The sequence below is a fragment of the Kitasatospora sp. NPDC056076 genome, from assembly GCF_042266305.1.
Lineage (GTDB): Bacteria > Actinomycetota > Actinomycetes > Streptomycetales > Streptomycetaceae > Kitasatospora.
Genome location: NZ_JBHJWG010000006.1, coordinates 1 through 113,246 on the forward strand (window position 1 = coordinate 1; position 113,246 = coordinate 113,246).

Genomic DNA, 113,246 nt, shown 5'->3' on the forward strand with positions numbered 1-113,246 from the left:
CGAGAGCCCCGAGAGCGCCGAGAGCACACCCACCCGCTGAGCCGCCCCGCCCCCGGCCCGGCCGCCCCGCCCGCGGCCCCGCCGGCCCAGGGCGCCGGTCTCGGCCGCGGCCCGGGTTCGGCCCCGCCGCCGCCCCCGCCGGCCGCGCTGCGCGGCGCTCCGGGCGGACCGTCCGGTGCCTCCGGCTCGGGCGGGCTGGGCCGCAACCCCGCCTCGGCCCCGCCGCCGCCCCCGCCCGCCGGGCTGCGGCAGACCCCGGGGTCGGGCACGCCCGCCGCCGCTGCGGGCGGCCGGTCGGGCGGTTCGGTCCCGCCGCCCCCGCCGCCGGCGGGCCTGCGCTCCGGTGAGGCCCCGGCTCCCGCGCCGCAGGGCGGGCCCGCCCCGGCCGCCGCCGGTGTGGCGTACGAGGCGACCCAGCTGGCGAGCGCGATCGACCCCGCGCTGCTCGGCGGCCCGGCGGACCCGGGCACCCCGCCGTCCGGCGGTCCGGCCGTCCCGCCGCCGCCCGGCGGCCCGGCGGCTCCGGCCGCGCCCGCGGCCGGGTACGGCTACCCGAACGCGGGTGCCGCGCCCGGCGTCGTCCCGCCGACCCCGGTCACCGGCCCGCCGCCGGGCGCGCCGGTGCCGCCCGGGGTGCCCGCGGTGGGCCCGGGCTACTTCGCCGCGCTCAGCTACCGGGGCCCGGACGGCTCGGAGCAGAAGCTGCTGCACCGCAGCGAGCCGGGCACCCCGCACCCGGAGTGGAAGATCCTCCAGGACCTGCGGCGGCTGAACGTGCCGCCGGAGCAGGTGCTGGAGCTCTACACCGAGCTGGAGTCGTGTGATCTGCCCGGCGGCTACTGCAACCGCATGATCGCGGCCTCCTGGCCGAACGTGCGGCTGACCCACACCGCCCCGTACGGCCGCGACCACGCCTCCCGGCAGGCCGGGATGGCCGAGCTGCTGGACCACCTGGACGAGCTGCACCAGCTGGCCTCCGGTGCCCAGCGGGTCCGCCCGTTCCGGGTTCCGCTGCCCGCGCCGGGGACGGTCCAGGCGCTGCCGCCGGCGCCGCCCCAGCAGCTCGCCCAGGAGCTGGGGACGGCCTTCGGCCAGAACCTGTTCCGCTACGAGCAGCGCGCCGTCTCCCGCCAGGGCGTGCCGGAGCCGGTGTCGCAGACGCTGACGTGGGCCGGGCTGCCGCGCGACTTCGGGCCGTTCTTCTGGGCCCAGGCGCAGGAGGGCCGGCCGATCCCGACGCTGGCCGAGCTGGCCGCCGAGCGCGGCCTGCAGCAGGGCCCGGACTTCGGCGGCTACCTGGTGCTCGGCAACGACTACGGCCGTCAGCTGTGCGTCCAGTACGGCACCGCGAACGTGGTCGCCGTGGACGTCGACGGAACCGGCCAGCCGCCGCGCTTCGTCAACACCGGTGTACCGGAGTTCGTCCGCGCGCTGGCCCTGCTGGGCCGGATGTGGCGGCTGCGGTACGGGCTGACGCCGGAGCAGGCCGGTCGCTGGACGACCGACTTCCAGGCCCAGCTCGCCGCGATCGACCCGGCGGCCCTGCAGACCGCGGACACTTGGTGGGCCGTGCTGCTGGAGCAGTTCTGGGACGGTCTGCTGTAGCGGACCGTCGCGGATCCTCGCAGGTGGGAGGGGTCGTTCCGGTGTCCGGAACGACCCCTCCGGCGTGCCCCGGCAGCTGTGCCTCGTTGGGGTTTCGTCCGGATCTGCGCAAAATAGGTCAAGAGGATGGGTCTCATCGCCCCGTCCTCGACACATTCCGGTCCGCACGACGACCGGATTCGGCCCCGGTGTCCCAACCGGTTCCGGATCCGTCCAGTCCGTCCGATCATGGGCTCCGCAGCCCGCGAAACGAGGGGAAGAGCCCATGAGCGACGCCGTCCCCCAGTACGGCTTCACCCAGGCCCGGCGCGGCTACGCGCCCGAGCAGGTCGACCGGGCGCTGGTCGCCCTGACCGCACAACGTGACGAGGCCTGGGAGCGGCTGAGCGTCCTGGGAGCCGGGATCCGGCAGATGGAGACCAGGCTCGACGACATCCGCCAGGCCGCCGAGGAGGCCCCGGAGCCGGACTACGAGGTGCTCAGCGAGCAGGCCGCCGGCCTGGCCGAGATGGCCCGGAACGAGGCCCGCGCCGTCAAGGAGAAGGCCGAGCGCTTCGCCGAGGACCTGCGGGACGAGGTCTACGAGGCCGGCCAGGAGGCCGACAAGGCCGCCAAGGAGTACGCCACCACCACCCGCTCCGAGGCCGACGCCGCCGCCCGCCGCACCGACGAGCGCACCCGCGCCGAGGCCGAGGGCATCCGCGCCGACGCCGACCGGGAGAGCCGCGCCGCCCGGGACGGTGCCACCGCCTACGCCGCCAAGGTCCGGGTGGCCGCCGCCGAGGCCAGCGAGCACGCCGAGGCCGAGCTGGCCGCCAGGCGCCGCAAGGCCGACGAGACCTTCGCCGAGGCCCAGGCCAAGGCCGACGCTGAGGACGCGGAGGTCTCCGCGACGGCCGAGCGCCGGGTCAAGGAGGCCGAGCAGCACCGGGAGACGGTGCTGAACCGGATCAAGCAGCTGGAGACCGACGCCCAGGCCAAGGCCGACCAGCTGGTCGAGAAGGCCCGCCGGGAGGCCGAGAAGATCAACGCGGAGAGCGAGCGCGAGCAGCAGGCCTTCGACGCCCGGCTGGAGACGGTGCAGCAGCACCTGGACCACATCAAGGCGACGCTGGCCTCGCTCACCGGCGCGGCGGTCGGGCAGATCGAGCCCGAGCGGCTGGCCGCGGCCGCCGCCGGGGCCGCTGCGGCACCCGCGGCCGGACCGGCGGACGCGGTCGTGGACGCGGTGGCGGACAAGGCTCCGGTCGACTCGGAGGCGGACACCGGGGAGATCCCGCTGCCGGACCTGCGCGGCGCCGCGACCCCGGCCGACGGACCGGCCGACGCTCCCGCCGCTGCCCCGGCGGCTGCCCCCGCCGAGGCTCCCGGAGGTGCCCGGCCCAGCGGTGCGCGGCCCGGTGCGACGGCGCTGCTGCGGCAGCCGGTGGTCGGCGGCGCCGTGGCGGCCAGGACCGCCGATGCCAGGACCGCTGACGCCAAGCCCGTCGACGCCAAGCCCGTCGAAGCCAAGCCCGTCGAAGCCGAGGCCGGGGGCGCCGTCGACCCGGTGGTGACCGGTCCGGTCGTCCCGGCCGCGGTGCCGCCGAAGCCCGCGACGCCGCCCGGGCCCGTGGCCGACGTGGACGCGGCGGAGGGCGTGCACGGTGCGGCAGGCGCCGCGGGTGCCGCGGGCGCCGAGGAGACCCGGGTCATCCCGAAGATCATCATCGTGGACGACGGCGCCGGTTACGCACCCCCCAACACGGTGTCCTACCGCCGCAAGTAGTCCTCAGCCGCCCTCGCCCGCGATCAGCCGGGTGAGCTTCGCGTCCTGGGCCCTGACCGCCTCCTGCTGGGCGGTCAGGGCCTGTGCGTTGTGGTCGATCAGCTGCCGCTGGTAGCCGGCCAGCACGGCGAACCAGAGGCCGGCCAGGCCGGAGCGGGCGGTGCAGTCCGCGTCGGCGCGGGCGGCGGCCAGCTCGGCCGGGGTGGGCTCCGGCGTGGTCGAGTACCCGTGCGCCAGCTCCTCGGGGGTGGTGGTCCGGAAGCCGGCGGCCGTCATGCAGGCGGTCCACTGCCCGGTGGCCGCCACCACCCGGGCGTCCCGGGCGGTGGCCGTCGTCGACTCCTGGAACAGCCGGTCGACCAGTCGGCTGCCCGCCGCCGGCGGCGAGCCGATCCGTTCGGCGGTCTGCCGGTCGCAGTCCACCCGGGCGCCGTCGTAGGCCTCGCCGGAACCGGCCGGGGCGTGGTCCGGCCGGGGGGCCGTCCGCCGGGGCGGGTGGAAGCCCAGGGTGGCGGCGGCCTCCGCGCCGAGGTAGCCCCAGGCGCCGGCCGGCAGTGCGGTCGCGTTGTCCGGCGGCTGGGCGGCCTGCAGCCCGTCCCCGGTGAACCCGGCGAAGCCGGCCCGGTGCATGCACGAGACGGTCAGCGCGTTCCGGGCCTGGATCTCCTTGACCGCGGACCGGTCGTCGGCCTGGTAAGCGGACAGCGGAAGTCCGGTCAATCCGCCCCGGCCGGATTCCGGAGCGGCCGTGGAACCGAGCACCGGCGGGGTCGGCGCGGAATCGGCGGAGGCCTTTCCGGATTCGCTCGAACAGCCTGCGGACAATACCGAAAGGGTGGCCGCGAGGGTGGCGGCGGTGAATCGTCCGAATCGGGCGGGAGGTGCCAAGCTTCTGCTCCGATCCTCAAGCGCGGCAGGCGTGTTGGGACCATAGCTCATGTCGTCCGGGTACGTTCCCCGGTCGCCGGGCCAATCCCGGCTTGGCCGGAAAACACCTGTGCGGTGCGGGCCCGCCGTGCAAATCTCGGGAACCCGGCCGTTGTCGACGGAGCCGTTGTCGAGGGAGGGGTTACATGATTCGCCGCACCGATCCCCGCTCCACCGTTCGGAACGGAATGGGCAGGGCCCGTCGCGTCGGCGTTCTGGCGGTTCTCACGGCCGCCGCCGCGACCCTGCTGCCGACGACCGCGGCGCGGGCCGTGGAACGGGTCGACTGCGGGAACCGGGACGATTTCGCGAAGGTCTGGAACTACGGCTACAGCGGGCAGCTCTGCTTCGCGAACGACGGCTGGATGTCCCTGCGGGTCTACAACGTCGACCGGATCGACGCGGGCAACAACAAGGTCATCACCTATCTGGGCGGCGGACTCGGCTCCTGGACCGTCTTCACCTGGGAGCGCTACGACTTCAACGCCAACCAGGGCCGCCAGGTGATGATGTACGACATCAACCTGTCCCGCTGGTAGGGCCGGAGCAGGCGGGCGCAACGCGAAGAGGCCGAGACCCGTGGCGCCCTCCAGGAAAGGGCGCCACGGTTCCCGGCGCTTGGGCGGGCGCCCCCACCCAGGGTCGCCCGGCCTCGCACCTCCGACCCCCATCGGGGGTGCGACAGTGCCGCCACAGCCATCCCCCACGGTTGGGTGCGGCGGGCACATTCACCATGGTGCGCGATCTCCATGGACGGCCAGTGACAGGAGTATGTCCAGTTCGTGGCGGATGGCGGAGCCCGGTCGGGGCCGACGTCCGAGCGGTTCGTCCACCGGTCGGTCCGGCGTTCCGTCCAGTGGTTCGCCTGCGGTCGTGTCCCTGCCAGGAACGCCCCGGCGGCTGCCGGATCATCCCCGCGCGGCCGGTCGCCCGGACGGCGCGGCCCCGCCGGGCTCCTACGCCGCGTGCCCGTCCGTGCCGCGGCGTAGGCTGGAGACCCCCGGCCGCTCGGCGTGCCGGGCCGTTCGCGTTGCCCCGGTGGGCCGTTCGCCGCCCGGAGGCAGCACCAGCCACGGCACGAAGAAGAGACCCCAGATGAGTCTGACCGGACTGCTCGATGTCGTCGCGCGGGACGCGGCGCTCGCCGAGGCGATCGAGGCGGCCACCGCCACCGGAGCCGCGGCCGGCGGCCGCCGGCACCTGGACCTGGTCGGACCGCCCGCGGCCCGGCCGTTCGCCGTCGCCGCGCTGGCCCGCGCGCTGGCCGGCCGGGCGGCCGGTGAGCGGGGCCGTCCGGTGCTGGCCGTCACCGCGACCGGGCGGGAGGCCGAGGACCTGGCCGCCTCGCTGCGCTCGCTGCTGCCCGCCGACGCGGTCGCCGAGTACCCCGCCTGGGAGACCCTGCCGCACGAGCGGCTGTCGCCCCGCTCGGACACCGTCGGCCGCCGGCTGGCCGTGCTGCGCCGGATCGCGCACCCGCGGGCGGACGACCCGGCGGCCGGGCCGGTGCAGGTGATCGTCGCCCCGGTCCGCTCGGTGCTCCAGCCGCAGGTGAAGGGGCTGGCCGAGCTGGAGCCGGTGGCCGTCCGGCGCGGGGAGACCCACGACCTGGAGGAGGTCGCCCGCGGGCTCGCCGCGGCCGCCTACGCGCGGGTCGAACTGGTCGAGAAGCGCGGCGAGTTCGCTGTCCGCGGCGGCATCCTGGACGTCTTCCCGCCGACCGAGGAGCACCCGCTGCGGGTGGAGTTCTGGGGCGACGAGGTCGAGGAGATCCGCTACTTCAAGGTCGCCGACCAGCGCTCGCTGGAGATCGCCGAGCACGGCCTGTGGGCGCCGCCCTGCCGGGAGCTGCTGCTGACCGACCAGGTGCGCGCCCGGGCCGCCGAACTGTCGGCCCAGCAGCCCGGGTTGGCGGAGATCCTGGACAGGATCGCGGAGGGCATCGCGGTCGAGGGCATGGAGTCGCTGGCACCCGTGCTGGTGGACGACATGGAACTGCTGCTCGACGTGCTGCCGCTCGGCTCGGTCACGGTGGTCTGCGACCCGGAGCGGGTCCGGACCAGAGCGGCCGACCTGGTGGCCACCAGCCAGGAGTTCCTCCAGGCCTCCTGGGTCGCGGCGGCCGCCGGCGGCGACCGGCCGATCGACCTGGAGGCCATCGACGTCTCCGCCGCCTCGCTGCGCTCGCTCGCCGAGGTGCGCGAGCACGCCGACGAGATCGGCCTGCCCTGGTGGTCCGTCAGCCCGTTCGCGACCAGCGAGTCGACGGTCGACGGCATCCTGGAGTTCGACGTCAACACGCTGACCCTCGGCATGCACGCCGTCGAGGCCTACCGGGGCGACACCGCCCGGGCGATCGCCGACGCCAAGGAGCGGCTGGCCGCCGACTGGCGGGTCGTCATGGTGACCGAGGGCCATGGCCCGGCCTCCCGGCTGGCCGAGGTGCTCGGCAACGAGGGCATCCCGGCCCGGCTGGTCGCCGACCTCGCCGAGGCGCCCACCCGGGACGTCGTGTACGTCTCCTGCGGCTCCATCGAGCACGGCTTCGTGGACGAGCGGCTCAAGCTCACCGTCATCACCGAGACCGACCTGTCCGGCCAGAAGTCCTCCACCAAGGACATGCGCCGGATGCCGTCCCGGCGCCGCAACGCGATCGACCCGCTGGCCCTGGCGGCCGGCGACTACGTGGTGCACGAGGCGCACGGCGTCGGCCGGTACGTCGAGATGGTGCAGCGCACCGTCCAGGGCGCCACCCGCGAGTACCTGGTGCTGGAGTACGCCCCCGCCAAGCGCGGCCACCCCGGCGACCGGCTGTTCGTGCCGACCGACCAGCTCGACCAGGTCACCAAGTACGTCGGCGGCGAGGCCCCGACGCTGCACCGGCTCGGCGGCGCGGACTGGGCCAAGACCAAGCAGCGGGCCAAGAAGGCGGTCAAGGAGATCGCCGCCGACCTGATCAAGCTGTACTCGGCCCGGATGGCCGCCCCCGGCCACACCTTCGGCCCGGACACCCCGTGGCAGCGCGAGCTGGAGGACGCCTTCCCGTACGCGGAGACGCCGGATCAGCTGACCACCATCGCCGAGGTCAAGTCGGACATGGAGAAGTCCGTCCCGATGGACCGGCTGATCTGCGGCGACGTCGGCTACGGCAAGACCGAGATCGCGGTGCGGGCCGCGTTCAAGGCGGTGCAGGACGGCAAGCAGGTCGCCGTGCTGGTCCCGACCACCCTGCTGGTGCAGCAGCACTTCTCCACCTTCGCCGAGCGGTACGCCAACTTCCCGGTCACCGTGAAGGCGCTGTCCCGCTTCCAGACCGACAGCGAGGCCAAGGCCGTCCTGGAGGGGCTGTTCGAGGGCTCGGTGGACGTCGTCATCGGCACCCACCGGCTGTTCTCCTCGGAGACCAGGTTCAAGGACCTCGGCCTGGTCATCGTCGACGAGGAGCAGCGCTTCGGCGTCGAGCACAAGGAGCAGTTGAAGAAGCTGCGCGCCAACGTGGACGTGCTCACCATGTCCGCGACGCCGATCCCGCGCACCCTGGAGATGGCCGTCACCGGCATCCGCGAGATGTCCACCATCACCACCCCGCCGGAGGAGCGGCACCCGGTGCTGACCTTCGTCGGGCCGTACGACGAGAAGCAGATCTCGGCCGCGATCCGGCGTGAACTCCTGCGCGAGGGCCAGGTGTTCTACATCCACAACCGGGTCGAGTCGATCGACAAGGCGGCCGCCCGGCTCAAGGACCTCGTCCCCGAGGCGCGGATCGCCACGGCGCACGGGCAGATGGGGGAGAACCAGCTGGAGAAGGTCGTCGTCGACTTCTGGGAGAAGGAGTTCGACGTCCTGGTGTCGACCACGATCGTGGAGTCCGGCATCGACATCTCCAACGCCAACACCCTGATCGTCGAGCGCGGCGACACCTTCGGCCTGTCGCAGCTGCACCAGCTGCGCGGCCGGGTCGGGCGCGGGCGCGAGCGCGGCTACGCGTACATGCTGTACCCGCCGGAGAAGCCGCTCACCGAGACGGCCCACGAGCGGCTGGCCACCATCGCCCAGCACACCGAGATGGGCGCCGGCATGTACGTCGCCATGAAGGACCTGGAGATCCGCGGCGCCGGCAACCTGCTCGGCGGCGAGCAGTCCGGGCACATCGCGGGCGTCGGCTTCGACCTCTACATGCGGATGGTCGGCGAGGCGGTGGCCGAGTTCCGCGAGTCGCTGGCGAACGGCGGCGAGCCGGAGGAGGAGCCGCTGGAGGTGAAGATCGAGCTGCCGGTCGACGCCCACGTGCCGCACGACTACGCCCCCGGCGAGCGGCTGCGGCTGCAGGCCTACCGCTCGATCGCGGCGGTCAACTCGGAGGCGGACATCCAGCAGGTCCGGGACGAGCTGGCGGACCGCTACGGGAAGCTGCCCGAGCCGGTCGAGAACCTGCTGATGGTCGCCGGCCTGCGGCTGTACGCCCGCCGCTGCGGGATCTCGGACATCACCCTCCAGGGCTCCAACGTCCGCTTCGGCCCGGTGGAGCTGCGGGAGTCCCAGCAGCTGCGGCTGAACCGGCTCTACCCGCGCAGCCAGGTCAAGGCGGCGGCCCAGCAGCTCCTGGTGCCCCGGCCGAGCACCGGCCGGATCGGCGGCAAGCCGCTGGTCGGGCGCGAACTGCTCGGCTGGTGCACCGAGTTCCTGTCGGCCATGTTCGACGACCTGGCGGGGACGAAGAAGTAGCCCCCGGCGGCCTGCGGCGTTCAGGTCGGCGGCCGTCCACGGCGGTCCACGGCGGTTCCGGGCCCGGCCCGGGGCCGCCGTTCGGCCGCCGGCCACCGGCCGGGCCCGGGGTGCCCGCGGCGGGTAGGTTCGAGGGGTGACGACGAATGCTGTGCCGACGGACGCTCCGGGCGCGAAGTTGATCCTGCTGACCACCACCCACCGGGTGGCCCCCGGCCTGCTGGCGTGGCCGGCCTGGGAGGCGCTGCGGTCGGCCGGGCGGGTGCTGGTCGGGGACGAGGGGCACCCGCAGGTGCCGGCGGTGCGGCAGGCCGGGGTGGCGGTGGAGGTGGCGCCGGCCGGGTCGGCGCCGGCGCTGGCGCGGCTGCTGACCGGGCAGCCGGCCGGGGCGGGGGCGACGGTGTGGCTGGGCGGCCCGGACGGGGACCCGGGGCTGACGGACGCGCTGGCCCGGCTCGCGGTGGAGCACGCCGGGGAGGTGCCGGAGATCGAGGTGCTGCCCGGCTCGTACGACCTGCCGGGGGCGCGGCTGCTGGACCTCGCCTCGGTGATGGACCGGCTGCGCTCGCCGGGCGGCTGCCCGTGGGACGCCGAGCAGACCCACGAGAGCCTGGTGAAGTACCTGGTCGAGGAGGCCTACGAGCTGGTCGAGGCGATCGAGGAGGGGGACCGGGACGCGCTGCGCGAGGAGCTGGGCGACGTGCTGTTCCAGGTGTTCTTCCACGCCCGGGTCGCGGAGGAGCACCCGACCGATCCGTTCACGATCGACGACGTGGCCGGGGACATGGTCGAGAAGCTGCTGTACCGGCACCCGCACGTGTTCGGGGACGTCGAGGTGGCGGGCGCCGACGAGGCGGAGGCGAACTGGGAGCAGTTGAAGGCGGCCGAGAAGGCGGACCGGGAGTCCGTCCTGGACGGCGTGCCGGCCGGGCTGCCGGCGCTGGCGTACGCGGCGAAGCTGGTGTCCCGGGTGCGCCGGGCGGGCTTCGCGGGGGTGCCGGACGAGCCGTACGAGCTGCCGCGCGAGCTGACCGCCGAGTCGGCGGGCCGGCTGCTGCTGGCGGTGGCGCAGCGGGCGCACGACGCCGGGGTGGACGTGGACGCGGCGCTGCGCTCGGCCGCGCGCGGCTACCGGGACGCGGTGCGCGCGGCCGAGGGGCTCCGGCCGGAGTAGACCTCGGTGGCGGGTCGGCTCAGGCCGCCGTCGCCGTGCGCTCGGTGGCGCACCGCTGCGGCGGGACGAGCTCGCCGATCGCCTCGCCGATCAGGACGACCAGTTCGGCGAGGCGCTCCAGGTCGAGGTGGGCGGGCAGGTCGGCGAGGGAGACGATCCGCTCGCCCCTCGGCCCCGCCACGCAGAAGAGGTCGATCGGACCGAAGTGCTTCTCGGCGGTGTCGACCAGCGCGGCGACGTCGCTGGGCCGGCGGATGTCGCCGGAGACGCCGACCACGGGGCAGCCCGGCCGGTCGAGTTCGGAGGCGAGGTCCTCGGCGATGCCGACGTGGGTGTCGGCGATCAGCATCCCGGCGGTGCCGGCCGCGGTGAACCGGCGGGCGAGGTCGGCCCCCGAACCGCCCGCGAGTACCGCGATGACGACGACTGCTCCGCTGACCGTCATTGGTCCAGCTCCTCCCTGCGGGCGACACCGCACCGGCGCCCGCGCGTACTTCGGAGGATCGTAGGCAGGTCCTGACCCTCCGCAACAGGGATTACCCCTCAGGTGACCAGGCTCACGCCTGCCGCCCGGCCAAGAGCTGGCCAAGGCCCGTCCACGCACCGTCCACGGGCCGTCCACGGAGTGTCGGCGTTCCGCTCGCGCGCCGGTCACGGACGGTTCGCGCGGCGGTGGCCTCCGGCCGGCCGCGGGGGCGCGTGCGCCGGTGGTCCGGGCCCCTCCGGTCCAGCGGTTACGGTCGACCCATGCCAGCTCAGCCCGAGGGCGCCCAGCCCGCCGCCCAGCCCGACCCGCAGCTCTTCACCTGGGAGTTCGCCGCCGACCCGTACCCCGCCTACGCCTGGCTGCGCGAGCACGCCCCGGTGCACCGCACCACGCTGCCGAGCGGGGTGGAGGCCTGGCTGGTGACGCGCTACGCGGACGCCCGGCAGGCGCTCGCGGACGGCCGGCTCTCGAAGAACCCGGCGCACCACAGCGGGCAGGCGCACCGCACCGGCCGGGTGGGCATCCCGGGGGAGCGGCAGGCGGACCTGATGACCCACCTGCTGAACATCGACCCGCCGGACCACACCCGGCTGCGCCGCCTGGTGTCGAAGGCGTTCACGCCGCGCCGGGTGGCGGAGTTCGAGCCGCGGGTGCAGCAGCTCACCGACCGGCTGATCGACGGCTTCGCGCAGCGCGGTTCGGCGGACCTGATCCACGAGTTCGCGTTCCCGCTCCCCATCTACGCGATCTGCGACATGCTCGGCGTTCCCTCCGAGGACCAGGACGACTTCCGGGACTGGGCCGGAATGATGATCCGGCACGGGGGCGGCCAACGCGGCGGCGTGGGGCGGGCGGTGAAGCGGATGCGGGCGTACCTGCTGGAGCTGATCCACCGCAAGCGGGCGGACCTCGGGGACGACCTGATCTCCGGCCTGATCCGGGCGAGCGACCACGGCGAGCACCTGACCGAGAACGAGGCCGCCGCGATGGCCTTCATCCTCCTCTTCGCCGGGTTCGAGACGACGGTGAACCTGATCGGCAACGGGACGTACGCGCTGCTGCGCAATCCCGGGCAGCGGGCCCTGCTGCAGGAGTCGGTGGCCCGCGGCGAGACCGCGCTGCTGGAGACCGGGATCGAGGAACTCCTGCGCTACGACGGGCCGGTGGAGCTGGCGACCTGGCGGTTCGCGACCGCTCCGCTGACCATCGGCGGGGTGGAGATCCCGGTCGGGGACCCGGTGCTGGTGGTGCTGGCGGCGGCGGACCGCGATCCGGCCAGGTTCTCCGACGAGAACACCCTCGACCTGGCCCGGAGCGACAACCCGCACCTGGGGTTCGGGCACGGCATCCACTACTGCATCGGAGCCCCGCTGGCCCGGCTGGAGGGGCGGTCCGCGCTGGCCACGCTGCTTTCCCGGCTGCCGGATCTGCGGCTGGCCGAAAGCCCGGAGAATCTGCGCTGGCGGGGTGGCCTGATCATGCGTGGATTGCGCGAACTTCCGGTCGAATTCAGTCCGGAGCCCCGGTCGCCGCACAGTCGTCCTGAGGCCACGACACGCTGACGAAGCATCCGGAACCGGCCACCGGCGGTGGTATGAACGCTCATCAAACCGGACAAAGCCCCGCCGTTGGTAGGCGATCGAACACGGGCCGTAATTCTTGTGTGATGTCGGTGATATGAGCTTGTGATTCGTCTGAGGATCTGTCTAGTCTCCGTGGAGTTCGCAGCTGCGGACCTCGTGCGCGGACGCCGAATCCTGCCCGCCGCGTCACGGGAAACCGACCAGAACCCTGGGCAGGGGCGGGGGAACCAGGTTTGTTGCCGTTCCTCCACGGCTCGGGGTGAAGCCGCCCGCGCGGAATCGATTCCGCAGACGGCGGCCGGGCCACCTCCCGGTCCGAACCCGACAGCTCACCTCGCAGGCGTGCGGAGAGGGACCTTCATGCTGTTCGTTGGAACCGGCCGTCATCGCCGTCGCACCCAGGCCGAGAAGGCCATCGCCGTCGCCGGTGTGGCCGGCGTCGGACTCGCACTGCCGCTCCTCTCCGCCACCGGCGCCTCCGCCGCCCCGGCCTCCGTCTGGGACTCCGTCGCCCAGTGCGAGAGCGGCGGCAACTGGAGCATCAACACCGGCAACGGCTTCTCCGGCGGCCTCCAGTTCACCCCCAGCACCTGGAAGGCGTACGGCGGCACCGCGTACGCGGCGCAGGCCAACCAGGCCAGCAAGGGGCAGCAGATTGCCGTCGCCGAGAAGGTCCTCGCCTCGCAGGGCCCCGGCGCCTGGCCGGTCTGCTCCCAGAAGGCGGGCCTGAGCAAGGGCGGCGCCCCGGCCGAGGTGGACACCTCCTCGGACGCCAAGCCGCAGAAGCAGCAGGCCCAGAAGCAGGCACCCAAGCAGCAGGCCCCCAAGGCCGCCGCCAAGCCCGCCCAGCCGAAGCCGGTCCAGCAGTACGCGCCGAAGCACGCCGCGCCGAAGCAGGTCGAGCAGCCCGCCGCCCCGTCGGCGCAGCAGTACGCCCCCAAGCACGCCGCCCCGAGGGCCGCGCAGGCCCCGGCCGCCACGACCGGCCACGACTACACCGTCCGGGACGGTGACACCCTGTCGGGCATCGCCACCGCCCAGGGCGTGTCCGGCGGCTGGCAGGCGCTCTACGACGGCAACCGCACCACGGTCGGCGGCAACCCGGACATGATCGTGCCCGGCCAGGTCCTGCACCTGGGCTGAGCCGGACCGTTCCACGGCGAACGACACGCTGGACACGTAGGGGGCCGCGCCCGGCGGCCCCCTACGTCCGCGTTCGCCGGCCCCGATGGACGCCCCGGTGGGACGCACCGGGACGAGCAGGTGAACTACCGGTGGGTAGCCGGGCCACACGGTGAGACGCAGCCCGGGCCGAGGTGGCCCCGGGAGCCCGGGCGGTTAGGCTCTGGTCGTAACGACTCCGCAATCGTCCGGCCGACAGCACCACCCGCCGCCGGACCCTGCTTCCGCAAGGAGATGCTTCGTGCCGTCCATCGATGTCGTCGTAGCCCGTGAAATCCTCGACTCCCGCGGCAACCCCACGGTCGAGGTCGAGGTCGGCCTCGACGACGGCAGCACGGGTCGTGCCGCTGTTCCGTCGGGTGCCTCGACCGGCGCCTTCGAGGCGCTCGAACTGCGCGACGGCGACAAGAACCGCTACTTCGGCAAGGGCGTGGAGAAGGCCGTCCTGGCCGTCATCGAGCAGATCGGCCCGGAGCTGGTCGGCTACGACGCCACTGAGCAGCGCCTGATCGACCAGGCCATGCTCGACCTGGACGCCACCCCGGACAAGTCCTCGCTCGGCGCCAACGCCATCCTGGGCGTCTCGCTGGCCGTCGCGCACGCCGCCTCCGAGGCCAGCGACCTGCCGCTGTTCCGCTACCTGGGCGGCCCGAACGCCCACGTCCTGCCGGTCCCGATGATGAACATCCTCAACGGCGGCTCGCACGCGGACTCCAACGTCGACATCCAGGAGTTCATGATCGCTCCGATCGGCGCGGAGTCCTTCTCCGAGGCCGTCCGCTGGGGCGTCGAGGTCTACCACACCCTCAAGGGCGTGCTGAAGGAGCGCGGCCTGTCCACCGGCCTCGGCGACGAGGGCGGCTTCGCGCCGAACCTGGACAGCAACCGCGAGGCCCTGGACCTCATCACCGAGGCCATCCAGAAGGCCGGCTACGTGCCCGGCCGCGACATCGCGCTGGCCCTGGACGTCGCCGCCTCCGAGTTCTTCCAGGACGGTGCCTACCAGTTCGAGGGCAAGGCCCTGTCGGCCGCCGAGCTCATCGAGTACTACGCCGAGCTGGTCGCCTCCTACCCGCTGGTCTCCATCGAGGACCCGCTGGACGAGTCGGACTGGGACGGCTGGAAGGCCATGACCGTCAAGCTGGGCGACAAGGTCCAGCTGGTCGGCGACGACCTGTTCGTCACCAACCCGGCCCGCCTGGCCAAGGGCATCGAGACCGGCACCGCCAACGCGCTGCTGGTGAAGGTGAACCAGATCGGCTCGCTGACCGAGACCCTGGACGCCGTCGAGCTGGCCCAGCGCAACGGCTACCGCTGCATGATGTCGCACCGCTCCGGCGAGACCGAGGACGTCACCATCGCCGACCTGGCCGTCGCCACCAACTGCGGCCAGATCAAGACCGGTGCCCCGGCCCGCTCCGAGCGCGTCGCCAAGTACAACCAGCTGCTGCGCATCGAGGAGATCCTCGACGACGCCGCCGAGTACGCCGGCCGCGGCGCCTTCCCGCGGTTCAAGCACGAGGGCTGAGCGCGCCCGGGCCGGGCGGCGTCCGGCCCTGATCCGGGGGCCCGAGGCCCCCGGTAGCGCACGCCTGACCGGTGCCCCGCCGCTCACCCCGTAGGGTGGACGGCGGGGCACCGTCGCGACCAGGAGGGGATACGGGAGATGGCTGGCTGGAGGATCCCGGGCTTGGCGGCCCGGCCTCGGTTCACGAGCCGGGCGACCGTCCTCGTCCTGGTGCTCTGCTCGCTGGTGGCGATCCTGGCCTACCCCACGCGGCAGTTCATCTCCCAGCGCGCCGAGATCTCCGCCCAGCGGGCGAAGGCCGACCACGCGCGCCAGCAGGTCGACCAGCTGCGCCGGGACAAGGCGCGCTGGCAGGACCCGGAGTACGTCAAGGCGCAGGCCCGCGCCCGGCTGCACTACGCGGTGCCGGGGGAGACCCCGTACATCGCGGTGGACCCGGCCGGTCCGGCCGCCCGGCCCTCCGCGCCGGCCGGTTCGGCCACCGCCGCCGCCGACGCGGCCGCCGGCCCGGCGAAGGCCGACAAGCCCTGGTACACCAGCATCTGGGACTCGGTGGACGCCGCCGACACCGTCGCGCTGGCCCCCGCCGCACCCCGTCCGCTCCCCCCGTCCTCCGTTGGAGACCCCACCCCCCATGACCACTGAGAACCACCCCGCCGTCTCCGACGCCGACGTCGCGGCCATCGCCGCCCAGCTCGGCCGGGTGCCGCGCGGCCTGCGCGGTGTGGCGCACCGCTGCCCCTGCGGCAACCCCGACGTCGTGGAGACGGCCCCCCGGCTGCCGGACGGCACGCCGTTCCCGACGCTGTACTACCTGACCTGCCCCAAGGCCGCCTCGCTGATCGGCACCCTGGAGGCGGAGGGCGTGATGAAGGACCAGACGGCCCGGCTCGCCGAGGACCCGGAGCTGGCCGCCGCCTACCAGAAGGCGCACGAGGACTACATCGCCCGGCGCGACGCGATCGAGGTGCTGGAGGGCTTCCCGAGCGCCGGCGGCATGCCGGACCGGGTGAAGTGCCTGCACGTGCTGGTCGGCCACTCGCTGGCGGCCGGAGAGGGCGTCAACCCGCTCGGCGACGAGGCGATCGGCATGCTGGAGGACTGGTGGGCCAAGGGCCCGTGCGTCTCCCCGGCGGAGGTCGAGGCGGCCGGTGACCGGGTGCTGCGCAACCGCGCCAAGGACCAGGACCACGAGGCCGTGATCGCGGCCAAGCAGCAGAAGACCGCCGAGCGGGCCGCGAAGAAGCGCGCCGCCGAGGACGGCACGGCGGGGCAGGACGCGACGGCGGAGCAGGAGTCCGAGTGAGCACGACCCGCGTGGCCGCGATCGACTGCGGCACCAACTCGATCCGGCTGCTGGTCGCCGACCTGGACCCGGAGACGGGCGAGATCACCGACCTCGACCGCCGCATGATCATCAACCGGCTGGGCCAGGGCGTGGACCGCACCGGCCGGCTGCACCCGGACGCGCTGGAGCGCACCTTCGCCGCCTGCCGCGAGTACCGGGAGGTCATCGCGGGCTTCGGCGTCGGCCCGGAGCGCACCCGCTTCGTCGCCACCAGCGCCTCCCGGGACGCCGAGAACAGCGACGAGTACGTCAAGGGCGTGCGCGACATCCTGGGCGTCGAGCCGGAGGTGGTGAGCGGCGAGGAGGAGGCGCACCTGTCCTTCGTCGGAGCCACCAAGGAGCTGGCCGGCGGGCCCTTCCCCGCCCCCTACCTGGTCTTCGACCTGGGCGGCGGCTCCACCGAGTTCGTGCTCGGCGGGGCGCGGGTCCAGGCGGCGCGCTCGGTGGACATCGGCTGCGTGCGGCTGACCGAGCGGCACTTCGACGGCGCGGAACTGCCCTCGCCGGAGCAGATCGCGCAGGCCCGGGCGCACGTGCGGGCCGAGCTGGACAAGGCCGAGGAGGTCGTCCCGCTGACCGGTGCGGCCACCCTGGTGGGCCTGGCCGGGACGGTCACCACGGTGTCCGCGATCGCCCAGGACCTGCCCGCCTACCAGTCGGAGCGGATCCACCACTCCCGGATCAGCCGCGAACGGGTCGCCGAGATCGCCCGCGAGCTGCTGGCCGCCACCCACGCCGAGCGCGCGGCCATCCCGTCGATGCACCCGGGCCGGGTGGACGTGATCGCGGCGGGCGCGCTGGAACTGCTGGAGATCATGGACCGCACCGGCGCGGCCGAGGTGGTCGTGAGCGAGCACGACATCCTGGACGGCATCGCCTGGAGTACGGCCTCCTGACCGTCCGCAGGCCTTACTCCACCGGCCCCGGCGCCCCTTTCGGGGTGCCGGGGCCGGGGCGCGCCCGGGTGCGTGCGAGAACCTTCGTGAATTTCTTCACATGGCGATCCAGTCTTTCGTCGCACCCCGTGGCCCGCTACGCCCGAATTGTGAGACCGAAGGCCCTTCGGTCGTACGGCCCCTTGGATCGCAGGTCAGGCCTCGTTCAGGGTTTGAAAATCGAAATCACGAGCGGGAACCCGGGCGCTGTACGGATCGTTGCTGCTCAGCCGGGTAGTGCTCCGGCGCACGTTCACGAGGGGCCCCCGGGGCCCGTGAGCCGGTGCGCCGGGCCGGTTTTTGCGGGCGCGCAGTGTAGCACGGGGTGTCCATGAGCTTGTGACCGGGCTCACGAAGGCTGCTCCGGACGGTGCTGGATACTTTCGGATATGAGCACCACGGAGCGTCCTCGCATCCTCATTGTCGGCGGTGGTTACGTCGGCCTGTATGCCGCGATGCGCATCCTCAAGAAGATGCGCTACGGCGAAGCGACCGTCACGGTCGTCGACCCGCGGTCGTACATGACGTACCTGCCCTTCCTCCCCGAGGCGGCCGGCGGCAACGTCGCGCCCCGCAACCTCGTCGCGCCGCTGCGCAAGACCCTCAAGCAGGCGGAGGTGCTGACCGGGTCCGTCACCGGCATCGACCACGCCCGCAAGGTCGCGACCATCCAGCCGGCGGCCGGCGACAGCTACGAGCTGCCCTTCGAGTACCTGGTCGTCGCGACCGGCTCGGTCTCCCGCACCTTCCCGATCCCGGGTCTGGCGGAGAACGGCATCGGCATGAAGACGGTCGAGGAGGCCATCGGCCTCCGCAACCACGTCATGGCCCAGCTCGACAAGGCCGAGTCCACCTCGGACGAGGAGGTCCGCCGCAAGGCCCTGACCTTCGTCGTCATCGGCGGCGGCTTCGCCGGCATCGAGACGGTCGCCGAGGTCGAGGACATGGCCCGCGACGCGGCCAAGCTGTACAAGACCGTCAGCCGCGACGACATGCGCTTCGTCGTCGTCGAGGCGGCCAACCGCATCCTCCCCGAGATGGGCCCGGACCTCGGTCTGTGGACCAAGGAGAAGCTCGAGGAGCGCGACATCGAGGTCTACATCGAGACCTCGATGGACTCCTGCGTCGACGGCCACGTCGTGCTGAAGAACGGCATGGAGATGGACGCCGCCACCATCGTGTGGACGGCCGGCGTGAAGCCGAACCCGGTGCTGGCCAACTTCGGCCTGCCGCTGGGCCCGCGCGGCCACGTCGACACCGCGCCGACCCTCCAGGTCCAGGGCTTCGACTACGTCTGGTCCGCCGGCGACAACGCCCAGGTCCCGGACCTCGCCGCCGGCGAGGGCGCCTGGTGCCCGCCGAACGCCCAGCACGCCTGCCGCCAGGCCGTCGTCCTCGGTGACAACGTGATCTCCGGCATGCGGGGCTTCCCGCAGAAGGAGTACAAGCACAAGAACCTGGGTGCGGTCGCCGGTCTCGGCCTGCACAAGGGCGTGGCGATCCTCTTCGGCAAGTACAAGCTGAAGGGCCGTCCGGCCTGGTGGTTCCACCGCCTGTACCACGGCGCGATGGTCCCGACCTTCAACCGCAAGGTCCGCGTCTTCACCGACTGGACCCTCGCGATGTTCCTCAAGCGCGAGGCGGTCGGCCTCTCCCAGATGGAGAAGCCGCAGCTTCCGATCCAGGAGGTCACGCCGCCCACCAAGCCCGTCGAGGCCGCCAAGCCGGCCGCCGACAAGGAGCTCGCCAGCAAGTAAGCGACTGGACCCCGGTGTGGGAGCGCCGGGGTATGAGTCGGAGGCCCTCCGCCCGGCAGTGTCGCCGGACCACGACCTCCGTGGTGCTCAGCCGGCCGTGCGACCGGGCGGAGTACAGCAGTAGTGGAGCCCCTGCCGAGAACCCTCCGGCAGGGGCTCCTGCCGTTCCCCCGCAGTGTGTGCGCCCGCCCCCGGCCGCGGGTGCGACCGGGGGCGGGCGGAGCCGGCCGACGGGGCGTCAGTCGGTCTTGATGCTCGACAGGATGTCCAGCTTGGCGGCCCGGCGGGCCGGCCAGATCGCGGCCACCAGGCCGACCAGCCCGGCCAGGCCCAGGAAGAGCGCCAGCTGGCCGTACGGCAGGACGGTGGTCAGCCCGCTCAGGCTGGACTTGAGCGTCCCGTTGATCGCCCAGGCGATGAAGCAGCCGAGCAGCAGGCCGATCCCGGCGCCGAAGAGCGAGATCACCACCGACTCCAGTCGGACCATCCGCTTGATGCCGCTCCGGTCCAGGCCGATCGCCCGCAGCATCCCGATCTCGCGCTTGCGCTCGAAGACCGACATGGCCAGCGTGTTGATCACGCCCAGGACGGCGATCAGGACCGCCATGCCCAGCAGGCCGTACATCAGGTTCAGCGCGAAGGTGATGACCTGGCTGAACTGGTCCCGGACGTCCTGCTTGGACTTGACCTCGATCACCGGGTTGGCGCCCGTGGCGTCCTTGATCGACTGCTTGAGCCCGGCGGTGGCGCCGTCCTTGCCCTTGACCAGGACCTGGGGGACGTACGGCTTCGGCTCGTGCTTGGCGATCTCGCTGTTGGCCAGCAGGACCGGGCCGAGCATGCCGCCCTTCTCGTACACGCCGCCGACGGTGAGCTGACCGGTGGAGCCGTCCGGGTAGGAGACCGCCATCGTCGAGCCGGTGGTGACGTTGAACGTGGTGGCGACGTCCTGGTCCACCAGCAGCCGGCCCTGGCCGAGGCCGGCGGTGGAACCGCTGCTCAGCTTGATGTCGACGACCTGCTCCAGGACGGCCGGGTCGAGGCCGGTGATCTCCTTGTAGGTGCCGTTGAGCTTCCAGTCGGTGGAGGTCATCGGCGAGGAGGCGGCGACCCCGGGGGCCTTGGCGATCTGGGCGGGCACCTGCTCGGAGAGGCCCATCCGGTTGGCGGCCGAGACGAGGTAGTCGGCCTTCATCGACTTGGTGACGGCCCGGTCGATGGTGTCCCCGACCGAGGTGCCGATCACGGTCAGACCGGTGACCAGGGTCAGTCCGATGGTGAGCGCGGCGGCGGTGGCCGCGGTGCGGCGCGGGTTGCGCACCGCGTTCTGCTGGGCGAGCTTGCCGGGAGTGCCGCCCAGCCCCCGCAGCAGCGGGCCGACCAGGGCGACCACCGGGCGCGAGAGCAGCGGAAGCAGCACGAACACGCCGATCAGGGCCAGGAAGGCACCCGCGCCGACCGGCATCCGGCCGCTGTCGTTGCCGGTGGAGGCGCCGTAGGCGATCAGCGCCAGGCCGCCGCCGGCGAGCACCGAACCGATGCTGTTGCGGACCACCAGGCTCTTCTGACTGGTCGGCTGGTCGCCGCTGCTCATCGCCGCCACCGGCGCGATCCGGGCGGCCCGCACGGCCGGCAGCAGGGCGGACAGGACCGTCACCAGGACGCCCACCACGAGGGTCACCACGACGGTCATCGGCTTGATCACCAGCGCGCCGCTCGGCATGTTCTCGTCCAGCGAGCCGATCAGCGACTGCATCCCGGCGCCGATCCCGACCCCGGCCAGCAGGCCGGCCGCCGCCGAGACGGTGCCGATCAGCAGCGCCTCGATCAGCACCGAGCGGGTCACCTGCTTGCGGCTCGCGCCGATCGCCCGCAGCAGTGCGAGCTCCTTGGTGCGCTGGGCGACCAGCATGGTGAAGGTGTTGGCGATGATGAAGATGCCGACGAAGAGCGAGATGAAGGCGAAGACCAGCAGCATGGTGCGCATGCTGTCGGTGCCCTTGGTGATCTGCGCCTGCTCGTCCGCCTGCAGCTTGGCGCCCGTCTCGACGTCGAAGTGCTGGGCGGCTGGGAGCTTCGACTCGACCTGGGCGAGCAGCGCGTCCTGGGAGGTGCCGGGCTTGGCGGTGAGCACGACGCTGCTGTAGCGGCCCGGCTCCAGCAGCGTCTGCTGGGCGGTGGCCCGGTCGAACAGGGTGAGGGTGCCGCCGGTGTTGACCACCGGGTCGTCGGTGGTGAAGACGCCGGTGAGCTTCGCCTCGATCACCGGACCGTTGGCGGCCACCCGGACGGTGTCGCCGACCTTGTAGCCCGCCTTGTCGGCGGTCCTGCGGTCGAGGGCGACCTCCTTGGCGTTCTTCGGCCCCTGACCCTCGGTCATCGGGTAGCGCGGGTCCCGGCCGTCCTGGCCCGGGGCGAAGTTGGCGCCCTTGGCCGACCAGACCTGGCCGATCAGGTTGCCCTTCTTGTCGGCGACCCCGGTGAAGCCGCCGGCCACGCCGCGCGCGCTCGCCGTGCCGGGCAGTGCGGCCAACTGCTGGACGGTGTCGTCGGTGAGGCCGGCGCCGGCCTCACTCTTCTGCTTGGCCGAGGCGCCGGAGCCGGCCGCGCGGTCCACGACCTGGACGGCGACGTCCGAGTAGCTCTTGGAGTTGCTGTCCCGCAGGGCCTTGCCGAAGGTGTCGGAGAAGACCATGGTGCCGGCGACGAAGGCGGTGCCGAGCATGACGGCCAGCGCCGTCATCAGCAGTCGGCCCTTGTGGGCCAGCACATTGCGCAGTGCGGTGCGATACATGAGGTGTCCTGGGGAGGTTCGAGGGCTTCGGTCGGCTCGCTGGCTCAGCTGGTGCGGCCCTTGGCGTCGAAGCGGCGCATGCGGTCCAGGACGGTGTCGGCGGTGGGGTTGTGGAGTTCGTCGACGATCTTGCCGTCGGCGAGGAAGACGACGCGGTCGGCGTAGGCGGCGGCGACGGGGTCGTGGGTGACCATGACGACGGTCTGGCCGAGTTCGCGTACGGAGTTGCGCAGGAAGGAGAGGATCTCGGCGCCGGAGCGGGAGTCGAGGTTGCCGGTGGGTTCGTCGGCGAAGATGATGTCGGGCTTTCCGGCGAGGGCGCGGGCGCAGGCGACGCGCTGCTGCTGGCCGCCGGAGAGCTGGGAGGGGCGGTGGCTGAGGCGGCCGGAGAGGCCGACGGTGTCGACGACGCGGTCGAGCCAGGCCTGGTCGGCCTTGCGGCCGGCGATGTCCATGGGGAGGGTGATGTTCTCCAGGGCGGTCAGGGTGGGGAGCAGGTTGAAGGCCTGGAAGATGAAGCCGATGTGGTCGCGGCGCAGCTGGGTGAGCTGCTTGTCCTTGAGGCCGACGAGTTCGGTGTCGCCGATGGTGGTGGAGCCGGAGGAGACGGTGTCCAGGCCGGCCATGCAGTGCATGAGGGTGGACTTGCCGGAGCCGGAGGGGCCCATGATGGCGGTGTACTCGCCCTGGGGGAAGGTGACGCTGACGTTGTCCAGGGCGACGACCCGGGTCTCCCCCTCCCCGTAGACCTTGTTCAGGCCGGTGGCGCGGGCGGCCGCCAGGCCGGTACGGACGGCGGTTGCGGTCGACGTGGTCACGGGGGTGCTCCTCGGGGGTTCGCGGATTCGTACCTCCATGCTCCGCGACGTGATCATGGTTCGGCGTCGACCCCTCGAACGGTTGGCCCGACCACCGCTGGGCGTACGGGCGGTGCCGGACCCTCCTCCTGGGGTATGACGGGAACCCTGAGGACGGTGCGGTGGCCGGAATCACCGTGCTTCGTGGCCGAATCTCGAACTGTTCGTCAGATGGCAAGGAAACATGACAACTTCCCGGGCTGGGAACATGCGAAAGGGTGAGCCGGGCGACTAGTCTCAGGGGTGGTTCGCAGGACGCCCGGATGGTGGAACGCAGACACGGGCAGCTTAAAACTGCTTGGCCGCGAGGCCGTGCCGGTTCGAGTCCGGCTCCGGGCACCGCAACGACCCGCGGGGGCGCCTCCGGCGTCCCCGCCGGGAGTCGTTCACCGGATCCTCCTCGCGGCGTATCCCGGAATTTTTGCCAAGCCATTACCCTGGTACCTGGGCGGTGCAGTGCCGCCACGGAGGGAATGTGCACATGAGAAGCAGCAACCCGGTCTTCTCGCGGGAGGGGTCTTTCACCCGCGAGCCCGGTTACGCGGGGTTCGGTGGCACCGCGCAGGCCGGGGGCCAGCACGGCAACCCGTACGCGGGCACGCCCTACGCCCAGCCGCAGGGGCAGGGCCCGCTGACGGACGAGCAGCTCTACCAGATGTACAACGGGCCGTCGGCCGGCCCGGCGGCCACCGGGCGGATGACGCTCGACGACGTGGTCGCCCGCACGGCGATGACGCTGCTCACCCTGGTCGCCGCCGGTGCGGTGGCCTGGTTCACGCTGCCGTTCGAGAACTTCGGCTTCGCGATCGGCGCCAGCCTGGTGGCCATGGTCGTCGGCCTGGTGGTCTCGTTCAAGAACAGCGTCAGCCCGCCGCTGATCCTGACCTACGCGGCCCTCCAGGGCTTCGCCATGGGCGCCGTCTCGCACGCCTTCAACACCATGCTGAACGGCATCGTGATCCAGGCGGTGCTGGGTACGGCGGCGGTCTTCGCGGCGATGCTGTTCGCCTACAAGAGCGGCCGGATCCGGGTCACCGCGCGCTACCAGCGGATCGGCCTGGCGATCGCCCTGGGCTTCGTGCTGCTGATGCTGGTCAACGTCATCGCGATGGCCTTCGGCGCCGACATGGGCCTGCGCTCCGGCCCGCTGGGCATCGTGGTCGGCCTGATCGGCATCGGCCTGGGCGCCTTCTTCCTGTCGCTGGACTTCGCGTCGATCGAGGAGGCCATCGCCCAGGGCGCCCCGCAGCGCGAGTCCTGGCGGGCCGCCTTCGGGCTCACCCTGTCGCTGGTCTGGATCTACATGGAGATGCTGCGGCTGATCGCGATCCTGCGCGGCGACGACTGACGCACCCCCGGTCCTCGCCCCCACTGCCGTCGGGCCCCGGAGCATTCTCTGCTCCGGGGCCCGGCGGCGTTCAGGCCTGTCTCCCGGGTTCCTGCCGGGGCCGCGACGCCGGGGCACGCACCTCGCCGCGTTGTCGTCAGTCACCAATGCTCCGCAGTGGCTCCCTCCTCCGCCTTGCGATGCACGCACCCCAACGCCGCGACCTGATCCGACAAAACCCGGGAGACAGGCCTAGGCTCCTCCCCATGCATGACGTACAGCCCCTGGTCGTAGCCGTCGACGGACTGGCGGATCGTTTCCGCTCGCTGCCGCAGAGCAAGTTGCTGGGCGCCGTGCCCGGGCACGCCTCGCGGGCGGCGGCCGTGCTGGCGCTGGCCCGGCGGCTGGCCGCGCTGGCGCTGGCCGTGGAGGGCGGGCCGGAGCGGGAGTTCCCGGACGCCGGGGCCTTCGCGGCGGGGGACCAGCTGGCCGTCGCCGGGCACGACCTGGCGGCCGCGCTCGCGGCGCTGCCCGAGGGGGCCGAGGTGGCGCTGCCGGACGGGCCGGCGGCGGTGGGCGAGCTGCTGGCCGGGGCGGTGGCCGCGGTGCGGGAGACGGCCTCGCTCTGCGGCTGAGCTGCCTGGCCCTCCAGGAGCCGGACACGCCGAAGGCCGCCCGGGTCGGTAACCCCGCGACCCGGGCGGCCTTCGGTCCTGCTGCGCGACTGAGGTCCGGTCAGATGCTGGCGACCACCCGGTCGGCGAGCACGTAGACGGCTTCCTCGTCGGTGGAGAAGGTCAGCGAGTAGGAGCCGGAGAACCGCGAGCCGCCGAGCAGTCGGACGTGCTCACCGGCACGGACCGCGTCGATCAGCCGGTAGGCGGCCTCCCGGTCGCCCGGGGCCACGCACAGCGTGGTGCCGTCGGCGAAGGCGTACACGTCCAGGGTGCCGAGCGGGCCCGGGCGGACGTCGGTCAGGGCGACGGCTTCCTCGGCGAGGGCGGCGAGCCGGGTGTCGGTCCACTCCCGGGAGGGCGCCTGGCTCGGTACGAAGTCGGGGTGGGAGGGGTGGCGGCGCGGGTCGGGGGCGGCGACCGGGGCCTCCTCCACGAGCGGCTCGGCGTCCAGCAGCCCGGCCTCCAGGCCGGTGGCCAGCAGGTCGGCCTCGCGGCGGGCGCGGGCGTCCTTGGTGGGCTCGCCGGCCGGGTGGCCGGGGCGCAGCGGGGTGCCGCCCTCGGTGCCCGGCTCGGCCGGGCCGGTGCCGCCCTCGGTGATCAGGTCCTCCAGCGCGGAGCGCAGCGCCTCGCCGAACTCCGGGTCCATCGTCCCGGCGTTGTCGGCGGCGTCCTGCGGGCCGGTGGGGCGGGGGAAGAACAGCGGCCACTCGTCGGTGCCGGCCAGTGCCTCGGTGAAGGGCGCCCCGGCGAAGGGGGAGTCGAACAGCGGGGCGTCCTCGGCCGCGCGGGCCTCCTGCTCGGCCCAGAAGGCCCGGGCCTCGGTGATCTCCCGCTCGCGGTCGGCGGCCAGGGCCTCGGCGACGGCCCGGCGTATCGCGGCCTCGTCCACCGGTGCGGGCCCGGTCTGGGCCGCCGCCTGTGCGTCCAGCCGCCGGGAGATGCCCCGGAGGCGCAGCAGCACGGCGGTCGACACGGTGATCAGGATCAGCAGCAGGGTGGTGTAGACGACGCTCACGGAACGTACTCCTAGCGAGGAGCGGAACGGGGTTACGTGTCCACACTGCCCCATCCGGGGCTGTTACCGCAGTGGCGAATGTCTAATTAGTCCGGGACTTTCGCTCTTGTCCCCAAATTGTTAGGTAACACCGTTCTACGCAGTGGAGTTGATCCGCTCCGCAGTGTCGATCCCGGGACCGGAAACGACCGGAAAGAGGGCCGGATCGACCTCTCGGTGTGATCCGGCCCTCAATTACCCACGGTCACTCCAAACGGGTGGTCCAGACCCTTCGGAGCGCGGGGGGAGCGTCAGCTGAGGCGCTCGATGACCATCGCCATGCCCTGGCCGCCGCCGACGCACATGGTCTCCAGACCGAACTGCTTGTCGTGCCACTGCAGGGAGTTGATCAGCGTGGTGGTGATCCGGGCGCCGGTCATGCCGAAGGGGTGGCCGACGGCGATGGCGCCGCCGTTGACGTTCAGCTTGTCCAGGTCGACGCCGAGGTCGCGGTAGGACGGGATGACCTGGGCCGCGAAGGCCTCGTTGATCTCGACCAGGTCGATGTCGTCGATGGTCAGGCCGGCCCGTCGGAGCGCCTGCTTGGAGGCCTCGACCGGGCCGTAGCCCATGATCTCGGGGGAGAGGGCGCTGACGCCGGTGGAGACCACCCGGGCGAGCGGGGTGATGCCGAGCTCGCGGGCCTTGGTGTCGGACATGATGACCAGCGCGGCCGCGCCGTCGTTCAGCGGGCAGCAGTTGCCGGCGGTGACGGTGCCGTCGGGGCGGAAGACCGGCTTGAGGCCGGAGACGCCCTCCAGGGTGACGCCGGCGCGCGGGCCGTCGTCGGTGCTGACCACGGTGCCGTCCGGCAGGGTGACCGGGGTGATCTCGCGCTCCCAGAAGCCGGCCTTGATGGCGGCCTCGGCGAGGTTCTGCGAGCGGACGCCGAACTCGTCCTGGTCGGCGCGGGTGATGCCCTTGAGCGCGGCCAGGTTCTCCGCGGTCTGGCCCATCGCGATGTAGGCGTCCGGCACCAGGCCGTCCGCGCGCGGGTCGTGCCACTCGCCGCCGCCCTCCTCGGCGCGCTTCTTGGTGCGGGCCTGGGCGTCGTCGAAGAGCGGGTTCATGGTGCCCGGCATGCCGTCCGAGGTGCCGTTGACGCTGCGCGACACGGTCTCGACGCCGGCCGAGATGAAGACGTCGCCCTCGCCGGCCTTGATCGCGTGCAGTGCCATCCGCGTGGTCTGCAGGGAGGAGGAGCAGTAGCGGGTGATGGTGGCGCCGGGCAGGTAGTCCATGCCCATCTGCACGGCCACGATGCGGGCCAGGTTGTGGCCCTGCTCGCCGCCCGGGAGGCCGCAGCCGAGCATCAGGTCGTCGATCTCGCGCGGGTCGAGCTGCGGGACCTTGGCCAGGGCGGCCTGGATGACGTGGGCGGTCAGGTCGTCCGGGCGGACGTCCTTGAGGGAGCCCTTGAACGCCCGGCCGATCGGCGAACGGGTGGCGCTGACGATGACGGCTTCGGGCATTGCGGGCTCCTCGCTGGGTGACGGCGGACCTGGCGGTCCGGGAGGAAAGTTACCGCTTGGTAGCTCAGTCGTCACCGGCACCGGCGTGTGAGCTGGCCGACGTGTTGCCGGGCACCGGGCCGGGCTCCGGGGCCGCGTCCGGGCCGACCCGCAGCCGGTGGCGCAGCAGGGCCCAGCGCCGGCCCGGGCCCCCCGGGTCCACGGCCGCGACCTCGGTGCCCGCCCGGTCGGCCGCGGCCGCGGCGGCCACCGCGACCGGCAGCACCGTCTCGCCCGGCAGTGCCGCCTCGCCCGGCAGTGCCGCCCCGCCGGAGCGGGCGGTGCTCGGGCGCTCCTCCTCCGGCCACAGGTCCAGCGCGGCGCAGACCGAGGGCAGCACGGCCATCGCGGCGGTGGCGTAGCCCTGGGCCGAGGGGTGGTAGCGGTCGGCGGCGAACATCTCCGGGCGGGCGGCGAACTCCGGGCCGAGCAGTGAGCCCAGCGAGACGGTGCGCCCGCCCGCCTCCACCACCGCGATGGTCTGCGCGGCGGCCAGCTGGCGGCTCAGCCGCCGGGCCACCCAGCGCAGCGGCGGGCGTACCGGCTTGATCGTCCCGAGGTCCGGGCAGGTGCCCACCACCACCTCGCAGCCGTTGGCGCGCAGCGCGGCGACGGCCTCGCCGAGCTGGCGGACGGCGAGCTGGGCCGGGCTGTGCCGGGTCACGTCGTTGGCCCCGACGATGATCACGGCGACGTCCGGGCGATGCCGCAGGGCCCGTTCCAGCTGGCCGGAGAGGTCGGCCGAGCGGCCGCCGGAGCGGGCCACGTTGACCAGCCGCACCGGGCGCTCGGCGACCGAGGCCAGACCGGCGGCCAGCAGCGCGCCCGGGGTCTCGCGGCCGCGGGCCACGCCCAGGCCGGCGCCGGTGGAGTCGCCGAGGACGGCCAGCACGAGCGGCGGGCGCGGCGGCGCGGCGCCGTCGGCGAAGGCCTCGCCGTAGACGCCGTCGGCCTTGGGCGGGACGGTCTCCAGGACGCCGATGGCCTGGACGGCGAGTTTGCTCTCGGTCAGCAGCAGGCCCACCAGGCCCACGCCGAGCAGTCCGAGCCCGCCCCCGCCGTACGCCGCCGCGGTGGCGATCCGACGGGCCACCCGGGCCCGCGAGTCCTGTGCCCCTGGCATCCGGTGCCCCCTTCGCGTCCTCGTGCCGCCCCCTCCGGGGACACGGCCATGCCTGCACAGCGCTCTTACCCGCGCGGAGGGCGGGAGTACCGGGGGCGCGGGCGGGGGTGGGCCATTGGGGGAGCGCGGCGGCGGTGGGGGGAGTGCGGGAAGGGAGGGCTGGGGCACGTGGCACGCCCTAGGCTTTGCAGTACCGAATGCACTCGCATGCCCATAGACCGGGAGGACCCCCGTGCGGTACCACAACTCGATCATCGACCTGGTCGGCAACACGCCACTGGTCAAGCTGAACAAGGTCACCGAGGGCATCACCGCGACAGTGCTGGCCAAGGTCGAGTACTTCAACCCCGGTGGCTCGGTGAAGGACCGCATCGCGATGCGCATGATCGAGGCCGCCGAGGCCTCGGGCGCCCTCAAGCCGGGCGGCACGATCGTGGAGCCGACCTCCGGCAACACGGGCGTCGGCCTGGCGATCGTGGCCCAGCAGAAGGGCTACAAGTGCATCTTCGTCTGTCCGGACAAGGTGTCCACCGACAAGATCAACACCCTGCGCGCGTACGGCGCCGAGGTCGTGGTCTGCCCGACCGCCGTCGCCCCGGAGCACCCGGACTCCTACTACAACGTCTCCGACCGCCTGGTCCGCGAGACCCCGAACGCCTGGAAGCCGGACCAGTACTCCAACCCGGACAACCCGGCCTCGCACTACCACTCCACCGGCCCGGAGCTGTGGGAGCAGACCGAGGGGAAGATCACCCACTTCGTGGCGGGCGTCGGCACCGGCGGCACCATCTCCGGCACCGGCAACTACCTCAAGGAGGCGTCCGGCGGCAAGGTCAAGGTCGTCGGCGCGGACCCGGAGGGCTCGGTCTACTCGGGCGGCACCGGCCGTCCGTACCTGGTCGAGGGCGTCGGTGAGGACTTCTGGCCGACCGCCTACGACCGCGGCGTCGCGGACGAGATCGTCGCCGTCTCCGACAAGGACTCGTTCCAGATGACCCGCCGCCTCGCCAAGGAGGAGGGCCTGCTGGTCGGCGGCTCCTGCGGGATGGCCGTGGTGGCCGCGCTGGAGGTCGCCAAGAAGCTCGGGCCGGACGACGTCGTCGTGGTGCTGCTGCCGGACGGCGGCCGCGGCTACCTGTCGAAGATCTTCAACGACGACTGGATGGCCGACTACGGCTTCCTGCCCTCGGCCACCGACGAGGCCCACATCAGCGAGGTGCTGGTCCGCAAGGAGGGCATCGAGCAGGGCGGCGTCCCGCAGTTCGTCCACATGCACCCGAACGAGACGGTCGCCGAGGCGGTCCGGGTGCTGCGCGAGTACGGCGTCTCGCAGATGCCGGTGGTCTCCCCGGGCGCCGGGCACCCGGACATCATGGCCGGCGAGGTGATCGGCTCCGTGGTGGAGAAGCTGCTGCTGGAGGGCATCTTCGCCAAGGAGATCGAGCTGACCGACACGCTGGACAAGGTGATGTCCAAGCCGCTGCCGGTGGTCGGCTCGGGCGAGACCGTCACCAACCTGATGACCGTGCTGGAGAAGGCCGACGCGGCGGTCGTGCTGGTGGAGGGCAAGCCGCAGGGCATCGTCACCCGCCAGGACCTGCTGGGCTACCTGACCACCCGCGGCGCGCACTGACGCCCGCTCACCCCGCCCCGCCCGCGGCCGGATCCGGAGGATTCGTCCACGCGCGAAGTGGTACACCGGCGTCACCTGCCCGCAGCACGTGGTTAACACGGCTCCGGCATCGTGGTGGTCAACGGCAAGACGCCGCGCGAGACGGCAGTGGTCCACCGGGAGCGGCTCCCCGGTGACCGCGGCCGGCTCCGGTCACGTCGGACGGTCCTGACCCGGCCGCCGTGTCCGCCCTCCCCGACCGTTGATTCGGAGGGAGGGGCCCCTCCGTGGGGGCGCCGTCGTCCCGACCCTGCCCGGCTCCGGCCGGTCGACAGGGTGCGGCGGCTCCCACGGGCGATCACCGCGCCGTCACGGCGCGGCTCCGCGGCTCCCGGGTGGGGGAGCCGGTCCGGAGCACGGCGGGGCCGGTCCTGTTCCGAGGGGCCGGCCCCTTCCGTGCACGCCGGGGTGTCCGTGGTCCCGTACGCTCGCTGGCATGACCAGCACTGAAACGACCGACGCCCCGCGCTACGTCAAGCTCAAGATCGAGCTCATCGCGGAGATCACCGACGAGGGCGCGCTCAAGGCCGCGGCCCTGCAGCAGGTCGCCGGGGACGAGTACCTCGACGACGAGGAGCGCGCCCAGTCCGTCGACGCCATCGAGGTGGACCCGTCGGGTTCGCTCGCCCACTTCATCGACCCGGTCGCGCTGCTCGGCGACGTCCCGGGCGTGGAGCTCGCCTCGGCGACCTGGGAGTCGGCGCAGACCGAGTTCGACCCCGAGAACGAGGAGTGGGACGAGTACTCCGTGGAGGAGTCCGCCGAGTAACGGCCGTTCGCGCCGTCACCACCCCTGAACACCCGGTCCGCCCCGGCGGACCGGGTGTTTTGTCCATGCTCAGCGGGAAGTTGGGTCATCTCATACGATCGCTTACCCTTCGATGGTGGAACCGTGAGCGGCCGGATTGCGTTTCTGTATCCGTAATTGCCCGGGATGATCAGCAGGGAGACGCGACGTGACGGCACGGGACGGTCAGGGGCGGGTGGCCGGAGTCAACTGGAGCCGACGCGGAGTGCTCGCGGGCCTGATCGGCGCGCCGGTCCTGCTGCTCGCGGCCTGCAACGACAACAGCGGCGGCAGCGGCGGTGGCAACGGCGGCTCCGGCAACGGCGGCACCCCGAGTCCCGGCGGCAGCAGCGCGCCGAAGACCTCGACGGCCGTGATCACCGTCACCCCCGCGGACGGCACCACCGGCGCGAGTTTCAGCGAGCCGGTCAAGGTCACCGTCGCGGGCGGCACCCTGACCAACGTCAAGGTCACCGACTCCACCGGCAAGGAGCTGGCCGGCCAGCTCTCCAGCGACAACACCAGCTGGACCTCGGCCGCGGCCCCGGCCAGCGGTACCAAGTACGCCGTGACCGCCAGCGGCGTCGACAAGGACAAGCTGGAGGCGGACGCCAACGCCAGCTTCACCACGGCGACCCCGGCCAACACCTTCGTCGGCTACTTCACCCCCGAGGACGGCTCGACGGTCGGCGTCGGCATGCCGGTCTCGATCAACTTCAGCAAGCCGATCACGGACAAGAAGGCCGTCCAGTCGGCGATCACCGTGATAGCGGAGCCGGGCGTCGAGATCGTCGGGCACTGGTTCTCCAGCACCCGCCTCGACTTCCGGCCGCAGGAGTACTGGGCCAAGGGCACCAAGGTCACCCTCAAGCTCCGGCTCAAGGACGTCGAGGGCGCGAAGGGCGTCTACGGCACCCAGTCCAAGGACGTCGCCTTCACCATCGGCCGGGCCCAGACCAGCGTCGCCGACCTCGCCACCAAGAAGCTCACCGTCACCACGGACGGCCAGGTCAGCGCCGTCTACAAGATCTCCGGCGGCTCCTCCGAGCACACCACCTGGGGCGGCAAGATGGTGATCTCCGAGCAGTTCACCCAGACCCGGATGAACTCGCAGACCGTCAACCTGGGCAGCGAGTACGACATCGCCGACGTGCCGCACGCCCAGCGCCTCACCACCTCGGGCACCTTCATCCACGGCAACTACTGGTCGCCGTCGTCGATCTTCGGCGGGCAGAACACCAGCCACGGCTGCGTCGGCCTCCAGGACGCCAAGGGCGCCCAGGACAGCAGCACGGACGGCTTCAAGTTCTACAAGTCCTCAATGGTCGGCGACGTCGTCGAGGTCCGGAACTCGGGGGACAAGACCGTCGCCCCTGACAACGGCCTGAACGGCTGGAACCTCGGCTGGGCCGACTGGAAGGCCGGCAGCGCGGTCTGACCCGCCCCCGCCCGGACGTTCCCGCCCCGGCGTTCCAGTTCCGCACCGCTGCTTCCGCCCGCCCCTCGGCCCGCCCGAGGCGGCGGGCGGCCGCGTTCACCGCTTCGCGTAGTCCGCGAAGCCCTGCCAGTCCACGATCACGCACGGCTCGTCGCCCAGGATCCAGGCGTCGTGGCCGGGCGGGCAGATCATGAAGTCGCCCGGGCCGTAGTCGGCCTGCTCGCCGTCGTCCATGACGATCCGCATCCGGCCGGAGACCACGTACCCCAGGTGCGCCGCCCGGCAGCTGTCCGTCCCCGCGATCGGCTTCACGTGCTTGGACCACTGCCACCCCGGCTGGAACACGGCCCGGCCGACCGGGCCGCCGTCCAGGTTGACCAGCCGCAGCTCCCCCGAGCCGTCCTCGAACGGGCGGACCTCCTCGGGAGCCTCGAAACTCATGCGGACCAGACCGGACATGGCGCACTCCTCTCACGAGGAACGGCCCGGCCGCCAACAGGTGGCCGGGCCGCCCTTGCTGGCCCTTCCAGTCTGCGCCCGCCCCCGGGAACGGTCACCTCGGGTAGCGGGCGCCGGGCCGGGGTGGCGGGTGCCCGGACGGCCCGACGCCGGGCGGTCAGCCCTGGGTGCGGGCCACCCCGATCGGGCAGGAGGCGCCGGTGCCGCCGAGACCGCAGTAGCCGTTGGGGTTCTTGGCGTCCGACAGGTACTGCTGGTGGTACGGCTCGGCCGGGTAGAACGGGCCGGCCTCGGCGATCTCGGTGGTGATCGGGCCGTGACCGAGCGCGGTCAGGGCGGGCTGGAAGGCGTCCCGGGTGGCGGCCGCGGCGGCGGCCTGGGCGGGGGAGTGGGTGTACAGCGCGGAGCGGTACTGGGTGCCCACGTCGTTGCCCTGGCGGTTGCCCTGGGTCGGGTCGTGGGCCTCCCAGAAGGCCTTCAACAGCCGCTCGTAGGACACCACCGCGGGGTCGAAGACCACCCGGACCGCCTCGGTGTGCCCGGTCAGCCCGCTGCACACCTCCTCGTACGTCGGGTTCGGCGTGTGGCCGCCCTGGTAGCCGACCAGCGTCGTCCAGACGCCGGGCAGCCGCCAGAACGTGCGCTCGGCGCCCCAGAAGCAGCCCAGCCCGAAGTCGGCCACCTCCAGCCCCTGCGGGTACGGGCCGGTCAGCGGGTGGCCGAGGACGGTGTGCGGCTCGGTCAGGGCGAAGGCCGGGGCCGGGCGGCCGGGCAGCGCCTGGTCGGCGGGGACGAGCGAGGTCTTGTGGCGGTCGAACAGCACGGCCTGCTCCATCGGGGTAGGGAGGGTTGCCCAGGATTCAACGCACCGGACGGCCCGCGGATTCCGGCTCGGGCGGCTTCCGGGATCCGGTCCGGCGGATTCCGGGGATCCGGCCCGGCGGACTGCCGCGGACTCCGGGGGTCCGGTCCGGGAGGTCCGGGCATTCCGGCAGGCGCACGGCGGTACGGCCGTTAGGCTCGGAGCCATGACCGAGCACCAGCTTCCCCAGGGCTTCGAGACCCTCGCCATCCACGCGGGTCAGGAAGCAGACCCCCAGACCGGGGCCGTCGTCACGCCGATCTACCAGGTGTCCACCTACAAGCAGGACGGGGTGGGCGGCCTGCGGGGCGGCTACGAGTACAGCCGCAGCGCCAACCCCACCCGCACCGCGCTGGAGGAGTGCCTCGCGGCCCTCGAAGGCGGCGCCCGCGGCCTTGCCTTCGCCTCCGGCCTGGCGGCCGAGGACACCCTGCTGCGCACCATCCTCAAGCCGGGCGACCACATCGTGATCCCCAACGACGCCTACGGCGGCACCTTCCGGCTGTTCGCCAAGGTGCTGACCCGCTGGGGCGTCGAGTTCTCCGTCGCCAACACCCAGAAGCTGGACGACGTCCGCGCCGCGCTGCGCCCCAACACCCGCGCGGTGTGGGTCGAGACCCCGTCCAACCCGCTGCTCGGCATCACCGACCTGGCCGGGCTGGCCGAGGTCGCGCACGGTGCCGGGGCGCTGCTGGTGGTCGACAACACCTTCGCCAGCCCGTACCTGCAGCAGCCGATCGCGCTCGGCGCGGACGCGGTCGTGCACTCCACCACCAAGTACATGGGCGGCCACTCGGACGTGGTCGGCGGTGCGCTGGTGCTCGCGGAGGCGGGCCTCGGCGAGGAGGTCGCGTACCACCAGAACGCGATGGGCGCCGTCTCCGGGCCGTTCGACGCCTGGCTGGTGCTGCGCGGCATCAAGACCCTGGGCGTCCGGATGGACCGGCACAGCTCCAACGCGGAGAAGGTCGCCGAGCTGCTGGCGGGCCACCCCAAGGTCAGCCAGGTGCTCTACCCGGGCCTGCCCGAGCACCCCGGCCACGACATCGCCGCCAAGCAGATGAAGGCCTTCGGCGGCATGGTCTCGTTCCGGGTCGCCGGCGGCGAGGAGGCGGCCGTCGAGGTCTGCAACCGCGCGCGGCTGTTCACCCTGGGCGAGTCGCTGGGCGGCGTGGAGTCGCTGATCGAGCACCCGGGCCGGATGACCCACGCCTCGGCGGCCGGTTCGCCGCTGGAGGTGCCGGCCGACCTGGTGCGCGTCTCGGTCGGCATCGAGTCGATCGACGACCTGCTGGCCGACCTCACCCAGGCGCTGGGCTAAGGGGGTCAGTGGCTCTGCTGGTCCGCCGTGTACGACTCCATCGCGAGGTTGAAGCGGGCCAGCAGGGCGCAGAACGCCTGTTGCTCCTCGGGCGGCCAGTCGGCCGTCAGGCGGCGGGTCAACTCGGCCCGGCCGTCCCGGACTTCGGCGAGTCGGCCGGTGCCGCAGGCGGTCAGCGCGAGCCGTACCGCGCGGCGGTCGGCCGGGTCCTGCACCCGGCCGACCAGCCCGGCCGCGACCAGCGGGGCGACCTGGCGGGTCACCGTGGAGGAGTCCACGCCGAGCGCGTCGGCCAGCGCCTTGACGTTGGCCGGCCCGTGCCGCTCCAGGCGGTCGAGCAGCAGGTAGGCGGCCCGGTCCAGCACGGCCACGCCGCCGCCGGAGGTCCGGACCTGTTCCATCCGGCGGGCGAACACCGCCAGCTGGTACTGGAGTTGGGTGTGGACGGGCTCGGTTCGGTCGGTGGCCTGGGGCGAGGTCGTCGTCATCGCGGCTCACGATCGTCATGCGGTGAGAGAAGCTCAGAAGCAGCAGCGTACGCGGGCGGAGCGGGCCCGGGAACAGGCCCGACGTCCCGGGTTGGCCCCTAGGCTGGGATCATGCACAACTGGCCGATCACCCTCGACGACGTCCGCGGCGCCCAGAAGATGCTCGCCGGGGTCGCCCGGGTGACCCCGATGGAGGGCAGCCGCCACCTGTCCGGGCTGATCGGCGCGCCGGTCCACCTCAAGTGCGAGAACCTCCAGCGCACCGGCTCCTTCAAGCTGCGCGGGGCGTACGTGCGGATCGCGGGGCTCTCGCCGGTGCAGCGGGCCGGCGGGGTGGTCGCGGCGAGCGCCGGGAACCACGCCCAGGGGGTGGCCCTGGCGGCCTCGCTGCTGGGGGTGCGCTCGACCGTGTTCATGCCGGTCGCGGCGCCGCTGCCGAAGGTCGCCGCCACCCGCGAGTACGGCGCCGAGGTCCGGCTGCACGGCACCACCGTCGACGAGGCGCTGCAGGCCGCGCAGCGGTACGCGGAGGCGACCGGCGCGGTGTTCATCCACCCCTTCGACCACTGGGACGTGGTCACCGGCCAGGCGACCGTCGGCCTGGAGATCCTGGAGCAGTGCCCCGAGGTGCGCACCATCCTGGTCGGGGTGGGCGGCGGCGGGCTGCTGGCCGGGATCGCGGCGGCGGTCAAGCCGCTGCGGCCGGACGTCCGGGTGGTCGGGGTGCAGGCGGCGGCCGCGGCCGCGTACCCGCCCTCGCTGGCGGCCGGGCGGCCGGTCTCGCTGGAGCAGTTCGCCACGATGGCCGACGGGATCATGGTCGGGCGCCCCGGGGACATCCCGTTCGAGGTGGTCAACACCTTGGCGGACGGTATCCGCACGGTCTCCGAGGACGCGCTGTCCCGGGCCCTGCTGCTCGGCCTGGAGCGGCTCAAGCTGGTGGTCGAACCGGCCGGGGCGGCCCCGATCGCGGCGCTGCTGGAGCAGCCGGACTCGTTCGAGGGCCCGGTGGTGGCGGTGCTCTCCGGCGGCAACATCGACCCGCAGCTGATGCAGCGGGTGCTGCGGCACGGGCTGGCGGCGGCCGGGCGCTACCTGTCGCTGCGGGTGCGGCTGGCGGACAAGCCGGGCTCGCTGGCGGACCTGCTGGGGGTGCTGACCAGGGTGGACGCCAACGTGCTGGACGTCGCGCACGTCCGGATCGACCCCCGGCTGGGGCTCACCGAGGTCGAGGTGGACCTGCACCTGGAGACCAAGGGGCCGGAGCACTGCGCGCTGGTGGTGGGGGAGCTGAGGGACGCGGGGTACGTGGTCTCCGGCTGAGCCCCCGCGGGCGGTTCCCCGAATTCGCTTGACGCGATGTATCGCGAGTTGCCAGGATCGCGATACATCGCGTTCTGTGTCAGCGGCCGAGAACCGAGTCGCCCACGCGCCCGAACGGGGGGCAAAGTGGGACAGATCGCTCCATTCGTCCGAGGAGATGAGGCAGGCCATGGCGCCAGCCATCCAAGCCGAGAACCTGGTGAAGACCTTCGGCGACGTACGAGCCCTGGACGGCGTCAGCCTCGACGTCCCCGAGGGCACGGTGCTCGGGCTGCTCGGCCCGAACGGCGCCGGGAAGACCACCACCGTGCGCGTCCTCACCACCCTGCTCCGTCCCGACTCCGGCCACGCGGTGGTCGCCGGGGTCGACGTCCTCAAGCACCCCAACAAGGTCCGCAGCCTGATCGGGCTGTCCGGCCAGTACGCGGCGGTCGACGAGTACCTGACCGGCTTCGAGAACCTCACCATGGTCGGCGAGCTCTACCAGATGAGCACCCGCAGCGCGAAGGCCCGCGCGCTGGAGCTGCTGGAGTGGTTCAACCTCACCGAGGCCAAGGACCGCACCGCCAAGACCTACTCCGGGGGCATGCGCCGCCGCCTCGACCTCGCCGCCGCGCTGGTCGTCCGGCCGCCGGTGATGTTCCTCGACGAGCCGACCACCGGGCTCGACCCGCGCAACCGGCTCGCGCTCTGGGAGGTCATCGAGACCCTGGTCGAGCAGGGCACCACGCTGCTGCTCACCACCCAGTACCTGGAGGAGGCCGACCGGCTCGCCCACGACATCGCGGTGGTCGACCACGGCCGGGTGATCGCCCGCGGCACCGCCGACCAGCTCAAGGCGCAGATCGGCGGCGAGCGGATCGAGGTCGTGGTGCACGACCCGGGCCTGGTCACGGACGCGGTCGCGGCCCTGTCCGGGTACGCGCTGGGCGAGCCCGCGGTGGAGAAGAACACCCGGCGGATCACCGTGCCGGTCAGCGGCGGCGCCCGGGTGCTCGCCGACGTGATCCGCGAACTGGACGGCCGGGGCATCGAGATCGACGACATCGGCCTGCGCCGCCCCACCCTGGACGACGTCTTCCTCACCCTCACCGGGCACATCGCCGAGTCGGCCGAGGAGGACGGCGGCGGTGCCAAGAGCCGCGGCCGGGGCGGTCGCGGCCGCGGCTCCTCGGGCGGCGGCGCGGGCGGCGCGGACGGTGCCGACGGCGGGGGCCAGGGGCCCGACGAGCAGCAGGCCGTCGCGGCCGGAACGGAGCGCTGAGATGAGCACCTCCACCGAGCACGCCATCGGCGCGGCCATGCCGACGCCCCGCCGGGGCCTGTCCGCGACCCTGCACGACTCCTGGGTGGTCGCCAAGCGCAACCTGCGCAGGATGTCCCGGATCCCCGAGATCGTGGTGTTCGGGCTCATGCAGCCGGTCATGTTCGTGCTGCTGTTCTCGTACGTCATGGGCGGGGCGATCAAGATCCCCGGGACGAACTCCAGCTCCCACACGTACATCCAGTTCCTGATGGCCGGCATCTTCGCCCAGACCGTCACCTTCGCCGTCGCCGGCGCCTCGGCCGGCATCGCGGAGGACATGACCAAGGGCCTGGTGGACCGCTTCCGCTCGCTGCCGATGGCCCGCTCCGCGGTGCTGGTCGGCCGTACCCTCGCGGACCTGTGCCAGACCGCCTTCACGCTCGTCGTGCTGGCGCTGGTCGCGCTGCTGGTCGGCTGGCGGATCCACGAGGGGGTGCTCAAGGCGCTCGGCGCCTTCGGGCTGCTGCTCCTGCTCGGCTACGCCTTCTCCTGGATCGGCGCGCTGATCGGCCTCTCGGTGCGCAGCCCCGAGGCGGCCACCTCGGCCGGGCTGATCTGGCTGTTCCCGCTGACCTTCATCTCCAACGCCTTCGTGCCGGTCAGCTCGATGCCGGGGTGGCTGCAGGGCGTCGCCTACTGGAACCCGTTCAGCGCGACCGTGCAGGCCTGCCGGGACCTCTTCGGCAACCAGGTCGGCCCGGTGGACAGCGCCTGGCCGATGCAGCACGCGGCGCTGGTGTCGGTGCTGTGGTCGGTGGTGATCACGGCGGTGTTCTCGTGGCTGTCGGTGCGCAAGTACCGCTCGGCGGCGGGCTGAGGGGCGCGGCCGCGGCTGCGCTTTCGGCTTACGGTCCGGCTCCGGGTTCCGCTCCGGCTCCGGGTTCCGCTTCCGTCGGCCGGAGAGGCGTGAGGGCGGTTGCGGAGTCCCCTACGGACTCCGCAACCGCCCTCCGGCGGTGCTGCTCGGGGCCGGGTCAGCCGGCGTGCGGCACGACCTTGACGATCTTCACCATGGCGGGCTTGCCGTTCGGCAGCTCGTAGGTGGCCTCGTCACCGATCTTCTTGCCGTCGATCGCGCGGCCCAGCGGCGACTGCGGCGAGTAGACGTCGACGGCGTCGGCGCCCGCGACCTCGCGCGAGGCGAGCAGGAACTCCATCAGGTCGTCCTCGTCACCGTCGAACGCGACCGTGACGACCATGCCCGGGGCCACCACGCCGGAGTCGGCCGGGGCCTCGCCAACCTTGGCGCGCTCCAGCAGCTGGGTCAGCTGGCGGATGCGCAGCTCCTGCTTGCCCTGCTCCTCCTTCGCCGCGTGGTAGCCGGCGTTCTCCTTGAGGTCGCCCTCCTCGCGCGCCGCCTCGATCTTCTGGGCGATCTCGATGCGCCAGGGCCCGGTCAGGTGATCCAGCTCGGCCTTGAGCTGGTCGTAGCCGGCCTGAGTGAGCCAGGTCACGTTCTCGCTGGTCTGGGTCACGGGTGCTCCTCGTAGGTGCTGGGGCTGAGCTGAGGGTGTGAGTCGTCAGCAGGGTCGACGATGATATTGGTCGTAACTACAAAGCAACGCCCGCTCCCGTACCATCCGGTGCGGAAGGGGCGAAACCACGAGCCTAACAAGTCCTGCGGACAAGCGGGAGAGGCGTTGGCGCGGCATTGACGGTGGCGTTGCGCCACGGTGTACGGCAACCGGCTGCGGGACTTCCTACGGATGCCCGTTCCGGCGGGTGAGTATGCGTACCCGCTGCGTTCCGGCCGCTTTCCCGCCACGGCCCCGCCACGTCCCCGCTGCTCCGCCGGGTGGACTCCGCGTGCCGCGCCGTTACTTCGCCGGGGTGCAGCCGAGCAGCTCGGCGGTGGTGCCGCGGGCGGTGGTGCGCAGGGTGACGGTGGCCTCGTAGCTGGACCCGGCCGCGGGGACCGGGAAGTCGGCCACCCCGACCACCCCGTGGTCGTCGCCCTGCGAACGGACCGTGCAGGTGCCGGCCGTCCCGTCGCTCTTGCGCACGCTGAGGTGCAGCTGCACCTCAGAGTCGGAGAGCACCTGGAAGGTCGGCACCGAGCCGTTGATCTTCGACTCGCGCAGCAGGTAGGAGCCGCCCAGCCAGGCGATCAGCCCCAGGCCGAGCACGCCGCAGACCGCGCCGACCACCTTGAGCCGACGGTCCGACTCGCCGTCGCCCCTCCGGCCGTAGCGCCCCTCGGGCAGCTGCGTCGCGGTGCTCTGTGCAGTCATCGGACTCCGTCCTCTCCTCGGGAGGAGCCGCGCGGGTGGTGCGGGGGAATGCGACGGACCTCCATTCCGTCACTATAGGAGGGGCACGCCCGCGGCCGGTCCGGCGGGGGCGGGGCCCGGCCGTGCCGGAGACCTGCCGCAGGCCGGCCCCGCGGCGACGTGGTCCCGAAGTGAGCGGTTCGTACGGTGGGCAGACCGGACTTCGCGGAACGCCCGACGATGTGGAAGGAACGCAAGGCGTTGACTGAGCAGTTGCGACTGATGGCGGTGCACGCCCACCCGGACGACGAGTCCAGCAAGGGCGCGGCCACCATGGCCATGTACGTCGAGCACGGTGTGGACGTGCTCGTGGCCACCTGCACGGGGGGCGAGCGCGGGTCGGTCCTCAACCCCAAGCTGCAGGGGGACCCGTACGTCGAGGAGAACATCCACGAGGTGCGCCGCAAGGAGATGGACGAGGCGCGGGCGATCCTCGGCGTCAAGCAGGCCTGGCTGGGCTTCGTGGACTCCGGCCTGCCGGAGGGCGACCCGCTGCCCCCGCTGCCCGAGGGCTGCTTCGCCCTGGAGGACGTCAAGGAGGCGGCCGAGCCGCTGGTCCGGCTGATCCGTGAGTTCAAGCCGCAGGTCATCACGACCTACGACGAGAACGGCGGCTACCCGCACCCGGACCACATCATGACCCACAAGATCACCATGCTGGCCTTCGACGCCGCCGGCGACCCGGACGCCTACCCCGAGGCCGGCGAGCCCTGGCAGCCGCTCAAGCTCTACTACAACCACGGCTTCCCGATGGGCCGCATCCGCGCCCTGCACCAGTACCTCACCGAGCACGGGCACGACTCCCCGTACGGCGAGTGGATCGCGGGCTGGGAGAAGAGCGGCCGCCAGGAGCGCGAGATCACCACCCGGGTGCGCTGCGACGACTGGTTCGAGACCCGCGACCGCGCGCTGATCGCCCACGCCACCCAGATCGACCCGGACGGCCCGTGGTTCCGCGTCCCGCTCGACGTCCAGCGCGAGGTCTGGCCCACCGAGGACTACGAGCTCGCCCGTACCCTGATCGACGTGGACCTCCCGGAGGACGACCTGTTCGCCGGACTGCGCACCCCCACGCTGGCGGCCGAGGCCGCCGACGCGCGCGACTGACCCACCCCCGACGGCCCGGCTCGGCGTGAGCCGGGCCACCATAGAGATATGAGCGCCCCCGTGAACCTCGTCCACCTCGCCGCTGACCTCGCCGTCGACGACGCCAAGGTCACCCCCGGTCTCCTCGGCTTCGTCGTCTTCGCCGCCCTCGGCGTGGCGACGTGGTTCCTGGCCAAGTCGATGAACCGCCAGTTCAAGAAGGTCAACTTCACGGAGGAGCCGGAAGCCCCCAAGGAGTAGCCCCTCCCGCCCGGGGCCCCACGGCCCCGGGCGAGGGCGCGACGCGCCGCCGGCCCGGCCCCGGGGGAAGCCGGCCCGGCGGGGCGGCCTGACGCCTGCGGGGCCCGTCGTGCGGGAGGATGGGGGCCATGCCGAACCGTCTCGCGGACGCGACCTCGCCGTACCTGCTGCAGCACGCCGACAATCCGGTCGACTGGTGGCCCTGGGGGCCGGAGGCCTTCGCGGAGGCCGAGCGGCGGGGGGTGCCGGTGCTGCTGAGCGTCGGCTACGCGGCCTGTCACTGGTGTCATGTGATGGCGCACGAGAGCTTCGAGGACGCGGAGCTCGCCGGGTACCTGAACGAGCGGTTCGTCGCGGTCAAGGTGGACCGGGAGGAGCGGCCGGACGTCGACGCGGTGTACATGGAGGCCGTGCAGGCGGCGACCGGGCAGGGCGGGTGGCCGATGACGGTCTTCCTCACGCCGGGTAAGGAGCCGTTCTACTTCGGCACCTACTTCCCGCCCGCCCCGCGGCACGGGATGCCGTCCTTCCGGCAGGTGCTGGAGGGCGTGGACGCGGCCTGGCGGGACCGGCGGCAGGAGGTCGGCGAGGTCGCCGCGCGGATCCGGGCCGACCTCGCGGAGCGCGCCGCCGTCTACTCGGCCGGCGCCCACCACCCGCCCGCCGACGCAGACCTGCACCAGGCCCTGGTCACCCTCAGCCGGGAGTTCGACCAGGCCCGTGGCGGCTTCGGCGGGGCCCCCAAGTTCCCCCCGGCCATGGTGATCGAGTTCCTGCTCCGCCACCACGCCCGGACCGGCTCCGAGGCCGCCCTGGAGATGGCCGTCCGCACCGCCGAGGCGATGGCCCGCGGCGGCATCCACGACCAGCTCGGCGGCGGCTTCGCCCGCTACGCCGTGGACGCCGACTGGGTGGTGCCGCACTTCGAGAAGATGCTGTACGACAACGCCCTGCTGCTGCGCGCCTACCTGCACCTGTGGCGGGCCACCGGCTCCGCGCTCGCCCGTCGGGTCGCGCTGTCCACGGCCGACTTCCTGCTGCGCGAACTCCGCACACCCGAAGGCGCGTTCGCGTCCGCGCTGGACGCCGACAGCCTCGACGAGGAGACCGGCGCCTCCGCCGAGGGCGCCTACTACGTGTGGGAGCCCGGCCAGTTGGTCGACCTGCTCGGCCCGGCCGACGCGGCCACCGCCGCCCGGCTGTTCACCGTCACCGCCGACGGCACCTTCGAACACGGCACCTCCGTGCTCCAACTCCTCACCGACCCGGTGGACTTCGCCGAGTACGAGGAGATCCGGCAGCGGCTGCTCCAGGCCCGGGCGGCCCGGCCCGCACCCGCCCGCGACGACAAGGTGGTCGCCGCCTGGAACGGCCTCGCCATCGCCGCCCTCGCCGAGACCGGCGCCCTGCTGGAGCGCCCCGACCTCGTCGAGGCCGCCGAACGCGCCGCCGACCTGCTGCTCGCCGTCCACCTCACCCCCGACGGCCGGTTGCTGCGCACCTCCCGGGACGGCCGCCCCGGCACCAACGCCGGTGTCCTGGAGGACTACGCCGACACCGCCGAGGGCTTCCTCGCCCTCTACGCCGTCACCGGCGAGGCGGAATGGCTCCAACTGGCGGGCGGCCTGCTCGACACCGTGCTCAAGCACTTCACCGACGAGGACTCCGGCGCCCTCTACGACACCGCCGACGACGCCGAGGAACTCATCCGCCGCCCCCAGGACCCGACCGACAACGCCACCCCCTCCGGCTGGACCGCCGCCGCCGGCGCCCTCCTCGGCTACGCCGCGTACACCGGCTCCGAGCGGCACCGCACCGCCGCCGAACGCGCCCTCGGCATCGTCGGCGCCCTGGCCGCCCGGGCCCCCCGGTTCATCGGCTGGGGCCTCGCCGTCGCCGAAGCCCTGCTCGACGGGCCGCGCGAGGTCGCCGTCGTCGGCCCGGCCGACCACCCGGCCACCGCGGCGCTGCGCCGGGCCGCGCTGCTCGGGACGGCGCCCGGCACCGTCGTCGCGGTCGGCGAGCCGGGCGAGGCCGCCGCCGAGGTGCCGCTGCTGGCGGACCGCCCGCTGGTCGGCGGCGCGCCCGCGGCGTACGTCTGCCGGCACTTCGCCTGCGAGGCGCCCACCACCGATCCGGCGGTGCTCGGCGAGCGGCTCGGCGTCGTCGTGGCCGTGGGCGAATAGTCGTGGGCGAATAACCGTTGGCGCACGGGCGCCGAGCGGGGTGAGGATGGTCCATGACCTGGACGCTCAGCACCTCGCTCGACGACTTCCGCCACCACGCGGGCGACTTCCTGGCCACCCGCCCGGCCGAGAACACCGTCCTGCTCACCGTCGCCCACCGGCTCGCCGGAGCCGGCCTCGACGCCTTCGGGGAACGGCCGCCGGTCTTCGGCTGGTGGCGGGCCGGACCGGGCGGACCGGTCGAGGGCGCCTTCCTGCAGACCCCGCCGTTCGCCCCCCGGCTCTCCGCCATGCCACCGGCCCTGGCCGCCGAGCTGGCGGTCCGCCTGGCCGAGGCCGGCCCCGGGTTCACCGAGGTCGCCGGAGTCGGCGGCGGGGCCGAGCCGGTCCGCGCCTTCGCCGAGGCCTGGACGGCCGCCACCGGCATCGACCACTCCGTCCGGGTCGAGGAGCGGCTCTACCGGCTCGGCCGGCTCACCGACCCGCCGCGCCCGCCCGCCGGCCGGCCCCGGCTCGCCGGACCGCCCGACCGGGAACTGGCGATCCGCTGGTACGAGGAGTTCCTGCGCGAAGTCGAGATCGCCCCCTCCGACGTGGCCCGGGCGGTGGACGACAAGCTGGCCTCCGGCAGCCTCCACCTCTGGGAGGACGCGGGCACCCCGGTCGCCCTGGCCGGCGCCAGCCCCGTGCTCGCCGGAATGTCCCGCATCGGCCCGGTCTACACCCCCGCCGACCGCCGCGGCCGCGGCTACGCCAGCGCCGTCACCGCGGCGGCCTCCGCCCACGTGCTCGGCCTGGGGGCGCAGGAGGTGCTGCTCTACACCGACCTCGCCAACCCGACCAGCAACTCCATCTACCAGCAGATCGGCTACCGGCCGGTGGAGGACTGCCTGGTGGTGGACTTCCGGACGCCGTAACGGAGTTGCGCGGAACGCGGCAAGGCGTCACGCGTCCCTGGTGAGGTGGACGCCGGCCACCCCGGCCACCTTCGTCTCGAACGGGTCGTGGGACGCCGCCGCCGGTGGCGGCAGGTGGTCGGCGTTCCGGTGGTCGGTGTTCCGGTAGTCGTGCGCGCAAGTGATCAGATGGCCCCCGGCGGTCTTCATGTCGGTGGCGAGCCCGTCCAGCAAGGTCTTCCACGCACTGCCGCACCCCGTCAGCGCCGCCCCGCTCTGCCACCCGGCCAGGCTCCCGGCGGCCGTGGCGCTCGGCTCCGCGAGCTTCGCCGTCTCCTCGGGGACCTTCCCGGCGACCGTCAGCGCATTGTTCCCGGCGGCGGTCAACTCGCCTGGTTTGACGGTGAATCCCGGGTCCTGTCCCATGCGGTTTCCCCCTGACAGCCGTGTCGGTCGCGGACGCTATGGTAGCTGTGAGTGTCGTGGGGGACACAGGGCACACAGGGGGTGCGGGGATGGACATCGCAAGCCTGAGGAACGCCAGACCGGCGGACCTGTACACGGCCGCAGGGGCGTACGACACGTTGTGCAAGGCCATGGCGCAACACGCCACGGACTGGAAGAGCGGGACCGCCGACCGGGCCCACGGCTCCCAGTGGTCGGGGCCGGCGGCCGACGCCGCGATGCCGGTGCTCGACGGTTTCACCGGCAAGATGCGTGCGGCGGTGACGGAGCTCGGCCTGATCGGCAAGGAGATCCGTGACTGCGCCGATGCCATGACGCTGGCCCAGGGCAGGCTCACCACCGCACTGTCGGACGCGCAGGCGAAGGGCTTCACGGTCAGCGACACCGGTGCCGTGAGCTGGCCCGCGTCGACCAACCCGTACCAGGCGCCGGACTGGGAGGCCAAGCAGAGGACGGCCGCCGACGGGATCAGCAAGCAGATCGCCAAGGCGCTGGCCGACGCGGCGGAGGCCGACGACGCCCTGACCGCCGGGCTCAACAGGTTCGCCGGGCACGCCAAGGACAAGTCGGGCCTGGACGAGAAGACGGCCGGCGCCGATGCGTACATGGAACAGTTCGGCGATGCGTCCAACCCGGAGTGGCGGCGGAACATGCCGCTCAAGGGCGCGCCTGCCACCGAGGTCAACTCCTGGTGGAAGGGGCTCGGCCCGCAGGGCCAGCAGTGGTTCCTCAGCCACCACCCGGAGGTGCTCGGGAATCTGGACGGCATTCCGGCGGAGGTGCGGGACAGGGTGAACCGCGACCAACTGGACCATCTGATGAAGGACATCAGGGACAAGAAGCCGGGGGAGCTGAACTCCGGCGAGAAGCACTTCCTCGCGCTCTACGGGCCCATCGACAAGCGCCTTTCGGAGAACACGGGGAAGGAGCCGCCGATCTACTTGCTCGGCCTCGGAAGTGAGGGCCAGGGGCGGGCGATCCTCTCCTACGGGAACCCCGACACCGCCACCGACATCTCCGCCTACGTCCCGGGGATCACCACCACCATGGCGAGCCTCGGGCCTGGCGAGAACGACGGGACCAACGAGGCGGAGAACGGTCTCAACCTCTACCGCGCCGCGAGCGGCAAGGCCCGGGCCGGCCATTCCGTCGCCTCCGTGGTCTGGCTCGGTTACGACTCGCCGGGAATGGACTTCGGAGCCGCGTCGACGAAGGCGGGCAAGGACGGTGCCCCGGCGTACGCGAACTTCCTGAGCGGAGTGCGGGCGAGCCACGAGGGCACCCAGCCCCCGCACGTCACCGCGGTCGGGCACAGTTACGGGTCGTACCTGGTCGGTCAGGCGACCAGGCTCGCCACCCAGCCGGGGTCGCACTACGTGCCGCCGGACGACGTGGTCTTCATCGGCAGCCCGGGTGTCGGTGTGGACAAGGCCGCCGACCTCAGGATGCCCGCTGGTCACGTCTGGGTCGGTGCCGCCGACAACGACGTCGTGACGCACGCCCCGTCGAAGTTCAGCCTCGACCCGGACGAGCGCTGGTACGGCAGGGACCCGTCCAGCAAGCATTTCGGTGCGAACCGCTTCACCGTCGACGACTGGAGCCGTGGCAACCCCGTCGATGCGCACACCAAGTACCTGAACGGGCGGGGCGGGCCCTCGCTGGACAACATCGCGGCCGTCGTCACGGGCAGCGGGGGCGTCACACTGCAGGGTCAACGCGGGTGAAGCGGCCGCGACGCACGCTGGGCTGTTCCGTGGCGGCGGTGGTCGTCCTGGCCACCGGGGTGGGGCTGTTCTACAACGGGTACGGCCCGATGGCCCTGATGGACCGGGGCGCCGGCCTGCTGAGCCCGAGTGAGGCGAAGGCGCACCTCGACGAGACCCTGCGGGCGGCCATGGCAGCGATCAGCCCGCCGCTGGCCTACTCCGGCGGTTCCTACATCGTGGACCGACGTCAGGAGCACGCCGACGGCGAGCCGAACCTGCGCTCCGACGTCCGTGAGGTGGCGTTGGTCCGGACGAAGGTGGTGCCCGCGAAGGTTCCGGTGTTGTTGGACCGGATGACGCAGTTCTGGGGCGGGGATTGCCGGCGCTCCGACACCACCACGGGCAGTCAGACGACGCAGTACAGCCAGCTTCACTGCCCCGGGCGGGGGAGCACCCTGTTCACGGTCTCGGTGACGACCGTCACCGCCGACTCGGCCGTGACGGTGGACCTGAGCGCGGATGCCTTCGGGGTGTACTACCGGTCCGAGCAGGACTACGGCGCCCCTCCGATCGGCGAGCGAGAGGCCGGCCGGTCCCCCGCCCCCGACGTCGACGACCCGTACTGGTCGCACTGACCTCGCCGCCTCACTCCCAGTCCCAGCGGATCCCCAGGATGCACGGGCGGATCGCCGTGGCTACCAGGTGGACGCAGTGGTGGCCGTCGAGGGTCAACTCCTCCGTCTCGTACGGGGCTGCGCCGGGGGAGTGGAGGGCGATGCGGTGGCAGCGGACGGGGAGGGCGGCGGGGTGGAAGGTGATCTGGAGGACGTACTGGCCGGCGCCGGAGTTGAAGCCGCGGACGTACTCGCAGCTGGGGGTGGGGGAGGGGGCGTCGTCGAAGCCGTAGCCGAGGAGGTGGGTGTCGCCGGCGCGCAGGCGGCGGTCGAGGAGGAGTTCGGCGGCGAGGAGGTGGTGGGTCTGGTCGCGGCGGATGCGGCCGGGGCGGCAGTTCTCCTCGGCGCGGACGCCGACGAGGGCGGTGTCGCTGCCGGGGTCGCCCTGGTGGAGGGCGAGGTAGCGGTCGATGCCGTCGCGGTGGGCGCGCAGGGCGTGTTGGGAGTCGCGGCGGGTGAGTTGGCGGTCGGGGCCGACGCGGATGCGTTCGATGTGGGTGATGGTGTGCAGGCCGGTGTCGCGGGGGCCGGCGAGGACGGCGAGCAGGCCGTCGACGGCGGTGGGTGGGGAGATCAGGTCGCGGTAGGGGCGGACGGGGGGTCCGGCGGCCGCGGCGGTGCGGCGGGGGCCGAGGAGCCGGGTGAGGGAGTGCTCGGGGAGGTCGAGGACGTCTTCGAGGGCGGCGACGGCGCGTAGTGATTCGGGGCGTTCGGGCCGGCGGCGCCCCTGTTGCCAGTAACTGAGGCTGGTGAGGCCGACGTTGACGCCGCGCAGGGCGAGGTGGCGGCGGATGCGGTGCAGGGCGAGGCCGCGGGTGGCGATGGCGGTGCGCAGGGCGAGGTGGAACGGGCCGGTGCGCAGGGCGGCGGCGAGGTCGGCTGGGTCGCTTCGGTGGATGGCGGCCTCCTGGCGGGCGCGGACCGGGTTCCGGGTTTTGACCGTGAATATTCACATCCGGGCGGCGGTTTGTCACCGGTCCGGGCAGCTCGCGCCGGGGTTTCCCGGCTGCGGTTCACATCCGCGCGGGCCCGTTCACAGCGCGGTCGGGGCCGGTCCGGGGCCGTTGACCGGGCCCGGAGTGCGGCGCGATGCTCGGGGCGCGATCCGGACCGCGCCCCCCACAGCACCTCGCTCCACTCGTGCAAGGAGGCATTCCCCCATGCCAGTTCCACGGATACGGCTGCGCCGTGCGGTCTCGCTGCTGGCCCTGGGCGTGCTGGGCCCGGCGCTGACCGCCGCGGTGAGCACCCCGGCGTCGGCCACCCCCACGGCCGCCCCCGCCCCCGCCCTCCACCGGGCCGCGCACCAGGCCCGCCCGGCGGCGGCGCCCGGCAGCACGGCCGATCTGGCCGGCACGTTCAAGAAGCTCAACATCACCATGCAGCAGCAACAGCAGACCAACTGGTGCTGGGCGGCGAGCGGGAACACCATCGCCACCTGGTTCGGCTACAACTACAGCCAGAACCAGTTCTGCAACGCCGCGTTCGGCCGCTCGGTCGACTCCAGCTGCCCCAACAGCCAGGCCTCGCTGGCCGACGTGCAGAACGGGCTGGACTGGGTCGGCATCAACCCGGGTTCGTACGTCACCGGGTACCTGCGCTACACCACCGTGCAGTCCGAGGTGGACGCCAACCGTCCGATCGAGACGCGCATCCAGTGGAGCTCGGGCGGCGGGCACATGCACGTCCTGTACGGGTACGACACCGGCAACAACTGGGTCTACTGGGGCGACCCGTGGCCGTCCAACTACCGCTACAACTGGGCGGACTACTCGTACTACGTGAACAACAACACGTTCTCCTGGACCCACTCCCTGTACCGGATCGGCGCGTGAGGACGACCATGACCGAGCTCAGTACGGCCCGCCGGGCCGCCGTCACCGTCCTGCTCGCCGCCGGCCTCGCGCTGGCGCTCGCCCCGGCCGCGCAGGCCGACGCACCCGGCGCACCCGCAGCGGGCGCACCCGCACCGGTGCCCGCCGCCGACCTGGCCGGGGCCCGCAGCGCCGTCCAGGACCCGGCGGTGCTCGACAAGGTGGGCCACTTCTTCGCCCGCAAGGGCGTCCCGCCGACCCGACAACTGACCATCGGTGCCGCCGAGGAGGCGAAGGCGGCGAGCGACGCGGCGCCCCGCCTGGCCGGGGACACCGTGCCGGTCTACACCCTGGACGCCGGTTTCGTGTCAGGCACCCCGGGCGCACCGGTGGCGAAGGCCGAGTTCACGGCGAGCAAGGTGGTCGCGGGGGACGGGCAGAGCGCCTCGGTCTGGACGGTCCGCCAGGGCGACTCCTGGCGGGTCGTCAACATCGCCTCCGGCGGTGACGAGAGCGACTACGCGGCGAAGGCGGCCGGTAGCGGCGGCGGTACGGCCTTCCGGGAGCCGCAGGTCAACGCCTGGTACGTGCTGCGCGACGGCCGGGTGCTGCCGCTGGACGACGAGGCCCGGCGCTCGGTGGGCGCGGGCGGGGTGTCGCTGGCCGGGTACCAGCAGCTGGTGCACCAGCGGTACGGGGACAAGCTGCCCGGCTCGGCGTACGACCGGGAGGGCAAGGGCGGCGGCTACGAGGTGAACGCCGCGGGGGCGGCCGAGGCTGCCCCGGTCGCGGCAGCCGGGCCGGACGGCGGCTCGGCGCTGCCGGCCGTGACGGCGGCCGCCGCGCTCGGCGCCACCGCGCTGGTGGGCGCCGGCGCGGTACTGCGGCGCAGGCGGGGCAACCGCTGAGACCGCGACGGGGCCCGGCTCTCCATCGAGCCGGGCCCCGTCACGTCACTGTGCGCTCATACCCCGGCGAAGCCGCTCTCCAGCAGCGCGAAGGTGCGGTCGACCAGGTCGGCGATGTCCTCCCGGCCGTCCTGCGCGGCCCACTGGAGCACGGCCTCGGCGGTGGCGGCGCCGATGGCGGCGGCCGTGACCCGCATCTCGTACGTGGGGTGCTCGACGCCCGCCCGCCGGGTGAGGACGGAGAGGTACAGCTCGTGCGGGCTGTTGCCGGTCCGGAACAGTCCGGCGCGCAGCGCGGGGACCTCGGTGACCAGCCGCATCCGGGTCAGCAGTTCCTGGCGTTCGTGCTGGAGCAGGGCGCGGATCAGGCCGATGAGGGCCTCCCGGCAGGACCGCAGGAAGGGTTCGTCGGCCGGCCGGGCGAGCAGGGCGGCGATCATCGCCGGGTCGTACTCGTCGGTCAGGACGAGGTCCTCCTTGGTGGCGAAGTACCGGAAGAGGGTGGAGGGGGAGATCTCGGCGGCGGCGGCGATCTGCTCGACCGTGGTGTTCTCGTAGCCCTGCTCGGCGAACAGGCGGTAGGCCTCGCGGCGCACGGTCTGCCGGGTCTTCAACTTCTTCCGCTCGCGCAGCGACAGCGGCGCCTCCAGCAGTGCCTGGACCGGGTTGGTCGGGGCGTCCGGGAGGGCCGCGGTCGGCTGCTCGGTCTTCATGGCCCCGATTATCGGTGATCTCCGGCGGTGGCGGGTTCGGGCCGGTCGGCGGGGGTGTCCCGGGTGGGTTCCCCGGCCGGCATCCGGGCCGCGACCAGGACCGCCGAGAACGCCGCGACCAGCCCGGCGACCAGCAGGACCAGCCCCATCCCGTGCACGTACGCCACGTGTGCCGCGGCGGCGAGCGCCGGCCGCCCGCTCTCCCGGGCGACGGCGTCGGCGGCGACCACCGACGCCCCGGCCCGGTGCGCCGCCTCGGCGGGGAGCCCGCCGGTGTCCAGCGCGCCCCGGTAGGACCCGGCCAGCAGGCTGCCGAAGACGGCGATCCCGATCGCGCCGCCGACCTGCCGCAGGGTCTGGAGCAGTCCGGAGCCGACGCCGGCCCGGGCGGGCGGCAGGGTGATCAGGGCGGAGCCCTGGGCGGTGATCAGGGCCAGGCCCATGCCGAGGCCGAGGACGGTGAGCCAGGGCGCGGCCCGCCCGTACCCGTCGGCGCTGCCGGTGCGGCTGCCGAACAGCAGGGCGGCGGCGAGCAGGGCCAGGCCGAGGGTGATCACGGCGCGGGCGCCGAGCCGCGCCACCAGCCGTTCGCTGAGCCGGGCGGCGACGAGCAGGCCGAGCATCATGGGCATCAGCCGCAGTCCGGAGCCGAGGGCGTCGGTGCCGAGCACGCTCTGGAAGTAGAGCGGCAGGACGAAGAAGGCGCCGAACAGGACGAGTGAGATCAGGGTGGCGGCGACCGAGGACCAGCGGAAGGTCGGGTCGGCGAGCAGGGCGAGGTCGAGCATCGGATCGCTCCGGCGGCGGCTGCGCAGCACCAGGGCGGTGAGCAGCACCACCGAGCCGGCCAGGGTGGTGAGCACCAGGAGGTCGGCCCAGCCGCGGTCGGAGCCCTCGATGATGCCGTAGGTGAGCGCGCCGAGGCCGGTGGCGGCGAGGGCGGTCGCGGGCAGGTCGATCCGGGGTGCGGCGGGGTTGCGGGTCTCGGGCAGCAGCAGGAGGCAGGCGACCATGCCGAGCACGGTGAGCGGGACGTTGACGGCGAAGACCGAGCCCCACCAGAAGTGCTGGAGCAGCAGGCCGCCGATCAGCGGCCCGAGCGGGGCGCCGCCGGCGATCGCGGCGGAGAGGATCGCGGTGGCCCGGCGGCGCTCGCCGGCCGGGAAGATCCCGGGGATGACCGCCAGCGACATCGGCATGACCAGGGCGGCGGCCAGGCCCATCGCGGCGCGGGCGGCGACCAGGGTGCCGGGCGAGTCGGTGAGCATGCCGACGGCGGAGGCGAGTCCGAACAGGGCGAGGCCGACGGTGAGCGTGCGGCGGCGGCCGATGCGGTCGCCGAGCAGGCCGGCCGGGAGCATCGCGGCGGCGAAGACCACGGTGTAGGCGTCGACGATCCACTGCTGCTGCCCGGTGGTGGCCTGCAACTGCGAGGCCAGGGTGGGCAGGGCGACGTTGAGGATCGTCATGTCGAAGCTGATCACCAGGACGCTCAGGGCGACGGCGACCAGGGCGAGCCAGCGGCGCGGGTCGGCGGGCACGGAGACCTCCAGGGACTGCGGTTCGAGAAAGCTTCTGTCAAATGACAGTAACTCTCAAAAGAGGCCGACCGTCAATTCGAAGGCGGTGCGATGATCTGATCACTCTCCGTGGTGTGTCCTGGAAGTGCTGCTTCCGCACAAGGAATTGACGCAACGTTGATCTGTCGTTCGCCGCCCCGGGGCGGCTCCGGGTGACTGTCGGTAGATACCATGTGGCAATCGGTCAGTGCTGGCCGGACGCGTGCCGAGAGCGGAGAAGGGGTGGGGCGGCAGGAGCCGACCACGAGCCCGGCGCCGGGAAAGGGGAGCCGAAGTGGCCGACAGTGACGACAGGCAGGCGCGTGCCCAGGTGTGGGGCGGGGCCGTGGTGGTGGGTTCCGCACTGGCCGTGGTCGCGGCCTACCTGATCAACGGGGCGCCCCTGGTGCTCGTGGTCGCCGGGATCGAGACGCTGCTGGTCATGGTGTACGTCGGCCGGCGCTGGCAGGCGACGCACCGGCGGCCGTCCCGGGCCGGGCACCGGCCGCGGCGCGGCATCCCGGACGCCGCGCACTGCGAGCGCTGCCGCCGGGCCCGGGAGGCGCTGGACGAGCGGCAGGCGCGCGGCCGGGTCGGAGCGGCGGCCGGGACGGTGCTGCCGGAGTCCGCGGCGGCGGTGCGCCCCGGGCGGTCACGGTCGCAGGCGCAGCAGACGCGGGAGACGCAGCAGGCGAGGGAGACGCAGCAGGTCCAAGAGGCGCAGCGGGCACGGTCGCAGCACGTGGTCGGCCCGGAGCCGGATCCGGAGCCGGGCGCCGCCGACCACCCGCCGTACCCGCGCCGCCCGCAGGCCCGCACCGGGTACGAGCGGCCCTGGACGGCCGAACGGGCGGCCACCCGGTCCACGGACCGGACGACCGCCCGTCGGGGTGCGCCGGGTTCAGCCGGCCGCGCTGTACGCCACCAGTGAGACGCCGACGTACTGGACGATGAAGGCTCCGAGGGTGAAGGCGTGGAACACCTCGTGGAAGCCGAACCAGCGCGGTGAGGGGTTGGGCCGCTTGAGCCCGTACACCACGCCGCCGATGCTGTAGAGCACCCCGCCGACGATCATCAGCACCAGGACGGCGACCCCGCCGGTGCGCAGGAAGTCCGGCAGGAAGAAGGCGGCGGCCCAGCCCAGCGCGATGTACACCGGGGTGTACAGCCAGCGCGGCGCGCCGACCCAGAACACCCGGAAGGCGATCCCGGCGAGCGCCCCGCCCCAGGCGACCCAGAGCAGTATCTGCTGGTCGGCGCCGTTGAGCAGCAGGATCGTGAACGGCGTGTAGGTGCCCGCGATGATCAGGAAGATGTTCGCGTGGTCCAGCCGCCGGAGCACGGCGTCCCCGCGCGGGCCCCAGTCGAAGCGGTGGTAGACCGCGCTGACGCCGAACAGCAGCCAGGCGCTGACCGAGTAGACCGCGCAGGCGATCTTGGCCGGTGTGGAGTCGGCCAGGCAGATCAGCACGATCCCGGCGGCGACGGTGGCGGGGAACATCCCGGCGTGCAGCCAGCCGCGCCACTTCGGCTTGTCCTCCCGGCGCTCGGCCGGGTCCTCCCCAGTGCTCTCCGCGAGCGCAGCAGCAGTCATGGGCAGCATGCTACCTGCTACCTACGGCACCGTAGGTTACTGACGCGTAAGGAAGTGGTGCTCATCACTCTTGGACGTTTTGGAGCAATCGGAGTGTGGCGCCGCACACTCCGGCTCGGACGTGAGGGACGGGCTACTGGCCGGTAATCGTACTTACTGTAGTAAAAGATGCGTCAATTTCGCCGCAGTGCCGCGTTGGAGGCCAATAGCCGGGTCTACGCTGCAAGCACCCTCAGACCCCCGCTACGCCGTCTCCCCGCCGGGACGGCGTGAAACGGAGCGATCGTGTCGTACGAGATCTCTGCTCTCAGCGCATCCGCGCCCACCCGCCACAAGCAGCTGCTCGCTTGGGTGAGCGAGATCGCCGAGCTCACCCAGCCGGACCGCATCGAGTGGTGCGACGGTTCCGACGAGGAGTACCAGCGCCTCGCGGACCTGCTGGTGGCTCAGGGCACCTTCAAGAAGCTGAACGAGGAGAAGCGCCCCAACTCCTACTACGCCGCCTCGGACCCGTCCGACGTCGCGCGCGTGGAGGACCGCACCTTCATCTGTTCCGAGCAGGAGAAGGACGCCGGACCGACCAACCACTGGAAGGCCCCCGCCGAGATGCGCGAGGTCTTCCAGGGCGAGCAGGGCCTGTTCCGCGGCGCGATGAAGGGCCGCACGATGTACGTCGTGCCCTTCTCGATGGGCCCGGTCGGCTCCCCGCTGGCCGCGTACGGCGTCGAGATCACCGACTCCGCCTACGTCGCGGTGTCGATGCGCGTGATGACCCGCATGGGCAAGGCCGTGCTGGAGCAGCTCGGCGAGGACGGGGACTTCGTCAAGGCCGTGCACACCGTCGGCGCCCCGCTCGCCGAGGGCGAGGCGGACGTGCCGTGGCCGTGCAACAGCACCAAGTACATCTCGCACTTCCCGGAGACCAGGGAGATCTGGTCCTTCGGTTCCGGCTACGGCGGCAACGCCCTGCTCGGCAAGAAGTGCTACGCGCTGCGCATCGCCTCGACCATGGCCCGCGACGAGGGCTGGCTGGCCGAGCACATGCTCATCCTCAAGCTCACCCCGCCGTCCGGTGAGGTCAAGTACGTCGCGGCCGCCTTCCCGTCGGCCTGCGGCAAGACCAACCTGGCCATGCTCCAGCCGACCATCCCGGGCTGGAAGGTCGAGACCATCGGCGACGACATCGCCTGGATGCGCTTCGGCGCGGACGGCCGCCTCTACGCCATCAACCCCGAGGCCGGCTTCTTCGGCGTCGCCCCCGGCACCGGCGTGGACACCAACGCCAACGCCATCGACACCCTCTGGGGCAACACCGTCTTCACCAACGTCGCCCTCACCGACGACGGCGACGTGTGGTGGGAGGGCCTGACCGAGGAGCCCCCGGCGCACCTCACCGACTGGCGCGGCAACGACTGGACCCCCGAGTCCGGCACCCCCGCCGCCCACCCGAACGCCCGCTTCGCCGTCCCGGCCGCGCAGTGCCCGACCATCGCCCCCGAGTGGGAGGACCAGGCGGGCGTGCCGATCTCGGCGATCCTGTTCGGCGGCCGCCGGGCCACCGCCGTCCCGCTGGTCACCGAGTCCTTCGACTGGCAGCACGGCGTCTTCCTGGGCGCCAACATCGCCTCCGAGAAGACCGCCGCCGCCGAGGGCACCGTCGGCGAGCTGCGCCGCGACCCGTTCGCGATGCTGCCGTTCTGCGGCTACAACATGGGCGACTACTTCGCCCACTGGCTGGAGGTCGGCGCCCAGGCGGACGCCGCCAAGCTGCCGAAGATCTACTACGTCAACTGGTTCCGCAAGAACACCGAGGGCAAGTTCGTCTGGCCCGGCTACGGCGAGAACAGCCGCGTGCTCAAGTGGATCGTCGAGCGCCTGGAGGGCACCGCCGACGGCGTCGAGACCCCGATCGGCGTGCTGCCGAAGGTCGAGGGCTTCGACCTGGGTGACCTCAAGCTGTCCGAGGAGGACCTCGACCTGCTCTTCACCGTGGACGCCGACATCTGGCGCCAGGAGGCCGCGCTGGTGCCGGCCCACCTGGAGCTGTTCGGCGACCACACCCCGAAGGAGCTGTGGGACGAGTACCGGAGCCTGGTCGCGCGCCTCGGCTGAGCCTGAGCCTCAGCCGAGCGAGAGGTCGGCGCGCGGCACGAACCGCGCGCCGACCGAGTGGCAGGACGGCCGGAGTTCCGCCGGGTGGTCTTTCCCCGACCAAGGAGACCACCTGGGCCCGGGACTCCGGCCGTAGTGTTTTCCCGCGCGTGCTCCCCACGCGCGTTTTCCCGCCGGTAGGGCGGGTCAGGGCTGGGTGTAGCCGCTGAGGAAGTCGCCGATCCTGGTCACCGCGTCGGTGATCTCCTCCGGCCGCGGCAGCGTGACCAGCCGGAAGTGGTCCGGCTCGGGCCAGTTGAAGCCGGTGCCCTGGACCAGCAGGATCCGCTGGGAGCGCAGCAGGTCGAGCACCATCTGGGCGTCGTCCTTGATCTTGTAGACCTTCGGGTCCAGCCGGGGGAAGGCGTACAGCGCGCCCTTCGGCTTGACGCAGCTCACGCCCGGGATCTGGTTGAGCAGCTCGTACGCGGCGTCGCGGGAGGCGAGCAGCCGGCCGCCGGGCAGCAGCAGGTCCTTGATCGACTGCCGTCCGCCGAGCGCGGCGGCCACCGCGTGCTGGGCCGGCATGTTGGCGCACAGCCGCATCGAGGCGAGCACGGTCAGGCCCTCGATGTAGCTGCGGGCGCGCTGCCGGTCGCCGGAGAGCACCATCCAGCCGGAGCGGAAGCCCGCGACCCGGTAGGCCTTGGACAGTCCGTTGAAGGTGACGCAGAAGAGGTCCGGGGCCAGGGTGGCCAGCGGGACGTGCTCGGCGTCGTCGTAGAGGATCTTGTCGTAGATCTCGTCCGCGTAGACCACCAGCTGGTGCCGGCGGGCGATCTCGGCGATGCCCTCCAGCACCTCGCGCGGGTAGACCGCGCCGGTCGGGTTGTTCGGGTTGATCACCACGATGGCCCTGGTCCGGTCGGTGACCTTGGCCTCGATGTCGGCGAGGTCCGGGTACCACTCGGACTGCTCGTCGCAGCGGTAGTGCACGGCGGTGCCGCCGGCCAGCGAGACCGAGGCCGTCCACAACGGGTAGTCCGGCGCGGGGACGAGTACTTCGTCGCCGTCGTCCAGCAGTGCGGTCATGGCGAGCTGGATCAGCTCGGAGACGCCGTTGCCGAGGAAGACGTCGTCGACCGAGAGGCCGTGCAGGCCGCGGTCCTCGTAGTGCATCACCACGGCGCGGCGGGCCGAGAGCAGGCCCTTGGAGTCGCCGTACCCGTGCGCGTTCGCGAGGTTGCGCAGGATGTCCTGGAGGATCTCCGGGGGCGCCTCGAAACCGAAGGTGGCCGGGTTGCCGGTGTTGAGCTTGAGGATGCGGTGGCCCTGTTCCTCCAGCCGCATCGCCTCGTCGAGCACCGGGCCGCGGATGTCGTAGCAGACGTTGGCGAGCTTGCTGGACTGGATGACCTGCATGCCTGCCTACTTTAGGGGCACGCCGGGGCTCGGCGCCGGGTGTCCGGGGAGACGGCTCGCCGGGCTCGGAAGAGCCTCCTTGGATCGCCAGGCGGGGGTGTCGAACGGCCTTCCAAACCGCTGCCCGAATGTCCGTAATGCTCGCGTATGCGAGGAACGCCGTCGATCTCTGCGGTGGATTCTTCGCCGGAACGAGACGGACGGCACACCGGCCGTCCGCCCCGGGCGGGAAGATGGGGCCGGTCGGTCGGCCGGTCGGCGGGGAGAAGCCGTCGGGGAGGGGCCGACCGGGAGAAGTCGACGGGGAAGCGGGGGAGTGCCGGTGGTGACGGTCGTGGCCGGAGCGGTGCTGGCCGCTCTCCTGGTGGCTCCCGCGCTGCGCGCGCTGGTCGCCCGGTTCGCCGTGCCCGAGGGCGAACCCTGGTGCGAGGCCTGCCCGTTGTGCGGGCGCCCGGTGGGGCGGCTGCTGCCGCCGACCGGTCGCTGCCCGGGCTGCCGGGAGCGGTTGGGGGCCGGCCCGGGGGCGGTGGAGGCGGTCGCCGCGGCGGTCGCGGTCGCGGTCGCCTGCGCGGCGGACGGCCCGCAGGCGGCGGCGCTCGCCTGGGCGGGCGCGCTCGGGGTGGCGCTCGGCTTCACCGACGCCCGGGTGCGCCGGCTGCCCTACCGGCTGACCGGGCCGCTGCTGGCCGGGGTGGCCGTGCTGCTGGCGGTGGCGGCCCTGGCCGAGGGGCGCCCGGGGGTGCTGCTGCGCTGCCTGCTGGTCGCGCTGGCGGTCGGCGCGCTGCTCGAAGTGGCCGTCCAGATCGGCGCGTTGGGCCCCGGTGACTCGCCGCTCGGGCTCGCCCTGGGCGGGCTGCTGGGCTGGTACGGCTGGTGGGTCGCGATCGGCGGGCTGGCCGCCGCGGTGGTGCTCGCCGGCCTGTGGGGCACCCTGCGGGTCGCCGCCCTGCTGGTCCGCCGTCGCCCGTGGCGCGGGCTGGAGGTCCCGGTCGGCCCCTTCCTGCTGCTGGGCGCGCTCACCGCGGTGCTCGCGCGGTAGCGGAAGGGCCCGTCGTACCGGTCCGGTACGACGGGCCCGCCGTCGGCGCGCCGGCCCCACCCTCAAGGAGTGGCGCGCCGTGGGGAGTTGGGCCGAGTGCCTCAGGGCATCTTGTGGACGAACGGGCCGACCGTGTTGGAGAAGGCGTTGCCGTTGTTCGCGTCCCAGTTGGTGGACCAGGTCATCGCGCCCCGGATGGTGGGCCACTTGGCCGGCGGCACGAAGCTGCCGCAGTTGTTGCCGGTGGCCAGGCAGTTGAGCGCGTTGTTCACCACCGACGGGTCGACGTAGCCGCCGCCGGCCGCCTTGCCGGAGGCCGGGACGCCGATGCCGACCTGGTCGGGCCGCAGGCCGCCCAGGATGTGGGTGCAGACCTGCGAGGTGATGAAGTCGATCGTGCCCTGGTTGTAGACCTTGCCGTCGCAGCCGTTCATGCCGCCCGAGTTGTAGAACTGGGTGTTGACGACGGTCAGGATGTCCTTGGTGGCCAGCGCCAGCTGGAAGTAGGCACCGGCGGTGCTGTACATCCCGATGGTCTCGGGGGCCATGGTCAGCACGAAGCCGGGGCCGACCTTGGCCTGCAGGGAGTGCAGCGCGGCGCCGAGCGGGCCGGCCTGGACGCCGTTCTCCAGGTCGACGTCGACGCCGTCGAAGCCGTAGTCCTTGATGATCGCGTAGGCGCTGTCGGCGAAGTTCGCCCCGGCGGTGGCGTCGCCGACGGTGATCGCGCCGTTCTGGCCGCCGATGGAGAGGACGACCTTCTTGCCGGCCGCCTGCTTGGCCTTGATGTCGGCGCGGAACTGGGCGTCGGTGTAGCCGCCGAGCGCCTTGGACAGGGCCGGGTCCAGGGTGAAGCTGATCGCGCCGGTCCGGGTCGGCACGGCGTCGGCGAAGGAGACCGCGATGATGTCGTACGCGCTCTGCACGTCGCCCAGGCGCTGCGGGGTCGAGCCGTTGTCGAAGTTCTGCCAGTAGCCGGTGACCGCGTGGGCCGGCAGGCCGGTGGCCGGCGGGGTGGTGCCGGTCGGGGTCGGCGTCGGGGTCGGCGTGGCCGTGGGGGTGGGCGTCGCGGTGGGGGTCTGAGTCGGCGTCCCGGTCGGGGTCGGGGTCGGGGTCGGGGTCGCCGTGGCGGTCGGGGTGGCGGTGGCCGTCGGCGTCGGCGTCGGGGTGGCCGTCGGGGACGGCGTGGAGGTGCCGCCCGGGCCGACCAGCGCGACGTCGTCGGCGAGGTAGGCGCTCTGCCCGTACCAGCCGTGCAGGTAGACGGTGACGCTGGTGGCGTTCGCCCCGGTGGTGAAGGTGCTGGTCAGCTGGTTCCAGCTGGTCTGGTTCGACCAGGTGGACGGATCCGTCCCGCCGGTGCCGCGCGCACCGAGGTAGACGTACGGGCCCTGCACCCAGGCGCTCAGGGTGTAGCTGGTGTTGGGCAGCACGCTGATGGTCTGGGTGCACTCCGCGGTGTCGCCCGCGCCCGGGGCGGCCTGCAGCGCACCGGTACCGGAGTGGACCGGCGCCGACACCGCGGCCGCGCCGCCGGTGCAGGACCAGCCGGACAGTCCGCTCTCGAAGCCGCCGTTGGTGACCAGGTTGCCGTCCGCCGCGCTGGCGCCGCCGGCGAAGAGGGCGAGGCCGCCGCCGGCCAGGGCGAGGGCGGTGGCGCCGGCCGCGAGGGCCGGCAGGGGGCTGCGCCGGCGCCGGTGCGCGGGCTGCTGCGGGGTACGGGCCATGGGGTGACGCTCCTGGGGGAGGAGCGGCCGCCGCGGTGGGGGGCGCGGCGGCCGCGTGTGGGGGAGGGGAGGTCCGCGGGTGACTCCGGGGGCGGGATTGTTTCGTTCCGCCTCGGGTCAAAAGCTGGACTAGACCATTGCCGGTCGTCAAGGACGTGACAACCGGCTTACGGCTCCCTTAAGGAATCGGAGACCGTTCCGTGTCCACCCCGGGCACACCGCCCCGCAGGCCCTGACACACCCGTCGCGACAGACTTCGTACAGGACCGTGACCAGACCGCTACCTGCGGCTTTACCGCGTGCCTGCGCGCGGGAGTAGGCTGCGCCGGGGCGGTGACGCACCTGCCTGAACGAGTACGGAGGGGCCGGGAAACCATGGGTCTGCGCGATGTCGCCGAACGGACGCCGGGGCTGCGCACCCTGCTGGGCGGGATGTACGGGCTCTACGGCCGACGGGTCGAGGTCCACCTCGCGCGCACCCCGCACCACATCGGCGTGATCCTGGACGGCAACCGCCGCTGGGCCAAGGCCGCCGGCGGCTCCACCGCGTACGGCCACCAGCGCGGCGCCGACAAGATCAGCGAGTTCCTCGGCTGGTGCGACGAGACCCACGTCAAGGTCGTCACCCTGTGGATGCTCTCCACCGACAACCTGGACCGCCCCGCCGACGAGCTGGTCCCGCTGCTCGGCATCATCGAGGACGCCGTCACCGGCCTGGCCGCCGCCCGCCGCTGGCGGGTCAACCCGGTCGGCGCGCTGGACCTGCTCCCCCAGCACACCGCCGACGTGCTCAAGCGCGCCGCCGAGGAGACCGCCGGGATCGACGGCATCACCGTCAACGTCGCGGTCGGCTACGGCGGCCGGCACGAGATCGCCGACGCCGTCCGCTCGCTGCTCCAGGAGCACGCCGGGCGCGGCACCCCGATCGAGGAACTCGCCGAGATCCTGACCGTCGAGCACATCTCCGAGCACCTCTACACCGCCAACCAGCCCGACCCGGACCTGATCATCCGCACCTCGGGCGAGCAGCGGCTGTCCGGATTCCTGCTCTGGCAGAGCGCCCACAGCGAGTTCTACTTCTGCGAGGCGTACTGGCCGGCCTTCCGCAAGGTCGACTTCCTGCGCGCGCTGCGCGCCTTCGAGCAGCGGAACCGGCGGCTCGGCCTCTGATCAGGGCCCCTCGGCCGCGCCTCCGGGCGAAATGACCGCCGTAGGCCTGGCCTACCCGGGCCGCGCGCGAGGCCAAACGTTCACCGGCAATGATCCGTCAGTTCGCCGGGGGCGCGAATGCACCGCCCCCCGCCTGGGAATACTCCAGTCAGTCCGGTCCCGAGGCCACCGGGGCAGCGGGGGCCGGCTTGCCGCGGATGACGCAGGGTCATCCGCTCTGGAGGCCTAGTGGTCAGTTCGAAGAGCCGCCGGACACCAGACCGGCGCACGTACGTTCTCGACACCAGCGTGCTCCTGGCGGACCCGCTCGCCATGACCCGCTTCGAGGAGCACGAGGTCGTCCTCCCGGTGGTGGTCGTCACCGAGCTGGAGGCCAAGCGCCACCACCCCGAGCTGGGCTACTTCGCCCGCCAGGCGCTGCGCCTGCTCGACGACTACCGCATCCGCCACGGCCGGCTCGACGAGCCGATCCCGGTGGGCGAACTGGGCGGGACGATCCGGGTCGAGCTCAACCACTCGGACGTCTCGATACTGCCGGCCGGCTACCGGGCCGGCGGGGGCGAGGCGGACACCCGGATCCTGGCGGTCGCCCGCAACCTCCAGGCCGAGGGCTACGACGTCACCGTCGTCTCCAAGGACCTCCCGCTGCGGATCAAGGCCAGCTCGGTGGGCCTGCTCGCCGAGGAGTACCGGGCCGAGCTCGCGATCACCTCCGGCTGGACGGGCATGTCCGAGCTGCACGTCGGGGCCGAGCAGGTCGACGCGCTGTTCGCGGCCGGCCACGACGCCGCGGTGGACATCGACGGGGTCGAGGAGCTCCCGGTGCACACCGGGCTGGTGCTCACCTCGGAGCGCGGCCGGGCACTCGGCCGGGTCACCGGGGACGGGCGGGTCCGGCTGGTGCGCGGCGAGCGCGAGGCGTTCGGGCTGCGCGGGCGCAGCGCCGAGCAGCGGGTGGCGCTGGACCTGCTGCTCGATCCGGACATCGGCATCGTGTCGATGGGCGGCCGGGCCGGGACGGGCAAGTCGGCGCTGGCGCTGTGCGCCGGGCTGGAGGCGGTGCTGGAGCGGAGGCAGCACCGCAAGGTGATGGTCTTCCGGCCGCTGTACGCGGTCGGCGGCCAGGAGCTCGGCTACCTGCCCGGCAGCGAGGCGGAGAAGATGGGCCCCTGGGCCCAGGCGGTCTTCGACACCCTCTCGGCGGTCACCACCCCCGACGTGATCGAGGAGGTCATCGGCCGCGGGATGCTGGAGGTGCTGCCGCTGACCCACATCCGGGGGCGTTCGCTGCACGACGCCTTCGTGATCGTGGACGAGGCCCAGTCGCTGGAGCGGAACGTCCTGCTGACGGTGCTGTCCCGGATCGGCCAGGGTTCGCGGGTGGTGCTCACCCACGACGTGGCGCAGCGGGACAACCTCCGGGTCGGCCGGTACGACGGCGTGGTCGCGGTGGTGGAGAAGTTGAAGGGGCATCCGCTCTTCGCGCACATCACGCTCACCCGCTCGGAGCGGTCGCCGATCGCGGCGCTGGTCACGGAGATGCTGGAGGACATCAACCCGTGAACCACCCCTGAGCGGGACATAGTCGGACAATAGGTTCAACTTGTGGCGCGGGGCCCGCTCCTGACGGAGCGGGCCCCGTCCCTTTCATCACATCGAGTGCTTTCTGTCCGAAGAACTTCCCTACGGTGAATGTGACATGCGCCACGCAGGCGGGAATTGCGTCGACAGTGCCCGGTGCGGCATGGTGTGGGTTCTGTCAGGCCCCGCGTACGGCGCGGCAGGGCTTCCGCTCGTTGGAGGCTCGGCCCGGGAAGGTCCGCCAACTCCGGTCGGTGGACACACAATTGAAGACCGTTGAGCCGTACGCCGCCCGATTCCAACGCCCGGTCGCCTCATTCCGACCGGACGCCGGGCCAGTACCTCCCGTGACCAGAGCACCTGCGGAGGTCCGTGCCAAGGGGCATGTTGCGTCCGCACGGTCACGCGTGGGCGATGCTGGAAGGAATCCATGTGACTCGGATCTCGGTCCGGGGAGTTGCTGTGGCCTCTGCCACCGCGGTCACCGCTGTCGGTGCCGTCGTGGGTATGGCCTCGGGCAGCGAGGTCAAGGCTGCGCAGACGGTCGACGTCGCCGGCGCGACCCTGCTCGCCGAAGTCCCCTCTGGCTCTCAGGCACAGGCCGCAAGTGACAACATCGGCCAGCAGGCGACCGCCCAGCAGGCCTCCGCCGACGCCGCCGCCAAGGCTGCCGCCGAGCAGAAGGCCGCCGAGGAGGCCGCGCGCCAGAAGGCCGCCGCGGACGCCCAGGCGAAGGCCGACGCCCAGGCCAAGGCCGACGCGGACAAGGCCGCCAAGGCCGCCGCCGACCAGCGTGCCGCCGCCGACGCCGCCGCCAACCGCTCCAAGGCGCGGTCGGCGATGTCCGCGGTGGACAACAGCGCGCCCCCCGTCTCGGTCAGCCCCGGTTCCGTCCAGGACACGGCCCGGCAGATCGTCGGCAACGACGCCCAGTTCCAGTGCTTCAGCCAGATCGTGAAGCGCGAGAGCGGCTGGGACTACACCGCGACCAACAGCAGCTCCGGCGCCTACGGTCTGGTCCAGGCGCTGCCCGGCTCCAAGATGGCCTCGGCCGGTGCCGACTGGCGCACCAACCCGGCCACCCAGATCAAGTGGGGCCTCAGCTACATGAACAGCCGCTACGGCAGCCCCTGCGGTGCCTGGTCGTTCTGGCAGGCCCACAACTGGTACTAGGAGGACCGCCGCCCCGGGCGGCGCCACTCCCCGCGGCCCCCGGCCGCTCGTCGTGTTCGACGAGCAGCCGGGGGCCGCGGCGTTCCCGGGCACGCCGTGCGCGGCGGCCGGGAAAGGGCGGGCCGCGCCGCCCGGGCTGCGCTGACCAAGGCGCCCACGGGCGGTGCGGTCCTGGTGCGGACGCGGGGCGCGGGGAGGGGTCCTGGTAGCTCCCCGCACCGGCCGGTCCGCCGGCGGTTGGCTCGATGGAAGCGATCCGGGCGACCGGCTCCACGACACCGGTCGGCCTGATGGGTCGGCCTGATGGGACGACTCGGCGTCCCGTTCGAAGTCCTCCCCCGTCGCGCCTGGGCGAAACCACCTGAAACCTGGCGTTTTGTCCTGGTTCGTGAAGTGAAGTGGTCGAAGCCGAACCCCACGGCGGGCGGACTCGCCCCGCCCCCGCCGGGTAGCGTCATCCCTGACGGCCGTGGTGCGACCCACGGCGTTACCGCCGGGCTCGGCGGGTCCGGCAGGGAAGCGGTGGTAGCGAGGATGGCGCGGGGCGGAAAGGCCTTCAAGGCCGTGGCCAAGGGCATGGCCGTGGTGGCGAGCGCGGCCGCCGTGATCGAACGGCGTCGGCGCGCCGCGATGGCGGCCGACCCGCACGAACTCCCCGTACCGGCCCTCGCCGAGGCGCCCGGCCCCGTCCCGGTGCCGCGCACCGACCCCGCGCCGACGGCCGCGCCGCTCGCCGCCCGGGTGGCGCCCGAGGCCGACGCCGGGGCCGTCGCGGAGGCTGCCGCCGAGGCCCCCGCTCCCGCGACCACGCCCGCGGCGGCCGCGCCCGCCGCGCCGACCGCACCCCCCGCGCACACCGGACTCGGCCGCGAGTACCACCCCGGCCGGCCCGCCACCCCCGCCGAGGCGGTGCCGTGGGGACTGCGGGTCGCCGCCGAGTCGACCTGGCGGCTGCTGCTGCTCGGCGCCGCGCTCTACGTCCTCTTCTACGTCGTCGACATGCTGCGGCTGGTCGCCTTCTCGGTGCTGGCCTCGCTGCTGATCACCGCGCTGCTGGAGCCCTCGGTCTCCTGGCTGCGCCGGCGCGGGGTGCCGCGCTCGCTCGCGGCCGGCGGGGTCTTCCTCAGCGGTCTGGCCGGGATCGGGCTGGTTGGCTGGTTCGTGGTCTGGCAGGTGTCCACCAACCTGCCCGACGTCACCAACCAGGTGAAGACCGGCGTCAACCAGCTCCGGGACTGGATGATCACCGGCCCGCTGCACCTGACCCAGCAGCAGATCACCGACTTCGCCAACCAGATCACCAAGGCCATCACCACCAACACCGACCAGCTCACCTCGGCCTCGATCACCGGTGCGCAGATCGCCGTCGAGATCCTGACCGCGCTGCTGATGACCTTCTTCACCACCTTCTTCTTCCTCTACGACGGCTCCAGGATCTGGAACTGGGCGCTGCGCGGTCTGCCCCGGCAGTCCCGCTTCGCGATGGCCGGAGCCGGGCCCAAGGCCTGGACCACGCTCACCGCGTACGTGCGCGGCACCGTCTGCGTGGCCTTCATCGACGCGCTCTGCATCGGCATCGGCGTCGACCTGCTGGGCGTGCCGCTGGCCATGCCGCTGGCCGTGATCATCTTCCTGGGCGCCTTCGTCCCGCTGGTCGGCGCCCTCGTCACCGGCACCGTCGCCGTCCTGATCGCCCTGGTCACCCAGGGGCCGTGGACGGCGCTGATGGTGCTGGTCGTCCTGATCGCGGTGATGCAGGTGGAGAGCCACATCCTCCAGCCGCTCATCCTCGGCCGCGCCGTCCGGGTCCACCCGCTCGGCGTGGTCCTCGGCGTCGCGGCCGGCGGCATCATCGGCGGCATCGGCGGCGCGGTCGTGGCCGTCCCGCTGATCGCCGTCACCAACACCGTGGTCGGCCACCTGCGCCGCCGCAACGAGGCCGGCCAGGCCGTCTTCACCGCCCTCGAAGCCGCCCGCGAAGCCGCCGAACGCACGGCCGCCACCCGGCCGGCGGCGACTCAGCCGGCCGCCGACTGACCGAGGGCGGACAGGACGGCGGTGCCGACCGCCACGAGCGTCAGCCCCACCACCGCGCCGGTCGCGATCCCGGCCTCCCGCGCGGCCCAGTGCCACCGGCCCGGCGCACCGCGCCGCAGCGTCCTGCGGGTCAGCACGGCCCCGAGCACCGGACCGCTCCAGGGCAGCCCCACCACCCACAGCAGTCCGTAGTACCCGTGCCAGGGCGGGTCCTCGGCGGCGAACGCCGTCCAGACCACCGCGACGAGGCAGACCACTGCCCAGAGGACGGTGACCAGGACCGTCCAGCAGCCCCCGCCGGACCGCGGCTCCCGCGGGGCGCCGGGGCGGGGGTCAGTCATGACGTCCGGCCGCCGGGGTGATCCGGCTGCCGTGGCCGCTGACGATCCGACCGATGTTGTCGACCGAGGTGCGGTCGTCGCCGGGGCCGTCGTCCCAGTAGGACGAGTGCGCGGTGAAGTCGGGGGACCCGCCGTCCACGGCGAAGCGGTGGGCGCCGAAGTCGACGCTCGCCGGATCCCTGGTGAACCAGCCCAGGTGCGAGATGTGGTCCCAGGAGGCGGCGCCGACGTAGGTGTGGTCGGCCCCGACGGAGAACTCGGAGGCGTGGAAGGCGTCGGTGCCGGGGCTGCCGACCAGGATGACGTCGTCGGCCGCGATCCCGGCCGGTTTCCGCGCGGCGAGGCCGACCAGCAGCGAACCGAAGCTGTGGCCCTCGGCCGTGACGTGGGCCGGAGCGCCCTGGTGGGTGACGCGCTGCCCCTCGAGGAACCTGCGGTAGGCGTCGACGCCGCCCTGCGCGCGGCTCAGGTCGCCGGCCTCCGGGAAGCTGAGCGGCGCGTCGTACCCCAGCCAGGCGATGGACGCGGTGCTGCGGGTCGGGTCGGCGCGCTGGGCCGCGTCGTACACGGCCTTCGCCCGGTCCGCGTCGCCGCCGCCGATGCGTTGCAGCGTGGTGTCCAGACCGCCGACCAGGGAGGTGACGTCCTGGGCGGTGTCAGGGTTCCCGAAGGAGATGATGCCGCGCCCCTGCCCCTCCCCGCTGATGCCGAGCAGGAAGACCGGCGGTTCCGTTCCGTCGGTCCGGCGCAGCCGCTCGGCGATCCTGCGGTACCCGGCCAGCCTCAGGTCGTCGTTCGGATCGGACGACCGGCCACCCCGCTCGTACTCGGCGATCAGTCTCGGCAGCAGGATCCGGTTGGCCTGGTTCCTGGCGACCGCGGGGACGCCGTCGCGGTTGCCGACCAGGTCCGGGTGTTCGTGGACGAGCCACTGCTGCTTGTCGGGGGGCAGCGCATTCCACCAGGCATTGACCTCGGTGGGCGGTGCGTCGTCCTTGGGGACGCTGCCGAGCAGCAGGCCGTCCGGGGCGAGGGTGGGGTCGAGCCGGTCGCTGAGGGCGGCGCCCGAGTCGAGGCCCGTGCCGTCCTGGGCGCGCTCGACGTAGTGCTGGAGCCGGGTGGCGATGGCCTGATCGACGGCTTCGGCCTCGGTCAGGGCAGTCGAGATGCGGGCGGCGAGTGCTGTGGCGACGCGCTCGCAGCTCCTCCGGTAGTCGGGGTCGTGCTGGTCGGCGTAGCTGCCGGGCGGCCAGGAGACCGTGCCACGGGCGTCGACGGACAGTCCGGCCGTCTGTGCGTCGGTCAGTGCCGTGCGGAGCGCGGACTGGGCGAGGGCCAGTGCGTCGGCGCCGGCGCGGATGCTCCTGCCGATCTGCCCGATCTCGCTGTGGGCGGCTTTCAGCTCGCCGGTGCTGCGGCGCAGCGCCGGTCGGGCCGCGTCGGCGCAGGGACCGGCCCAGTCGGCGGCCGCGATGCGGCCGTCGACGCCGTCGCGCCACTTGTCCACGTGCTGCCCGAAGGCGCCGTACAGCTTGTCGTAGGCATCGGCCGCCGCGTACAGGTGACTCAGGTCGGTGTCGCGCAGTGTGGCGAGGTCCATGCGGTCGCCCCTAACCGAAGTGCAGGACGAAGTTGTGCTTCTGCCGTGCGGTCGGGCCCACCGGGACGGTACGGGTGTCCGGGCCGAAGGCCGTGCTGATCTGCTGGTCGGTGCTGCCGTAGCCGAGGCCCGCGTCGATCAGACCTCGGCCCTGCCGGCCCATCGTGGCGTGCAGGTCGGTCAGCAGGGTGTTCCAGGCGTTGGCGCAGGTGCCGAGTGCGGTGCCGCACCGGAGGCCGGCCAGTCCGGAGGCGGACTGGTTCGAGGCCTCGAGCAGGGCCTTGAGCTCGCCGGGGATCTGCTCGGCCGTTTCGACGGCGGTGCCACCGGTCTGCTGGAGTTCGTCCGGGTTGGCGCGGAAGCCCCCGCCGTTCTCCGGATGGTCGGACATCGCGGCTCCCCCTCGACCGAATGTCGTACACGGATCGCCTTGCACTGTAGCCGAGTTGGGCCCGCCGGGCGCCGGAAACGCCGAGGGGCCCCTCCGTGCGGAGGGGCCCCTCGGGTGGTGCGGGTGGGTCAGGCGTTGACGGCGGCGAGGGCGGCCTCGGAGTCGAGGACGCCGGCCACGGCCTGGAGGACGGCGGCGATCTTCATCGAGGCCTGGATGACCTCACGGTCGACGCCGGCCTTGCGCAGCACGGCCTCGTGCGAGTCGAGGCACTGGCCGCAGCCGTTGATGGCGGAGACGGCGAAGCACCAGAGTTCGAAGTCGATCTTCTCGACGCCCGGGGTGCCGATGATGTTCATCCGCAGACCGGCCCGCATCGTGCTGTACTCCTTGTCGGAGAGCAGGTGCAGCGTCCGGTAGTAGACGTTGTTCATCCCCATGATCGCGGCCGCGCCCTTGGCGGCGGTGTACGCCTCCGGGGAGAGGTTGGCCTTGGCCTCGGGCTCCAGCTCGCGCAGCACGGCGGGGCTGCGGGTGGCCATCGCGCAGGACAGCACGGTGCCCCAGAGCTGCTGGGCGGGGAGGTCGGAGTTGCCGATGACCGAGCCCAGGTTGAGCTTGAGGTCCTTGGCGTAGTCCGGAAGGGCGGCCTTCAGGTCGTCGAGGGCCATGGGTCAGCCCGCCAGGAGGGCCTGGGCGTCGAGGGTGTCCTCGCCCTTGGTCCAGTTGCACGGGCACAGCTCGTCGGTCTGCAGGGCGTCCAGCACCCGCAGGACCTCCTTGGGGTTACGGCCGACGGAGCCGGCGGTGACCATGACGAACTGGATCTCGTTGTTCGGGTCGACGATGAACACGGCGCGCTGGGCGGTGCCGTCCTCGCCCTCGACGCCGCAGGCGCGCATCAGCTCGTGCTTGATGTCGGCCAGCATCGGGAAGGGCAGGTCGCGCAGGTCCTTGTGGTCCTTGCGCCAGGCGTGGTGCACGAACTCGGAGTCGCCGGAGACGCCGAGGATCTGGGCGTCACGGTCGGCGAACTCGTCGTTCAGCTTGCCGAACGCGGCGATCTCGGTCGGGCAGACGAAGGTGAAGTCCATCGGCCAGAAGAAGACGATCTTCCACTTGCCCTCGTAGGTCTTGTGGTCGATGTCGGCGAAGGCGCTCGCGGCATCCAGGTCGACACAGGCCTTGAGGTCGAACTCGGGGAACTTGTCGCCGATCGTGAGCACGTTCGCTTCTCCTGGGATGAGACTGCGGGGAGTTTTGTCCGGATTCCGGACAGGACCCACGATTCCACATCGTGGACTGATCAGAGAAATAGCTACACTTGATGTGTCTGATCGGAGATTGTTATCAGTACTGAACCACCCCCCTCCCGGCCCGCCCGCCGCAGGGCCGCCGCCGCCAAACCCGAGGCGGCTGTGGGGAGCGCCACAGTCCGCAGCCCGCGCACGCCGACGGTCGCCCAGCTCAAGGCCTTCGTCGCGGTGGCGGAGCACCGGCACTTCCGGGAGGCCGCCGCCGCCACCGGGACCAGCCAGCCGGCCCTGTCCGGGGCGGTCGCGGCGCTGGAGGAGTCGCTGGGCGCGCAGCTGGTCGAGCGTACGACGCGCAAGGTGATCGTCACTCCCCTGGGGGAGCGTGTGCACGGGCACGCGCGCCGGGTGCTCGCCTCCTTGCAGGCCCTCACCGAGGAGGTCGACGCCGCCCGCCGTCCGTTCACCGGACCGCTGCACCTCGGGGTGATCCCGACCGTCGCCCCGTACCTGCTGCCCACCGTGCTGCGGCTGGTCCGCGACCGCTTCCCGGAGCTGGAACTGCACGTCCACGAGGAGCGCACCCCCTCGCTGCTGGAGGGCCTGGCCGCCGGGCGGCTGGACGTCCTGCTGCTCGCGCTCCCGGCCGGCGGCTCCTCGCCGACCCGGGAGATCCCGCTGTTCGACGAGGACTTCGTCCTGGTCACCCCGCCCGGGCATCCGCTCGCCGGGCGGGTCGACGTGCCGCGCGACGTGCTGCTCGACCTGGACGTGCTGCTGCTGGAGGAGGGCCACTGCCTGCGCGACCAGGCCCTCGACATCTGCCGTGAGGTCGGTGCCGACCCGGCCGGCTCCACCACCCGCGCGGCCGGCCTGTCCACCCTGGTCCAACTCGTCGCCGGGGGGCTCGGGGTGACGCTGCTGCCGGCCACCGCGCTGGACGTCGAGGCCGGTCGCACCGACCGGCTGGCCGCCGTACGGTTCGCCGCCCCGGCGCCCGGCCGCCGGATCGGACTGGCCACCCGGCCGGGGTCGGCCCGCAGCGCCGAGTACGAGCGCTTCGGCGCGGCGCTGCGCGAGGTGCTGGCCGAGCTGCCGGTCCGGATCGTCGACGCGCCCTGAGGCGTCAGTGCGCCGCCGGTGCGCCCTGAGGCGTCAGCGCACCGCCGGTGCGCCGAGGCAGAGGCCGACCGTGGTCGTCACCAGCAGGTCCAGCGCCTCCAGGGTCTCCGGGGCGGGCGGCTCGCCGGGCAGGCTCCGGATCAGGTGGCGGGCCGTCAGGCCGTCGAAGCCGGTGAGGAAGTGGGCGGCGATCCGGTCGGCGGGCAGCGCCAGGGTCAGCCCGTGGGCGGCGGCGAGGGCGGCGAGCATCTCGGTGGCGGTGCACTCCATGGCGTGCTGGAGACCGAGCATGATCTCCCGGACGTCCGGGTCGCGCATCGCCAGCGTCTCGAACTCGCTGAGCAGGACGCAGCGCCCGTCCTCGCCGGTGGCGGCCTCCCAGAGGGCGTGGACCAGGGTGCGGACCTGGTCGCCGAACGGTCCGTCACCGGGTGAGGCGGCGCGCACCTGGTCGATGAACTGGGCGGCGACCTCCTCGACGACGGCCCGGTAGAGGTCCTTCTTGGTGCCGAAGGTGTAGTGCACCGTCGCCTGTGCCACGCCCAGCTCCGCCGCGATCGCGCGGGTGCTGCCGGCGGAGACCCCTTCCCGGGTCATCAGGTCGATCGCGGCCCGGACCAGCTGCGGTCGGCGTTCGGAGGCGGGGACATGAGCCATCCAGCCAGGGTAGCGCCATGGGCGGGCAACTGTGTCGGACAACCGTGTCGGTCGATTGGGTCGGTCAACTTTGTCACCCGACAAACTTGGGTCTACCGTGGGAAGGGTCGCCCGGGCACCCGCCGGGCGCCCGTCCGTCCGCCGACCGCACCGCGAGGGGTCAGACCTTGGCCACGTACCTGTACCGACTGGGCCGTTACTGCTTCCGGAGAAGGCGCGCCGTGCTGGCCGTCTGGGTCGCGCTGCTGATCGCCGTGGGCGGGGCCGCGGGCGCCCTCGCGGGCAGCACCAGCGACGAGTTCAAGGTCCCCGGCACCGAGGCCCAGGCCACCCTGGACCGGATCAAGGACACCTTCCCCGAGCAGGGCCACGGCTCCGCCCAGGTGGTCTTCGCCGCCCCGGCGCCCGGCGGCATGGCCTCGCCCGAGGCGGGCAGGGCGGTCGGCGAGGCCGTCACCCGGATCGCCCACGTCCCCGGCGTGGCCGCGGTGCCCGACCCGTACGCCACCGGCGCGGTCTCCCCGGACGGCAGGGTCGCGATCGCGCTGGTCTCCTTCGACCACAAGCTCGCCGAGGTCACCGACCAGCAGCGGGACGCCGTCCGGGCCGCCGCCGAGCCCGCCCGCGCGGCCGGGCTGGAGGTGGCCTTCGGCGGCGACGCGTACAACAGGTTCGCCCAGATCGAGGGCGGCTCCGAGGCGGTCGGCCTGGTGGTGGCCGGGCTGGTGCTGGTGATCACCCTCGGCACCCTGGTCGCGGCCGGGCTGCCGCTGCTGACCGCGCTGGTCGGCGTCGCCGTCGCGATGGCCGGGCTGCTGGCGCTGACCGGCTCGTTCGAGATCATCACCACCGCGCCGGTGCTGGCCCTGATGGTCGGCCTCGCGGTCGGCATCGACTACGCCCTCTTCATCCTGTTCCGCCACCGCCGCCACCTGGCCGAGGGCCTGGAGCCCGAGGAGTCCGCGGCCCGGGCCACCGCGACCGCCGGCAGCGCCGTCGTCTTCGCCGGGCTGACCGTGGTCGTGGCGCTCGCCGGACTGGCCGTGGCCGGCGTCCCGTTCCTGACGGTGATGGGCCTGGCCGCCTCCGGCGCCGTCGTGGTGGCCGTCCTGGTCGCGATCACCCTGCTGCCCGCGGTGCTCGGCTTCACCGGCCGCGCGATCGACCGGCTGCCGGTCTGGAAGCGGGCGCTCACCACCCACGGCACGGTCACCCTCGGCGAGCGCTGGGCCCGCTTCGTGGTCCGCCGCCCGCTGCCCGTGCTGCTGGTCGGCCTGGCCGGACTGGGCGCCATGGCGGTGCCCGCCGCGAGCCTGGACCTCGGCCTGCCGGGCGGCGGCTCACAGGCCGTCGGAACGGACGCCCGCAAGGCGTACGACCTGGTCGGCGACGGCTTCGGCCCGGGCTTCAACGCGCCGCTGGTGGTGGTCGTCGATGCCCACGGCGCACCGCGCCCCGAGCAGGCCGTCCAGGAGGTGGCGGGCCGGCTCCAGGGCTTGAAGGGCGTGCAGACCCTGCTGCCCCCGAAGGTCGATACGGGCAGCGGCACCGCCCTGGTGCCGGTGATCCCGAGGACCGGCCCGGACCACCAGGACACCCGGGCACTGGTCAACGAGATCCGCGACCAGCGCGACGGCATCCGGGCCGCGACCGGCGCGAGCATCGCCGTCACCGGCACCACCGCCGCCAACATCGACGTCTCCACCAAGCTCGGCCAGGCCCTGCCGCCGTTCGTCGCGGTGATCGTCGGCATCGCCCTGGTGCTGCTGGCGCTGGCCTTCCGCTCGGTGCTGGTGCCGCTCAAGGCGGTGCTGGGCTTCCTGCTCAGCATCCTGGCCTCGCTCGGCGCGGTGGTCGCGGTCTACCAGTGGGGCTGGCTGGACGGCCTGATCGACGTGCCCAAGGTCGGCCCGGTGGTCAGCTTCGTGCCGATCCTGCTGATCGGCGTGCTGTTCGGGCTGGCGATGGACTACGAGCTGTTCCTGGTCTCCGGGATGAAGGAGCAGTACGTCCACGGCAAGGCGCCGCGCGAGGCGGTCGTCGGCGGCGTGAAGGGCGGCGCCCGGGTGGTGACGGCGGCCGCGCTGATCATGGTCTCGGTGTTCGGGGCCTTCGTGTTCGGGCACGACCCGATCGTCCAGCCGATCGGCTTCGCCCTCGCGGTGGGCGTGCTGGTGGACGCCTTCGTGGTGCGGATGGCCCTGGTGCCGGCGGCGATGGCGCTGTTCGGCAAGGCGGCCTGGTGGTTCCCGAAGCGACTGGAGAAGGTCGTGCCGAAGGTCGACATGGAGGGCGAGCAGCTGATCGCCCGGCTGGAGCGGGAGCGCCGGTCGGCGAAGGAGCCCGCGGGGGTCTGACGGCCCGGCGGTGCCCGGCGGGATCCGACGTCCCGCCGGGCACCGTCACGTCCCGCCGGTCATCGTCACGTCGCGGCGGCACCGTCACGTCGCGGCGGGCAGCCGCTGCTCGAACCAGACCACCTTGCCGGTGCCCAGCCGGGTGGCGCCCCAGCGGTCCGCGCACCGGGCCACTATCTGGAGCCCGCGCCCGCGTTCGTCCTCCGGACCGGTACGGCGCGGCCGCGGCAGCAGCGGGCTGTCGTCGCCGACCTCGCAGCGCAGCCGGGTGGTGCGCACCAGGCTCAGGGTGACCGGGCGGGTCGCGTGCTGGACGGCGTTGGTCACCAGCTCGCTGACCATCAGCTCGGTCGCCTCGCTCAGTTCGTCCAGCCCCCAGCGGCGCAGCGTGTGCGCGGCCAGCCGGCGGGCCCGGCCCGGCGTCTCGTTGCGCGGCTGCAGGTACCAGTGGGCGACGTCCCCGGCCGGGATGCCGTCGAAGCAGGCGCCCAGCAGGGCGATGTCGTCGCCGCGGTCCCCGGGCGGCAGGATCCGCAGCGCCTCCTGGCACAGCTGCTCGGGGGACTGCCAGCGGGCGGCCGCGATCCGCGCGCGGAGCACCTCCAGGCCGTCGCTGAGCGGGCGGGTGCGGGTCTCCACCAGGCCGTCGGTGAACAGCAGCAGCGCCGATCCGGGCGGCGCGGGCAGCTCGACCGAGTTGAAGTCCACCCCGCCGACCCCGATCGGCGCCCCGGAGTCCAGCTCCACCAACTCGGCCGTGCCGTCCGGGCGGACCAGTACCGGCGGGACGTGCCCGGCGTTGGCCAGCACGACCCGGTTGGCGATCGGGTCGTACACCGCGTACACGCAGGTGGCCAGGTGCTGTTCGCGGCCGAGCCGCTGGGCCTGTTCGTCCAGGTGGTAGAGCACCTCGTGCGGCGGCAGGTCGAGGGCGGCCAAGGTCTGGGCGCTGGTGCGGAGTTGGCCCATGATGGCGGCCGAGGTGAGCGAGTGGCCCATCACGTCGCCGACGATCAGGGCGACCCGGTTGCCGGGCAGCGGCACCGCGTCGTACCAGTCGCCGCCGACCTGGGCGCCGCGCTCGCCGGGCAGGTAGCGCTGGGCGAGCCGGACGCCGTGAGACTGCGGCAGCCGCAACGGCAGCATGCTGCGCTGGAGTTCGTTGGCTATCTCCCACTCGCGGGCGTACCGCAGCGCGGTGTCCACCGCCAGCCCCGCCTGGGTCGCCAGGTGCGCGGCGGTCGCGGTGTCCGCCGCGTCGAAGGCCGGCCGGCCGGTGCGTTCAGGGGGCCGGCGGATCAGCACCAGCAGACCGAGGACGGCCTTGCGGCCGCGCAGCGGAAGGGCCACCACCGAGGTGCCGGCCGCCAGCCGGGCCAGCCCGCGGGGGCCGTACACCTCGCGCAGCAGCGCCTCGGTGCGCTCGGCGGCGGGCGTGCCCAGGACGGCCGACTCGGCGGGGCGGCGGCTCAGCAGGATGTGCGCCAGCGCGCCGCCCCGGGTGACCGGGGTGGCCGGGCCGGTGTCCGCGGTCGAGCGGGAGCCGAAGCGCGAGCGGTGCCGGTCGTCCGCGCCGCTCTTGCGGCCGCGGCGGCCGATCCGGGTGCCGGTGCTGTGGTGGATCCGCAGCTCCTCGGGGAAGCCGGGCTCGCGCTCCACGTTGGGCAGCGGGTCGCGCAGGTGGACGACGGCGGCGTCGGCGAGGGTCGGGACCAGCACCCGGCCGATGTTGCGCAGGGTCGCGGCCAGGTCGAGGGCGCTGTTGATCCGCCGGGTCGCCGCGTCGAGGTAGGCGAGGCGGTCCGCCAGCCCGTCCGCCGCCCCGGTGCGGTCCGGCCGCGCCGTCGGAGGCTTCGCCGGGGCCACGGCCCTGACCGGTTCGTCCGGCCGGGCCGGGATCCGGACGCGCTGACCCGGGACGGCGGGCGGCTGCTCCGCCTCGGTCTTGAGCTGGTCGCGCACGGCTGCCTGTCCTGGATTCGGTGTGGTCGGGAGGTCTGGACGGTGAGCTGTTCTGGTCCTCTGGTCGGTCAGCCGACGCGTCGACAGCACAGGAACAGCTGTTCCTCCGGCGGCAGCGTGGTACTGGCCGGCGCGTACGGATGCCCCGAGCACTCCTCGACGGCGAAACCGGCCGCGACCAGAACCCGCTCCAGATCCTCCCTCAGATACCCACTGATCCGCAGCTCTCTGCCAAGGAACGGAAGCGGAACGTGATCCAGGTCCGCCTCGACCATACCGAGCACCAGCAGTCCGCCCGGCCGCAGGAGTTCGCGCAGCCGGCCGAGCACGGTCGGGATCTCGTCCTGCGGCAGCAGGATCAGTGAGAAGAACGCGGTGACGGCGGCGAAGGTGCCGCGGCCCGCCGACCCCAGCGCGGGCACGCCCCACACCCGGTCGGCGCGCTCGGTGGCCAGATCGTACAGGTCGATGCGGTGGAACTCGGCCGGGTGCGCTCCCTCGATCCGAGCCCGGCGGGCCAGCGTCAGCATCACGTCCGAGAGGTCTATCCCGGTCACCCGCAGCCCGCCGGCGGTCAGCTGGCCCACGGTCGGCTCGCCGGTGCCGCAGCCCACGTCCAGCACCCGGGCGCCGGGTTCCAGCTCCGCGAGCAGCCGCCGCCCGCACTCCAGCTGGCCGTCCTTGGCGGGGAAGGCCTCGCCGTACCCGGCACCGATGGTGTCGAAGGCGACCGCCTGCAGGGCCCGGGCCGCCCGGCGTCGCCGCACGTCGGGGCCGTCCGGGCCGCCCGGCCCGTCGTCGCCGGCGTCCTCGCCGACCGGGAACGCGTCGGATATCTGTCCGGTCGTCACGTTGAGAGGCACCCTTCCACCCGTGGCCTCCGGTCGGCTCCTCCGCAGCCTCCTGGGCCGCTGCCGGTGGCGGTACGTCACGCTCCCCGCATCACACAGACGGCCTGCACCCCGACACGTTGCCGGCAGACACTCGTGTGCGTACTGGCATCTGAGAATATGCGTGATCACTGCGCCATGGGGTCCCTTTCCGGCCAACTCGTCATGCTTGGGCCGATGTGGGACGGGTCCGCGGAAGCACGGGGGTGCGGGCCAGGTGGTGCGACCGGCCCCGCACGCCGCACAGCGCGCCGGGGCGGACGCCGCTGACCTGCGGTTTCACCGATCCGCAGGCTGACAATCGGACGTTTATCGAACGTCAATCGGCGAGGTGCACAGTAGGGACCAGCGCCGGGGAAGCGTTGAGGGCGCTCCCGCAGCCGGGGGGCTGCGGGAGCGCCGACGCGCGGATCGGGGGAGGTGCTCCGCGGGGGAGCGGAGGCCTCACGGCGCGGGGGGAGAAGAGAAGGGCTCGGTGTGCTGTCGGGAGATGAGGTCCGCCACGGGGGAGGCCTCCGGCACACCGAGCCGCGTGAAGATCGCGTGCGCCTCCTGCAGACAGGCGAGCCCGCGGGCCGGCTGGGCGAGGGCGAGCAGGGCCTCGCCGAGCGCGGCGTTGGCCAGGCCCTGGCAGTAGGCGGAACCCATGTCCTGCCCGATGGCGAGCGACTGACCCGCCGCGTCGGCGGCCTCGGCGTGCTCCTCGGCGACGAGCAGGGCGGAGGCCAGTCGGGCCAGCGTGTAGCCCTCCCAGAGCGGGTTGCGCTGGGACTGGTAGAGCTGGTGGGCCTCCCGTAGGTGCGGGACGGCCTCGCTGCCCGGGAGCACCACACCGAGCTGGTACAGCGTCTGGGCGAGCAGCGGGCCGTTGTCCGAGGTCCGTGCGGCGGCGACGCCCTCACCGGCGGACTGGACCGCGGTCTCGGTCATGCCCAGCCGGTGCTGGACCCGGGCGATGTTGCTGACGATGCGCGCCGCGCCGATGGAGGTGCCGACCGTCCGGTTGGCGGCGCGGGCCTGCTCCAGGAACGGCAGGGCCTCGGCCGGGCGGTTGCCCACGCTCAGGATCACGCCCAGCATGTTGGCCGCGGCCAGCTGCAGGACGGTCGGGTCGTCCGGTGCCTGGTGGTCGAGGCTGCGGCGCAGCGAGTGCTCGGCGTCCTGGAAGTCGCTGGTCGCGGACTGCAGGGTGCCGAGAGCGAAGTGGACCCGGGCGAGCGCGGCGCGGTCGCCGCGCTGCTCCGCCGCGCGGCCGACGTTCTCCAGGATCGGTCGTACCTGGGGGCCGTGGGTCGGGTCCGGGCCGAGGCCGTACAGCAGGATCAGCAGGTCGAGCGCCGCGTGCTGCGAGGCGACCGGCCCGTTCGCCGCCGCGGCCATGGCGTTGAGGAGCAGCGCGCCCTCGGTCCGGACCCAGTCCTGGGCGGAAGCGCTGGTGGGCAGGGCGAGCCCGGGTGAGGCGGGGTCGGTCAGCAGGTCGGACAGCGGGTCGTCCGGTTCGATGGTCTGGGCGGCGTTGCGCAGGGTCGGGATCAGCAGCTCCAGGAGCCGGTGCACCGCCCGCTCCTGCTCCGCGGTGTCCCCGATCCGCTCGTTCTTGCGCTGGGCGTAGAGCCGGAGCAGGTCGTGGTAGCGGTAGCGGCCGGGGGCGAAGCACTCCAGCATGTTCGCCTCGACGAGGGCCTCGGCGAGGTCCTCGGCGGTGTACTCGTCCACGCCGAGCAGCGCCGCGGCGGCGGCGAGCGGGATGTCAGGCGAGTCGATCAGGGCGAGGAGCCGAAAGGCGCGGGCCTCGTCCACGGACAGCTGTCCGTAGCCGAGCCCGATGGTGGTCTCCACGGCGAGGTTGCCGAGCTGGAGTTCGTCGAGCCGCCGCCGCTGGTCGGCTAACCGAGTGGCCAGGTCGGAGACGCTCCACCGGGGGCGACTGGCCAGCCGGGCGGCGGCGATACGGACGGCCAGCGGGAGGAACCCGCAGGCGGTGACCACCTTCATGGCGGCCTCGGGCTCGGCGGCGACCCGCTGCTCGCCGACGATGGCCGAGAAGAGGGTCAGTGCTTCGGAAGGGGTCAGCTCCTCGACGTCGAACAGCTGGGCACCGTGGATGCCGGCCAGCCGGGACCGGCTGGTGGCGAGTACGGCGCAGCCGGACACCCCGGGGATGAGAGGCCGGATCTGTTCGGCGTCCCGGGCGTTGTCCAGCAGGATCAGCATGCGGCGGTTGGCGAGCAGCGAGCGGTAGAGGGCAGCCCGCTGTTCGAGCGCGTCGGGGTTCTCGGTGACACCGAGGGCGTGGAGGAAGTCGCCCAGGACGACGGCCGGATCGGCCGGTGAGGCGCCTGCGCCACGGAGGTCGACGTACAGCTGACCGTCCGGGAACTCGGCGCGCACGCGGTGGGCGACGTGCACCGCGAGAGTGGTCTTCCCGACCCCACCGATGCCGGCCAGTGAAGTCACCACCACGGCCTGCCCGGTGGCGTTCATCAGGACTGCCGAGAGGTCCCCCACCAGCTCTGAGCGTCCGCTGAAATCCGAGACGTCCGCCGGGAGTTGGGCCGGGGCCGGGGGAGTTGTCGGGCCTTCCTTGCGAACCACGGCGACCGGGGCAGCGGGGACGGCGAGCGTGGGGTCGGCCGCGAGGATGCGGTTGTGCATCGAGGAGAGGCCGACACCCGGTTCGACCCCGAGCTCCTCGATCAGCAGCTTGCGGGTGTCGGTGTAGACACCGAGAGCCTCCGCCTGCCGTCCGCAGCGGTAGAGCGCCAGCATCAGAAGCTCACGCAGGCGCTCGCGGAGCGGATGCTCGGCGGTCAGGTTGTTGAGCTCGCCGACGACCTCGGCGTGCAGGCCGATGTCGAGGGCGGCGGCGCACAGGTCCTCGGAGGCGGCGACCTGACGTTCGGACAGCCGCAGTCGCTGGGCGTCCGCGTACGGGCCCGGGACACCGGTGAGCGGGCGGCCGCTGAACAGGTCCAGGGCCTGGGCCAGCAGCCGGTGCGCCTCGGCCTTGTCGCCCGAGGAACGGGCGGTCGCGGCCTCGGCGGAGAGCCTCTCGAAGACCGACAGGTCGAGGGACTCGCCCGGGATCCGCAGGGCGTAGCCGTCGGCGACGGAGACGAGCAACTCGGCGGGGCGGCGCACCTCCCGGCGGGGCTCGATGACGGAGCGAAGCCGGGAGACGTAGGTGCGCAGCGCTGCCACGGCCTGGGTCGGGGGGCGGTCACCCCAGAGCGCGTCGACCAGGTCCTGGGTGGTGACCGGGCGTCCGGAGTGCAGCAGGAGGGTGGTCAGAACGGCTTGTTGTTGAGGGGATCCGAGAGAGAGGGGTTTCCCGTCGAGCCAGGCCTGGACCGGACCGAGGACTTGGAAGCGCAGCGCAGGTGCCTGCGGCGTCTCCCGAAACTCCATGAAGTCCCCCGATGGCCTGTCGTGTCGATTCTGTGAAAGGGCGCTCGGCGGTCCGCCGTGGTGGCTCAGCTTAGGCGGACGCCCGACTCTGCCGGGCGGCACGGCAAGCCGCACAGTGTTTATCGGACATTTAATCAACCCTACGATACTGTCCGCGCGCCCGCGCCACGGAGGTCGGGCTGAACACATTTGATGACCGAAAGGCGGCCGCCCAATGGCCAACGACCAGAGCGAGACCACGGTGCCGGTGACGCCCGAGAACGCGGCGCAGACCGGCGCCCCGGCCGCCGCTGTGGAGGCCGGCAAGGCTGTCGAGGGTGCGGTCGCCGCGTCCTCGAACCCCACCGGGTACACCGCACCGACCGACGCGGACAAGGCCGCGTTCGAGAACGGCTCGTTCGGCGACGAGGGGCAGTACGTGGGCGAGCCCGCGCCGTCGACCACCGGCGGGCCGGACACCCCGCGCAAGCCGGAGAGCATCATCGGCGGGCACCCGTAAGCAGCCCCCGCCCGGCGGTGCCCCCGCGTCCCCGTCCGGGCGCGGGGGCACTTCTGGTTCTGTGCGTGCCAATTCGTGTGCGGGTCCATCGGGTGGCCGATTCCCGCCCTCGGTGCACGCATGGTGACCGCCGTTATCCGTAACGTGCCCGGCGGCGGGCCCCGGGCGTTCCGGAATTCCGGATTCACCGGGGGGATTACCCGGGTCCGAATGCCGTGGTTTGCGTGGATTTTGCCGCAATTACCGGGGCTGATCGCATTCAGCCGAATCGCGGGGCTCGGGGGCGGGTGAGACGTGGTTCGGTTCGGCCGTCCATTCGCGGCCGCCGTGCTCGGGGCGCAGGTAGTGCTCGCCGCCGATGGTTCCCATGTAGATACCGGTGCGTCCGGTCCTCCGGTCGAGGACGAGGTCACCCACCTGTGGCCGGTAGGCCTTGGCGTTGCGCTGTCGGGTGCTCACCTCACCGCTCCTTCGCTCTGTCGCGACTGGCCAGCATCTCTAGAGAAGCTAATATCTCTAGAGATGTCAACGGTCGTATCTCCTTACCGGCGGCCGCGGGCGCGCCTAGGATTGTCCGAGGGAGAGGGAGCGCGATGACCGGCAGCAGTGGCGACAAACAGCCCAAGTACCAGCGGATCGCCGACTCCCTCAAGGCTGCCATCGACGGCGGCCGCTACGGCGCGGGGGACCGGCTGCCCGGCGAGAACGACCTGATGGACGAGTACGGCGTGGCCCGGATGACGGCCCGTCAGGCGCTCGGCGTGCTGCAGAGCGAGGGCATCGCGGAGGCCCGCAAGGGGTCCGGGGTGTTCGTCCGGGACTTCCGGCCGCTGCGCCGGCGCGGCATCCAGCGGCTGGCGCAGGGGCAGTGGGGCTCCGGCCGGTCGATATGGTCCGCGGACATCGACAACCGCAGCCTGGTGGTCGACCAGGTCTCGGTCACCGAGCAGGGCGCGCCCGAGCACGTGGCCCGGGTGCTCGGGGTGGAGCCGGGCGTCCCGATGTGCGTGCGGCACCGCCGCTTCGTCCTGGACGGAAAGCCGGTGCTGCTCTCCACCTCCTACCTGCCGGCCGTCCTGGTCGCCGGCACCGCGATCACCCGCGAGGACACCGGCCCCGGCGGCACCTACGCCCGGCTGGCCGAGATCGGCGCCAAGCCCGTGCACTTCCGCGAGGAGGTCCGCTCCCGGATGCCCGCCGCCGAGGAGGCCACCCGCCTCGAACTCTCCGCCGGCACCCCGGTGATCCTGATCTGCCGCACCGCCTTCGCCGACGAGGGCCAGGTCGTCGAACTCAACGAGATGATCCTCGACGCCGCCTCCTACGTCCTGGAGTACGACTTCGACGCCTGAGCCCCGCCGGAACGCCGCCGCCCCGGGCGCGAGGGCGGCCGGGGCGGTTCGGGGGTGTGCGGGGGTGTTCCGCCGGGGGCTACTCCTTGGAGCGGATCCGCAGGTTGGTGATCAGCGGGCCCTCGGTGGTCTCGCGGAAGAAGTCGTTGCCCTTGTCGTCGACGACGATGAAGGCCGGGAAGTCCTCGACCTCGATGCGCCAGACGGCCTCCATGCCGAGCTCGGCGTACTCCAGCACCTCGACCTTCTTGATGCAGTCCTGGGCGAGGCGGGCGGCCGGGCCGCCGATGGAGCCGAGGTAGAAGCCGCCGTGGGCGGTGCAGGCGTCGGTGACCTGCTTGCTGCGGTTGCCCTTGGCGAGCATGACCATGGAGCCGCCGGCGGCCTGGAACTGGTCGACGTAGGAGTCCATCCGGCCGGCCGTGGTGGGGCCGAAGGAGCCGGAGGCGTAGCCCTCGGGGGTCTTGGCCGGGCCGGCGTAGTAGACCGGGTGGTCCTGGAGGTACTTGGGCATGCCCTCGCCGGCGTCCAGGCGCTCCTTGATCTTGGCGTGGGCGATGTCGCGGGCGACGACGAGCGTGCCGGTGAGCGAGAGCCGGGTCTTGACCGGGTACTTCGACAGCTCGGCGCGGATCGCGGGCATCGGCTGGTCGAGGTCGATGCGCACCACGTCGTCGTCGAGGTGCTCGTCGGTGGTGTCCGGCAGGTACTTCGCCGGGTCGGTCTCCAGCTGCTCCAGGAAGACGCCCTCGGCGGTGATCTTGCCGAGCGCCTGGCGGTCGGCGGAGCAGGAGACGGCCATCGCGACGGGCAGCGAGGCGCCGTGGCGGGGGAGGCGGACCACGCGGACGTCGTGGCAGAAGTACTTGCCGCCGAACTGGGCGCCGATGCCGATCTTCTGGGTCAGCTCGGTGACCTTGGCCTCCAGCTCCAGGTCGCGGAAGCCGTGCCCGGTCCTGGCGTTGCCCTCGGTCGGCAGGTTGTCCAGGTAGTGCGCCGAGGCGTACTTGGCGGTCTTGAGCGCGAACTCGGCGCTGGTGCCGCCGATCACGATGGCCAGGTGGTACGGCGGGCAGGCGGCGGTGCCGAGGGAGCGGATCTTCTGCTCCAGGAACGAGAGCATGCTGGCCTCGTTGAGGATGGCCTTGGTCTCCTGGTACAGGTACGACTTGTTGGCCGAGCCGCCGCCCTTGGCCATGAAGAGGAACTTGTACGCGTCGCCGTCGGTGGCGTACAGCTCGATCTGGGCCGGCAGGTTGTTGCCGGTGTTCTTCTCGTCCCACATGGTCACCGGGGCCATCTGGGAGTAGCGCAGGTTGAGCTTGGTGTACGCGTCGTACACGCCGCGCGCGATGGCGGACTCGTCGGCGCCGGGGGTGAGCACGTTCTGGCCGCGCTTGCCCATGACGATGGCGGTGCCGGTGTCCTGGCACATCGGCAGGATGCCGCCGGCCGAGATGTTGACGTTCTTGAGCAGGTCGAGCGCGACGAAGCGGTCGTTCGGGCTGGCCTCCGGGTCGTCCAGGATGCGGCGCAGCTGGGCGAGGTGGGCGGGGCGCAGGTAGTGCGAGATGTCGTGCATCGCCTCGGCGGTGAGCAGGCGCAGCGCCTCGGGCTCGACCTGGAGGAAGGTGCGGCCGCCGGCCTCGAAGGTGGAGACACCCTCGGAGGTGAGCTTGCGGTACGGGGTCGGGTCAGCGCCCAGGGGGAGCAGGTCGCTGTACTCGAAGTCTGGCGTGGGAGCCATCGGGGCGGTCCTTAGGGGTCCAGTGGTCCGGCTGCGTCGGCGAAGCACCATCCAGGGTAGGACCCGGCTGCGGGACGCATGCGGACAGGTCAGCCTTGCGTGACGGGGCTCACTCGGCCAGGAGTGCGAGCGACTAGGCTTGGCCCGTGAACAACACGCCGGACAACACGCCGGAGAACTCGCCGTCGCAGGACGTTCCGGGGCAGCCGCCGGTGTCGGCGCCCGTTCCCCTGACCAAGCCCGAACCCGAGTCGCGGCCCGCCGCGGTGCCCGCCCCGGTGGCCGCAGCGGTGCCCGCTCCGGCGGCCGCCCCGCGGACGTCGCACGCCCCGGTGGCGGACGCGGACATGCGGGTCTCGGACGCCGACCGCGAGCGGATCGCGGAACTGCTGCGGGACGCCTACGCCGAGGGGCGGCTGGACGCGGAGGAGCACGCCGAGCGGATCGGGGCCGCGTACGCCGCCAAGACCTTCGGCGACCTGGTCCCGCTGACCAGGGACCTGCCCGCGCACCGTTCGGTGTCCTTCGACAAGCCGCCGCTGGGCGCCGAGGCACCGGCCCCCGCGCCCGCCAGGCCGCTGCCGCCGGCGCGGCACGAGGCGCCGTCGGTGGTGGCGATCTTCGGCGGTGCCTCCCGCAAGGGCCGCTGGCGGGTGGGCTCGCACCTGACGGCCTTCACCGCGTTCGGCGGGGTGGAGATCGACCTCACCGACGCCGTCTTCGAGTCCCCCGAGGTGGAGATCACGGTGACGGCGGTCTTCGGCGGGGTCGACATCCGGGTGCCGGAGAACGTGACCCTGCTCGGTTCCGGGGTGGGCATCTTCGGCGGTTTCGACGTCCGGGAGCAGACCGCGGCGGACCCGTACGCTCCGGTCGTGCGGGTCAAGGGCCTTGCCCTGTTCGGCGGTTGCGAGGCCAAGCCGCGCCGGGGCAAGAAGATCAAGGAGTGGGTGCGCAAGCAACTCGGGACGGAATAGCCCGAATCGACCTGCCGAGTGCCCGGTCGGGGATCAACTCCCGGTCGGGCACTCGGCGTTGTGCCCGGTGCACTCCGTAGTCGATTGCGTGCAGTGTGCATGAATCGCGGCCGGACGGGGTAGTTCCTTCCGCACATCGCTTCTTGTACGGCTGTGCACCGGAGGCGGCCCAGCGGCCGCCCCGGGCGTTGGACAGCGGGGGCTCGCAGCCGGGCAGGGGAGCGAGGTTCCCCGTGTCCGAGAGCCTCGTCAGGAGTACGGCCGTGCTGCATCCGATCGAGTCCCGCACCACCTCGCCAGTCGCCGCCGCCCAGTTGCTGGAGCGCCGTCCGGCCGTCCCCCCGCAGCCGCAGCCCCCGAGCGGTACGGCGGGTCAGGCCGCGGGTGAGGACAATCCGTGGCACACCGGTGCGGCCTGTCGGCGGGACGAGGTGGGGCTGTTCTTCGCGCCCTCGAAGGAGCCGACGGCGGCCCGGCTGTCGCGGGAGGAGCAGGCCAAGCAGGTGTGCGCCCGCTGCCCGGTGCTGCTGGAGTGTCGCGAGCACGCGCTGGCCCAGCCGGAGCCGTACGGGGTCTGGGGCGGGCTGACGGCCGCCGAGCGGCGGGTGGTGCTGGCCCGGCGCCGCCGCCGGGACGCGGAGCTGCGCGAGGCGGCCCGGGTGGCCACGGCCGGGCGCCGGATAGCGGGTTGACGGCGGGCCGAAGACCCGCGGCCGCGGTCGCCGCGCGACCGCCGCGGCGACGAGCGGGACCGGTACGCCGCGCGGCCCCGGCGGAGGGGGGATCCCGCCGGGGCCGCGCGTTCGGACAACCGCTTCCGGGCCGGGTCAGTTGGCCCGGTCGAAGTCGATCGCGCTGTAGGCCCGCAGCTTCGACAGCTTGTGGACCGAGTTGATCTCGCGGATGGTGCCGCTCTTGGAGCGCATCACCAGCGAGCTGGTGGTGGCGGTCTCCGAGCGGTAGTGCACGCCGCGCAGCAGCTCGCCGTCGGTGATGCCGGTGGCGACGAAGAACACGTTCTCGCCGCTGACCAGGTCGTTGGTGGTGAGCACCCGGTCCAGGTCGTGCCCGGCGTCGAGGGCCTTCTGCCGCTCGGCCGCGTCCTTGGGCCAGAGCCGGCCCTGGATGACGCCGCCCATGCACTTCATCGCGCAGGCCGCGATGATGCCCTCGGGGGTGCCGCCGACGCCCAGCAGCAGGTCCACGCCGGTGCCCTCGCGGGCGGTCATGATGGCGCCGGCCACGTCGCCGTCGGTGATGAACTTGATCCGGGCGCCCGCCTCGCGGATCTCCCGGACCAGGCCGTCGTGGCGCGGACGGTCGAGCACCATCACGGTGACGTCCTCGACGGCGCTGCCCTTGGCCTTGGCGACCCGGCGGATGTTGACGGCCGCCGGGGCGGTGATGTCGACGTAGTCGGCGGCCTCGGGGCCGCAGACCAGCTTGTCCATGTAGAACACGGCGCTGGGGTCGAACATGGTGCCGCGGTCGGCGACGGCCAGCACGGCGACGGCGTTGGCCATGCCCTTGGCGGTCAGCGTGGTGCCGTCCACCGGGTCGACCGCGACGTCGCACTCGGCGCCGGTGCCGTCGCCGACCCGCTCGCCGTTGTAGAGCATCGGGGCTTCGTCCTTCTCGCCCTCGCCGATGACGACGACGCCGTTCATCGAGACGGTCGAGACGAGGGTGCGCATGGCCTTCACGGCGGCGCCGTCGGCCCCGTTCTTGTCGCCACGGCCGACCCACCGGCCGGCGGCCATCGCGGCCGCCTCGGTGACCCGGACGAGTTCGAGCGCGAGGTTCCGGTCCGGAGCCTCGGGCGCGACCTCCAGGGCACTGGGAAGGTGGTGCGGGTACTGCGTGGTCATCGTCGTTACCTCTCTGTACGCGACGGCCAGTGAGCGCCCGACTACTGCCAGGTCGAACGCCGTGGTGAGGGTAGTGCGATCGTATCTGCCCACGAGATGACTGTCTGTGGCGCGGGTCGCCACCCCGGGCGGAAGGCCCCGGTTCGTCCCGGTTCACCCGTACGTGCACACCCCGGGTGGCCGGGCCGTTGTGTGGATGAGTCACCATGGGTGGGTGGCTGCAGAGAGCAAGGGCATGAGGGGTCGGCAGACCGTACGGGACATGGTCCTGTCGATGCTGGCGGTCGGTTTCGTCGTCTGGATCGGTTACCTGTTCCTCCCGCACGACGCGAACGGCGATCCGGTGCACGTGGTCGCCTACAAGGTCGAGGCGGCCTCGGCGAAGCGCGCCGCGCCGTACCCGCTGCTGTCCCCGGAGGGGCTGTCCGACAAGTGGCGGGCCACCTCGGTCAGCTACACGCCGGCCGCCATCAACAACGGCAAGGGCAACGCCTGGCACCTGGGCTTCGTGACGCCCTCCGGCCAGTACGCGGCGGTCGAGCAGGCCGACGTCCCGCGCGAGAAGCTGCTCGCCGACAAGGTCGCGGGCGCCCAGCCGGACGGCACCGCGGACGCCGCCGGGCGCACCTGGGACCGGGTGCAGGGCGACAAGGCCCGCGCGCTGGCCGTCCAGACCGGTTCGGCCACCACCATGATCACCGGCACCGCCTCCTACGAGGAGATGGCCGAGCTGGCCCAGGCGCTCAAGTAGCGCCGGGCCCCGCCCGGGCGCGCAGGCCCCCGGCGCCCCCTCGGACACGCGGAAGGGCCCGCACCGGTACGAACCGGTGCGGGCCCTTCGCCGTCGCGGGGGGTGCGATCAGACCGTGGTGACGACCTGGTCGTACTCCAGGCGCGGGGAGCGCGGGAACCAGGCCTCGTCGCCCGGCTTGCCGATGTTGACCACGGCCAGCACCGAGTGCTCGCCGTCGCCGAAGAACTCCTTGTTGAGGCCCTCGGCGTCGAAGCCGGTCATCGGGCCGGCGGCCAGGCCGGCGGCGCGCACGCCGATGATGAAGTACGCGGCCTGCAGGGCGCCGTTCAGCGCGGCGGAGCGCTCACGGGTGGCGCGCTCGGAGAAGAACACGTCCTTGGCCTGCGGGAAGTGCGGGAACTGGGTCGGCAGCTCCTCGTGGAACTCGTTGTCCGCGGCCAGGATGGCGACCAGCGGGGCGGTGGAGGTCTTGGCCTTGTTGCCGTCCGCCAGGTGCTGGACGAGGCGCTCGCGACCCTCGGCGGAGCGGACCAGGACGACGCGCAGCGGCTGCTGGTTGAAGGCGGTCGGGCCGAACTTGACCAGGTCGTAGATGGCCTGGACCTGCTCCTCGGTGACCGGCTCGTCGGTGAAGGTGTTCGCGGTGCGGGCCTCGCGGAACAGCAGGTCCTGAGCGGCGGCGTCGAGTACCAGGGCGTCGGTGGTCATGCTTCTGCACCTCATGCGGGAGGGGGGTTCGTCGGTGTGACCGGCGGAGCCGATCAGTTCCTCCAACATAGGTGAAGATTCAACGATTCCCCAAGCCCTTGTGAGCTGCCTCACAGGGCGGGCCGCACTGCGCCCGGGCTCTGCGCCTGGGCTCGTGCGCCCGGGCCGTGCGCCTGGGCTCGTGCGCGGGGCTCGGTCACTCCCCGCCCGGGCCCGCGCCCTCCTCGGCGGCCAGCGCGGCGTCCAGTCGGGCCCGGGCGCCGTCCAGCCAGCGCTGGCAGACCTTCGCCAGCTGCTCGCCACGCTCCCACAGGGCCAGCGACTCCTCAAGGGAGGTGCCGCCGTTCTCCAGCTGCCGGACCACGTCCAGCAGCGCGTCCCGGGCGTGCTCGTAGCCCAGCGCGTCGTCCGGGGTCGGCGCCGCCGCGTCCTGCTGCTCCTGCTGCTCTGCCATGCGTGCCAGCGTAGGGGCTGGCGCCGACAGGGGCGGGTTCCACCGGTCGAAACCCGGGTGCGGCCGCGCGACCGGCGGCGCTAGCCTCCGCCGCATGATCGAAGTCCGCCCCGCCGCCCCCGCCGACGCGCCCGAGCTGGTCCGGCTGCGCAACCTGATGCTGCAGGCGATGCCCGGCATGGCCGCCTCGGCCGGCCCCGCCCCCTGGCAGGCCGCCGCCGAGCGGATGCTGCGCGAGCGGCTGGCCGCCCCGGCCGAGCGGTCGACCATGTCCGCCTTCGTGGTCGACGACCCGGAGCGCCCCGGCCGGCTCGCCGCCTGCGCCGTCGGCACCCTGGAGCACCGCCTGCCCTCGCCCGGCAACCCGGACGGCCTGTTCGGCTCCGTCTTCAACATCTGCACCGACCCCGACCGGCGGCTGCGCGGCTACGCCCGGGCCTGCACCGAGGCGTTGCTGGACTGGTTCGACGGCCGCCGGGTCGGCCGGATCGACCTGCACGCCAGCAGCGGCGGCGAGTCGCTCTACCGCAGCCTGGGCTTCGCCGAGTACTCGACGGCGCTGTCCCGGCAGCGCTCCTACTGAGGCTCCGCCCGAGGGCCCGCCGGGGGCTCCGCCGCCCCGGGCGCCACGGTGACGTCGAAGCCGCCGCCCGCGACCCGGGCGTGCAGCCCCTCCCCGGCCGCGAGCCGCGCCGGGTCCGTCACCACCGTGCCGTCGGCCCGCTGGAGCACCGCGTAGCCGCGTTCCAGGGTGGCCGCCGGGGAGAGCGCGACCACCCGGGCCAGGGTGTGCCCGAGGTCGCTCTGGGCGTGGTCCAGCCGGTGCCGCAGGGTGCGCCGGGCCCGCTCCACCAGGCCGTCCACCTCCTGGCCGCGCCCGTCCAGCATCCGGTGCGGGGCGGCCAGCGCCGGGCGGCTGCGCAGCCCGTCCAGCCCGTGCTGCTCGCGTTCGACCCGGGCCTGCACGTGCCGGCGGGCCCGGTCGCGCAGCTGGCGGACCTTGGCCAGCTCCTCGCCGACGTCCGGAACCACCCGTTTGGCGGCATCGGTCGGGGTGGAGGCGCGCAGGTCGGCGACGAAGTCCAGCAGGGGCTGGTCCGGCTCGTGCCCGATCGCGCTCACCACCGGCGTACGGGCGGCCGCGACCAGCCGCACCAGCCCCTCGTCCGAGAAGGGCAGCAGGTCCTCCACGCTGCCGCCGCCCCGGGCCACGATGATCACGTCCACCTCGGGGTGCTCGTCCAGCTCCCGCACCGCCGCGCTCACCCGCTCCACCGCGCTGACCCCCTGCACCGGGACGTTGCGCACCTCGAAGCGCACCGCCGGCCAGCGCCGCCGGGCGTTCTCCAGCACGTCCCGCTCGGCCGCCGAGCCGCGCCCGGTGACCAGCCCGACGCACTGCGGCAGGAACGGCAGCCGCCGCTTGCGCTCCGCCGCGAACAGGCCCTCCCCGGCCAGCCGCCGCTTGAGCTGCTCCAGCCGGGCCAGCAGTTCGCCCAGGCCCACCGGGCGGATCTCCGAGGCCCGCAGCGACAGCTGCCCGCGCGCCGCGTACCACTCCGGCCTGGCGTGCACGACGACCCGCGAGCCCTCCTGCACCACGTCCGCGACCTGCTCGAACACCGAGCGGAAGCAGGTCACCGTGAGGGAGACGTCGGCCTGCGGGTCGCGCAGGGTCAGGAACACCACGCCCGCGCCGGGGCGGCGGCTGAGCTGGGTGATCTGCCCCTCGACCCACACCGCGCCGAGCCGGTCGATCCAGCCGCCGATCAGCGCGGAGACCTTGCCGACCGGGAGCGGGGCTTCGGGGGAGCTGGGGTTGGCCATGCGTACGAGGCTAGCGGCGTCCGCCGACACCGTCCCCGGCAACGCCCGCCGGCGTCGTCCCCGGCAGTGCCGGCCGGCACCGTTCCGCACGGCGCCCGCCGGCGCCGTCGCTAGCGGTGCCCGCCGGTGCCGTGCGCCGTGCTCCCCTGAACACCGAGCACCACCAGGCCGGCCGCCAGCCAGACCAGCCCGACCAGCTGTGCCGTGGTCGAGGCCTCGTAGACCACCGCGCCGATCACCGCGATCCCCAGCAGCGGGACGACCAGGTGCCGGAGCCGGTCGGGCGAGCCGTGCCGGACGGTGTACCAGCCGATCACCGAGGCGTGCAGCAGCGCGAAGGCGGTCAGCGCGCCCACGTTCACCACCGAGGTCAGCTGGTCCAGCCCGTCGTCCCGCTCGGCCGCCCAGACCGCCGCCGCCATGGTGACCACGGCGGCCGCCAGCAGCGCCCGGCGGGGCACCGCGCTGCCCGGGTCGACCGAGCCGAGCACCCGTGGCAGCCGTCCCTCCCGGCCCATCGCGAAGACCAGCCGGCCGGCCGCCGCCTGCCCGGCGAGCGCGGCGAAGGCCGCGCCGATCGCCTTGCTGGCGGCCACCAGCAGGTGCAGCCAGTGGCCGATGCCGCCTTCCACGGTGTCGTAGAAGGCGGAGCCCTGGGCGGCCGGGTCGGCGGCCAGCTGCTGCGGGGTGGTGGGCTCCAGCACGGCCGCCAGGTAGGTCTGGGCGACGAACAGCAGCCCGGCCAGTGCCAGGCACCACAGCACCGCCCGGGCCACCGCGGCGGAGGCGCCGACCGCCTCCTCGACGAAGGTCGCGATCGCGTCGAAGCCCAGGTAGGAGAGCACCGCGACGGACACCGCGGAGACCACCGCGGTGAGCGAGAAGCCCCCGACGGCGGTGAAGGGCGTGTCCCAGCCGCGCCGCGCGCCGTCCCGCACCAGCACCACCACGGCCGCGACCACGAACACCGCCAGCACCGCGATCTCCAGGGCGAGCACCGCGAACCCGACCGCGGCCGCCGTCCGCACCCCGACCAGGTTGAGCGCGGTGGTCACCAGCACCGCGGCCGCCGTCCACACCCAGCGCGAGACCCCGGGCACCAGCGAGTTCAGCGCGATCCCGGAGAACAGGTAGGCCACCGCGGGGATCAGCAGGTAGTCCAGCATCGCCATCCACCCGGCGATGAACCCCGGCCCCTCGCCCAGCCCGGCCCGCGCGTAGGCGAACACCGAGCCGGTCTGCGGCACCGCGCGGACCATCTGGGCGTACGAGAAGGCGGTGAAGCCCATCGCGACCGTCGCCGCCAGGTAGACGGCCGCCACGGCGCCGTGGCTCCGGGCGTCCAGCACGCCGAAGACGCCGACCGGGGCCATCGGGGCGATGAACAGCAGCCCGTAGACCATCAGATCGCGGACGCCCAGGGTGCGGCGCAGGCCGCTCGGCGTCGGCTGCTCGTTCACAGCGCTCATGGAGACCAGGCTTGAGCAACTTCCGACCCTTTGCGACCGGAAGGCGTCCGGGCCGGCGTCCGGGGCGGCGGTGCGGCCCGCCCCGGGCGGTGGGGCTCCCGGTCGCCCGTACGATGGGGGCATGTCCAACACCGCGCAGCGCCGTGTCCTGCTCGCCGCCCCCCGGGGCTACTGCGCGGGTGTCGACCGCGCCGTGATCGCCGTGGAGAAGGCCCTGGAGCAGTACGGGGCGCCCATCTACGTCCGCAAGCAGATCGTCCACAACAAGTACGTGGTGCAGACCCTGGAGAAGAAGGGCGCGATCTTCGTCGACGAGACGGAGGAGGTGCCCGAGGGCTCGATCGTCGTGTTCTCCGCGCACGGCGTCGCCCCGTCCGTCCACGACGAGGCGCGGGCCGGCAAGCTCGCGACCGTCGACGCCACCTGCCCGCTGGTCACCAAGGTGCACAAGGAGGCCGTGCGCTTCGCCGACGAGGGCTACGACATCCTGCTGGTGGGCCACGAGGGCCACGAGGAGGTCGTCGGCACCATGGGCGAGGCCCCGGACCGGATCCACCTGGTGGACGGTGCCGAGGACGTCGCCAACGTCCAGGTGCGGGACGAGTCCAAGATCGTCTGGCTCTCCCAGACCACGCTCTCGGTGGACGAGACCATGGCCACCGTCGGCGAGTTGAAGAAGCGCTTCCCGGCGCTGGTCAGCCCGCCCAGCGACGACATCTGCTACGCGACCCAGAACCGCCAGGTCGCGGTCAAGCAGCTGGCCCCGGAGACCGACCTGCTGATCGTGGTCGGCTCCAAGAACTCCTCCAACTCGGTCCGCCTGGTCGAGGTCGGCCTGGAGTACGGCGCCAAGGCCGCCCACCTGGTCGACTTCGCCGAGGAGATCCAGGAGTCCTGGCTGGAGGGCGTCACCACGGTCGGCCTGACCAGCGGCGCCTCGGTGCCGGAGATCCTGGTCGACGGCGTGCTGGAGTTCCTGGCCGCGCGCGGCTACGACACGGTGGAGACGGTCAAGACCGCCGAGGAGCACCTGACCTTCTCGCTGCCCAAGGAGCTGCGCCGCGACCTGCGCGCCGAGGCGGCCGGCAAGCTGTAGGGCCCGTCCTCGAACCCTGGACCCGCCACGACGGACCCGGTGCCCCGCTGCGGGCACCGGGTCCGTCGCGCTGTGCGGGCCCGTCGCATGGTGCGGGCCCGTCGATTGCGGTGCGCCCCCGTCCAGGCTCTCGTAGCTTTGTGCACAGGCTGTGGACAAGCCGGTCGACGGCCGGACGGCGGAAGGCGGAACGATGACGGCGGTATTCGGCGTGGACATCGGCGGCTCGGGCATCAAGGGCGCCCCGGTCGACCTCGCCCGGGGAGCACTCACCCAGGAGCGGCACAAGGTGCTCACCCCGCAGCCGTCCGAGCCCGGGGCCGTGGTCGCCGCCGTCCGCGAGGTGGTCCAGCACTTCGACCACCAGGGGCCGGTCGGGCTGACCTTCCCTGGGGTGGTGGTCGGCGGCCGCACCCGGACCGCGGCCAACGTGGACAAGGGCTGGATCGGCCTGGACGCGGAGGGCCTCTTCCGCGACGCGCTGGGCATGCCCGCGACCGTGCTCAACGACGCGGACGCGGCCGGCCTCGCCGAGACCGAGCACGGCGCTGGGCGGGGCGAGTCGGGCGTGGTCCTGGTGCTCACCTTCGGCACCGGCATCGGCAGCGCGCTCTTCGTGGACGGCACGCTCGTGCCCAACACCGAACTGGGCCACCTGGAGCTGCGCGGCAAGGACGCCGAGCGCCGCGCCTCCTCGGCCGCCAGGGAGCGGCACGACCTGACCTGGGAGCAGTGGGCCGGGCGGGTCGACGAGTACCTGGACCTGGTGGAGATGCTGTTCTCCCCGCAACTGATCGTGATCGGCGGCGGGGTGAGCCGCAAGCACGAGAAGTTCCTGCCGCTGCTGAGGGACCGCGGGGCGCGGGTGGTGCCGGCGGAGCTGCGCAACGACGCGGGCATCGTCGGGGCCGCCATGGCGGCGGCCCGGGCGGCGGGCTAGGGCACGGCCCTCGGCGCCCGCGCGCCGGGCCGTCAGCGGGAGCGGTGGAAGCGGCGCTGGGCGACGAAGCGGGCGAGCACGATCAGCGCGGCCAGCCCGGTGCCGGAGAACAGCCAGCCGGCCCGCAGCGCCAGCCCGGTCGCCAGCGCCACCACCTGGGCGGTGACGCCGGAGGAGCTGACCGGGGCGAGCGCCAGCAGTGCCACGGCGAAGGCGATCGGCCCGCTGATCGGGGCGGCCAGCAGGTCGGCGTAGCGGACCCGGACGGCCAGCTGGAAGCAGACCACCAGGTAGCCGAGGCCGAACAGCCAGCCGAGGTCCTCGAAGAGCAGCCGGTCCAGGCCGGCCACCGCCAGCGTGGCCAGCACCGCGAGCACGCCGGTGCCGATCGCGGTCAGCCGGGTCGGCCGGCCGGTCCGGCGCCGTCCGTACACGCGCAGCCGGCGCTTCGGGGCGGGGCGCGCGGCGGGCCGGTCGGCCACCGGGCGCAGCCGGGACGGGGGAGCCGCGGGGGCTCGGGCGCTCTCGGGTGCCCGGCCGGGACCGGGGACGGCGGCCGGGGCCGCGCCGGTCGGCGGACGGCGTCTGGGCCCTGGCGGCTGGGTACGGATGCTCTGCTCCACCCGCCCAACGTACGGTCCGATCATCGCCACACTGTGTAATGGACCGTTCAGGTCTTGTTCCGTGTCCCCGGATGGCGTACTCCTGTGATCGTCACTCAAGGGGCTGACCTGCTCGGCCGAGTCGACACATCATGATCATCCGATGACCGTACGGGGGACCGCCGCATGACCGCCGACTTCACCTTCGAACGCCTCGACCACGTCCAGCTCGACATCCCGACCGGCGCCGAGGACGAGTGCCGCGCCTTCTGGTCCGGCGTGCTCGGGATGACCGAGCTCCCGAAGCCCCCGGTGCTGGCGGCGCGCGGCGGCTGCTGGTTCCGCGGCGGCGGGGTCGAGGTGCACCTCGGCGTCACCCCGGACTTCCGCCCGGCCCGCAAGGGGCACCCCGGCATCCTGGTGACCTCGCTGGACGCCCTGGCCGAGCGGCTCGCCGCGCACGGCCACGAGGTCGCCTGGGACGACCACCACCCCGGCCACCGCCGCTTCTACTCCGCCGACGGGCTGGGCAACCGGCTGGAGTTCCTGGAGCCGCTGCCCGCGCCGACCGAGGCGTGAGCCCCGGCAGGTGCTGCCCGTAGACTTGGGGGTCGGCCCGTACGGTGCCGACCCAACTCCTCCAAGCCCACGGGACTGCGCTTCATGTCGCTCACGATCGGAATCGTCGGCCTGCCGAACGTCGGCAAGTCGACCCTGTTCAACGCCCTGACCAAGAACGACGTGCTGGCGGCCAACTACCCGTTCGCCACCATCGAGCCGAACGTCGGCGTCGTCGGCGTCCCGGACGCGCGGCTGGCCAAGCTCGCCGAGATCTTCGGCTCGCAGCGCATCCTCCCGGCCACCGTCGACTTCGTCGACATCGCCGGCATCGTGCGCGGCGCCAGCGAGGGCGAGGGCCTGGGCAACAAGTTCCTCGCCAACATCCGTGAGTCGGACGCGATCTGCCAGGTCGTGCGCGCGTTCACCGACCCGGACGTGGTGCACGTGGACGGCAAGGTGTCGCCCAAGGACGACATCGAGACCATCCACACCGAGCTGATCCTGGCCGACCTCCAGACCATCGAGAAGGTCCTGCCGCGGCTCCAGAAGGAGGCGCGCCTCAAGAAGGACACCGCCCCCGTGCTGGCCGCCGCCGAGGCCGCCCAGGCGGTCCTGGAGACCGGGAAGACCCTCTTCGAGGCCGGCTTCGACACCGCCCCGATCCGCGAGCTGCACCTGCTGACCGCCAAGCCCTTCCTCTACGTCTTCAACGTGGACGAGGACGAGCTGGCCGACGAGGACTTCAAGAACGCCCAGCGCGCCCTGGTCGCCCCGGCCGAGGCGATCTTCCTCAGCGCCAAGATCGAGTCCGAGCTGATCGAGCTCGACGACGCCGAGGCCCTCGAACTCCTCCAGTCCATGGGCCAGGAGGAGCCCGGCCTCGCCACCCTCGCCCGCGTCGGCTTCGACACCCTCGGCCTGCAGACCTACCTCACGGCCGGCCCGAAGGAGACCCGCGCCTGGACCATCAAGAAGGGCGCCACCGCCCCCGAGGCCGCCGGAGTCATCCACACCGACTTCCAGAAGGGCTTCATCAAGGCCGAGGTGATCTCCTTCGACGACCTGGTCGAGACCGGCTCCATCGCCGAGGCCCGCTCCAAGGGCAAGGCCCGCATCGAGGGCAAGGAATACATCATGCAGGACGGCGACGTCGTGGAGTTCCGCTTCAACGTCTGACCGGCCGTCATGCCCGAAGGGGCCGGACTCCCACGGGAGTCCGGCCCCTTCGGGGTGGTCCGGGCGGCTCAGTTCTCGTAGTGGTAGCGGCACTGGGCGATCAGGACCGCGTCGTCGGTGACCTTGTAGATCAAGCGGTGCTCGTCGTTGATCCGGCGTGACCAGTAGCCCTGGAACCCGTGCTTGAGCGGTTCCGGTTTGCCGATCCCCTCGTTGCCGTTGCGCGCGACATCGGCGATGAGCGTGTTGATCCGCTTGAGGGTCCTGCGGTCCTGGGTCTGCCACCACAGGTAGTCCTCCCAGGCCCGGGAGGCGAAGGTGATCTTCACTCCGGGTCCGCCAGCTCCCGCACGGTCCCTCCGCCGCTCTCCAGCTCCTCGATGGAGGCCAGCAGGCGGCGGGCGTTCGCGGGGCTGCGCAGGAGGTAGGCGGTCTCCTTGAGGGACTGGTAGTCCTCCAGCGAGACGATGACCACCGGTTCGTGCCCGGCGCGGGTGATCACTATCTCCTCGCGGTCGTCCGTGACCGCGTTGAGCACCTCGGCGTAGTGTGCGCGGGACTCCGAGTAGGTCATCGTCTTCATGGCTCGACTCCCCTTCGATAGGTACAAGAAACTGTACGCCCGTGCTCGGTGCGGCGACAAGCCGCGGATCCGCCGTCCGGGGTCGGTGCTCAGGGGTGGACGGTGAGGGTGAGGGTGCCGTCGGGGGACGGGGTGACGGTGACGGCGGTGAGGGTGGGGGCGAGGGCGTCCGGGTGGTGGGCGGCGGCGCGGGGGCCGATGCCGATGACGCGCATGCCGGCGGCGCGGGCGGCGGCGATGCCGGCGCCGGAGTCCTCGAAGGCCACGCAGTCGGCGGGGGCGAAGCCGAGGGCGGCGGCGCCCTTGAGGAAGCCCTCGGGGTCGGGCTTGCTGGCGCCGACGGACTCGGCGGTGACCAGGACGGGCGGCATCGGCAGGCCGGCGGCGTCCATCCGCACCCGGGCGAGGGGGAGGTCGGCCGAGGTGACCAGGGCGTGCGGCAGGCCGGCCAGCGAGGCGAGGAAGGCGTCGGCGCCCGCGACCTGGACGACGCCCTCGGTGTCGGCCCGCTCCTCGGCGAGCATCAGCTCGTTCTCGGCGAGGTTCTCCTCGACCGGGCGGTGCGGCAGCAGTTCGGCCATGGTCGCGTGGCCCTGGCGGCCGTGGACGACGGTGAGCGCCGCGACGGGGTCGAGGCCGTGCCGCTCGGCCCAGCGGGTCCAGCAGCGCTCGACCACGGCGTCGGAGTTGACCAGGGTGCCGTCCATGTCGAGGAGGAGGGCGCGGGTGGTGAACCGGACGGGGGTGGCGGTCATGGGGCGGCTCCTGGGGGCGCGGCGGAGAGGTGAGCTCTTTGTTCCTTGATGATACAAAAGATCACGGGAGCAGGTGGGCGTTGACCGCCCGGGCCTCCTCGGCCAGCTCCGGCAGTTCCACCACCTCGACCCCGGCCGCCTCCAGCAGTGCGGTGCCCTGGCAGTCGGTGACGAAGAGGTCCGGCTCGCGCCAGGCGACCACGACCCGGGGCACGCCCGCCGCGATGAGCAGCCGGGCGCACGGCACCGGGCGGGAGGCGCGCTGCCCGCAGGGCTCCAGGCTGCTGTAGACGGTCGCCCCGCGCAGTCGGGGGTCGCCCGCCGGGAGCTTGGCCAGGGCCGCCTCCTCGGCGTGGTCGTGCGCGTCCGCCTCCCGGCTGTAGCCCTCCGCCAGCACCTCGCCGTCGGCGCCGACGACCACCGCCCCGACCGAGAAGGCCGTCTCCGAGGGCGGGCAGCGGCGGGAGAGTTCGACGGCCCGGCGCAGGTGGCCGAGGTCGGTGGCGGCGGGGTGGGTCACGGCGCGGGCTCCTTCGGGGCGTACCTGAGCAGGACGACGTCGCCCACCGTACGTGCCTCCAGCAGCCGCATCCGCCGGGTCGGGCCGCCGGGGAACGCGGCCGGGCCGACGAACCGCGGCGCTCCGGGCTGGCCGACCAGCAGCGGGGCGACGGCCAGCTGGAGCTCGTCCGCCAGGCCCTGGGCGAGGAACTGGGTGTGTACCCCGCTGCCGCCCTCGACCATCAGCCGGCGCACCCCGCGCGCGCCCAGGTCGTCCAGCACCGCGCCGAGGTCGACCGAGTCGCCGAGCGCGACCACCTCGGCCAGCCCGTCGAGCCGGGGCCGCAGCACCGCCGCCCCGGCCGCGGTGGTGTAGGCGAGCTTCGCGCCGCCGGTGTGCCAGAACCGCAGGTCGGCGCCGAGGGCGCCGCTCGCGCTGAGCGTCACCTTCAGCGGGTGCTCGGGCCGCCCGGCGGCCACCCGGGCGGCCCGTCGCGCGGGGTCGTCGACCAGCAGGCGCGGGTTGTCGGCGCGCAGGGTGTTGCCGCCGACCAGGATCGCGTCGGCGGCCGCCCGCTCCTGGTCGACCCGGTCGAAGTCGGCGGCGCCGGAGAGCAGCAGGCGGTCGGGGGAGGCGTCGTCGAGGTGGCCGTCGAGGGAGACGGCGGCGCTCAGCAGGACGAAGGGGCGCTGGCCGGGGCCGGGCATGGGCGGACCGTTCTGTCGGGACCGTTCGGGACCGCTCGGGGCGGTTCGGTCGGGCGCCTCCACGGTACGGCCGCCGGTGCCGGCGGGGCCGCCCTCCGATCGCTATGTGAGACGGTTCTTCTCGCCATCCGGGATGGAGCGTAGCGTCGGGGTATCGCGGAAACGGAAACGCCGACCACGTCTCAGGGGGGACCCCATGCCCGGACCGCAGCCTGCCGCCGCCTACACCCACGGCCACCAGGAGGCCGTGCTGCGCTCGCACCGCTCCCGTACCGCCGCCGACTCGGCCGGCTATCTGCTGGCCGAACTGCGGCCCGGCCAGGCACTGTTGGACGTCGGCTGCGGCCCGGGCACGATCACCGCCGACCTGGCCGAGCTGGTCGGCCCCACCGGGCGGGTGGTGGCCGTGGACGCCTCCGCCGAGGTGCTGGAGCAGGCCGCCGGGTACGTCGCCGGGCGCGGTCTGGCCAATGTCGTGTTCGAACTGGCTGACGTGCACCGACTGCCGTACAGGGACGGCGAGTTCGACGTGGTGCACGCCCACCAGGTGCTGCAGCACGTGGCCGATCCGGTGGCCGCGCTGCGCGAGATGGGCCGGGTGACGGCGCCCGGCGGGCTGGTCGCCGCCCGGGACGTCGACTACGCCACGATGACCTGGTTCCCGCAGGCGCCGGCGCTGGACCGCTGGCTGGAGCTCTACCGGCGGACCGCCCGGGCCAACGGCGGCGAACCGGACGCCGGACGGCGACTGCTGTCCTGGGCCCGGGCGGCCGGTCTGACCGATGTCACCGCGAGTACCGGCACCTGGACGTTCGCGACGCCCGAGCGGCGCGCGTGGTGGGCCGGGATGTGGGCGGACCGGGTGACCGGGACGGCCTTCGGCCGGACGGCGGTGGAACGGGGCTTCGCGGAGCCCGCCGAGCTGGAACGGATCGCGGCCGGCTGGCGGGAGTGGAGCGCCGCCGGCGACGGCTGGTTCTCGATGATCCACGGCGAGGTCCTGGCCCGGGTCGGGGCGGAACGGCCGGGGCCGTCATGACGGAGCGGCCGGAGCGGCCGGGTCGGTAACGGCGGGGCGGTAACGGCGGGGCGGGCGTTCGGAAAGATCAGGTAAAGTCGCGCGACCGTTCAGCTCGGGCCCGTCCGGCCCGCGGGGCGGTGTCGAGAGCCGAAACGCCGAGTCGAGGCCCGCCCCGGCGGGCCGGGGGAGTCCACGTGTCCGAGCCTGAGTCCGCGCCGCCCGCCGCTCCGGGGCCGGACCCGCGGGTGGACTTCCGCAAGGACCCGGGGCCCGCCGAGGAACGGGCCGCGGCCGCGCGGCCGCCGGGCCCGGCGGAGGCCGGACCGGCCGACCCCTGGGCCCCGCCGGTCGAGGCCGGCCCCCCGTCCCCGTCGGCCCCGTCCCCGCTGGCCCCGCCCCAGCCGCCGCCCCCGCCGCTGCCCGCCGGCGGCTGGGCCTCGGTGCCGCCCTCCGCCGAGTCCGGCCTGCGGCCCGGCCACCCCTACGCCCATCCCCGGCCGGGCCCGCCCGCGCAGCCGTACCCGCACCCCTACCCGCCGTACGTCCTCGACCCGTACGCCCCCCGGCCGGAGCCGCGCACCAACGGCTTCGCCGTCGGCTCGCTGGCGACCGCGCTGAGCCTGCTCTCGCCGGTGGCCCTGGTGTTCGGGATCCTCGCGCTGGTCCAGATCAAGCGGACCGGCCAGCGCGGCCGCGGCATGGCGGTCACCGGCCTGGTGCTCGGGGTGGCGGGCACCCTGCTGCTGTCGCTCGCGCTCGGCGCGGGGGACTTCGGCCCCGCGCGGAACGGACGGGGCGACCGGTACGCCGCCAAGCCGCCCGCCGGGTCGGTCCGCTGGTCGGCGCTGAAGGCGGGGGACTGCTACCTCTCCTCCGGGACGAGCGGGCAGCCGGACGAGAACGGCGACGAGACGGTGTACTGGGTGCGCCGGGTGGCCTGTGCGGAGCGGCACAACGGCGAGGTGGCCGGCACCGTGAAGGTCCCGGAGAGCAGCGGCGCCTACCCGGGCGCGACGGTCGTCCGCGAGCGGGCCGCCGCCCTGTGCCGCAGGGTGCTCGACGACTACGCGCTGGACCAGTGGGCCGTCCCGGACGGCATGGACGACGTCTACCTCTACCCGAGCGCGGGCAACTGGGCGGCCGGCGAACGGTACGTCACCTGCGGCTTCGAGGACCCGGACGACCAGCACCTGGGGACGGTCCGCACCGACCGCCGCAGTCTGACCTCCGTCCAGCTGGCCTACCTGGAGGCCGTCCGGGGCTTCAACGCGGCCTACCTGGACACCCCGAAGCAGGACGTGGCGGTCGCCGAGGCCGAGTACCGGTCCTGGGCCCGCCGGATGGCCGCCGCCTCCCGGGCCGAGGCCGCCGCGCTGCGCAAGCCGACGGCGGAGTGGCCGACCGACGTCCAGGCGAAGATGGACAAGCTGGCCGAGACCCAGTCCCAGGCGGCCGTCGCCTGGGACGCCGCGGCCTCCGGCGGCGACGTGGCGGGCGACCTGCGCCGGGCCCGGGCGCTGGTCGCCAGGACGGTGCCGGTCAGCGTGGACATCCGGCGCTCGCTCGGCCTGTCCACCGGCGAGCAGGTGCCCGACCTCCGGGTCTGAGCCCGCCCGCCCCGAGAGGGCGGGGCCGGTCGCCGGGTTACCCGGCGTTAACCCCGCCCGTACCTGCCGGTAGCGCGGGAGCCGTAGGGTCACCCCGGTGTCCCCGGCCCGACCCCCACGCCGGCCGGGGACACCGCGCCGGACCCGGACCCCGGTCCGAACCCCGGCCCGGGCCCGAACCGGGCCACGGCCGGGCCCCACCCGCTACCCTCCCGCCATGGGCACCTTTCGGGTGATGCGGCAGGACGACAACGGCAACCGCTTCCTGGTCGCCGGGAACCTGGCCGAGGCCGAGGCGCACCGCCTGGCGGCCGAGTTCGAGGCGCGCGGCCACAAGCAGCTGTACTGGGTCGAGGCCCAGGACCAGGACCCGGCCCCGTAGGGTCGGGGGCATGGAACAGGCCGGTGAGACCACTGTCGGAACCCCGCCGAGGATCGTCGTCGGCGGGGTGCTGATCCGCGGCGGCCGGGTGCTCGCCGCCCGCCGCAACGCGCCCGCGTCGGTCGCCGGCCGCTGGGAGTTCCCCGGTGGCAAGGCCGAGCCCGGCGAGACCGAGGCGCAGGCGCTGGAGCGCGAGCTGCTGGAGGAGCTGGGCGTACGGGCCAGGGCGCTGCGGCGGCTGTCCGGCGGGTGGGCCGTGCGGCCGGGGCTGGAGCTGCGCTTCTGGGCCGCCGAGCTGCTGTCCGGTGAGCCGAGCGCGCTGGAGGACCACGACGAGCTGCGCTGGCTGGGCCCGGCCGAGCTGGATTCGGTGGACTGGATCGGGCACGACCGCGAGGTCCTGCCGCAGGTCGCCGAGCTGCTCGCGGTGGCGGGCGACGCGCAAGCCGCCGGATAGGTCAATCGGACAAGACGACCCGGCGGCCGGGATAGCCTGGGTTCTGCTGGGTATGTCGCCTTTCGACACCATTCGTCACCATCGGTGAGCCGCCCCAGCCGGCGACGCCGATCCCGACCAGAGCCGGAGGCCCCGTCGGTGTCGACAACCGGGAACGGCGGCGGGGGAGCGCGCCGGGCAGGCACCGCGGGAGGCGCCGCCGCCCGCGCCCGGCTGCGCCGTGCCGCCCCCGCGGCCGCCCCGCAGCCGCCGTCGTCCGGCCGCCGCCGCGGCGGCTCCGACGTCCCGGGCCGTGCCCAGCCGGTCCAGCCGGCGCCGACCCTGGCCGTCCCCGAGCCCGGCGTCCGGCCCGCCCTGCGCGGCCGCCCCGGCCGGCCGTACCCCGGCGGCCCGGCGGACGCCCGGCAGGGCCTGGCCGCGCCGCCCGGGGGCAGCCTGCTGGACATGCTCAAGGTCGCCATCGCGATCCTGGACACCGCGGGCCGGGTGGTGCTGTGGAGCCCGGCCGCCGAGGAGCTGCTCGGCTGGCCGAGCGAGCTGCTGGTCGGCCGCCGGATCGACGAGCTGATCCCGGACCAGGAGCAGGTCGCCCGGATCCGGACCGCGGTCCAGGACACCCTGCGGCACGGCCGCTGGGCGGGCAACGCCGAACTGCGCGACCGGGACGGCGTGCCGGTCGCCGTGGACGCCCGGATCTCCCTGCTGGTGGACGGCGACGGCACCCCGTTCCTCCAGGTCAACCTGGCCGAGGCGGCGGCCGTACGGGCCGTCGAGCGGGACCTCGCGGTGCGCGACGCGCTGTTCGAGCAGTCCCCGCTGGGCATCGCCATCCTGGACACCGACCTGCGCTACACCGCCGTCAACCAGACCCTGGCCGAGATGAACGGCGTCGCCCTGGAGGACCACGTCGGCCGCACGACCGGCGAGACCCTGCCCGAGCGGGCCGCCGACGAGATCACCGCGATCCAGCGCCAGGTGCTGGCCACCGGCGAGCCGGTCATCGACGTCACCCTCGCCTCCCCGGTCACCACCCGGGCCGGCTACCGCTCGATCTCCTACAGCCGGATGACCGACCGGGCCGGCCGGGTGCTCGGCATCTCCGGCACCGTCATGGATGTGACGGAGCGTTACCGAGCGGTGGCCAAGGTCGAACACGCCCGGCGGCGGCTCTCGCTGCTCAACGAGTTCGGCTCCCGGGTCGGAGACCTGCTCGACGCCGCCCGGATCGCCCAGGAACTGGCCAACTCGGTGGTGCCCCGGCTGACCGACCACTCCGCGGTGATCCTGCTCCAGGCCGTCGCGCACGGTGACGACCTGCCCCGGCACGGCCACGACCGGCGCACCTCGCTGCTCCAGCTCGGCACCGCCTCGGTCCAGGACGGCCCCGAGGTCGAGGTGATGCTCCGGCGCGGCGCCCGGATCACCTTCGCCGAGGACTCCGCCTGCGGCCGGGTGCTGCGCACCGGGGTGCCCGAACTGCTGTCCGGCGCCGACCAGCTGGACGACGTCACCTACCCCGGCGACCCCAAGATGCAGGCCGCCCACGACCTGGGCGTGCACTCGATGCTGGTGGTCCCGCTGCGCGCCCGCGGCATCGTGATCGGCCTGCTGCTGGTCAGCCGGGCCGGCTACCGCGAGGGCTTCGACCGGGACGACCTCGCCTTCACCGTCGAACTCGCCGACCGGGCCGGCAGCTCGCTGGACAACGCCCGGCTGTACGCCCGCGAGCGCACCGCCGCGCTCACCCTCCAGCGCACCCTGCTCCCGCAGCAGGTCCCCCAGCCCACCGGCGTCGAGGTCGCCTACCGGTACGTGCCCGGCAGCAGCGGCACCGAGGTCGGCGGCGACTGGTTCGACGTCATCCCGCTGCCCGGCGACCGGACCGCGCTGGTGGTCGGCGACGTGATGGGCCACGGCCTGCGGGCCGCCGCCACGATGGGCCGGCTGCGCACCGCCGTCCGGGTGCTGGCCGCCCTCGACCTGCCGCCGGACGTCCTGCTGCGGCACGTCCACGAGCTGGCCGACGACCTCGCCCAGGGCCCGGACGAGGCGCTGCTCGCCACCTGCGTCTACGCCGTCTTCGACCCGGGCACGGCGAAGCTGACGGTGGCCAAGGCCGGGCACATCCCGCCGGTGCTGGTGGTGCCGGGCGAGGGGGCGGTGGAGCCGACCCGCACCGGTGGCCCGCTGCGCGGCGGGGCCGGGCGGATCCTCGACCTGCCCTCCGGCGCCCCGCTCGGCGTGGGCGGAGTTCCGTTCGAATCGGTCGAACTGAAGATCCCCGAGGGGAGCCTGCTCGCGCTCTGCACCGACGGCCTGGTGGAGTCCCGGGACAAGGACCTCGACGTCGGCCTGGGCCGGCTGGTCACCGTGCTCCAGGAGCCGCACGCCTCCATCCAGGCCGCCTGCGAGGCGGTGCTGGACACCATGGAGCAGGGCCGCGAGCCGGACGACGTCGCCCTGCTGCTGGCCCGGCTCGGGCACGGCCAGGCCGGTACCCCGACGGCCGGCTGGACGCTGCCCGCCGAGCCGACCGCCGTCTCCCGGGCCCGTCGGCTGGTCCGCGCCGCGCTCGCCGAGTGGGGCGTCGAGGACCTCACCGACACCGCGGAGCTGCTGGTCAGCGAGCTGGTCACGAACGCCGTCCGGTACGCCAGCGCCCCGATCGGGGTCCGGCTCACCCTCGGCGAGACCCTGCTGGTCGAGATCTCCGACCCGCTGCCGGACCCGCCCCGGGAGCGCCACGCGGCCGAGGCCGACGAGGGCGGCCGGGGCCTGGAGCTGGTCCACCGGCTCGCGCTGCACTGGGGTGCCCGGGCCGAGGGGATCGGCAAGGTGGTCTGGTTCGAGCTGGCACTGCCGGGTAGTGACACCGGCGAGGAGTGACGCGAGTAGAGCGTCCGGACCGTCGGGAGAACCGTGCTGCATATGCCAACGGGCGCTCAGGGGGAGCGCGCGCTCCGGAAGGGGGCGCGGGCGTGGCATTGTGGTTGCGCGGGCGGTAGGACAAAAACCTTCGCCCGATCTGATGTTGTGATGTTGAGGGCGTGTGAACGCACCCCTCGATGATGAATACTCGGTCTTCTCGACATCCGGACGGTCGCGGGTTGGAGGGGTCGGTCCGTTGAACAGCACTCCGGCGCGGAACGCGCCGAGCAGCAGCGGTCATGCCGCTGTGCCCGGGCAGGCCGGTTCCCCGCACCTGCCCGTACCGGCGCCGCCGCCGGCCCACGCCGCCGCCGGCCCGGGCCGCGACGGCCGCGCCGCGGCCCACCCGGCCGCCGAATCCCGGCCCTGGGGCGCCGGGGACCCGGGCTCGATCTACGACTACATCCGGGTCGCCACCTTCGCGATCGGCCCCGACGGCCGGATCAGCCAGTGGAGCGAGCGCGCCGCCGAGTTCTTCGGCGTCCCCGCCGCCGAGGCCGTGGGCGCCGACCCGATCAGCACCTTCGTCCCCCGCGAACTCTGGCGCCGCGGCCGCGCCCGGCTGGAGCGCACCCTGGCCGGCGAGGAGTGGGTCGGCACCACCCCCTACCGGGACGCCGCCGGCGGCGAGGGACTCGCCGAGCTCTACCTGATGCCCGACAGCGCCCTGCCCGCCGCGGGCGCCACCTGTCTGGCGGTCGACCTCGGCCGGCTGCGCCGGATCGAGACCGACCTCGCCGCCTCCGAAGCCGTCTTCGGGCAGACGCCCACCGGCTTCGTGCTCTTCGACGACCGGCTGCGGCTGCAGCGGGTCAACGACGCCTTCGCCTCCGGAATGGGCCTCGTCCCCACCGACCTGGAGGGCCTCACCCCGCACGACCTCTTCCCGCCGTCCGAGGCCGACCGGCTCAGTGCCGCCCTGCGCAAGGTCCTCGCCACCGGGGAGCCCGTCTTCGACCTGCGCTTCCACAGCGCCGTCCCGACCCGCGAGGGCAACCGGCTCTGGGCCGTCTCGCTGTACCGGCTCAACGGCTCGGCCGGGCAGCCGATGGGCGTGGCCGGACAGGTCTCCGACGTCACCAGCCGGCACGTCGCCGAGCGCGAGGCCGACGGCGTGCGCCGCAACCTCGCCCTGCTCAACGAGGCCAGCGCGCACATCGGCTCCACCCTCGACCTGGAGACCACCGCCAAGGAACTCCTGGACGTGGTCGTCCCGCCGTTCTGCGACCTCGCCACCGTCGACCTGTACACCGCGCTGCTCTCCGGCGAGACCGTCCCCAGCGCCGGGCGCCTCGGCGACACCGTGCTCACCGACGGCAGCGGCGAACTGCGCCGGGTCGCCGTCTCCAGCGTCATCGGCGGCGCCTCCTCGGTGCTCGGCTCGGTCACCGGCCTGCCGATCGCCGAAGCCGGCGGCACCCTCTGCTACCCGCGCCGCTCCCCGCACGCCCGGGCGCTGCGCACCGGCCGCAGCGTCGTCCCCGAGCCCGGCCGCGACCCGCTGCTGCGCTCCACCCTGATCGTCCCGCTGGTCGCCCGCGACCAGGTGCTGGGCCTCGTCCAGCTCTCCCGGGCGATCGGCAGCGAGCCCTTCGACGCCCGCGACGTGGCGATCGCCGAGGAGCTGGTGGCCCGCGCCGCCGTCTGCATCGACAACGCCCGGCTCTACCGCCGCGAGCACGAGCGGGCGCTGATCCTCCAGCGCAGCCTGCTGCCCCCGGGCAACCCGGCCGCCAGCGGCCTGGAGATCGCCTGCCGCTACCTGCCCAGCAACAACAACACCGAGGTCGGCGGCGACTGGTTCGACGTCATCCCGCTGCCCGGCAACCGCACCGCCCTGGTCATCGGCGACGTGATGGGCCGCGGTCTGCGCGCCGCCGTCGCGATGGGCCAACTGCGCACCGCGGTACGGACCCTGGCCATGCTCGACCTCGACCCGGCCGAGGTGCTCGGCGCGCTGGACGAGATCGCCCGCGGCCTCGGCGACGACTCCGTCCCGGCCGGGCCGCCCACCCAGTACGGCCGGCTCACCTCGACGGCCGACGAGGAGGCCCGCGAGGTCTACCTGGCCACCTGCGTGTACGCCGTGTACGACGCCGTCACCCGCCGCTGCGTGTTCGCCAACGCCGGCCACCTGCCGCCCGTGCTGCTCAGCCCGGGCGAGCCCGCCCGGATGCTCGACGTGCCGCCCGGCCTGCCGCTCGGCGTCGGCGGCGAGCCCTTCGAGGAGGTCGAGCTGACCCTCCCGGACGGCGCCTTGCTCGGCCTCTACACCGACGGCCTGGTGGAGAGCCGCAAGCACCAGCTGGACGAGGGCCTGCGCGCCTTCCGGGCCGCGCTCAGCGACCGCGGCAAGGGCCTGGAGGACCTCTGCGACCACGTCCTCGGCGAGCTCGACCCGCACCACGGCGAGGACGACATCGCCCTGCTGATGGCCAAGGTGCACGCCTTCCCCGAGGACGCGGTCGGCAACTGGTTCCTGCCGCCCGAGCCGACCTCCGTCGCCAAGGCCCGTGAACTGGCCTGCAGTTGGCTGCTCGCCCGGGGGCTGGACGAGCTGGTCGACACCACCGAGCTGCTGGTCAGCGAGCTGGTGACGAACGCGCTCAAGCACGGCCGGGGCGAGATCCGGCTGCGGCTGCTGCGCGAGCGCAGCATGGTCTGCGAGGTCTGGGACGACGGCTACGCCCAGCCCCGGCAGCGGCGCGCCCAGGAGACCGACGAGGGCGGGCGCGGCCTGCAGCTGGTCAGCCTGCTGGCCGAGCGCTGGGGCAGCCGGCGCACGCCCAAGGGCAAGATCGTCTGGTTCGAGCTGGCGCTGTAGCGCCCGGCGGGGCTGGGCCGTACGGGTGCAGTCGCCCGGCGGCCCGCCGTGTCGGCGCGGGCCGGGCGGGGCGGGCGGCGTTCGATGGCCGCCATGCGCGTCCGCCAGCTCACCGCCGCAGCCGCCGCACTGCTGCTCGCCGCCGGGCTCGGCGGCTGCTCCGACGACCGGGGCCGCGGCCCCTCGCCCGCACCGGCCCGGGCCGAGCCCACCGCCACCACCGGGGACGTCCGCGCCGCCGAGCGCGGCGCCGTCCGGGACGGCGGCACGCTCAGCTGGGCGCTGGACGGCGTCCCGGCCACGCTCAACGTCTACCAGCGCGGGGCCGGCGCCGACTCGGCGCTGCTCGCGCACGCGCTGTACCCCTCGCTGTTCCGGCCCGACGAGCGAGGGCGGCTCGTCCCGGACCCGGACTACCTGGTGGGCGCCGAGTCCACCCCGCCCGGGCAGCAGCCGCAGGTGGTCACCTACCGGCTCAACCCGCACGCCGTCTGGACCGACGGCACCCCGCTGTCGGCCGCCGACCTCGGTGCCCAGCGGGCCGCCCTGTCCGGCCTGGACCCGGCCTACCGGGGCGGGCCGGCGGCCGGGTACGAGGCCGTCGACTCGGTCGCCGAGGGCGCCGACCCGCACGAGGTCAAGGTGACCTTCCGGCGGCCGTACGCCGAGTGGCGGGCCCTGTTCGGGCCGCTCTACCCGGCCGCCGAGACGGCCACGCCGGCCGCCTTCAACCGGGCGCTGACCGGCACCGGCCACCTGAGCGCCGGGCCGTACGCGCTCACCCGGTACGACGAGGACGGCGGACGGGTCACCGTGGAGCGCAACCCGCTCTGGTGGGGGGACCGGCCGAAGACCGACCGGATCGACTTCCTGGCCACGCCGCCCGAGCGGCGGCTGGACGCGCTGGACCAGGGCCGGCTGGACGTCGCCCCGCTCACCGCCGCGGTGGACCGGGCGGTGCCGCCGCCCGCGCCGTCGCCCGCACCGCCGTCGCCCGCGCCGTCCTCCCCGGCCCCGTCCAAGGGCGGCTCCGCGGCCGCCGCCCCGCCCGAGGCGGCGCCCGAAGCGGTGCCCGAGGCGGCGGCGTCGGCGCTGCGGCGGGCCGAGTCGCTGCCCGGGGTCACCGTGCACCGGGCGGCCGCCCCCTCGCTCACCCAGCTCACCCTCAACGCCACCCGCGGCCCGCTCGGCGACCCGGCCCTGCGGCGGGCGGTGGCCCGGGCGGTGGACCGGCGGTCGGTCGCCGAGGCCGCGCTGGCCCCGCTCGGCCTGCCCGGCGCCCCGCTCGGCAGCCACCTGCTCGCCGGCGACCAGGAGGGCTACCGGGACGACAGCGCCGCGATCGGACCGGCCGACGCCGCGACGCTGCTGGACGAGGCCGGCTGGAAGCTGTTGAACGGGAGCACCCGGACCAAGGACGGCAAGGAGCTCGTGCTCACCCTGCTCGTCCCGGCCGGCTCCGCGACCGCCCGGCGCACCGCCGACGCGCTCACCGCGGACCTCGACGGGTACGGCATCGGGGTGAGGACGCTGACCGCGCCCGCCGACACCTTCGTCCCGGAGCAGCTGGCCGACGGCGACTACGACCTCGCGCTGTTCTCCTGGCCGGTCGGCCCCAGCCCGGCCGTGGAGCAGCGCGCCGCGTACGCCAAGCCCCGGCCGGACGCCGACGGCGCGCTCGAGTCCGGCGGCAACTACGGCCGCAGCGGCACCGAGGAGATCGACCGGCTGTTCGACCGGGCGGCCGCCGAACTCGACCCGGCGGCCCGGCTGGACCTGTTGCAGGAGGCGGACGTCCGGATCTGGCAGCTCGGGCACTCCGTCCCGCTCTACCAGCGGCCGGAGCTGGTGGGGGTGCGGACCGGCGTGGCCGGGGCGGGGGCCTTCGGCTTCGGCTGGCCGCGCTTCCAGGACGTGGGCCGGAGCCGGTAGCGGGGCCGGGCGGGCCGGGCCACCGGAGCGCGAACGGGGGAGTGTCGGAAGGCGACCGCGGGGTGACGGGGACGTGACTCGTCTGTGATCTTGATCCCGCCCGACCTGCTCGTTTCTGCCGCCTTGGAAGGTTCCCCGTACCATAGGGAAAAGCCGAGGCATGTCCAGATGCCCGGCGGGTGGACCGGTAGTAGCAGGCGGAACGGGTGGCGCGGCCGAAGGGCCGCCGGTGCGCGTCTCGCGGCCGGGCCCGCCGTAACCCACGATTCCGGGAGAATCCGCAAGGCATGCCCACGCGCAACGACATCCGTAACGTCGCCATCGTCGCCCACGTCGACCACGGCAAGACCACGCTGGTCGACGCCATGCTCAAGCAGGCCGGCGCCTTCGCGGCCCACCAGCACCTCGATGACCGCATGATGGACTCGAACGACCTGGAGCGCGAGAAGGGCATCACCATTCTCGCGAAGAACACCGCCGTCAAGTACCACCCCAAGGAGGGTGGAGCGCCGGTCACGATCAACATCATCGACACCCCGGGCCACGCCGACTTCGGTGGCGAGGTCGAGCGCGGCCTGTCGATGGTCGACGCGGTCGTGCTGCTGGTCGACGCCTCCGAGGGTCCGCTGCCGCAGACCCGCTTCGTGCTGCGCAAGGCGCTGACGGCCAAGCTGCCGGTCATCCTGTGCATCAACAAGACCGACCGTGCGGACTCCCGGATCGACGAGGTCATCAACGAGACCTACGACCTGTTCCTGGACCTCGACGCCACCGAGGACCAGATCGAGTTCCCGATCGTCTACGCCTGTGCGCGTGACGGCGTCGCCTCGATGACCAAGCCGGAGAACGGCACCGTGCCGGCCGACAGCGACTCGCTGGAGCCCTTCTTCTCCACCATCCTGGCGCACGTCCCGGCCCCGACCTACGACGAGGAGGCACCGCTCCAGGCGCACGTCACCAACCTGGACGCCGACAACTTCCTCGGCCGTATCGCGCTCTGCCGCGTCGAGCAGGGCGAGCTGCGCAAGGGCCAGCAGGTCGCGTGGATGAAGCGTGACGGCTCGGTCCAGCAGGTCAAGATCACCGAGCTGCTGATGACCGAGGCGCTCACCCGCAAGCCGGCCGAGGTGGCCGGCCCCGGCGACATCTGCGCCGTCGCGGGCATCCCGGAGATCATGATCGGTGAGACCCTGGCCGACCTGGAGAACCCGGTCGCGCTGCCGCTCATCACGGTGGACGAGCCGGCCATCTCGATGGTCATCGGCACCAACACCTCGCCGCTGGTCGGCAAGGGCGGCAAGGGCCACAAGGTCACCGCCCGCATGGTGAAGGACCGCCTGGACCGCGAGCTGATCGGTAACGTCTCGCTCCGCGTGCTGCCGACCGAGCGTCCGGACGCCTGGGAGGTCCAGGGCCGTGGCGAGCTGGCGCTGGCCATCCTCGTCGAGACCATGCGCCGGGAGCTGTTCGAGCTGACCGTCGGCAAGCCGCAGGTCGTCACCAAGGTCATCAACGGCAAGACCCACGAGCCGGTCGAGCGGATGACCATCGACAGCCCCGAGGAGTACCTCGGCGCGATCACCCAGCTGATGGCGACCCGCAAGGGCCGCATGGAGACCATGACGAACCACGGCTCCGGCTGGGTCCGCATGGAGTTCATCGTCCCGTCGCGCGGCCTGATCGGCTTCCGGACCCAGTTCCTGACCGACACCCGCGGCACGGGTATCGCGCACAGCATCTTCGAGGGCCACGAGCCGTGGTTCGGCGAGCTGCGGATGCGCAACAACGGTTCGCTGGTGGCGGACCGCGCGGGCGTCGTGACGCCGTTCGCGATGATGGGCATCCAGGAGCGCGGCACGCTGTTCGTCGAGCCCACCACCGAGGTGTACGAGGGCATGATCGTCGGCGAGAACTCGCGCCAGGACGACATGGACATCAACATCACCAAGGAGAAGAAGCTCACCAACATGCGTGCGGCCTCCTCCGACACCACCGAGAACCTGGTGCCGCCGCGCAAGCTCTCGCTGGAGCAGTCGCTGGAGTTCTGCCGCGAGGACGAGTGCATCGAGGTGACCCCGGAGACGGTTCGCATCCGTAAGGTCGTGCTGGACCAGAAGGACCGCGGACGTAGCGCCTCGCGCGCCAAGAAGGCGTGATCCGGACGGCCTGAGCGGCCTTTGGCCGGAATGCTTCGCCCCCCTTTCCGATGGAGAGGGGGGCGAACTTTTTCAACTACTCCAAGTTGTCGGGGCCGCTATTAACGGAATAGCGCTCATCACACCCAGGTGTCCGCTGAGCGAACGTGACAGTTCGTCATCCGTGACGACTGTCCGTTTGGTGCCTGTCTGGCTATGTCTCATATGTCCGGTTTTCGAAACTTACCGACTGTTCATGTGACCTAATTGAGATCGTCACTGGTCACTTTCGTGTCCGTGCGTGACGGATAGTGGGTGCAGTCAGGCTCGGGTCAAGGGTGAACGCGCAGGGGTGCGCGCCGAAACCACGAGCGCGGACGGCATTGCGGGTCCGGTGATCACCGTTCCGCGTTGCCCTCCTCGTCGCAAACGTCGAATTCAGGAGGCACACCGATGCGTGGTGTGAGCCAGGCCAAGTGGGTTGTCGCAGCTGTTGCTGTCGCGCTCGCCGCGACTGCTTGTAGCAGCAGCGGCAGCAGCGACACCTCCGGGAGCTCGGACAGCGCCGCGGTCGACCCCTCGGGCACGTTCAGCTTCCAGAGCGCGGAGCCGCAGCGTCCGCTGCAGCCGGCCAACGCCATGGAGAACCAGGGCGGCCGTATCGTCAAGCAGCTGTTCACGGGCCTCGTCGACTACGACCCCGCGACCGGTGCTCTTCGCAACCAGGTGGCCGACAAGATCGAGACCACCGACGCCAAGAACTACACCGTCACGCTGAAGTCCGGCTGGACCTTCCACGACGGCACCCCGGTCACCTCCAAGTCCTTCGTGGACTCCTGGAACTGGTCCGCCAACCCGGCCAACAACCAGATCAACTCCGACTGGTTCTCGGACATCGTCGGCTACGACGCCGTCCACCCGGACAAGGGCGACCCGACCGCCAAGGAGATGGCCGGCCTCAAGGTCGTCGACGACACCCACTTCACCATCGAACTGGCCCAGCCCGTCTCGT

Annotated in this window: 95 protein-coding genes, 1 tRNA gene, 2 pseudogenes and 1 riboswitch (1 of these 99 running past the window's edge); of the genes and pseudogenes, 58 read left to right on the forward strand and 40 right to left on the reverse strand. The window is 73.1% G+C overall.

Going from position 1 to position 113,246, the window contains the following annotated elements:
* Both ACFC1T_RS06800 and ACFC1T_RS06805 read left to right on the forward strand, forming a co-directional pair.
* Window positions 1–1,605, forward strand: a 1,605-nt coding sequence (locus tag ACFC1T_RS06800) for an SUKH-4 family immunity protein (RefSeq protein WP_375884491.1), incomplete at its 5' end; no start/stop codon positions are given.
* Between the two features lie 265 nt (window positions 1,606–1,870).
* Complete coding sequence (locus ACFC1T_RS06805; RefSeq protein ID WP_375884494.1) at window positions 1,871–3,373, forward strand: hypothetical protein; 1,503 nt, start codon at window positions 1,871–1,873, stop codon at window positions 3,371–3,373.
* 3 nt (window positions 3,374–3,376) lie between these two features.
* Here ACFC1T_RS06805 and ACFC1T_RS06810 read toward each other — a convergent pair whose 3' ends face one another.
* A complete protein-coding gene (locus tag ACFC1T_RS06810) occupies window positions 3,377–4,093 on the reverse strand; it encodes a hypothetical protein (RefSeq protein ID WP_375884495.1) in 717 nt (238 codons plus the stop codon).
* 395 nt (window positions 4,094–4,488) lie between these two features.
* Here ACFC1T_RS06810 and ACFC1T_RS06815 point away from each other — a divergent pair, with 395 nt between their 5' ends.
* The 3 genes from ACFC1T_RS06815 (at window position 4,489) to ACFC1T_RS06825 (ending at window position 10,199) form a co-directional block, all read left to right on the forward strand.
* On the forward strand, window positions 4,489–4,839 hold the full coding sequence (locus ACFC1T_RS06815) for a beta/gamma crystallin domain-containing protein (RefSeq protein ID WP_375884498.1): 351 nt from the start codon (window positions 4,489–4,491) through the stop codon (window positions 4,837–4,839).
* A 556-nt stretch (window positions 4,840–5,395) separates the two neighbouring features.
* Window positions 5,396–9,025: a transcription-repair coupling factor gene (gene mfd, locus ACFC1T_RS06820; RefSeq protein WP_375884500.1), complete on the forward strand. Its 3,630-nt coding sequence runs from the start codon at window positions 5,396–5,398 to the stop codon at window positions 9,023–9,025.
* A 136-nt stretch (window positions 9,026–9,161) separates the two neighbouring features.
* Window positions 9,162–10,199 carry a MazG family protein gene (locus tag ACFC1T_RS06825; RefSeq protein WP_375884502.1) on the forward strand — a complete coding sequence of 346 codons (1,038 nt, stop codon included), beginning with the start codon at window positions 9,162–9,164 and terminating at the stop codon, window positions 10,197–10,199.
* Between the two features lie 19 nt (window positions 10,200–10,218).
* On the opposite strand, the gene ACFC1T_RS06830 is transcribed toward ACFC1T_RS06825, so the two are convergent.
* Window positions 10,219–10,644 (reverse strand): SDR family NAD(P)-dependent oxidoreductase, encoded by a 426-nt coding sequence (locus tag ACFC1T_RS06830; protein WP_375884505.1) that lies wholly within the window; start codon window positions 10,642–10,644, stop codon window positions 10,219–10,221.
* Between the two features lie 302 nt (window positions 10,645–10,946).
* Between ACFC1T_RS06830 and ACFC1T_RS06835 the strand changes: the two genes are divergently transcribed.
* The 7 genes and pseudogenes from ACFC1T_RS06835 (at window position 10,947) to ACFC1T_RS06865 (ending at window position 19,019) form a co-directional block, all read left to right on the forward strand.
* A complete protein-coding gene (locus ACFC1T_RS06835) occupies window positions 10,947–12,248 on the forward strand; it encodes a cytochrome P450 (protein ID WP_375884508.1) in 1,302 nt (433 codons plus the stop codon).
* Between the two features lie 209 nt (window positions 12,249–12,457).
* A riboswitch (cyclic di-AMP (ydaO/yuaA leader) is annotated at window positions 12,458–12,628 on the forward strand.
* Between the two features lies 1 nt (window position 12,629).
* A complete protein-coding gene (locus tag ACFC1T_RS06840) occupies window positions 12,630–13,412 on the forward strand; it encodes a transglycosylase family protein (RefSeq protein ID WP_375884511.1) in 783 nt (260 codons plus the stop codon).
* Window positions 13,413–13,692: 280 nt separating this feature from the next.
* Window positions 13,693–14,979 (forward strand): phosphopyruvate hydratase, encoded by a 1,287-nt coding sequence (eno, locus tag ACFC1T_RS06845; RefSeq protein WP_375884514.1) that lies wholly within the window; start codon window positions 13,693–13,695, stop codon window positions 14,977–14,979.
* Window positions 14,980–15,141: 162 nt separating this feature from the next.
* Entirely contained in the window at window positions 15,142–15,624 is a 483-nt protein-coding gene (locus ACFC1T_RS06850; protein ID WP_375884516.1) for a septum formation initiator family protein, read from the forward strand.
* Window positions 15,596–16,132: pseudogene (locus tag ACFC1T_RS06855) on the forward strand (DUF501 domain-containing protein); the annotation flags it as partial. The gene ACFC1T_RS06850 and the pseudogene ACFC1T_RS06855, both read left to right, overlap by 29 nt.
* A 149-nt stretch (window positions 16,133–16,281) precedes the next feature.
* Window positions 16,282–17,223 (forward strand): exopolyphosphatase, encoded by a 942-nt coding sequence (locus tag ACFC1T_RS06860; protein ID WP_375884519.1) that lies wholly within the window; start codon window positions 16,282–16,284, stop codon window positions 17,221–17,223.
* A gap of 428 nt (window positions 17,224–17,651) precedes the next feature.
* Window positions 17,652–19,019 carry an NAD(P)/FAD-dependent oxidoreductase gene (locus tag ACFC1T_RS06865; RefSeq protein WP_350509113.1) on the forward strand — a complete coding sequence of 456 codons (1,368 nt, stop codon included), beginning with the start codon at window positions 17,652–17,654 and terminating at the stop codon, window positions 19,017–19,019.
* A gap of 238 nt (window positions 19,020–19,257) precedes the next feature.
* Here ACFC1T_RS06865 and ACFC1T_RS06870 read toward each other — a convergent pair whose 3' ends face one another.
* Both ACFC1T_RS06870 and ACFC1T_RS06875 read right to left on the reverse strand, forming a co-directional pair.
* Window positions 19,258–21,813: an ABC transporter permease gene (locus tag ACFC1T_RS06870; protein WP_375884521.1), complete on the reverse strand. Its 2,556-nt coding sequence runs from the start codon at window positions 21,811–21,813 to the stop codon at window positions 19,258–19,260.
* 44 nt (window positions 21,814–21,857) lie between these two features.
* Window positions 21,858–22,670 (reverse strand): ABC transporter ATP-binding protein, encoded by an 813-nt coding sequence (locus ACFC1T_RS06875; RefSeq protein ID WP_375884523.1) that lies wholly within the window; start codon window positions 22,668–22,670, stop codon window positions 21,858–21,860.
* A gap of 257 nt (window positions 22,671–22,927) precedes the next feature.
* Between ACFC1T_RS06875 and ACFC1T_RS06880 the strand changes: the two genes are divergently transcribed.
* The 3 genes from ACFC1T_RS06880 to ACFC1T_RS06890 all read left to right on the forward strand — a co-directional run bounded on the left by ACFC1T_RS06880 (window position 22,928) and on the right by ACFC1T_RS06890 (window position 24,632).
* Window positions 22,928–23,009, forward strand: a tRNA-Leu gene (locus tag ACFC1T_RS06880).
* A gap of 142 nt (window positions 23,010–23,151) precedes the next feature.
* Window positions 23,152–24,018: a Bax inhibitor-1/YccA family protein gene (locus ACFC1T_RS06885; protein ID WP_375884525.1), complete on the forward strand. Its 867-nt coding sequence runs from the start codon at window positions 23,152–23,154 to the stop codon at window positions 24,016–24,018.
* A 245-nt stretch (window positions 24,019–24,263) separates the two neighbouring features.
* Window positions 24,264–24,632, forward strand: a complete 369-nt coding sequence (locus ACFC1T_RS06890) for a hypothetical protein (RefSeq protein ID WP_375884527.1) — start codon at window positions 24,264–24,266, stop codon at window positions 24,630–24,632.
* Between the two features lie 100 nt (window positions 24,633–24,732).
* Here the strand turns inward: ACFC1T_RS06890 and ACFC1T_RS06895 are convergent, their stop codons facing one another.
* From ACFC1T_RS06895 to ACFC1T_RS06905, 3 genes are all read right to left on the reverse strand, one after another.
* Entirely contained in the window at window positions 24,733–25,689 is a 957-nt protein-coding gene (locus ACFC1T_RS06895; protein WP_375884529.1) for a hypothetical protein, read from the reverse strand.
* A 290-nt stretch (window positions 25,690–25,979) separates the two neighbouring features.
* Window positions 25,980–27,200, reverse strand: coding sequence for an acetyl-CoA C-acetyltransferase (locus ACFC1T_RS06900; protein WP_375884531.1), 1,221 nt, complete (start codon window positions 27,198–27,200; stop codon window positions 25,980–25,982).
* 64 nt (window positions 27,201–27,264) lie between these two features.
* A complete protein-coding gene (locus ACFC1T_RS06905; protein ID WP_375884533.1) occupies window positions 27,265–28,362 on the reverse strand; it encodes an SGNH/GDSL hydrolase family protein in 1,098 nt (365 codons plus the stop codon).
* Between the two features lie 232 nt (window positions 28,363–28,594).
* Between ACFC1T_RS06905 and ACFC1T_RS06910 the strand changes: the two genes are divergently transcribed.
* From ACFC1T_RS06910 to ACFC1T_RS06920, 3 genes are all read left to right on the forward strand, one after another.
* Window positions 28,595–29,995 carry a cystathionine beta-synthase gene (locus tag ACFC1T_RS06910; RefSeq protein ID WP_375884535.1) on the forward strand — a complete coding sequence of 467 codons (1,401 nt, stop codon included), beginning with the start codon at window positions 28,595–28,597 and terminating at the stop codon, window positions 29,993–29,995.
* A gap of 475 nt (window positions 29,996–30,470) precedes the next feature.
* Window positions 30,471–30,803, forward strand: coding sequence for a hypothetical protein (locus ACFC1T_RS06915; protein ID WP_375884538.1), 333 nt, complete (start codon window positions 30,471–30,473; stop codon window positions 30,801–30,803).
* Window positions 30,804–30,990: 187 nt separating this feature from the next.
* Window positions 30,991–32,259 (forward strand): Ig-like domain-containing protein, encoded by a 1,269-nt coding sequence (locus tag ACFC1T_RS06920; protein ID WP_375884541.1) that lies wholly within the window; start codon window positions 30,991–30,993, stop codon window positions 32,257–32,259.
* A 96-nt stretch (window positions 32,260–32,355) separates the two neighbouring features.
* Here ACFC1T_RS06920 and ACFC1T_RS06925 read toward each other — a convergent pair whose 3' ends face one another.
* Both ACFC1T_RS06925 and msrA read right to left on the reverse strand, forming a co-directional pair.
* Window positions 32,356–32,718 carry a cupin domain-containing protein gene (locus ACFC1T_RS06925; protein ID WP_375884543.1) on the reverse strand — a complete coding sequence of 121 codons (363 nt, stop codon included), beginning with the start codon at window positions 32,716–32,718 and terminating at the stop codon, window positions 32,356–32,358.
* A gap of 157 nt (window positions 32,719–32,875) precedes the next feature.
* Window positions 32,876–33,553 (reverse strand): peptide-methionine (S)-S-oxide reductase MsrA, encoded by a 678-nt coding sequence (msrA, locus tag ACFC1T_RS06930; RefSeq protein WP_375884546.1) that lies wholly within the window; start codon window positions 33,551–33,553, stop codon window positions 32,876–32,878.
* Window positions 33,554–33,746: 193 nt separating this feature from the next.
* Here msrA and ACFC1T_RS06935 point away from each other — a divergent pair, with 193 nt between their 5' ends.
* A complete protein-coding gene (locus ACFC1T_RS06935) occupies window positions 33,747–34,901 on the forward strand; it encodes a cystathionine gamma-synthase (RefSeq protein ID WP_375884549.1) in 1,155 nt (384 codons plus the stop codon).
* A gap of 5 nt (window positions 34,902–34,906) precedes the next feature.
* Here the strand turns inward: ACFC1T_RS06935 and ACFC1T_RS06940 are convergent, their stop codons facing one another.
* Entirely contained in the window at window positions 34,907–35,389 is a 483-nt protein-coding gene (locus ACFC1T_RS06940) for a MarR family winged helix-turn-helix transcriptional regulator (RefSeq protein ID WP_375884552.1), read from the reverse strand.
* Window positions 35,390–35,500: 111 nt separating this feature from the next.
* Here ACFC1T_RS06940 and ilvA point away from each other — a divergent pair, with 111 nt between their 5' ends.
* The 3 genes from ilvA to ACFC1T_RS06955 all read left to right on the forward strand — a co-directional run bounded on the left by ilvA (window position 35,501) and on the right by ACFC1T_RS06955 (window position 38,835).
* Window positions 35,501–36,712 carry a threonine ammonia-lyase gene (ilvA, locus tag ACFC1T_RS06945; protein WP_375884554.1) on the forward strand — a complete coding sequence of 404 codons (1,212 nt, stop codon included), beginning with the start codon at window positions 35,501–35,503 and terminating at the stop codon, window positions 36,710–36,712.
* 169 nt (window positions 36,713–36,881) lie between these two features.
* Window positions 36,882–37,976, forward strand: coding sequence for an ATP-binding cassette domain-containing protein (locus ACFC1T_RS06950; protein ID WP_375884556.1), 1,095 nt, complete (start codon window positions 36,882–36,884; stop codon window positions 37,974–37,976).
* 1 nt (window position 37,977) lies between these two features.
* On the forward strand, window positions 37,978–38,835 hold the full coding sequence (locus ACFC1T_RS06955) for an ABC transporter permease (protein ID WP_375884559.1): 858 nt from the start codon (window positions 37,978–37,980) through the stop codon (window positions 38,833–38,835).
* Between the two features lie 157 nt (window positions 38,836–38,992).
* On the opposite strand, the gene greA is transcribed toward ACFC1T_RS06955, so the two are convergent.
* Entirely contained in the window at window positions 38,993–39,493 is a 501-nt protein-coding gene (greA, locus tag ACFC1T_RS06960; protein ID WP_375884562.1) for a transcription elongation factor GreA, read from the reverse strand.
* Between the two features lie 342 nt (window positions 39,494–39,835).
* Complete coding sequence (locus tag ACFC1T_RS06965; protein WP_375884564.1) at window positions 39,836–40,249, reverse strand: DUF4307 domain-containing protein; 414 nt, start codon at window positions 40,247–40,249, stop codon at window positions 39,836–39,838.
* A gap of 240 nt (window positions 40,250–40,489) precedes the next feature.
* On the opposite strand from ACFC1T_RS06965, the gene mca reads away from it, so the two are divergent.
* From mca to ACFC1T_RS06985, 4 genes are all read left to right on the forward strand, one after another.
* Window positions 40,490–41,395, forward strand: a complete 906-nt coding sequence (gene mca, locus ACFC1T_RS06970) for a mycothiol conjugate amidase Mca (protein ID WP_375884567.1) — start codon at window positions 40,490–40,492, stop codon at window positions 41,393–41,395.
* Between the two features lie 48 nt (window positions 41,396–41,443).
* Window positions 41,444–41,635, forward strand: coding sequence for a hypothetical protein (locus ACFC1T_RS06975; protein ID WP_375884569.1), 192 nt, complete (start codon window positions 41,444–41,446; stop codon window positions 41,633–41,635).
* A 128-nt stretch (window positions 41,636–41,763) separates the two neighbouring features.
* Window positions 41,764–43,821, forward strand: coding sequence for a thioredoxin domain-containing protein (locus ACFC1T_RS06980; protein ID WP_375884572.1), 2,058 nt, complete (start codon window positions 41,764–41,766; stop codon window positions 43,819–43,821).
* A gap of 53 nt (window positions 43,822–43,874) precedes the next feature.
* Window positions 43,875–44,738 (forward strand): GNAT family N-acetyltransferase, encoded by an 864-nt coding sequence (locus ACFC1T_RS06985; protein ID WP_375884574.1) that lies wholly within the window; start codon window positions 43,875–43,877, stop codon window positions 44,736–44,738.
* Between the two features lie 27 nt (window positions 44,739–44,765).
* Here the strand turns inward: ACFC1T_RS06985 and ACFC1T_RS06990 are convergent, their stop codons facing one another.
* Complete coding sequence (locus tag ACFC1T_RS06990) at window positions 44,766–45,143, reverse strand: hypothetical protein (protein WP_375884576.1); 378 nt, start codon at window positions 45,141–45,143, stop codon at window positions 44,766–44,768.
* Between the two features lie 170 nt (window positions 45,144–45,313).
* Between ACFC1T_RS06990 and ACFC1T_RS06995 the strand changes: the two genes are divergently transcribed.
* Together ACFC1T_RS06995 and ACFC1T_RS07000 are read left to right on the forward strand one after the other, a co-directional pair.
* Window positions 45,314–46,906, forward strand: coding sequence for an alpha/beta hydrolase (locus tag ACFC1T_RS06995; protein ID WP_375884579.1), 1,593 nt, complete (start codon window positions 45,314–45,316; stop codon window positions 46,904–46,906).
* Entirely contained in the window at window positions 46,903–47,523 is a 621-nt protein-coding gene (locus ACFC1T_RS07000; protein ID WP_375884581.1) for a hypothetical protein, read from the forward strand. The genes ACFC1T_RS06995 and ACFC1T_RS07000 overlap by 4 nt, the downstream gene beginning before the upstream one ends.
* A gap of 10 nt (window positions 47,524–47,533) precedes the next feature.
* Here the strand turns inward: ACFC1T_RS07000 and ACFC1T_RS07005 are convergent, their stop codons facing one another.
* Window positions 47,534–48,460, reverse strand: coding sequence for a hypothetical protein (locus ACFC1T_RS07005; RefSeq protein WP_375884874.1), 927 nt, complete (start codon window positions 48,458–48,460; stop codon window positions 47,534–47,536).
* 262 nt (window positions 48,461–48,722) lie between these two features.
* On the opposite strand from ACFC1T_RS07005, the gene ACFC1T_RS07010 reads away from it, so the two are divergent.
* Window positions 48,723–49,397, forward strand: a complete 675-nt coding sequence (locus tag ACFC1T_RS07010) for a papain-like cysteine protease family protein (protein ID WP_375884583.1) — start codon at window positions 48,723–48,725, stop codon at window positions 49,395–49,397.
* An 8-nt stretch (window positions 49,398–49,405) separates the two neighbouring features.
* Window positions 49,406–50,284, forward strand: coding sequence for a hypothetical protein (locus ACFC1T_RS07015; protein WP_375884585.1), 879 nt, complete (start codon window positions 49,406–49,408; stop codon window positions 50,282–50,284).
* A 56-nt stretch (window positions 50,285–50,340) separates the two neighbouring features.
* Here ACFC1T_RS07015 and ACFC1T_RS07020 read toward each other — a convergent pair whose 3' ends face one another.
* Window positions 50,341–50,997, reverse strand: a complete 657-nt coding sequence (locus ACFC1T_RS07020; RefSeq protein ID WP_375884587.1) for a TetR/AcrR family transcriptional regulator — start codon at window positions 50,995–50,997, stop codon at window positions 50,341–50,343.
* Between the two features lie 8 nt (window positions 50,998–51,005).
* The gene (locus ACFC1T_RS07025; RefSeq protein ID WP_375884590.1) at window positions 51,006–52,538 is read right to left on the reverse strand and encodes an MFS transporter; all 1,533 of its coding nucleotides are present in this window, start codon (window positions 52,536–52,538) and stop codon (window positions 51,006–51,008) included.
* Between the two features lie 313 nt (window positions 52,539–52,851).
* On the opposite strand from ACFC1T_RS07025, the gene ACFC1T_RS07030 reads away from it, so the two are divergent.
* A complete protein-coding gene (locus tag ACFC1T_RS07030) occupies window positions 52,852–53,487 on the forward strand; it encodes a hypothetical protein (protein WP_375884591.1) in 636 nt (211 codons plus the stop codon).
* On the opposite strand, the gene ACFC1T_RS07035 is transcribed toward ACFC1T_RS07030, so the two are convergent.
* Window positions 53,458–54,150 (reverse strand): hemolysin III family protein, encoded by a 693-nt coding sequence (locus ACFC1T_RS07035; RefSeq protein ID WP_375884593.1) that lies wholly within the window; start codon window positions 54,148–54,150, stop codon window positions 53,458–53,460. The two genes, ACFC1T_RS07030 and ACFC1T_RS07035, sit on opposite strands and share 30 nt — an antisense overlap.
* Window positions 54,151–54,435: 285 nt before the next feature.
* Between ACFC1T_RS07035 and ACFC1T_RS07040 the strand changes: the two genes are divergently transcribed.
* On the forward strand, window positions 54,436–56,262 hold the full coding sequence (locus ACFC1T_RS07040; RefSeq protein ID WP_375884595.1) for a phosphoenolpyruvate carboxykinase (GTP): 1,827 nt from the start codon (window positions 54,436–54,438) through the stop codon (window positions 56,260–56,262).
* Between the two features lie 186 nt (window positions 56,263–56,448).
* Here ACFC1T_RS07040 and ACFC1T_RS07045 read toward each other — a convergent pair whose 3' ends face one another.
* Window positions 56,449–57,663 (reverse strand): pyridoxal phosphate-dependent aminotransferase, encoded by a 1,215-nt coding sequence (locus ACFC1T_RS07045; RefSeq protein WP_375884597.1) that lies wholly within the window; start codon window positions 57,661–57,663, stop codon window positions 56,449–56,451.
* Window positions 57,664–57,985: 322 nt separating this feature from the next.
* On the opposite strand from ACFC1T_RS07045, the gene ACFC1T_RS07050 reads away from it, so the two are divergent.
* Window positions 57,986–58,702, forward strand: a complete 717-nt coding sequence (locus ACFC1T_RS07050) for a prepilin peptidase (RefSeq protein ID WP_375884600.1) — start codon at window positions 57,986–57,988, stop codon at window positions 58,700–58,702.
* Window positions 58,703–58,803: 101 nt separating this feature from the next.
* On the opposite strand, the gene ACFC1T_RS07055 is transcribed toward ACFC1T_RS07050, so the two are convergent.
* Window positions 58,804–60,429: a chitinase gene (locus tag ACFC1T_RS07055; protein ID WP_375884602.1), complete on the reverse strand. Its 1,626-nt coding sequence runs from the start codon at window positions 60,427–60,429 to the stop codon at window positions 58,804–58,806.
* Between the two features lie 375 nt (window positions 60,430–60,804).
* Between ACFC1T_RS07055 and ACFC1T_RS07060 the strand changes: the two genes are divergently transcribed.
* The 4 genes from ACFC1T_RS07060 to ACFC1T_RS07075 all read left to right on the forward strand — a co-directional run bounded on the left by ACFC1T_RS07060 (window position 60,805) and on the right by ACFC1T_RS07075 (window position 66,390).
* Window positions 60,805–61,599 carry an isoprenyl transferase gene (locus tag ACFC1T_RS07060; protein WP_375884604.1) on the forward strand — a complete coding sequence of 265 codons (795 nt, stop codon included), beginning with the start codon at window positions 60,805–60,807 and terminating at the stop codon, window positions 61,597–61,599.
* Between the two features lie 228 nt (window positions 61,600–61,827).
* On the forward strand, window positions 61,828–63,162 hold the full coding sequence (locus tag ACFC1T_RS07065; RefSeq protein WP_375884607.1) for a PhoH family protein: 1,335 nt from the start codon (window positions 61,828–61,830) through the stop codon (window positions 63,160–63,162).
* Window positions 63,163–63,594: 432 nt separating this feature from the next.
* Complete coding sequence (locus ACFC1T_RS07070) at window positions 63,595–64,353, forward strand: transglycosylase SLT domain-containing protein (RefSeq protein WP_375884609.1); 759 nt, start codon at window positions 63,595–63,597, stop codon at window positions 64,351–64,353.
* A 534-nt stretch (window positions 64,354–64,887) separates the two neighbouring features.
* A complete protein-coding gene (locus tag ACFC1T_RS07075; RefSeq protein ID WP_375884611.1) occupies window positions 64,888–66,390 on the forward strand; it encodes an AI-2E family transporter in 1,503 nt (500 codons plus the stop codon).
* Here ACFC1T_RS07075 and ACFC1T_RS07080 read toward each other — a convergent pair.
* The 5 genes from ACFC1T_RS07080 to ACFC1T_RS07100 form a co-directional block, all read right to left on the reverse strand.
* Complete coding sequence (locus ACFC1T_RS07080) at window positions 66,372–66,731, reverse strand: hypothetical protein (RefSeq protein ID WP_375884613.1); 360 nt, start codon at window positions 66,729–66,731, stop codon at window positions 66,372–66,374. The genes ACFC1T_RS07075 and ACFC1T_RS07080 overlap by 19 nt on opposite strands.
* Window positions 66,724–68,331: an alpha/beta hydrolase gene (locus tag ACFC1T_RS07085; RefSeq protein ID WP_375884615.1), complete on the reverse strand. Its 1,608-nt coding sequence runs from the start codon at window positions 68,329–68,331 to the stop codon at window positions 66,724–66,726. The genes ACFC1T_RS07080 and ACFC1T_RS07085 overlap by 8 nt, the downstream gene beginning before the upstream one ends.
* Window positions 68,332–68,341: 10 nt before the next feature.
* Window positions 68,342–68,722, reverse strand: a complete 381-nt coding sequence (locus ACFC1T_RS07090) for a WXG100 family type VII secretion target (protein ID WP_375884617.1) — start codon at window positions 68,720–68,722, stop codon at window positions 68,342–68,344.
* A 128-nt stretch (window positions 68,723–68,850) separates the two neighbouring features.
* Window positions 68,851–69,393, reverse strand: coding sequence for an alkyl hydroperoxide reductase (locus ACFC1T_RS07095; protein ID WP_375884619.1), 543 nt, complete (start codon window positions 69,391–69,393; stop codon window positions 68,851–68,853).
* Between the two features lie 3 nt (window positions 69,394–69,396).
* Window positions 69,397–69,948: a peroxiredoxin gene (locus ACFC1T_RS07100; RefSeq protein WP_375884621.1), complete on the reverse strand. Its 552-nt coding sequence runs from the start codon at window positions 69,946–69,948 to the stop codon at window positions 69,397–69,399.
* 192 nt (window positions 69,949–70,140) lie between these two features.
* On the opposite strand from ACFC1T_RS07100, the gene ACFC1T_RS07105 reads away from it, so the two are divergent.
* Complete coding sequence (locus ACFC1T_RS07105; RefSeq protein ID WP_375884623.1) at window positions 70,141–71,097, forward strand: LysR substrate-binding domain-containing protein; 957 nt, start codon at window positions 70,141–70,143, stop codon at window positions 71,095–71,097.
* Window positions 71,098–71,130: 33 nt separating this feature from the next.
* Here the strand turns inward: ACFC1T_RS07105 and ACFC1T_RS07110 are convergent, their stop codons facing one another.
* Window positions 71,131–71,754 (reverse strand): TetR/AcrR family transcriptional regulator, encoded by a 624-nt coding sequence (locus ACFC1T_RS07110; RefSeq protein WP_375884626.1) that lies wholly within the window; start codon window positions 71,752–71,754, stop codon window positions 71,131–71,133.
* A 221-nt stretch (window positions 71,755–71,975) separates the two neighbouring features.
* Between ACFC1T_RS07110 and ACFC1T_RS07115 the strand changes: the two genes are divergently transcribed.
* Complete coding sequence (locus ACFC1T_RS07115; protein ID WP_375884630.1) at window positions 71,976–74,111, forward strand: MMPL family transporter; 2,136 nt, start codon at window positions 71,976–71,978, stop codon at window positions 74,109–74,111.
* Window positions 74,112–74,195: 84 nt separating this feature from the next.
* Here the strand turns inward: ACFC1T_RS07115 and ACFC1T_RS07120 are convergent, their stop codons facing one another.
* The 3 genes from ACFC1T_RS07120 to ACFC1T_RS07130 form a co-directional block, all read right to left on the reverse strand.
* A complete protein-coding gene (locus tag ACFC1T_RS07120) occupies window positions 74,196–76,073 on the reverse strand; it encodes a SpoIIE family protein phosphatase (RefSeq protein ID WP_375884632.1) in 1,878 nt (625 codons plus the stop codon).
* Between the two features lie 68 nt (window positions 76,074–76,141).
* Window positions 76,142–76,840: a class I SAM-dependent methyltransferase gene (locus ACFC1T_RS07125; protein ID WP_375884876.1), complete on the reverse strand. Its 699-nt coding sequence runs from the start codon at window positions 76,838–76,840 to the stop codon at window positions 76,142–76,144.
* A gap of 567 nt (window positions 76,841–77,407) precedes the next feature.
* Window positions 77,408–80,371: a BTAD domain-containing putative transcriptional regulator gene (locus tag ACFC1T_RS07130; RefSeq protein ID WP_375884634.1), complete on the reverse strand. Its 2,964-nt coding sequence runs from the start codon at window positions 80,369–80,371 to the stop codon at window positions 77,408–77,410.
* Window positions 80,372–80,585: 214 nt separating this feature from the next.
* Between ACFC1T_RS07130 and ACFC1T_RS07135 the strand changes: the two genes are divergently transcribed.
* Window positions 80,586–80,870, forward strand: a complete 285-nt coding sequence (locus ACFC1T_RS07135) for a hypothetical protein (protein ID WP_375884636.1) — start codon at window positions 80,586–80,588, stop codon at window positions 80,868–80,870.
* A gap of 240 nt (window positions 80,871–81,110) precedes the next feature.
* On the opposite strand, the gene ACFC1T_RS07140 is transcribed toward ACFC1T_RS07135, so the two are convergent.
* The gene (locus ACFC1T_RS07140) at window positions 81,111–81,329 is read right to left on the reverse strand and encodes a hypothetical protein (protein ID WP_375884638.1); all 219 of its coding nucleotides are present in this window, start codon (window positions 81,327–81,329) and stop codon (window positions 81,111–81,113) included.
* Window positions 81,330–81,463: 134 nt separating this feature from the next.
* On the opposite strand from ACFC1T_RS07140, the gene ACFC1T_RS07145 reads away from it, so the two are divergent.
* Window positions 81,464–82,222: a GntR family transcriptional regulator gene (locus ACFC1T_RS07145; protein ID WP_375884641.1), complete on the forward strand. Its 759-nt coding sequence runs from the start codon at window positions 81,464–81,466 to the stop codon at window positions 82,220–82,222.
* A 79-nt stretch (window positions 82,223–82,301) separates the two neighbouring features.
* Here ACFC1T_RS07145 and ACFC1T_RS07150 read toward each other — a convergent pair whose 3' ends face one another.
* Entirely contained in the window at window positions 82,302–83,969 is a 1,668-nt protein-coding gene (locus tag ACFC1T_RS07150; protein WP_375884643.1) for a fumarate hydratase, read from the reverse strand.
* Window positions 83,970–84,115: 146 nt separating this feature from the next.
* Between ACFC1T_RS07150 and ACFC1T_RS07155 the strand changes: the two genes are divergently transcribed.
* Entirely contained in the window at window positions 84,116–84,946 is an 831-nt protein-coding gene (locus tag ACFC1T_RS07155) for a DUF1707 domain-containing protein (protein ID WP_375884646.1), read from the forward strand.
* 314 nt (window positions 84,947–85,260) lie between these two features.
* A complete protein-coding gene (locus tag ACFC1T_RS07160) occupies window positions 85,261–85,638 on the forward strand; it encodes a WhiB family transcriptional regulator (RefSeq protein ID WP_375884878.1) in 378 nt (125 codons plus the stop codon).
* A 135-nt stretch (window positions 85,639–85,773) separates the two neighbouring features.
* On the opposite strand, the gene glpX is transcribed toward ACFC1T_RS07160, so the two are convergent.
* A complete protein-coding gene (gene glpX, locus ACFC1T_RS07165) occupies window positions 85,774–86,814 on the reverse strand; it encodes a class II fructose-bisphosphatase (RefSeq protein ID WP_375884648.1) in 1,041 nt (346 codons plus the stop codon).
* Window positions 86,815–87,028: 214 nt separating this feature from the next.
* On the opposite strand from glpX, the gene ACFC1T_RS07170 reads away from it, so the two are divergent.
* Window positions 87,029–87,565, forward strand: a complete 537-nt coding sequence (locus tag ACFC1T_RS07170; protein WP_375884650.1) for a DUF4245 domain-containing protein — start codon at window positions 87,029–87,031, stop codon at window positions 87,563–87,565.
* Window positions 87,566–87,673: 108 nt separating this feature from the next.
* Here ACFC1T_RS07170 and ACFC1T_RS07175 read toward each other — a convergent pair whose 3' ends face one another.
* Window positions 87,674–88,276 (reverse strand): malonic semialdehyde reductase, encoded by a 603-nt coding sequence (locus ACFC1T_RS07175; protein WP_375884653.1) that lies wholly within the window; start codon window positions 88,274–88,276, stop codon window positions 87,674–87,676.
* 196 nt (window positions 88,277–88,472) lie between these two features.
* Window positions 88,473–88,730 (reverse strand): exodeoxyribonuclease VII small subunit, encoded by a 258-nt coding sequence (locus tag ACFC1T_RS07180; protein ID WP_375884656.1) that lies wholly within the window; start codon window positions 88,728–88,730, stop codon window positions 88,473–88,475.
* A 94-nt stretch (window positions 88,731–88,824) separates the two neighbouring features.
* On the opposite strand from ACFC1T_RS07180, the gene ACFC1T_RS07185 reads away from it, so the two are divergent.
* On the forward strand, window positions 88,825–89,313 hold the full coding sequence (locus ACFC1T_RS07185; protein ID WP_375884659.1) for a GNAT family N-acetyltransferase: 489 nt from the start codon (window positions 88,825–88,827) through the stop codon (window positions 89,311–89,313).
* Here the strand turns inward: ACFC1T_RS07185 and xseA are convergent.
* Window positions 89,307–90,557 (reverse strand): exodeoxyribonuclease VII large subunit, encoded by a 1,251-nt coding sequence (gene xseA, locus ACFC1T_RS07190; RefSeq protein ID WP_375884662.1) that lies wholly within the window; start codon window positions 90,555–90,557, stop codon window positions 89,307–89,309. The two genes, ACFC1T_RS07185 and xseA, sit on opposite strands and share 7 nt — an antisense overlap.
* A gap of 110 nt (window positions 90,558–90,667) precedes the next feature.
* Entirely contained in the window at window positions 90,668–92,026 is a 1,359-nt protein-coding gene (locus ACFC1T_RS07195) for an APC family permease (RefSeq protein ID WP_375884665.1), read from the reverse strand.
* 121 nt (window positions 92,027–92,147) lie between these two features.
* Here ACFC1T_RS07195 and ACFC1T_RS07200 point away from each other — a divergent pair, with 121 nt between their 5' ends.
* Both ACFC1T_RS07200 and ppgK read left to right on the forward strand, forming a co-directional pair.
* The gene (locus ACFC1T_RS07200; RefSeq protein WP_375884668.1) at window positions 92,148–93,122 is read left to right on the forward strand and encodes a 4-hydroxy-3-methylbut-2-enyl diphosphate reductase; all 975 of its coding nucleotides are present in this window, start codon (window positions 92,148–92,150) and stop codon (window positions 93,120–93,122) included.
* A 193-nt stretch (window positions 93,123–93,315) separates the two neighbouring features.
* Entirely contained in the window at window positions 93,316–94,062 is a 747-nt protein-coding gene (gene ppgK / locus ACFC1T_RS07205; protein WP_375884671.1) for a polyphosphate--glucose phosphotransferase, read from the forward strand.
* A gap of 32 nt (window positions 94,063–94,094) precedes the next feature.
* On the opposite strand, the gene ACFC1T_RS07210 is transcribed toward ppgK, so the two are convergent.
* Entirely contained in the window at window positions 94,095–94,685 is a 591-nt protein-coding gene (locus tag ACFC1T_RS07210; protein ID WP_375884673.1) for a DUF6542 domain-containing protein, read from the reverse strand.
* Window positions 94,686–94,850: 165 nt separating this feature from the next.
* Between ACFC1T_RS07210 and ACFC1T_RS07215 the strand changes: the two genes are divergently transcribed.
* Both ACFC1T_RS07215 and ychF read left to right on the forward strand, forming a co-directional pair.
* Window positions 94,851–95,243: a VOC family protein gene (locus ACFC1T_RS07215; protein ID WP_375884675.1), complete on the forward strand. Its 393-nt coding sequence runs from the start codon at window positions 94,851–94,853 to the stop codon at window positions 95,241–95,243.
* An 84-nt stretch (window positions 95,244–95,327) separates the two neighbouring features.
* Entirely contained in the window at window positions 95,328–96,401 is a 1,074-nt protein-coding gene (gene ychF, locus ACFC1T_RS07220; RefSeq protein WP_375884677.1) for a redox-regulated ATPase YchF, read from the forward strand.
* A gap of 68 nt (window positions 96,402–96,469) precedes the next feature.
* On the opposite strand, the gene ACFC1T_RS07225 is transcribed toward ychF, so the two are convergent.
* From ACFC1T_RS07225 to ACFC1T_RS07240, 4 genes and pseudogenes are all read right to left on the reverse strand, one after another.
* Window positions 96,470–96,730 carry a Txe/YoeB family addiction module toxin gene (locus ACFC1T_RS07225; protein ID WP_375884679.1) on the reverse strand — a complete coding sequence of 87 codons (261 nt, stop codon included), beginning with the start codon at window positions 96,728–96,730 and terminating at the stop codon, window positions 96,470–96,472.
* Window positions 96,727–96,984, reverse strand: a complete 258-nt coding sequence (locus ACFC1T_RS07230) for a type II toxin-antitoxin system Phd/YefM family antitoxin (protein WP_375884682.1) — start codon at window positions 96,982–96,984, stop codon at window positions 96,727–96,729. The genes ACFC1T_RS07225 and ACFC1T_RS07230 overlap by 4 nt, the downstream gene beginning before the upstream one ends.
* 89 nt (window positions 96,985–97,073) lie before the next feature.
* On the reverse strand, window positions 97,074–97,739 hold the full coding sequence (locus ACFC1T_RS07235) for an HAD-IA family hydrolase (RefSeq protein ID WP_375884684.1): 666 nt from the start codon (window positions 97,737–97,739) through the stop codon (window positions 97,074–97,076).
* A 61-nt stretch (window positions 97,740–97,800) separates the two neighbouring features.
* Window positions 97,801–98,948 (reverse strand): annotated as a pseudogene (locus ACFC1T_RS07240) (dihydrofolate reductase family protein).
* A gap of 196 nt (window positions 98,949–99,144) precedes the next feature.
* Between ACFC1T_RS07240 and ACFC1T_RS07245 the strand changes: the two are divergent.
* The 9 genes from ACFC1T_RS07245 to ACFC1T_RS07285 form a co-directional block, all read left to right on the forward strand.
* Complete coding sequence (locus tag ACFC1T_RS07245; protein WP_375884686.1) at window positions 99,145–99,987, forward strand: methyltransferase domain-containing protein; 843 nt, start codon at window positions 99,145–99,147, stop codon at window positions 99,985–99,987.
* Between the two features lie 176 nt (window positions 99,988–100,163).
* Complete coding sequence (locus tag ACFC1T_RS07250; protein ID WP_375884689.1) at window positions 100,164–101,576, forward strand: DUF4190 domain-containing protein; 1,413 nt, start codon at window positions 100,164–100,166, stop codon at window positions 101,574–101,576.
* Between the two features lie 217 nt (window positions 101,577–101,793).
* Window positions 101,794–101,958 carry an SPOR domain-containing protein gene (locus tag ACFC1T_RS07255; protein ID WP_375884692.1) on the forward strand — a complete coding sequence of 55 codons (165 nt, stop codon included), beginning with the start codon at window positions 101,794–101,796 and terminating at the stop codon, window positions 101,956–101,958.
* 10 nt (window positions 101,959–101,968) lie between these two features.
* On the forward strand, window positions 101,969–102,415 hold the full coding sequence (locus tag ACFC1T_RS07260; protein ID WP_375884695.1) for an NUDIX domain-containing protein: 447 nt from the start codon (window positions 101,969–101,971) through the stop codon (window positions 102,413–102,415).
* A gap of 138 nt (window positions 102,416–102,553) precedes the next feature.
* Entirely contained in the window at window positions 102,554–105,301 is a 2,748-nt protein-coding gene (locus ACFC1T_RS07265; protein ID WP_375884698.1) for a SpoIIE family protein phosphatase, read from the forward strand.
* A gap of 238 nt (window positions 105,302–105,539) precedes the next feature.
* Entirely contained in the window at window positions 105,540–108,167 is a 2,628-nt protein-coding gene (locus ACFC1T_RS07270) for a SpoIIE family protein phosphatase (RefSeq protein ID WP_375884699.1), read from the forward strand.
* Window positions 108,168–108,260: 93 nt separating this feature from the next.
* Entirely contained in the window at window positions 108,261–110,099 is a 1,839-nt protein-coding gene (locus ACFC1T_RS07275) for an ABC transporter family substrate-binding protein (RefSeq protein ID WP_375884701.1), read from the forward strand.
* A gap of 287 nt (window positions 110,100–110,386) precedes the next feature.
* Window positions 110,387–112,255 carry a translational GTPase TypA gene (gene typA, locus ACFC1T_RS07280; RefSeq protein ID WP_375884704.1) on the forward strand — a complete coding sequence of 623 codons (1,869 nt, stop codon included), beginning with the start codon at window positions 110,387–110,389 and terminating at the stop codon, window positions 112,253–112,255.
* Window positions 112,256–112,687: 432 nt separating this feature from the next.
* A protein-coding gene (locus tag ACFC1T_RS07285) for an ABC transporter substrate-binding protein (RefSeq protein ID WP_375884705.1) crosses the window boundary here: on the forward strand, window positions 112,688–113,246 show its 5' end (the start). It continues 1,094 nt past the right edge of the window; 559 of the gene's 1,653 nt are visible here — the first part of the coding sequence; it begins with the start codon at window positions 112,688–112,690; the stop codon falls past the right edge of the window.

Excerpts from the sequence above, each read along its gene's own strand:
- ACFC1T_RS06925 (WP_375884543.1), bottom strand. The coding sequence starts at position 32,718 with ATGTCCGGTCTGGTCCGCATGAGTTTCGAGGCTCCCGAGGAGGTCCGC.
- ACFC1T_RS07095 (WP_375884619.1), bottom strand. The coding sequence starts at position 69,393 with ATGGCCCTCGACGACCTGAAGGCCGCCCTTCCGGACTACGCCAAGGAC.
- ACFC1T_RS06835 (WP_375884508.1), top strand. The coding sequence starts at position 10,947 with ATGCCAGCTCAGCCCGAGGGCGCCCAGCCCGCCGCCCAGCCCGACCCG.
- ACFC1T_RS07110 (WP_375884626.1), bottom strand. The coding sequence starts at position 71,754 with ATGGCTCATGTCCCCGCCTCCGAACGCCGACCGCAGCTGGTCCGGGCC.
- ACFC1T_RS07150 (WP_375884643.1), bottom strand. The coding sequence starts at position 83,969 with ATGGCTCCCACGCCAGACTTCGAGTACAGCGACCTGCTCCCCCTGGGC.
- ACFC1T_RS06885 (WP_375884525.1), top strand. The coding sequence starts at position 23,152 with ATGAGAAGCAGCAACCCGGTCTTCTCGCGGGAGGGGTCTTTCACCCGC.
- ACFC1T_RS06935 (WP_375884549.1), top strand. The coding sequence starts at position 33,747 with ATGACCGAGCACCAGCTTCCCCAGGGCTTCGAGACCCTCGCCATCCAC.
- ACFC1T_RS07035 (WP_375884593.1), bottom strand. The coding sequence starts at position 54,150 with ATGACTGCTGCTGCGCTCGCGGAGAGCACTGGGGAGGACCCGGCCGAG.
- ACFC1T_RS07235 (WP_375884684.1), bottom strand. The coding sequence starts at position 97,739 with ATGACCGCCACCCCCGTCCGGTTCACCACCCGCGCCCTCCTCCTCGAC.
- ACFC1T_RS07060 (WP_375884604.1), top strand. The coding sequence starts at position 60,805 with ATGGGTCTGCGCGATGTCGCCGAACGGACGCCGGGGCTGCGCACCCTG.
- ppgK (WP_375884671.1), top strand. The coding sequence starts at position 93,316 with ATGACGGCGGTATTCGGCGTGGACATCGGCGGCTCGGGCATCAAGGGC.
- xseA (WP_375884662.1), bottom strand. The coding sequence starts at position 90,557 with ATGGCCAACCCCAGCTCCCCCGAAGCCCCGCTCCCGGTCGGCAAGGTC.
- ACFC1T_RS07230 (WP_375884682.1), bottom strand. The coding sequence starts at position 96,984 with ATGAAGACGATGACCTACTCGGAGTCCCGCGCACACTACGCCGAGGTG.
- ACFC1T_RS06940 (WP_375884552.1), bottom strand. The coding sequence starts at position 35,389 with ATGACGACGACCTCGCCCCAGGCCACCGACCGAACCGAGCCCGTCCAC.
- msrA (WP_375884546.1), bottom strand. The coding sequence starts at position 33,553 with ATGGAGCAGGCCGTGCTGTTCGACCGCCACAAGACCTCGCTCGTCCCC.
- mfd (WP_375884500.1), top strand. The coding sequence starts at position 5,396 with ATGAGTCTGACCGGACTGCTCGATGTCGTCGCGCGGGACGCGGCGCTC.
- ACFC1T_RS06980 (WP_375884572.1), top strand. The coding sequence starts at position 41,764 with ATGCCGAACCGTCTCGCGGACGCGACCTCGCCGTACCTGCTGCAGCAC.
- ACFC1T_RS07215 (WP_375884675.1), top strand. The coding sequence starts at position 94,851 with ATGACCGCCGACTTCACCTTCGAACGCCTCGACCACGTCCAGCTCGAC.
- ACFC1T_RS07075 (WP_375884611.1), top strand. The coding sequence starts at position 64,888 with ATGGCGCGGGGCGGAAAGGCCTTCAAGGCCGTGGCCAAGGGCATGGCC.
- ACFC1T_RS07145 (WP_375884641.1), top strand. The coding sequence starts at position 81,464 with ATGACCGGCAGCAGTGGCGACAAACAGCCCAAGTACCAGCGGATCGCC.
- ACFC1T_RS07275 (WP_375884701.1), top strand. The coding sequence starts at position 108,261 with ATGCGCGTCCGCCAGCTCACCGCCGCAGCCGCCGCACTGCTGCTCGCC.
- ACFC1T_RS07175 (WP_375884653.1), bottom strand. The coding sequence starts at position 88,276 with ATGACCACCGACGCCCTGGTACTCGACGCCGCCGCTCAGGACCTGCTG.
- ACFC1T_RS07045 (WP_375884597.1), bottom strand. The coding sequence starts at position 57,663 with ATGCAGGTCATCCAGTCCAGCAAGCTCGCCAACGTCTGCTACGACATC.
- ACFC1T_RS06915 (WP_375884538.1), top strand. The coding sequence starts at position 30,471 with ATGACCAGCACTGAAACGACCGACGCCCCGCGCTACGTCAAGCTCAAG.
- ACFC1T_RS07185 (WP_375884659.1), top strand. The coding sequence starts at position 88,825 with ATGATCGAAGTCCGCCCCGCCGCCCCCGCCGACGCGCCCGAGCTGGTC.
- ACFC1T_RS06985 (WP_375884574.1), top strand. The coding sequence starts at position 43,875 with ATGACCTGGACGCTCAGCACCTCGCTCGACGACTTCCGCCACCACGCG.
- ACFC1T_RS06950 (WP_375884556.1), top strand. The coding sequence starts at position 36,882 with ATGGCGCCAGCCATCCAAGCCGAGAACCTGGTGAAGACCTTCGGCGAC.
- ACFC1T_RS06975 (WP_375884569.1), top strand. The coding sequence starts at position 41,444 with ATGAGCGCCCCCGTGAACCTCGTCCACCTCGCCGCTGACCTCGCCGTC.
- ACFC1T_RS06955 (WP_375884559.1), top strand. The coding sequence starts at position 37,978 with ATGAGCACCTCCACCGAGCACGCCATCGGCGCGGCCATGCCGACGCCC.
- ACFC1T_RS07200 (WP_375884668.1), top strand. The coding sequence starts at position 92,148 with ATGTCCAACACCGCGCAGCGCCGTGTCCTGCTCGCCGCCCCCCGGGGC.
- ychF (WP_375884677.1), top strand. The coding sequence starts at position 95,328 with ATGTCGCTCACGATCGGAATCGTCGGCCTGCCGAACGTCGGCAAGTCG.
- glpX (WP_375884648.1), bottom strand. The coding sequence starts at position 86,814 with ATGACCACGCAGTACCCGCACCACCTTCCCAGTGCCCTGGAGGTCGCG.
- ACFC1T_RS07055 (WP_375884602.1), bottom strand. The coding sequence starts at position 60,429 with ATGGCCCGTACCCCGCAGCAGCCCGCGCACCGGCGCCGGCGCAGCCCC.
- ACFC1T_RS06815 (WP_375884498.1), top strand. The coding sequence starts at position 4,489 with ATGGGCAGGGCCCGTCGCGTCGGCGTTCTGGCGGTTCTCACGGCCGCC.
- ACFC1T_RS06995 (WP_375884579.1), top strand. The coding sequence starts at position 45,314 with ATGGCGCAACACGCCACGGACTGGAAGAGCGGGACCGCCGACCGGGCC.
- ACFC1T_RS06830 (WP_375884505.1), bottom strand. The coding sequence starts at position 10,644 with ATGACGGTCAGCGGAGCAGTCGTCGTCATCGCGGTACTCGCGGGCGGT.
- ACFC1T_RS06875 (WP_375884523.1), bottom strand. The coding sequence starts at position 22,670 with ATGGAGGTACGAATCCGCGAACCCCCGAGGAGCACCCCCGTGACCACG.
- ACFC1T_RS06870 (WP_375884521.1), bottom strand. The coding sequence starts at position 21,813 with ATGTATCGCACCGCACTGCGCAATGTGCTGGCCCACAAGGGCCGACTG.
- ACFC1T_RS07020 (WP_375884587.1), bottom strand. The coding sequence starts at position 50,997 with ATGAAGACCGAGCAGCCGACCGCGGCCCTCCCGGACGCCCCGACCAAC.
- ACFC1T_RS06990 (WP_375884576.1), bottom strand. The coding sequence starts at position 45,143 with ATGGGACAGGACCCGGGATTCACCGTCAAACCAGGCGAGTTGACCGCC.
- ACFC1T_RS07080 (WP_375884613.1), bottom strand. The coding sequence starts at position 66,731 with ATGACTGACCCCCGCCCCGGCGCCCCGCGGGAGCCGCGGTCCGGCGGG.
- ACFC1T_RS07260 (WP_375884695.1), top strand. The coding sequence starts at position 101,969 with ATGGAACAGGCCGGTGAGACCACTGTCGGAACCCCGCCGAGGATCGTC.
- ACFC1T_RS07180 (WP_375884656.1), bottom strand. The coding sequence starts at position 88,730 with ATGGCAGAGCAGCAGGAGCAGCAGGACGCGGCGGCGCCGACCCCGGAC.
- ACFC1T_RS06965 (WP_375884564.1), bottom strand. The coding sequence starts at position 40,249 with ATGACTGCACAGAGCACCGCGACGCAGCTGCCCGAGGGGCGCTACGGC.
- ACFC1T_RS06865 (WP_350509113.1), top strand. The coding sequence starts at position 17,652 with ATGAGCACCACGGAGCGTCCTCGCATCCTCATTGTCGGCGGTGGTTAC.
- ACFC1T_RS07085 (WP_375884615.1), bottom strand. The coding sequence starts at position 68,331 with ATGGACCTCGCCACACTGCGCGACACCGACCTGAGTCACCTGTACGCG.
- ACFC1T_RS06840 (WP_375884511.1), top strand. The coding sequence starts at position 12,630 with ATGCTGTTCGTTGGAACCGGCCGTCATCGCCGTCGCACCCAGGCCGAG.
- ACFC1T_RS07010 (WP_375884583.1), top strand. The coding sequence starts at position 48,723 with ATGCCAGTTCCACGGATACGGCTGCGCCGTGCGGTCTCGCTGCTGGCC.
- ACFC1T_RS07070 (WP_375884609.1), top strand. The coding sequence starts at position 63,595 with ATGCTGGAAGGAATCCATGTGACTCGGATCTCGGTCCGGGGAGTTGCT.
- ACFC1T_RS07245 (WP_375884686.1), top strand. The coding sequence starts at position 99,145 with ATGCCCGGACCGCAGCCTGCCGCCGCCTACACCCACGGCCACCAGGAG.
- ACFC1T_RS07135 (WP_375884636.1), top strand. The coding sequence starts at position 80,586 with ATGGCCAACGACCAGAGCGAGACCACGGTGCCGGTGACGCCCGAGAAC.
- ACFC1T_RS07255 (WP_375884692.1), top strand. The coding sequence starts at position 101,794 with ATGGGCACCTTTCGGGTGATGCGGCAGGACGACAACGGCAACCGCTTC.
- ACFC1T_RS07090 (WP_375884617.1), bottom strand. The coding sequence starts at position 68,722 with ATGTCCGACCATCCGGAGAACGGCGGGGGCTTCCGCGCCAACCCGGAC.
- ACFC1T_RS06905 (WP_375884533.1), bottom strand. The coding sequence starts at position 28,362 with ATGCCAGGGGCACAGGACTCGCGGGCCCGGGTGGCCCGTCGGATCGCC.
- ACFC1T_RS06890 (WP_375884527.1), top strand. The coding sequence starts at position 24,264 with ATGCATGACGTACAGCCCCTGGTCGTAGCCGTCGACGGACTGGCGGAT.
- typA (WP_375884704.1), top strand. The coding sequence starts at position 110,387 with ATGCCCACGCGCAACGACATCCGTAACGTCGCCATCGTCGCCCACGTC.
- ilvA (WP_375884554.1), top strand. The coding sequence starts at position 35,501 with ATGCACAACTGGCCGATCACCCTCGACGACGTCCGCGGCGCCCAGAAG.
- ACFC1T_RS06805 (WP_375884494.1), top strand. The coding sequence starts at position 1,871 with ATGAGCGACGCCGTCCCCCAGTACGGCTTCACCCAGGCCCGGCGCGGC.
- ACFC1T_RS07195 (WP_375884665.1), bottom strand. The coding sequence starts at position 92,026 with ATGAGCGCTGTGAACGAGCAGCCGACGCCGAGCGGCCTGCGCCGCACC.
- ACFC1T_RS07130 (WP_375884634.1), bottom strand. The coding sequence starts at position 80,371 with ATGGAGTTTCGGGAGACGCCGCAGGCACCTGCGCTGCGCTTCCAAGTC.
- ACFC1T_RS07015 (WP_375884585.1), top strand. The coding sequence starts at position 49,406 with ATGACCGAGCTCAGTACGGCCCGCCGGGCCGCCGTCACCGTCCTGCTC.
- ACFC1T_RS06900 (WP_375884531.1), bottom strand. The coding sequence starts at position 27,200 with ATGCCCGAAGCCGTCATCGTCAGCGCCACCCGTTCGCCGATCGGCCGG.